A 111358-nucleotide genomic window follows, 5' to 3' on the forward strand; every position below is an offset into this window, starting at 1 on the left:
GCGGCACGTTCAGCCCGGTCGACGCGTTTCCCTGCGGGTCGAGGTCGATCACCAGCACCCGGTTGCCGTGCAGCGCGAGCGCGACCGCCAGGTTCACGGTGGTGGTCGTCTTCCCCACACCGCCCTTCTGGTTCGCGACGCACATGACCCGGGTCCGCTCGGGCCGAGGCATTGTCACCTCGCCACTGGGGTTCAGGATCTGCACGGCGCGCATCGCCTCCATAGCCAACGGTGGGTCATCGTCTACGTCCGTTTCACGTGAAACGGACGACGGGTCAGCAGCCGGCGGGGCCGGGTACGGCTCGGCCGGAGCGCCGGCGACCTCGGGTGCCGCCACGGCCACCGGGGCCGCGTCCCGTACCGCGTCGGGGGTCGGCTGATGCGGCACTGCCGGCTCGAACCGGGCCGAGGCGGCCGTGTTCCGGCGAGGCTGGGTCGACCGGACGTCAGCGGGGGCGTTCGCCGGTCGCGGCGTGCCCTCCGCAGCCCGCCGCGAGGCCGGGGAGCCGCTCGGCTCCGACCCGGACGACATCCCGCCGACGGCGGATTGGTCCCGTGCCGCCGGGTCGCCGTCGACCGGGTGAGGCGCCGAGTTTCCGGAGCCCCCTTCGGGCGACCAGCTCGGGTAGCCGGTTTCACGTGAAACATGGTCGTTGGCCGACCCGGTCACGCGTGGATCGTCGTACCTGCCGTCGTCATGCACCTGTCATCCCTGCCCGCTTCGGATGGTCGGTCCGCACCCCGTCAACTGGCCACGCCCGCGCTCGTCCCGCGGGGCCCGCGGCCCGGCGGGAGCGGTCGGGACCAACAACTTCCGTCGCCGCCCGCTCCACACTATCGACGCGCGGTCAGCCTACGGTGGACGGGCGCGGCCGGTCCACGTCGGGTTCTCATCCCTTCGGTCCACCCGCACCGGTTCAACGACAGAACCATCGACCGGGAAGCCGGTGACAAGGCCCAAACCATTGGTCGATCACGATCGCCGCCGCGGGCGGTACGGCTCGGCACCGCCCGCGTGATTCCTGAAGGAACGGTCGGGCGGTCAGCGCCCGCGGGGCCGACCGCCCCGGGACTTCCGGCTGGCCTTCGGACGCGGGCCCACCAGGCGCTCCCGGACGACCTCCACCACGGTGGTCGGCGGGTCGATGACATCGACGCCGCAGTGCCGCACCGTCGGCTCGCCGCCGCCGAGCTTGGCCACCACAGCCGCATGCTCGGCGATCTCCTCGGCGGCCGAGGCGCCCTTGAGCGCCAGCAGCCGGCCACCCCGTACCGCCAGGGGGAGGCACCAGGCGGCGAGCCGGTCCAGCGGCGCCACGGCCCGGGCGGTGACCACGTCACCGCTCAGCGGGGCCGCGCCTGTCGTACCGCTGGCGGCCTCGTCGGCCCGGCCGCGGAACACCCGGGTGGTCCGGGTCAGACCGAGCTCCTCGACGACCTCGACCAGAAAGGAGGTACGTCGGGCGAGCGGTTCGATCAGAGTCACCGTCAGATCGGGGCGGGCGATCGCCAGCACCAGGCCGGGCAGGCCCGCGCCGGAGCCGACGTCGAGAACCGTCGCACCCTCCGGGATCCGCTCGGCGACGGCGGCACAGTTCAGCAGGTGCCGGTCCCAGATCCGGGGGGCCTCCCGCGGGCCGATCAGGCCGCGCAGCACCCCGTCGGTCGCCAGCAGTTCGGCGTACGCGGCGGCGACGTCGAGGCGGTCGCCGAAGAGGGTACGAGCCGCACCGGCCAGCTCCGGCGGCAGCGCGGCGTCGGACGGCGCGGGCACGGTCACGCCCTCGGTCGTACCATCCGCCGCGGCCCCGGGCGGAGCGTCGGGGTCGCCGGAGTGTTCACCGGGCCGGACAGCCGACGGCCCGGGTGAGGTGCCACCCGGGCCGGCCACGGCTCCCGCCGCGGTGTCGTCGTGGGTCACCCGGTCAGTCCACCGGCCGGACGATGATGCGCCGGTTCGGCTCGACGCCCTCGGACTCGCTCTCGACGCCGGTCATCGCGTTGACCACGTCGTGCACGCACTTGCGCTCGAAGGCGGACATCGGCTCCAGCCGGACGGCCTCGCCATACTCCTTGACCTTCTCCACCGCGTTCTTGGCCACCGCGGCGAGTTCCTTGCGCCGGTTGGCCCGGTAGCCCCCCACGTCGAGCAGCAGCCGGCTCGGCGTGCCGGTCTGCCGGAAGACGGCGAGCCGGGCCAGCTCCTGGAGCGCCTCCAGGGTGGCGCCACGCTGACCGACGAGGTTCTGCAGCCGTGCACCGACGACCTCGACCATCGGGCGCCCGCCGGCGACCAGCTCGTCGATGTCGCCGTCGTAGTCGAGGATGTCGAGCAGGCCCTCGACGTAGTCGGCGGCGATCTCGCTCTGCCGGAACAGGTCGCTGTCGGCCGCGCTCCGCTTCTCCCGGCCCGCCTCGACCTCGGTGTCCTCGGGCTCGGTCTCCTCGGGCTCGGTGTCGCCGTTCGCCGCGATCGGGGCGGTCTCCTCCTCGTCCAGGGACTCGTCGGCGCGGGGGATGCTGGTGTCGGTCACGGTCTCATCTCCGTACTCGCTCGGCCGGACCGTCGGGTCCGCTGGTCTCCCGGGGCCGGCGGGAGGTCGCCGGTGCCCGCGGGCACGTCTTACGGGCAGTCTCGCCCGTGGCCGCGCGGTGCGCGGCGCATTCCGCCCGGCGCCGGCCGTACGGCGGCTGCACGGTGCGGAACGGGCCGCCGTCGGTCACCCGGCGGCGGCCCGTACTCAGCTCAGCCCTGCCGCTTGGCGGGGCGTCCCTTCTTCGGGTTCATCGGCTTGGCGCCCGGCTTCGGCCCGGCGATCTTCGGCGCGGTCGCCTTGGCCGGCACCTGCGGGGCCGGCTTGCCACGCCCGAACAGACCGCCCGACTTGGCCGGCTGGACGGGGTTGCGGGCCCCCGAGGTGGCCTTGTTGGCGGTGGGCGGCGGCGGGTATTTGCGCAGCACCCACTGCTGCTGACCGAGGGTGAAGAGGTTGTTGGTGACCCAGTAGATGATCACGCCGATCGGGAAGATGGCACCGGAGACGAGCAGGGAGAGCGGGATGCCGTAGAGCATCAGCCGCTGGATCATCCGCTGCTGTGGGTCCTCGGCCCAGCCGGTCTTCAGGATCATCTGGCGGCTGGTGAGGTAGGTGGTGCCCATCATCACCAGGACCAGGATGCCGGCGATGATCTTTACCGTGGTGCCGTTGGCGTTCAGCCGGGCCAGCTCGTCCGCGGTCGAGCCGAACTTGCCGGCGATCGGGGCGGTGAAGAGCTTCGCCTGCGAGGCGCTGTCGAACTGCTCGACCGACCAGCCGTAGAGGGTCTTGGCCTGCTTGGCCGGGTCGAGCCGGCGGAGCACGTGGAAGAGACCGAGGAAGACCGGAATCTGGAGGAACATCGGAAGGCAGCCCATCAACGGGTTGGCCTTTTCCTTCCGGTAGAGCTCCATCATCTCTTTCTGGAGCGTCTCCCGGTCACCCTTGTGCTTCTCCTGCAGGGCCTTGACCTGCGGCTGCAACGCCTGCATCGCGCGCTGCGACTTGATCTGCTTGACGAAGACCGGGAAGAGGATCACCCGGACGGTGACCACCAGGAAGATGATGGCCAGGATCCAGGCGAAGTTCGTGCCGATCACCGCGCTGACCGGGATCCCGATGGCGTCCCAGGCGGAGTGCCAGGTCAGCAGGATCCACGAGATCGCGTAGTAGATCCAGTCCAGACTGAACAATTCTCAGGCTCCAGTCACATCGGCACGGCGGCGACCGCCCGGCTCCGGCACCGGGTCATGTCCACCAGGGTGGAAGGGGTGGCAGCGCAACAGCCGCCGGACCGCCAGGGCGGCTCCGCGGACCGCGCCGTGCCGGGCCACCGCCTCCTGGGCGTACGCACTGCACGACGGGTAGAACCGACAGCGGGCCGGCAGTGCCGGACTTATCCACCGACGGTACGCGATGATGGGCCCGATCAGCACACGGGCGGCGGCGCTGCTCGGCCGGGGGGCGGTCGGGTCGGCGCTCATCGGCGCCGCCCTCGCCCGGCCCGAGCCGCGGTGATAGCGGCATCCAGGTCGGCGCCGAGCGTCGGATAGGACGCGTCGGCGGCCGCCGGCAGCGCCCGGACGACCAGCGTGCTGCCGGACGGCAGCGCGGCGAGGCGATCGCGGACCAGGTGCCGGAGCCGGCGGCGGACGCGGTTGCGTACCACGGCGGGCCCGACGGCCTTGGACACGACGAAGCCGGCGCGGGTCGGGGCGGAGGGCTGCTCCGCACCGGTGGCCCGCGCCGGCTCCGGCGAGGTCGGTGTCTCTGGTTCAGGGGAGGCCGGCAGGGTCAGGTGGACCACGACGGCGCCTCGGCCGGCGCGTCGGCCACCCCGGACCGCTGCGGCGAAGTCAGTACTGCGCCGCAGTCGTTGCGCGGCCGCCAGCACGACTGCCCACGTCCCCCGGACCTACCCGGTCGGCCTCAGGCCGACAGGGTGGTACGACCCTTGGAACGGCGGTTCGCAAGGATGGCACGGCCGGCACGGGTGCGCATGCGCAGCCGGAAGCCGTGGGTCTTCGCGCGCCGGCGGTTGTTCGGCTGGTAGGTGCGCTTGCTCACGTCAGGCTCTCCGTTTTCGTACGCGCCCCGCGCGACGGGATCGCCGGGGTCGTGGGGTGGTTCAGGCCACCTCGGCGGTGGCCCCCGTTCGGTGCTGCCCGGCGGAGCGGGACCTCGGCAGTGCGGGGATGCGACCGCGGACAGCAAGCACCCATCACCCTAGCAGAGGGCGAGAGAGCAGCCGCTCCAGCCTACGCAGGGGCGCAATGACCGTCAAACAGCTCAGCCGGGATCCACCCGGACGCGCCGACGACCGAAGCGGCGGTTTTCACTGATGCCGACAACGGCCGGGCCGCGTCGACGGTTGATGGCGCAGGGACAACGCTGTTACCGTGCCCGATTGCGGTCGGCGTCGGGGGTGCAGTCGTCGTCGACCGGCAAGACCGGACAAGGTAGTGAATCGTTCGGCACGGTGTACCCGCTTCAGCGCCCGTTCAGGCAGGGGCAGGTCCCACCCGGAACCGACGAACGGCCACAATCGGTCGGTACACAGGCTGTGGATAACTTGTGGATGACGACCGGTCGGCCATTCGGCCGTTCGGGTGGTGATGGACCACCCGCGCGAATGCGGCGGGCCCGGGACGGCCGGCTGGCAGACAGCGGCGGCCGGGGAGCAGAAGCGAGGGGGTGGCACGACGGTGGCCGGTACGACCGACCTTGCCGCGGTGTGGACGGCGACGACGGACGAGCTCGCCGACGAGATCATCTCCGCCCAGCAGCGGGCCTACCTCCGACTGACCCGGCTGCGTGCCATCGTCGAGGACACCGCGTTGATCTCCGTGCCGGACGCCTTCACCCGGGACGTGATCGAGTCACGCCTGCGGCCGGCGATCACCGAGGCGCTCACCCGCCGGCTGGGCCGGCCGATCCAGGTCGCGGTCACCGTCCGGGTCGCCGAGGACGCCACCGGCCGCCCGGCGGGCACCGTCTACCGCAGCGCGCCGGAGCCGGAGCCGATCGATCCCCAGGGCGGGCCGGCCACCCTGCTCGACGAGCCGACCGGTGTCGGCCAGCGGCCGGAGGTGTCGCTTCCTGAGCAGCCGCAGCCCGAGCAGAGCCCCGAGCCGCCGGCCGCGGCGCCGATCGGCGACGGGCACCATCCCGGGCTGGCCGGGCGGGACGCGCAGGAGACGTTGTTCAGTGCCGTCTTCGCCGAGCCGCCGGCGCCCCGACCGGCGCCCGAGCGGCGCGGCTTCGACGAGCAGGCCGCTCGGCTGAACCCGCCTGGTGCGGACACCCGCCCGTACGAGCCCCGGTACCGCGAGGACGCCGGCTCACCCCGGGACCAGCACGTGATCCGGGCGCTGCCGCGCGACGGCGGGACCGACAGCGGGCCCGGCCGGGGTGGCACGGATCACCGGACCGGGATGCGGGACGACCGCCGGCTGCCCGGCGCCGACACCGGCGGCAACCGGCTGAACCCGAAGTACATGTTCGAGACGTTCGTCATCGGCTCGTCCAACCGGTTCGCGCACGCCGCGTCGGTCGCGGTGGCCGAGTCTCCGGCGAAGGCGTACAACCCGCTCTTCATCTACGGCAGTTCCGGGCTGGGCAAGACCCACCTGCTGCACGCCATCGGGCACTACGCGACGACCCTGGGCAACGCCCGCTCGGTGCGGTACGTCTCCACCGAGGAGTTCACCAACGACTTCATCAACTCGCTGCGGGACGACAAGACCAGCGCCTTCCAGCGGCGCTACCGGGACGTCGACATCCTCCTAATCGACGACATCCAGTTCCTGGAGAACCGGGAACGGACCCAGGAGGAGTTCTTCCACACCTTCAACACCCTGCACAACGCCAACAAGCAGATCGTGATCACCTCCGACCGCTCGCCGAAGCAGTTGGCGACGCTGGAGGACCGGCTGCGCACCCGGTTCGAGTGGGGACTGCTCGCCGACATCCAGCCGCCGGACCTGGAGACGCGGATCGCGATCCTGCAGAAGAAGGCAGCGCAGGAGCGCCTCTACGCGCCGCCGGACGTGCTGGAGTTCATCGCCTCCCGGGTGTCGAACTCGATCCGGGAGCTGGAGGGCGCGCTGATCCGGGTGACGGCGTTCGCCAGCCTCACCCGCTCGACCGTGGAGCTGTCGCTGGCCGAGGAGGTGCTGCGGGACTTCATCCCGGACGGCGCCGGGCCGGAGATCACCGCCGACCAGATCATGGTCTCCACCGCCGACTACTTCGGGGTGAGCCTGGAGGACCTGCGTGGGCACTCCCGGTCCCGGGTGCTGGTCAACGCGCGCCAGGTGGCGATGTATCTGTGCCGGGAGCTGACCGACCTCTCGCTGCCTCGGATCGGGCAGGCGTTCGGCGGCCGGGATCACACCACGGTGATGCACGCCGACCGCAAGATCCGCCAGCAGATGGCCGAACGCCGGTCGCTCTACAACCAGATCGCCGAGCTGACCAACCGGATCAAGCAGAACACCTGAGGCGTACGCCTGCCGTCGCGAGACCGACGGCGGGCCGCGACATCCGCCCGGCCGCGCCCACGGCCGGGCTTTTCTGCTTTCCACACCCGGTTGACTTGACCCTCGAGCCGGTCGAGCCGGCAGCATCGAGGCCATGTCCGACCACCACCGGCGATCGTTGTCCACATCCCGTTGTCCACCGACGGTGGATAACTACGATCCGTCCCGGCCCAGTTACCCACAGCCTGTGGAGAAACCCTGGGGACAGTGCTGTGGATGGCTGGGGACAACCTCGCCGTCATCCACCGATGACGGCCGCCCTGTGGGCGAGCTGTTGAAGGTTCTGGGGATGACGGTCGACGAGACGACCCGGGCGGTCCACAGGTCTGGGGAGAAAGTCGGTGGATTACCGGTGGACAACCGGTGGACAACGGTGGACAACCAGCCGCCGGCGGTGGCCTGTGGACCACGGCACGGGTTTACACCCCGGTTCTCCACAGCCTGCACACCGGTGGATAACCTGTCTCACCTGCGCGGACGCCGGTTCTCCACAGTTTGCACAGGTGCGATGAAGACGATGAGTTATCTCTTCTAAAAGAACAAAAACCAATCATCACCGTTGGACTTTCTGTGGATCGGGCCGGACGCTGCCGGACCGAGGTGAGCACCAACCCCGGCACCGGGGTCGGGCGCACAGCCGATGCCCCCGCGCCCTAAGGTGCGATGGGTACCCGCACGGTCGGGCGGGTCGGTAGGCAGCGGTCGGCATGAGAGAGTTGTCGCTGACGTCGACGCGGAGGCATTGATGAAGTTCCGAGTGGAGCGCGACGCGCTCGCCGAGGCCGTGGCGTGGACCGCGAAGAGCCTGCCCAGCCGGCCGTCCGTACCGGTGCTGGCCGGTGTGATGCTCCGGGTCACCGACGGCAACCTGCAGGTGTCCGGGTTCGACTACGAGGTCTCCAGCCAGGTCACCGTCGAGGTGCAGGGTGACGCCGACGGGGCCGCGCTGGTCTCCGGCCGTCTGCTCGCCGAGATCACCAAGGCGCTGCCGGCCAAGCCGGTCGACATCGCCGCGGTCGGTGCCCACCTCGAGTTGGTCTGCGGTAGCGCCCGGTTCACCCTGCCCACCATGCCGGTGGAGGACTACCCGTCGCTGCCGGAGATGCCGGAGAGCGCCGGCACGGTCGAGGCGGCCACCTTCGCCGCCGCGGTCGCCCAGGTGGCCGTCGCCGCCGGGCGGGACGAGACCCTGCCGATGATGACCGGCGTCCGGATCGAGCTGAGCGGCGGCACGCTGGCGATGCTCGCGACCGACCGCTACCGGCTGGCGCTGCGTGAGATCCAGTGGCGCCCGGACGACCCCGAGGTGAGCCTCAACGCCCTCGTGCCGGCGCGCACCCTGCACGACACCGCCAAGGCGCTGGGCCCGCTCGGCGGCGAGGTCACCATGGCCCTCGCCACCGGCGGCGCGGGCGAGGGCATGATCGGCTTCGCCGGCGGAACCCGGCGCACCACCAGCCGGCTGCTCGACGGCGCCAACTACCCGCCGGTCCGCTCGCTCTTCCCGGCCAGCCACAACGCCGAGGCCCGGCTGTCGGTCAGCACCCTGATCGAGGTGGTCAAGCGCGTCGCACTGGTCGCCGAGCGGACCACCCCGGTGCTGCTCAGCTTCAGCGCCGACGGGCTCGTGGTCGAGGCCGGCGGCTCCGAGGAGGCGCGGGCGAGCGAGGCGATGGAGGCCACCTTCACCGGCGACCCGCTGACCATCGGCTTCAACCCGCAGTACCTGATCGACGGTCTGGCCAACCTGGGCGCGCAGACCGCGATGCTCTCGTTCGTCGACGCCTTCAAGCCCGCGGTGATTTCCCCCGCCGGCGAGGATGGCGAGGTCATCCCCGGGTACCGGTACCTCATCATGCCGATCCGCGTGTCCCGCTGATCGCGCTCGCAAAACAGTCACACCGGAGGTAGGAACGATGCAGCTCGGCCTGGTAGGACTCGGCCGGATGGGCGGCAACATGCGTGAGCGGTTGCGCGCCGCCGGGCACGAGGTGGTCGGTTTCGACCACAACGCGGAGCTGAGCGACGTGCCGTCCCTCGCGGCGCTGGCGGAGAAGCTCGAGTCGCCGCGGGCGATCTGGGTGATGGTCCCGGCCGGCGTGACCGACGCGACCATCGACGAGCTCGCCGGCGTCCTCGGTGCCGGTGACATCATCATCGACGGCGGCAACTCGCGGTTCAGCGACGACGCCCCCCGGGCCGAGCGGCTCAACGAGCGCGGCATCGGCTACATCGACGTCGGCGTCTCCGGCGGCGTCTGGGGCCGGCAGAACGGCTACGCGCTGATGGTCGGCGGCGCCCAGGAGCACGTCGAGCGGCTGATGCCGATCTTCGAATCGCTCAAGCCGGCGGGCGAGTTCGGTTTCGTGCACGCCGGTCCGGTCGGCGCCGGGCACTACGCCAAGATGGTGCACAACGGCATCGAGTACGGCCTGATGCACGCCTACGCCGAGGGCTACGAGCTGCTCGCCGCCTCCGAGCTGGTCACCAACGTGCCCGGGGTGTTCAAGTCCTGGCGCGAGGGCACTGTGGTCCGGTCCTGGCTGCTCGACCTGCTCGACCGGGCCCTCGACGAGGACCCGGAGCTGGCCGAGCTGAGCGGCTACACCGAGGACACCGGCGAGGGCCGCTGGACGGTCGACGAGGCGGTCCGGCTCGCGGTGCCGCTCAACGTCATCACCGCCTCGCTCTTCGCCCGGTTCGCCTCCCGCCAGGACGACTCGCCCGCGATGAAGGCGGTCGCCGCGCTGCGCCAGCAGTTCGGTGGGCACGCCGTCCACAAGCGCTGAGCGGTATCCACACCCTGTGTACGTCCGCCGGCTTGAACTGGTCGACTTCCGCTCGTACGAGCGCGTCGGCGTGGACCTGGAGCCGGGGACGAACGTCCTGATCGGCGCGAACGGCGTCGGCAAGACGAATCTGGTCGAGGCGCTCGGCTACGTGGCGACCCTGGACAGCCACCGGGTCGCCACGGACGCGCCGCTGGTGCGGATGGGCGCCGGTTCGGCGGTGATCCGGTGCGCGGTCGTGCACGACGGCCGGGAGCTGCTGGTCGAGTTGGAGATCGTCCCGGGCAAGGCCAACCGGGCCCGGCTCGGCCGCTCACCGGCCCGGCGGGCCCGCGACGTGCTCGGGGCGCTGCGGCTGGTGCTGTTCGCCCCGGAGGATCTGGAACTCGTCCGGGGCGACCCGGCCGAGCGTCGCCGTTACCTGGACGACCTGCTGGTCAGCCGTCAGCCCCGGTTCGCCGGGGTACGGGCCGACTACGAGCGGGTGGTGAAGCAGCGCAACGCCCTGCTCCGCACCGCGTACCTGGCCCGCAAGACCGGCGGGACGCGAGGCGGGGACCTTTCCACCCTGGCCGTCTGGGACACCCACCTGGCCCAGCACGGCGCGGAGCTGCTCGCCGGTCGGCTGGAACTGGTCGCCGCGCTGGCGCCGCACGTGGCCAAGGCGTACGACGCGGTGGCCGCCGGACGGGGCGCGGCAGGCATCGCCTACCGGCCCTCCGTGGAGCTGGCCGAGCCGACCACGGATCGAGCGGTGCTGGCTGAGGCGCTGACCACCGCCCTGGCCGACTCCCGGTCGGCGGAGATCGAGCGGGGCACCACGCTGGTCGGCCCGCACCGCGACGAGTTGGCCCTCACCCTCGGTCCGCTGCCCGCGAAGGGGTACGCCAGCCACGGCGAGTCCTGGTCGTTCGCGCTTGCCCTGCGGCTGGCCGGCTACGACCTGCTGCGAGCCGACGGGATCGAGCCGGTGCTGGTGCTCGACGACGTCTTCGCCGAGCTGGACGCCGGGCGCCGGGAGCGGCTGGCGGAGCTGGTCGGCGGTGCGAGCCAGCTCGTGGTCACCTGCGCGGTCGACGACGACGTACCGGCCGCCCTGCGCGGCGCCCGGTACGAGGTGGGCGAGGGGATGGTGCGCCGTGCCGAATGAGCCAGAACCTCCCACCGCGGGCGGTACCCCAGCGGGCCGGTCGGACCCGGCCGGCAAGGCGGACCCGGCCGACGTGGCGGAAGGCGCGGCGGGGCCGGAGCTGGCGCGCGCGGTGCTGGACGCGGCGAAGGCCCGGCGAGAGGCCAACCGGACCCGCCGGCGCGGCGGGCCGGGCGGGACCGGCGCGGCCGGGGGTGGGGAGCGGCGGCTGCGCGGCTACTCGGGCCCGGGCCCTGATCCGCGGGACCCGCAGCCGCTCGGCGCGGTGTTGAACCGGCTGGTCAAGGCCCGTGGTTGGCAGCAGCCCGCCGCCGAGGCGACGGTCTTCGGCGCCTGGGAGCGGGTGGTCGGCGCCGAGGTCGCGCAGAACAGCCGGCCGGTGAAGCTGGAGAACGGCGAGCTGACCGTGGAGGCCCGCTCCACCGCCTGGGCGACCCAGTTGCGACTGCTCGCCGGGTCGCTGTTGAAGCAGATCGCCAAAGAGGTCGGCCACAACGTGGTGCGCAAGCTGCACATCCACGGCCCGGCGGCGCCGTCGTGGTCGCGCGGGCCGCGCCGGGTACGCGGTCGTGGCCCCCGGGACACGTACGGCTGAGGGGTCACCGACCGGTGCGCCGGGCCTCCCGCTCGGCGCGCTTACGCTCCCGTTGCTCGCGGCTCCACTGCTTGCGTCGCTCCAGGTCGTCCTTCCACGCCTCCCGGGCGTGGGTTGAGCCGCCCTGCACCGCGCCCTGCACCTCGGGAGGGCCCGCCAGGTTGCGGAACGCCCAGGCCATGAGTCGGCCGCCTTCGCCGGGGCTTCTGGTGGTCGGCTTCTCGTCACTCATCGCCTCGCCTCTCCCGCAACGGCGTTTGGTGTACAAATAATTGGTACACCAATCATTGGTACGATCGCAACACGGATAGGAGGTCGACGGTGACCGAACAGCTCGACGGGGATCCCCTGGCGTTGGAGCAGCAGGTGTGCTTCGCGCTCTCGGTCGCCGCGCGCGGCGTGGTCGCGGTCTACCGGCCGCTGCTGGAGCCGATGGGGCTGACCCACCCGCAGTACCTGGTGATGCTGGCGCTCTGGCAGCACGCCCCGCTCTCCGTGCGCGAGCTCAGTCGCCTGCTGCAGCTCGACCCGGGCACGCTCTCACCGCTGCTGAAGCGGCTGGAGGCGGCCGGGCACCTGCGCCGGGAGCGCGACGCCGCCGACGAGCGGAGCCTGGCGGTCACGCTCACCGCCAGCGGAAAGGCGCTGCGCGCCGAGGCCGAGCGGATCCCGCCGGCGATCGTGTCGCGGCTCGGCCTGCCGCTCGACGACCTGCGCCAGCTGCACGCCGCGCTCACCGACGTCATCGCCGCCGCGAACCGGGCCGGCACTGACGCCGGGAACCGGGCGGGCACTGACGCCGGGAACCGGGCGGGCACTGACGCCGGGAACCGGGCGGGCACTGACGCCGGGAACCGGGCCGGCAGCGACGCCGCCGGATAGCGGGCCGTCAGGGCTGCGGGACCCGGCGGGGCGCCTCCGACTCGGCGTAGACGGCGAAGCCGCGGTCCGCGCAGCGCCGGTAGAACGCGGCCAGCACGCTCAGCTCGGCGCAGGTGAAGTTCCACTGCGGGGGTTCGCCGCTCTCGTCGCGCAGCGCGTCCAGCCGGCCGTCCAACCACCGCAGCTGCTGTTCGGCCAGCCGTCCGTCGCCGAGCAGCGAGCGGAGCACGGAGCTGACCGAGTCGAACGTCACCGCCTCGCCGTGCGGGCGATGCCCGGCGACGAACCGCTCGATGCCGTCGGCGATCCAGGAGCACCCGTCCGGGTCGATCACCGGGTCCTCGTCCTCGGCCGCGGCGTCTGTGGCGTAGAGCACACCCTCCAGGCCGAGCAGCAGATCCACCAGCTCGGTGTACGCGGTCGCCCGGACTGTGCCGGTCTTCGCGATCAACTCCGCCAGCGCGGCGGTCGGCGCGGAGATCTGCGGCATGTCGACGATCTCGCCGAAGTCGACGAACTCGGCCGGCGCGACCGGATCGTAGAAGCGGCCGGTCCGCGGCCAGTGCACCGCGACGTTGTCCAGCCCCATCTGAGGTCACCTCTTAAGAGCACGTGTGGGAGTCGATCGGGACGATCGTCCGGTTTCCGGCAGGAAAGATCAAGCCCGCGTCGGGACCGCCGCAAACGTACGGCACCGCCCGCCGGTACGCGACCCCCCGACCCGCCCGGCAGCGGGTGCACCCGTCGGGCGGCGCCGCCCTCGATCGAGGGTTGGCGTGTAGGGGGAGTCGCGGACGACACGGTTCGGCCGGCTACGGAGTTCTCAGCCGCTTTGCGAGGGTGCCGAGTGGCGTTTCTACCGCCAGCGCACAGTAAGATTGACGCAGAGACGAAGACCCGGTGCGGAGCGAGGAGACACGGGCCCGGAAGAGGGCCCGTGATCATTGTCCACGTCGGGTCGAGCCGATCGCGATCCGCGGGCGACCGCGGCGACCGGCGCGTACCGACCCGTCACCGGAGTCCTCCGGTGCCGGTCCGCGCGCCGACGTCGCGTCCTGTCCGCCGAACCCGCGCCCGAAGCGCCCACCGGTGCCGACGGAGCGAGAAAGTGGCCGAGCGTGGCAGCGCAGGACAATCAGCAGTACGGCGCAGAGTCGATCACCGTTCTTGAAGGGCTGGAAGCGGTCCGGAAGCGGCCCGGCATGTACATCGGGTCGACCGGTGAGCGGGGTCTGCACCACCTCGTGTGGGAGGTCGTGGACAACGCGGTCGACGAGGCGCTGGCCGGTTACTGCGACACCATCGACGTGGTGCTGCTCGCCGACGGCGGGGTCCGGGTCACCGACAACGGCCGAGGCTTCCCGGTCGACCTGCACCCGAAGCTCAAGAAGCCGGGTGTCGAGGTCGCGCTGACCGTGCTGCACGCGGGCGGCAAGTTCGACGGCAAGGCGTACGCGGTCTCCGGCGGTCTGCACGGCGTCGGTGTCTCCGTGGTGAACGCGCTCTCCACCCGGATGGCTGTGGAGATCCACAAGTCCGGTTTCGTGTGGCGGCAGCAGTACGACAACTCCAAGCCCGGCCCGCTGGACAAGGGCGAGACCACCGACCGCACCGGCTCGGCGGTCTCCTTCTGGCCCGACCCCGACGTCTTCGAGACCGTCGACTTCGACTTCCAGACCATCTACCGGCGCCTGCAGGAGATGGCGTTCCTCAACCGTGCCCTCCGCATCCACCTGCTCGACGAGCGGGTGGCCGAGGAGGAGGACGGCCGGCAGCGTGAGGTGACCTTCTACTACGAGGGCGGCATCGCCGACTTCGTCCGGCACCTCAACGCGTCCAAGAACCCGATCCACAAGACGGTGGTCGAGTTCGGGGCCGAGGAGGAGGGCATGTCGGTCGAGATCGCCATGCAGTGGAACGAGTCGTACGGCGAGTCGGTCTACACCTTCGCCAACACGATCAACACCCACGAGGGCGGCACCCACGAGGAGGGCTTCCGGGCCGCGCTGACCAGCGTGGTCAACCGCTACGGCGCGGAGAAGAAGCTGCTCAAGGGCGACGAGAAGCTCTCCGGCGAGGACATCCGCGAGGGGCTCGCCGCGATCATCTCGGTGAAGCTGGCCAACCCGCAGTTCGAGGGCCAGACCAAGACCAAGCTCGGCAACACCCCGGTGAAGAGTTTCGTGCAGCGGGTCTGCAACGAGTGGCTGGTCGACTGGTTCGACCGCAACCCGGCCGAGGCCAGGACCATCATCCAGAAGGCCTCCCAGGCGGCCCGGGCCCGGATCGCCGCCCAGCAGGCGCGCAAGCTGGCCCGACGCAAGTCGCTGCTGGAGTCCGGCTCGATGCCCGGCAAGCTGGCCGACTGCCAGTCGACCGACCCGCGGGAGTCCGAGGTCTTCATCGTCGAGGGCGACTCGGCGGGCGGCTCGGCGAAGCAGGGGCGCGACCCGCGGACCCAGGCGATCCTGCCGATCCGCGGCAAGATCCTCAACGTGGAGAAGGCCCGGATCGACCGGGTGCTGAAGAACAACGAGGTCCAGGCGCTGATCACCGCGCTGGGCACCGGCATCCACGACGACTTCGACATCGAGAAGCTGCGCTACCACAAGATCGTGCTGATGGCCGACGCGGACGTGGACGGCCAGCACATCCAGACGCTGCTGCTCACCCTGCTCTTCCGCTTCATGCGTCCGCTGGTCGAGCTGGGGCACGTCTACCTGGCCGCACCGCCGCTCTACAAGATCAAGTGGAACAAGAAGGGCGACGACGCGCAGTACGCGTACTCCGACCGGGAGCGCGACGGGCTGATCGCGCTGCGCCAGCAGAAGAAGCCGAACGCCAAGCCGGACGACATCCAGCGGTTCAAGGGCCTCGGCGAGATGAACTATCCCGAGCTGTGGGAGACCACGATGAACCCGGCGACCCGTACGCTCCGTCAGGTCACGCTCGACGACGCTGCAACCGCAGACGAGTTGTTCAGCGTTCTGATGGGTGAGGACGTGGAGGCGCGCCGGTCGTTCATCCAGCGCAATGCCAAGGACGTCCGGTTCCTGGACATCTGACGGTGATCGGCGGACCGGGGGGCAACCACCCACCGGTCCGCCGATCCACAGAGTTATCCACAGCTAGGCCGCTTTCCACAGCGGTTATCCACAGCACGAAAACGACTCTGAGTCTGATAAGGGTAAACAGTGACTGATACCCCCGAGTCCACACCGAACGAGCCCGAGGTCCCCGAGACCGCCGGCGCCGTGGTCGCGCACGACCGGATCGAACCGGTCGGGCTCGAGGTGGAGATGCAGCGCTCCTACCTCGACTACGCCATGAGCGTCATCGTCGGGCGGGCGCTGCCGGACGTCCGGGACGGGCTCAAGCCGGTACACCGCAAGATCCTCTACGCGATGTTCGACTCCGGCTACCGGCCGGACCGCGGCTACGTGAAGTGCTCCCGGGTCGTCGGCGACGTGATGGGTCAGTTCCACCCGCACGGCGACTCGGCGATCTACGACGCGCTGGTCCGGATGGCGCAGCCCTGGTCGCTGCGCTACCCGCTGGTCGACGGCAACGGCAACTTCGGCTCGCCCGGTAACGACCCGGCGGCGGCGATGCGGTACACCGAGTGCAAGCTCGACCCGCTCGCCATGGAGATGCTGCGCGACATCGACGAGGACACCGTCGACCTGCAGGACAACTACGACGGTCGGGCCAAGGAGCCCACCATCCTGCCGTCCCGGATCCCCAACCTGCTGGTGAACGGCTCCGAGGGCATCGCGGTCGGCATGGCCACCAAGATCCCGCCGCACAACCTGCGGGAGATCGGCGCGGCGGTGCAGTGGTGCCTGGAGAACCCGGACGAGGACGAGGCCACCACCCTCGAGGCGCTGCTCGGCATCGTCAAGGGCCCGGACTTCCCGACCCACGGCCTGATCGTCGGCACCCAGGCGATCCAGGACGCGTACCGCACCGGGCGCGGCTCGATCCGGATGCGTGCCGTCGTGGAGGTCGAGGAGGACAAGCGCGGCCGGCCCGCCCTGGTCGTCAGCGAGCTGCCCTACCAGGTGAACCCGGACAACCTGGCCGAGCGGATCGCCGAGCTGATCAAGGAGGGCAAGCTCGCCGGCATCGCCGACATCCGCGACGAGTCCTCCGGGCGTACCGGTATGCGGATCGTGCTGGTGCTCAAGCGCGACGCGGTCGCCAAGGTGGTGCTGAACAACCTCTACAAGCACACCCAGCTGCAGGAGACCTTCGGCGCCAACATGCTGGCGCTGGTCGACGGGGTGCCGCGCACGCTCAACCTGGCCCAGTTCATCCGCTACTACGTCGAGCACCAGATCGACGTGATCCGCCGGCGGACCGCGTTCCGGCTGCGCAAGGCCGAGGAGCGGGCGCACATCCTGCGCGGCCTGTCCAAGGCGCTCGACGCCCTCGACGAGGTGATCGCCCTGATCCGGCGCTCCCCGACGGTGGAGGACGCCCGGCAGGGCCTGGTCCGGCTGCTGGAGATCGACGAGATCCAGGCGACCGCGATCCTCGACATGCAGCTGCGCCGGCTCGCCGCCCTGGAGCGGCAGCGGATCCTGGACGACCTGGCGAAGCTCGAGATCGAGATCGCCGACCTGAAGGACATCCTGGCGAAGCCGGAGCGGCAGCGGCGGATCGTCTCCGAGGAGCTGGGCGAGATCGTCGCCAAGTGGGGCGACGAGCGCCGTACCCAGATCGTGCCGTTCGACGGCGAGGTCTCGATGGAGGACCTCATCGCGCGGGAGGACGTGGTCGTCACGATCACCCGCACCGGGTACGCCAAGCGGACCAAGGTCGATCTGTACCGCTCGCAGCGCCGTGGCGGCAAGGGCGTCAGCGGTGCCACGCTGCGCCAGGACGACATCGTCAGCCACTTCTTCGTCTGCTCCACCCACGACTGGATCCTGTTCTTCACCAACAAGGGCAGGGTCTACCGGGCCAAGGCGTACGAGCTTCCGGAAGCCAGTAGGGTGGCGAAGGGTCAGCACGTGGCCAATCTGCTCGCCTTCCTACCGGACGAGCAGATCGCACAGATCATCGAAATTCCGAACTACCAGGTGGCTCCCTACCTGGTACTGGCCACGAAGAACGGCCTGGTGAAGAAGACGCGGCTCGAGGAGTTCGACTCCAACCGTTCCGGCGGCATCATCGCGATCAACCTGCGCGATGAGGACGAGCTGGTCGGTGCCGCCCTGGTGGGGCCGTCGGACGACCTGCTGCTGGTCTCGAAGAACGCCCAGGCGATCCGGTTCAACGCGACCGACGAGGCGCTGCGGCCGATGGGGCGGGCCACCTCGGGCGTGATCGGAATGCGCTTCGCCGAGGACGACGTCCTGCTCGCCATGGAGGTCGTCCGGGAGGGTCTGGACGTCCTGGTGGCCACAAACGGGGGATACGCGAAACGTACCCCGATCGAGGAATACCCGGTCCAGGGCCGGGGAGGTAAAGGTGTGCTGACTGCGAAGATCACCGAGCGACGCGGTGGTCTGGTCGGTGCGGTGGTGATCGACCCGGACGATGAGCTGTTCGCCATCACGAGCAACGGTGGTGTCATCCGGACTCCGGTGAAGCCTGTACGCCGTACGCGTGACCGGAACACAATGGGGGTCAAGCTGATGGACCTTCCGGACGGCGTGACTATCGTGGCGATTGCTCGCAATGCCGACGAGCCTGACGAACAGGACTAGTTGAATGACGGAGACACAGGCGAAGTCGGGGAACACGGGGACCTCGGCCAACCCGGTCGACGAGGAGGCCGCATCGGGCGGCACACCAGCGACCGGCCGCGCCGCCGTGGGCCGGGCGACCGTCCCCGCCGATGCGCCTGCCCCGAAATTCACCCGGGCTCCCGGGATGACGCCACCGCCGGACAAGCCGACCGACGAGGCGGGGTCCGCTGAGAAGACCGAGGCGACGCCGGCCGAAGCCGCTGCGGGCGGTTCCGCCGGCGCGGCGGGTGCCGCCCGCCCGACCAGTACCCAGCAGATCCCGGTTCGGGCCGGCGCGTCGGCCAGCGGGACGACCGGCACCCAGCCTCGGGTCGGCGGCGCCGCGATGCCGCAGCCGGACGGCAGCCGGCAGGGGCCGGGCGGTCGCCCGAACAACGGCGGCGGTCTGCCGCCGGGCATCGGCAACGCGGCCGCCGTCGGGGCCGCCCGCGTCGGTGAAGCGGTACGCGCGGCGCGTACCTCGGTCAGCTCGGCCGCGTCCCGCGGACCGCGCCGGGCCCGGCTGAACCTGAAGCGGATCGACCCCTGGTCGGTGATGAAGTTCGCATTCGCCGTCTCGGTGGTGCTCTTCATCGTCGTGGTGGTCGCCACCTCGGTGCTCTACCTCGCGCTGGACGCGATGGGCGTCTTCCAGAGCGTCAACGACAGCCTGACCGACCTGGTCAGCGCCGGCGGTGGGCAGAGCACCGACGGCTTCCAGATCACCGCCAGGGGCGTCATCCTCAGCTCGGCGTTGATCGGCCTGGTCAACGTCGTGCTGTTCACCGCGCTGGCCACGCTCGGGGCGTTCGTCTACAACGTCTGCGCCGACCTGGTCGGCGGCATCGAGCTGACGCTCGCCGAGCGGGACTGAAACATCGGGCGCCGGGGCACCGCGGAAAGCGGTCGCCCCGGCGTTCCGCACTCCGGTACTTTCGACATCGCGACGGCGCCGCGCGGGCCCCGACCCCGATTTGGGGCGGCAAGCGCGGATGGGTTAACCTTGCTCGTCGCAACGCGGGGCTATAGCTCAGTCGGTTAGAGCGCAGAGCTGATAACTCTGAGGTCGCTGGTTCGATTCCAGCTAGCCCCACCGCACGTCATCCGACGGCAGCCGAGCGCAAGGGGTCGCCCCATGTTCAAGAAGCTTCTGATTCTCGCCGGCGTTGTCGGCGTGGCCGCCGTCGTGGCCAAGAAGGTCAAGGCTTCCAACGACGAGCGCGCCCTCTGGCACGAGGCCACCACCGCGCCCGACCTGCGCTGAGGCCCACGCCTCAGCCGCCAGTGACCAGGCGGCACCGCCGCCCTCGGGGCCCTAGCTCAACTGGCAGAGCACTGCCTTTGCAAGGCAGGGGTTAGGGGTTCAAGTCCCCTGGGCTCCACCAAGTCCCGTGCAGGTTTCGGGGCATTCTCTCCAGCCGGATCCGCTGCGATCGATCGGCACCCCGCGACGTGTTTCCGACCTCGCGAGGAGCGACCACGGCTTGAATTCGACACGTCCAGCCCGCAGGACATTTTCACGACCACCGGGGTTCTCATCGGCCTACCGCTGCTCGTGGCGTGGGAAATCGCGTTACCGCTGGCAGGGTGGTCCTACTACCGCCGCACCCGTCGCCGTCCGCTGAGGGTTCGCCGGGGGCAGGGCGGGTAGACGCGGTACGTCGTACCCGACCGCGATCCGAGCCGAGGTGATCACATGTCGCGTGCCCGCGGTGCCGGTCGTGCCAAATCGGGTCGTGCCCCCGGCCGCCTGCCCAGCCTGACGAACGGTCTGCTGGCCGGTGCCGCCGCCACGCTCGCTCGCGAGCTGGTCAGCTCCCTGGACATGGTGGTCCGGGCTCGGCCGTACAGCGACACCCATCAGCGGATGGTGCGACGGATGGCCGGTGGGCTGCACGTGAGCCTCGGGACGGGCGAGCGTGCGGCGAACCGGCTGGGTGGCCTCGGACCCGTACTTGGCTTCGTCAACGGGGTACTGACCGTCACGCTCGTCGCGCTCGCCACCCGGCAGTGGCGCCCACCACTGCCGGTGAAGGCAGCACTGGTCGGGGCCGGCGGCATGCTGGTCGCCGACGCCCCGATGGCGGCGCTCGGGGTTGCCAGCCCGCGCCGCTGGGGGATGCAGGGCTGGTTCGAGGACGGCCCGCCCTACGTCGCCTACAGCCTGGTCGCGGTCGCCGCGCTGGACCGGCTGGAGCGGGGTTGCGGGCGGCGGTGACGGGGGCTGCCCGGTCGGGGGGCCGCACGTGGAGCGGGCGCGGTCACGGCGCCGCCGGTGGAGCGCGCGGCGGAAGGAACTGCCCGCGCGCCGCGACCATGATCGACCGCACGGCGATGCCGCCGATCAGCGCCGAGACCGCCCCCAGCACGAGGTACGTGTAGACGCGCTGACCCGGCGGTTCGCCGCCGGTGATCCAGTGCAGGGCGGTCGTCGCCACCGCCGCCCAGGGGAACGTCAGCGCCCAGAGGCTCGGGGCGAAGTTCAGCCGCAGGTAGAGCGGGAGCAGGCGGATCTGCGCGAGGACCAGCAGCAGCCCGTATCCGGAGACCAGCGCCACCCAGATGTCGATCCGGCCGCCGTTGCGGGCGAGGAGCGCGAGCACGGCCAGGGCGGAGGGGGCCACCTCGATCGCGAGGGTCGGTACGAGCGACGCCGGCAGCGGTGGCCGGATGAACAGCCGGTTCAGGATCAGCGAGCCGAGCACGAGCCAGCAGACGAACCCGAGCCCGAGCATGATGTCCGCCAGGGTGCGCTGCCCGACGGCGGACGCGGCGGCCGAGGCGATGAAACCGCCGGCCACGGTCGGCAGGAAATAGCCGGGGTGGATCTGGTCGATGTCGATCCGGCCGTAGATCCACTGCCCGGTTATCCAACCGCCGAAGACGAGTGTGAGCACCAGGAACACGTCGACGAGAACCCGCCCGACGCCCAGGTGGTACGGAACGACACCCTGCACGACGAGCAGCATCGGGGTGATGACGGCGAGCGAGACGAACGCGCCGGCGACCGGATCCACCAGGTCGCCGACGAGGGCCCTCGGTCTGGGCAGCGCGTACGCCGCGTACGCCGCCACCACGGCGAGCCAGGCCAGCGCGGCGAGCGCCAACAGGGCGTTGCCGATCCACGTCGGCACGTCGCCGTCGCGTCCGGCCACGAGCCAGGTGATGCTCAGGCCGGCGAGGCCGAAGGGGATGCTGAAGAAGTTCGCCGGAATCCGGACGGCGGCCACCTGACACCTCCGCTGGCAGGACGGTCCCGCTCGGGCGATCCGGGTTCCATCATGCCCAGCGCCCGATTCACCGCGTGGTCGATTCCATCAACCCGTCGACGGCCCTATTTCGTGCGCTCGGGGTGCATCTCGCCCCGGCTGACCGGGCGACCGGGGACGTTGATGCACAACTGTCCCGGCTCCGCACCGCACACCGGGCAGGGGCGGTAGGACTCGACCGGCCCGGGATCGAGGCCCCGCGCCAGGGCGGCTCGGACGATCTCGTCGGCCGCGTGGTGCAGCTCAAGGTCGCGATATCTCACCGCAGCCCGGTGGATTCGCTGGAGCGCGTTTCGCGCCAGCTCCGATGGGTCGGTCATCCGACCGACCTTCCCGCTCTGCTCGCCGTGACACGCCCCCCGGGCTCGTCGTCAGTCGGCGACGATCTCCCGGGTCGACTGGGCGGCGGTGGCTAGGATCCCGGGATCGCCGCCGCGGTCGTACGTGTCGATCGCGGCGTCGGCGAACTTGATCGCGTGGGGATCGCCGGACGCGGCCGCCTGCCGCATGACCTCGTCGGTGGCCAGGGTGGGCCGAGCGGGCGGGGCGGGGCGCGCCTCGGCGGGTGCGTAGGCGGCGGTGACCGCGGCCGCCGCGGCCCAGGCGGCGTCGAGGCTCGGTGCCCAGAGCCGGCTCGGCAGAGCGGGCAGGGTCCGCAGGACGGCGTTCGGGGCGGTGGCCGCGTGCACGAGCATCACCGGGCTCGCGTATCCGTGGGTGCCGTGCCGGGCGACGGCGGCGTCCACCACGGCGGCGAGCCGGGCCGGCACGCCATCGGCTACGGCGCCGGGCACCGCGCCGGACGCCGCTGGCCAGTCGGGCAGGTCGGCCAGCTGGGCGAGGCGGGCACGGATGCCGAAACGCTGGTCCGGCACCCGGGGTACCGCGTCCAGGGCGGATCGCGGATCGGTCGCCGGATAGGGGCCGACGCCGGGCGGCGCGAGGGGTTGCCACCGAGCCGCCCAGTAGGCCAGCCCCTGGCCGAGCTCGTCGACACGCGGGCCGCTCTCCTCGTCCAGCAGCGCGCGTACGGCGTGGCCGACCCGGATCACCCCGTGGGTGGCGCCGGCCGCGATGCCCGGCAAGAGGCGCGGCCACCACCGTACGAGAACCTCGCGCCAGTGCTCGTCGGCCAGCTCACGCTCGAAGTAGTTGAGCCAGTCGCCGGTGCGCAGCGGATCGCCGAGCGGGTCACGCCACTCGTCGGTGGGGATGGGCCGGATGCCCCGCGGTCGTTCGTCGAGCCGGTCCGCGTACGCGTCGAGCCACCGGTGGACCGTCTGCTCGTGACCGTGGTGGACCAGCGCCTCGACCGCCATCGGAGCGTGGTTGGACAACCAGCCGTTCCGCTCCGGGCCGCTGTGCCGCACCCGTTCGTACGCCTCGTCCAGGGTTGAGCCTGTCATGTGGACAAGCCTGCAAGGTGAAGCTGGGTTCAGGTCAACCGCGCAGGGGCGCGCGATCCCCGATCAGGCGCGGCGAGGCTGTGGCACCCGTACGGCGGCCATGCCCGCCGCCGTCGCGGCCTGGATGCCCAGGTCGGTGTCCTCGAAGACGAGGCACGCGGACGGCTCCACGTCGAGGAGCCGCGCGGCGAGCAGGAAGGCTTCCGGGTCGGGCTTGGCCTTCGCGTAGTCCTCAGCGCAGACCAGCACGTCGAACTTCTCCAGCAGGTCGAGCGTGTCGAGGGAGGCGGTGACGGATTCCCGGGTGCTGCCGGAGACCACGGCGATGGGGAGCCGCTGATGGGCGTCGTGGATGTGTCGCAGGACGTCGGGGACGGCGGTGAGCTGCGGCAGCAGCCGCAGGTAGTGGTCCTCCCTGCGGCGGGTGACGGCCTCGATCGGCATCGCCAGACCCTGCTGCTCGTTGAGCGTGACGATGATGTCGGCCACCGGCCTGCCGCCCCAGGCGTAGAAGAGCTCCTCCGGGAAGACGCACTTCCACTCGTCGAGGGCCTGCTTCCAGGCCAGGTAGTGCAGCGGCATGGAGTCGGCGATGGTGCCGTCACAGTCGAAGAGGTAAGCCTGGAAGTCGCCCGAGGGCAGGGGCAGGGTCACCGCAGGAGCCTATAGCGCGTGCGGTGCGGCATGACCAGCGCGCGCGAGGGTAGGAGGAACGGCAACAACCCCCCGTAAGTGAGGTGTTACGCCAATGCCGACCGCACGCGAGATCATGACGAACGACGTGACCTGCATCAGCGAGCAGGACGACCTGAAGACGGCTGCCAAGCGGATGGCCGAGCTGGGGGTCGGCTCCCTGCCGATCTGCGGCTCCGACAACCGGCTCAAGGGCATGCTGACCGACCGCGACATCGTGGTGAAGGTGCTGGCCGAGGGCCGTGACCCGAGCAACGTGACCGCGGGCGAACTGGCCCAGGGCGAGGCGGTGACCATCGGCGCCGACGACGACGCGGCCGAGATCCTGCGGACCATGGGGCAGCACAAGGTACGCCGGCTGCCGGTGATCGACGGCCACCAGCTCGTCGGCATCGTGGCCGTTGCCGACGTGGCCCGCTCGCTGCCGGAGCGCCCGGTGGGAGACCTCATCGAGGCCATCTCCGAGCGCGGCTGACCTCCGCACCACCCACCGATCGCCGCCGCCCGTCGGGGAGGCGGCGATCGCCGTCGCGTCGGCGGGCGTGCGCGATGTCCCGGCCCGGCGCGGAGGGCGGGAGCTGTCGTACCGCCCACTTCGGACGGCGGCGTCCCGGCCTCAGCCGGCCGACACGAGCGGGACGGTCTCGCCCCGGGCGATGGTGCGTACCTGGCGGGCAAGGCCCCGCCGGCGGACCTCCTCCACGAAGTGCGCCAGCGGCGAGCGGAAGACCCGGTAGTCGTCGTAGTGGATGGGCACCGTCAGCTTCGGGCGGACCAGCTCGACCAGGTCGGCGCCCTGTCGAGCGTCCATGGTCAGCAGGATTCCGGCGACCTTCGTGCCGCCGAGGTGGATGAGCATCGCGTCGATGTCCGGGTACCGCTCGGGGATGGCGGCGAGCTGCGGCCGGTTCAGGGTGTCGCCGGTGACGTAGAGGCGGAACTGCCGGGTGCCGTCGCGGAACAGTTCGAGCATGGTCCCCATCACGTCCGGGAGTAGCTGATCCACGAGGCCGGGGCCGTGCTGACCGGGCATCGAGGTCAACCGCAGCGTCTCGCCGTCGCGGCGCAGCTCGTGCGAGCGCCAGGTGGACAGCCCCAGCGCGCCGTGGAACCCCCACCGAATCAGCTTCTGTTGCGCCGACGGCGTGGTGACGATCGGCAGTTCCCGGTCCAGCTCCCGGCGGGCCACCCGGTCGAAGTGGTCACCGTGCAGGTGGGAGAGGACCACGGCGTCCAGCGCCGGCAGGTCGGCGATCCTCAGCGCCGGGTCGGTACGCCGCCGCGACCACATTCCCTTACCCAGGTAGGCCCGCTGCCCCCGATGCAGGAAGTTCGGGTCGGTGAGCAGGGTGAACCCGCCGATCCGCAGCACCGTGGTGGCGGTCCCGACGAAGGTCACTTCCGGCTGTTCGGCCACCGCACCCACCTCCACCGACAGCCGTTACCCGCGAACCACTGCCGGCATGCGAAGCGGCGGTCACCGCTGTGGTGGGTCGGACCCGTCGTCGTCGCCATCCGGCCGGTCGCCCTCCGGCTTGATCTGAGGTAGCCGCTCCACCAGCCGGCTGAGCGCGCCGTTGGCGAACGTGGCCCCGAACGCCGATCCGGCGGCGATGCCCCAGCCCACCGGCCCGAGCGGGGTGCAGCCGAAGAACTGGCTGAGCCCCGGCGTCTGCACGACGGCGCCCAGCACTCCGAGCGACGCCGCCGTCGAGGCGAGCACCGCCGGGCTGGTGCCGCCGGCCAGCACGGTCTGGCCGAGCTGCGTGCCGACCAGCGAGACCAGCGCCACCGTGCCGGCCCGTCGGGGAGTCCCGGTGTAGCGGGCCAGCGTCCAGCCGGCCGTCGCGCCGAGCGTGGTGGCGGCGGCACGCAGCCCGATCTCCCGGGTGAGCGTCGCGCCGAGTGAGTTGTCCGGCCCCTCGCGGAGCAGGCCGTCGGTGCGGTCCGCCGCCGGTGGCCGAATCGCGATGGCCAGCGCCGGCGCCAGGTCGGTGAGCAGGTTGACCAGCAGCAGTTGCCGCCCGGTGAGCGCGGACCGGCCGGTCGCCGCGGCCGTCAGCACGCTGAACGCGATCTCGCCGAGGTTGCCGCCGACCAGGATGCTCAGCGCGTGCCGTACCGACGACCACATCGCTCGACCCTCGACCAGGGTGGCGATGATCGTCTCCAGCCGGTCGTCGGTGACCACCAGGTCGGCGGCGGCCCGGGCCGCCGGGGTGCCCCGTTGGCCGAGGGCGATGCCCACGTCGGCCAGCCGGATCGCGGGCGCGTCGTTGGCGCCGTCGCCGGTCATCGCGACGGTACGCCCGCACTTCTGCAACGCCTGGATGATCCGCACCTTGTGCGCAGGGGTGCAGCGGGCCACCACGTCGGTGTTGGCCAGCCGCTCGGCGAGGGCGTCGTCGTCGAGCTGGTCGAGTTCGGTGGCGGTGACCACCCGCTGCTCGTCGTGCTCGGTGATGGTCGCGGCGATCGCCTCGGCGGTCGCCGGGTGATCGCCGGTGATCATGATGGTGTGCACGCCGGCCTGCCGGATCCGGCGTACGGCGGGGGCGGCGCTCTCCCGGACCCCGTCGGCGAGGGCCAGGAAGCCGACGAAGCTCAGGTCGCGCACCTGGTCGTCGTTGACCGTGCGCTCGTCCACCCGGCACTCGGCGACGGCCAGGATGCGATGCCCGGCACCGGCCCGCTCGGCGAGCAGCCGGTGCAGTTCGGCGCGACCGGGGTCGTCCAGCGACTCCTCCCGCCCGTCGACGCGCCGAGTCGCGCACCGGGGCAGCACCGACTCCGGCGCGCCCTTGACGCTGAGCAGCAGTCCGTCGTCGTACTCGCCGACGGTGGCGTGGTAGCCGCGGGACGGTTCGAAGGGCAGCCCGCCGACCGGACGCCAGCTGCCCGCGCCGGTCTGCTCGACCACGCCCGAGGATCCGGCGCCGCGCCGGACCGCCCGGTCGGTCTGCTGGGCCAGCTCCTCCGGGTTCGCCGCCGAGGGGGTGGCCCGTAGCGCCGCCCCGAGGGTGAGCCGAAGTCGGTCGTCGAGCCGGTCCACCGGCTTGTACCGGCTGCCGTCGCCGTCACCGACCCCGGCGAGCAGCAACTGCCCCTCGGTGAGGGTGCCCGTCTTGTCGAAGCAGAGCACGTCCACCCGGCCGAGCGCCTCGATGGTGCGCGGATTGCGGACCAGCGCGCCGTGCTCGGCGAGCCGCCGGGCGGCGGCCAGCTGCGCGGCGCTGACCAGGAACGGCAGCCCTTCCGGCACGGAGGCCACGGCCAGGTTCGCGGCGGTCGCGGCGGTCTCCGCCAGCGGTACGCCCCGCAGCAGGCCGGCTCCGGCCACCGCCACCGCCGAGCTGGCCGCCAGCGGGATCGCCGCGCTGGTCAGCCGGCCGAGCCGGGCCTCCACGCCACCGGTCGGGGGCGCCTGCCGGGCCAACGCGAGGCTGCGTCCGGTCTCGGTGTCCGCGCCGGTCGCCACCACCACGGCCGTGCCGTGCCCGGCGGCGATCGTGGTTCCCTCGTAGAGCATGGAGTGCCGGTCCGCGACGGCGGCGGCGACCACCGGCTGGTCGGTCTTGGCGACCGGCAGCGACTCGCCGGTCAGCGAGGATTCGTCCGCCTCCAGCCCCACCGACTCGATCACCCGGCAGTCGGCCGGCACCGCGTCGCCCGGCTCCAACGTGACCACGTCGCCGGGCACCAGGTCGTCGGCGGCCAGCACCCGCTCCGCGCCGTCGCGCCGGACCCGGGCGGTGACCGCCGAGCGGGACAGCAGCTCGGCCAGGGACCGTTCCGTGTTGCGCTGGTGCACGGCGCCGATCAGCGCCGACCCGCCGACCACCCCGCCCACCAGGCCGGCGTCGACCAGCGAGCCGAACGACGCGGAGAGCACCGCGCCGGCGGCCAGCACCGGCGTGAGCGGGTTGGACAGCTCGTCCACGAACGCCCGCAGCAGGCCGCCCGAGGCCGGCGCGTCCACCCCGCCGCCGGTGCCCCGCTGCTGCGCGTCCGCGGTGCTCAGCCCGTCCGGGCTCGTGCCGAGCCGGTCGAAGACGGTCTCGACGGGCATCAGGTGCCAGGCGGTCGCCACCGGTGCCGGGGTGTCCGCCGGCTTGGGCAGCCGGCTGGCCCGCCAGACGCCGTGCCCGAAGGCCAGCGCGGCCGCGCCGTTGACCGCCAGCAGGGCCCGGTTGGGCAGTTGGGTGGGCGCGGCGGTGAACGCGCCCAGCGCACCGAGGCCGGTCCCGGCCATCGCCAGCCGGATGTTCTGCTCGGTCATCCGGCGGGCCACGCCGGCCGCCTCGATCAGCAGCGCCGTCACCCGCAGGTCCTCGCCGACCAGCAGGTGCGCTCCCCACGGCGGCAGGTCGTCGGGGCCGTAGACGCCGAGGCCGCAGTCCGACGCGCCGAGGGCCGCCCGGTCGCCGGAGACCAGCATCACCATCGCGCCGTCGCGTTGCAGCGACCGGACCGACTCGACCAACTGGTCGCCGCCGGGCAGGACCGCGTCGGCGAAGCCGTAGCGCTGCTCGTCGTCGCCCGCGACGACCAGCCGCAACCCGGCGTGGCGAGCCGCGGTGGGCAGACCGTCGACGCCCGGCGCCGGCTCCGGCTCCACCCGCAACAGGGCGGCGAGGGTGCCCCCCTCGGCGAGGCCGAGCAACTGGCCGCCGCCCGAGCGGAGCCGGGTGCTGTCGGGAGTGTCGCCCGGGTCGTCGACGTCGAGCCGGCCAAGCGGGCCGAGCCGCCAACCGTCCGCCTGGTGCAGGCGCTCCGGGTCCGCCGGGTCGAAGAGCGCGAACGCCCGCTCGGCCACCTGCCCGGTGTCCGCGCCGGGCAGCGGGGCCAGGTCGGCCAGCACCCCGCGATCCGAGCCGAGCACGGCGGCATCCAGCACCAGCGTGTCGATCCGGTCGAGTTCGCGCAGCACCCCCCGCTCCATGGCGATCACCCCGCGCCGGGCCAGGATCCGGCCCAGCTGTGCGCCGTACCCCTCACGGCCGCTGCCCGGTGCCTTGGGGAGGCTGGAGAGCCCGAGCGCGGCGGCCCGTTTCCGCCCGGCCACCGGGGCGGCGGCCGCGGCGGCGGCGGCCCCGGCGGCCAGCATGCGGATGCTGTAGCGCTCGACCGGACCGTCCGGCTTCGGGCGGGGCCGGTCGACGACCGGCCAGCGGGCGACGGCGTGTTCCGGGTCGCCGGTCAGCCGGGGCTCGGCCTCCTCCCAGACGGCGAGCTGGGCGCGGTCCTCACCCCACTGCACGATCCGCTGGGCGCTGTCGAGCACGATCCCGGCCCACCCACCGGTGAGCCCCTGCACCACCGCCTCGGCCAGCGGGAAGATCAGGTCGGCCCGGGGGTCGGCGCGCAGGCCCCGCCCGGCCAGCGCGTGCAGCCGAGGATGCAGGTCCACCGCGCCGAGCAGGCCGGCGACCTCGCCGGGCACTGGTGCGAAGGGCAGGATCCGGGTGGCCGCGGAGATGGTCAGACCCAGCGCGTCGGAGGCGAGCGCGCCGAGCGTTCGCGGGGTACGCGGACCCTCCTCGGGCGGGTGCGGCGGCGGCACCTCCGGGTCGGGCTCGTACGGGCAGGTGCGCTCGGCGCGGGCGATCGTCGCGATCAGCTCGCGCAGCTTCGGCTCGGGTGATTCGAGGGCGACGACCACCCGACCGGACGGCGCGTTCACCCGGGCCCAGGAGACGCCCGGCATCTGCTCCAGCGCCGACTCCACGTGCCGGGCCAGGGTGTCGCCGCCGTCCTGGCAGACGCCGTGCACCTCGATGTGGTGCCGACCGGGCCGGGACCAGACCCGACGCCGGGTCAGCCCGGTCATCCGGGCCAGCCGGATCGCGGTGGAGCCGACGCCGCGCGACGCCTCCTCGACCAGCCGTGGTACGCCGACCGGCGGGAGCAGCCGACCGGCGACGCCGCGCACGGACGTCATCGAGGCGTACGGCCGGACGGGTGCCGGCCTGGCTCCCCGATTCTCCTGTGCCCGCCGTGCGCCATCTCGCCTCCCACGCGTCGCGTCCAGCGGCCTGGCTTCCCGACGTACCGTCCGTTATGCCCCCCGAGCAGGGGAATTTTCCGCCGCCGACGGCGCATGAACAGGATCGGCGGTGGAAATCGACGGGCTCCGCCGTCAATGGGGAGGCCCGACATGAGCACACTGACCCGACATCTCAACGGGGGCCGCGAAACGGTCCAGATCTTCAGCCGGCGGGTGCGGATGCCGATACTGGGCGAGGTGGCGGTGCCACCCGCCGACAAAGTCGCCTATTACGCGGGGTTGGGGGTGCTCGCCGCGCTCCAGGTCATCGAGTGGCCGATCGCGCTGGTGATCACCGCCGGGCACCTCCTCGCCGACCAGCACTTCTCAGGGTTGGTGAAGGGCTTCGGCGAGGCGTTGCAGGCCGGCTGACGAGAGGCTCGTCACCGCCCGGTTGACTTCAATCCGGGTTCAGGTCGCAGGCTTGGCGAATGCTGATCGACCTGCTTTGGGCCGAACCGTCGGGTGAGCGGCGGTGACCGCCACGGACACGCCCGCGGTGGCGGCGCCGGGGCTCTTCGCCCCCCGCCTGCGCGCGATGACCGTGGGCAGCGTCGCCCTGATCTCGTTGCTCGCCTTCGAGGCGCTGGCGGTCGGTACGGCGATGCCGACCGTGGCCCGCAGCCTCGACGGGTTCGCCCTGTACGGGTTGGCCTTCGGTGGCTCGTTCGCCGCCGGCGTCCTGGCCATGGTGCTCTCGGGCATCTGGTGCGACGCCCGGGGGCCGCGCTCGCCGATGTGGCACGGGCTGGTCTGGTTCGTGGCCGGCCTGGTCATCGCGGGCACCGCGCCGGTGATGGGGATGCTGGTCGTCGGCCGGGTGGTGCAGGGCTTCGGCTCCGGACTGCTGTCGGTGGCGCTGTACGTGATCGTCGCCCAGGCGTACCCGGAGGAGCTGCACCGGCGGATCTTCGCCGCCTTCGCCGCCGCGTGGGTTGTGCCGTCGCTGGTCGGGCCGGCGGTGGCCGGCCTCATCGTGGAGCACCTGGGCTGGCGTTGGGTGTTCCTGGCGGTGCCGGCGGTGGCCGTGCCGGCCGGGCTGCTCATCCATCCGGGCCTGCGTTCGATCGCCCGGACCGCGGCGACCGGCGTGCCGGCGGGCGCGATGGCGCGGATCGGCTGGGCCTGTGGGGCGGGTGCCAGCGCCGCACTGCTGCACATCGGGGGTCAGCAGCGCGGCGCGAGCGCCGCGGTGGTCACCGCGGTCGCGATTGTCGGGCTGCTGCTCTGCGCGCCGCGACTGCTGCCGGCCGGGTTCCTCCGCGCGGCCCGTGGGCTGCCCACCGTCATCGGGCTGCGTGGCCTGGCGTCGGCTGCCTTCGTCGGGGCGGAGGTGGTGATCCCGCTGATGCTCTCCCGGGAACGCGGCCTCTCGCCGACCGCGGCCGGGTTGGTCCTCACCGTCGGGGCGGTGGCCTGGTCGGCGGGTTCCTGGGTGCAGGGCCGGATCCCGGCGCCGGCCTCCCGGGCCACCCTGCCCCGCGTCGGGTTGGCGTGCATCACGGCCGGCATCGGCACGTTCACGCTCGCCGTCGCGCCCGGGGTACCGGTCGCGGTCGGTGTGTTCGGCTGGGCGGTCGCCGGGATGGGCATGGGACTGCTCTACCCCTCGCTGTCGGTGCTCACCCTGGAGCTGTCCGCCCCGGGTGAGCAGGGCCGCAACAGCTCGTCGCTGCAACTGGGCGACTCGCTCTTCGCGGCGACCGTGCTGGCGCTGACCGGTGCGGTGCTCGCTGCGGGGGCGGCACCCGGCCCGGGCAGCTACCTGACGACGCTCGCGGTGGCCGCCGGCCTCGCGCTGCTCGGCGCCGCGCTGGCCGGCCGGGTCGTACCCGTCGCCCGCTGACCCGGGCGGTGAGGCGCGGGGCAGCGGTGATCCCGGCGAACCGGCGCTGGGCCGCCCGCCGGGCCGGGAGGATGGGCGGGCGATGAACTTCCTGACCATCCTGCCGCTGGCCGTGGTGATGGTCGCCGGGACGCAACTGGTCACGGCGGTGTTGCTCGCCTCGGCCGACCGGCCACGCGCCGCCTCGCTCGGGTATCTGGGCGGGGCGGGGGCGGTGGTCACCGTCGGGGTGACGGTGAGCTGGGTGGTCACCAGGGTGTTGCGCGGCCCGACCGGGGACGCGGAGGCCGACGCGAGCCGGTTCGAGCGGACCGCGAGCCGGATCGACTGGGCGGTGCTGGCGCTGCTGGTCGTGCTGGCGGTGATCGTCTACCTGCGCCGGCACGAGACCGGCCCGCCGCGGTGGATGCGGCGGCTGCGGCACGCCGGTCCGCGGGACGCCGCGCGGTACGCGGCGGTACTCATCGCCACCTCGCCGAGCGACGACCTCACCATGGCGGCGGTCGGCGCGAGCGCTGCCCGGCACAGTCTGGCGTGGTGGCACCTGCTGCCGTTCATCCTGCTGACCCTCGTGCTGCTCGCCCTGCCGCTGCTCGTCCTGCTGCTGGCCGGCGGCCGAGCCGGTAGGGCGTTGCCCCGGATCCGGGACTGGGCCGACGAGCACGCGTGGGTGGTCAGCGAGGTCGTGATCGCGTTCTTCGCGCTGGTGACGGCGATGGATCTGCTGCGCTGAGGCGAGCGGGTGGTGACCCGCCGGCGCGAACCGGTCACCTCCGGTCGGGCGACGTCGTCAGGACGGCGGGCCGGTGGGAACTGGGAGTCGAGCCTGACGAGGAGGACGAGATGAGGGTGCTGGTGACCGGGGCCGGGGGCCGCCTCGGCCGAGAGGTGCTGCCGCGGCTGATCGAGGACGGCATCGCCGTACGGGCGACGAGCCGGCGACCGCGTACCGATCCGGTGGTGGAGTGGGTGGTGACCGACCTGGCCACCGGTGCGGGGCTGCCCGAGGCGGTGGCCGGGGTCGACGCCGTTCTGCACCTGGCGTCGGCCTCGGACCAGGGGCGGCGTACGTATCAGGTGGACGTGCTGGGCACCCGGCGGCTCGTGGTGGCCGCCGGAGAGGCCGGGGTGCGGCACCTGGTCTTCATCTCCATCGTCGGGGTGGACCGGGTGCCCTTCTCGTACTACCGGCACAAGCTCGCCGCCGAGCAGGTGGTCGCGGCCGGTCCGGTGCCGTGGTCGGTGCTGCGGGCCACCCAGTTCCCGGAGTTCCTCGAAGGTCTGTTGACCACGATGAGCCGGCTGGGCCCGACGATCGCGGACCGCGCGGTCCTCGCCCAGCCGGTGGACCCGGGTGAGGTGGCGGCCCGGCTCGCGGCCCGGCTGGTCGCGGGGCCGCTGCGCGGGATCGAGGAGTACGGCGGGCCGGAGGTGCTCCGCGTCGACGAGGCGGCACGCGCCTGGCGGGCCGCCCGGCGTTCGCGTCGGCCGCTGCTGCCGGTGTGGGTCCCGGGGAAGCTCGGTCGCGCGCTGCGGGCCGGCGGGCTGGTCACCGAGGCGCTGCCCCGGGGCACCCGGACCTGGGCGGACCACCTGGCGGACACGTACGGGGGAACCGACCGGAGATGAGAAGAATCCCCGTTCACGTTCGGCCTAGCGTGACGGCATGTTCGCTGTCGTCACCGCTGTCATCCTTTACTGCTTCGGCTTCGTCTTCCTCTACGGCGTGATCCGGCTCGCCGTCCGGCACGGCATGGAGGACCTGGAGGTTCGCCGCGCTCAGGCGCTGCGGGCCGAGGAACTGGCCACCAACCGGGACCGCACCTTCATGAAGGAAAATGCCTTCCTCGCCGGCAGCTGAGCCGCGCTCGGCGCCGCACGGCCGGGCCCGAGCCGCACCGTCGGGGCGTTCCGGCGCTTCGGGTGGGCGGGGCGGGGTCGCGGGTGCGAGGATCGCACCCGTGATGGGGACGCTGAAGACCGAACCCGCCCGGACCCGCCTCGACCTGCTCGCTCCGCCGGTCGCCGCGGCGCTCGCGGAGTGGCCCGCCGACGCGCCAGTGGACGTGGACGACGTGCTGGTCGCGCCGATCGACGCCGACCTCGCCGACACCGCCGCGTTCTGCGCGGCCTACGAGGTGGGGCTGGACGTCTCGGCCAACTGTGTGGTGGTGGCCGGCAAGCGCGAGGGCGTCGTCCGCTACGCGGCCTGCGTCATCCTCGCCACCACCCGGGCCGACGTGAACGGGGTGGCCCGCCGGGCGCTCGACGTGCGGAAGGCCAGCTTCGCGCCGATGGCCGATGCGGTCGAGCTGACCGGCATGGAGTACGGCGGGATCACCCCCATCGGCCTGCCGGCGCAGTGGCCGATCCTGGTCGACTCCCGGGTGATCGCCATGCCACACGTGATCATCGGTTCGGGGGTGCGGCACAGCAAGATCGCCCTGCCCGGGCCGGCGGTGGGTGCGCTCCCCGGTGCCCAGGTGATCGAGAATCTGGCCCGTCCGGCCTGATCGGCCGGACGGTCACCGACCGACCCGGCCACTCGTCGACATCGATACCGTTGCACGTGAAACATCACAGGTGTCGATCTACCGGCGGGGTCGGGGCTGGTCAGCCCGGGTGGCCGGTCAGCCGGCCGCGGATTCCCGGCGCTCGACCTCGGCGAACGCGGCGAGCAGCGTGGCGGTGTCCTGGGCGCCCTGGATCGCGTACTTGCCGGCGAGCACGAATGTCGGCACGCTGCTGACCCCGAGGTCGCGGGCGGCGGCCAGATCGGCGCCCACCTCCCGGGTGCCCTGGTCGGAGTCGAGGAACCGGCGCGCGTCGGCGCCGTCCAGACCGACCTGCTCGGCGAGCATGGCCAGGGCCTCGTGCGAGCCCACGTCGATCCCGTCGACGAAGTGTGCCCGGTAGAGCGCGTCGATCATCTCGCCGGCCCGGCCGCGCTCGGTGGCGTAGCGGACCAGCCGGTGGGCGTCGAAGGTGTTCGCGGCGATCGCCCGGTCGTAGTCGAGCTTGAGCCCCGCCCCCGCGGCCACCTGGGTCACTCGGCCGATCATCTGCCGGGCGGTGTCCGGGCCGCCGAACTTGGCGGCGAGCGCGTCGACCACCGGAACCGGGTCGGCCACCGGCGACGGGTCGAGCTGGAACGGGCGGTAGCGGACGGTCACCTGGCCGTCGTACGACTCCACCGCCTCGTCGAGCCGGCGCTTGCCGATGTAGCACCACGGGCAGACCACGTCGGCGTAGATCTCGATCTCCATGATCGGTGGCAACTCCCCGCTCAGTTGACTTGTTCCCGGACCTGGCGCTTGAGCCGGGCCAGGATGGCCGTGCCGCCCCGGACCCGCAACGGGCTGATCGCCTGGGCCAGCCCCATCCGCTGATAGAGGTCGTCCGGGACGGCGAGCACCTCGTCGGCGCTCGCCCCGGCCAGCCCCTCGGCCAGGATGCCGGCGAACGCCCGGGTGGTCGGCGCCTCGGGCGGGCAGTCGAAGAGCGTCTCCACCGTCTTCTCGGGTGTCACCCGGGCGCGCAGGAAGAAGGACGTCTGGCACTCCGGCACCTGCTCCATGCCCTCCCGCTCGGCCGAGCCGGGCGGCAGCGGCGGGATGACGTCGGCGTACTCCAGCAGCATCTCGAGCACCACGTCCCGGGGGGCGGCGGCGAACTCGTCGACGATCTCGGCCAACCTGGCCGGCATGGCGGACATGCGTCGAGGCTACCGCTGTTGATCACCGGCCCCCACCGGTACCGGCGGGGGCCCCGACCGTCGATTCAGACAGTCGGCGACTGTTCGCTGATCTCGCTCAACGCGGACTGCGGGTCGAGCTGCATCGCCAGGTCGCCGAGGGAGACGATGCCGACCAGCTTGCGGTCGGTGTCGCAGACCAACACCCGCCGGATGCCGCGTTCGCGCATCAATGCCGCCGCCTCGCTGGCCGTGGAGTGCTGCTCGATCATCACCACCTCGCGGGTGATGATCGAGCCGAGCGTGGTGGTGGCCGGATCGGCCCGCTCGGCCACCGCCCGGACCACGATGTCCCGGTCGGTGAGCACCCCGGCGAGGCTGGAGCCGTCGGTCACCACCACGTCGCCGATGTCGGCTTCCTTCATCACCTTGGCCGCCTCGTCCAGGGTGGTCTCCGCGGACAGGTAGACCACCTGCCTGGTCATCACGTCGCTGACCCGGTAACCGGTCATGAGAGCCTCCGAATACGCATACGCCGATCCGACTGCGGTACCCCGTGACGCGGCGGCTACACCCGGTTTCCGGACACCTCACCGGTCAGCCGGTCCAGCAGCTCGGCCACCGGCAGCTCGGTCCGCTCGCCGGTGGCCCGGTCCCGCAGCTCGACGTAACCGTCGGCGAGGCGGCGGCCCACCACGACGGCGCGCGGGATGCCGATCAGCTCCGCGTCGGTGAACTTCACCCCGGCGGAGACGTGGGTGCGGTCGTCGACCAGCACCCGCAGGCCCGCCGCCGCGAGCCGGCCGCCCAGCTCGACCGCCGCGTCCAGCTGCGGCCCCTTGCCGGCGGCCACCAGGTGTACGTCGCACGGCGCGATCGCCGCCGGCCAGACCAGCCCCCGGTCGTCGTGGTGCTGCTCGGCGACCGCGGCCACCGCCCGGGACACCCCGATGCCGTAGCAGCCCATGGTCGGCCGCACTGGCTTGCCCTGCGGACCGAGCACGTCCACCGCGAACGCGTCGGTGAACCGGCGGCCGAGCTGGAAGATGTGCCCGATCTCGATGCCCCGTCGGATGGTCAACTCACCGTCGGCGCAGGCCGGGCAGGGGTCACCGGCCCGCACCTCGGCGGCCTCGATGGTGCCGTCCGGGGTGAAGTCCCGGCCGCTGACCACGTTGACCGCGTGCCGCCCCGGCTCGTTCGCCCCGGTCAGCCAGGCCGAGCCGGGGGCCACCCGGGGGTCGACCAGGTAACGGATGCCGAGCTTGCCGAGGACCTGCGGACCGATGTAGCCACGGACCAGCTCGGGCTGCTCGTCCCAGCCCTCGAAGACGGCCACCGTGGCCGGGTGCAGCGCGGCGCCGAGCCGCTTCAGGTCCACCTCGCGGTCACCTGGCACCCCGATCACCAGCAACTCGGCCCCGTCGCTGCCCGGTCGGCGTACGGTCAGCACCACGTTCTTCAGGGTGTCCGCGGCCGTCCAGTCGTCCCGCCCACCGAGCCGTCGGCTGTTGGCCAGCTCCACCAGGCTGGCGATGGTGGGCGTGTCCGGGGTGTCGTGCGCCTCCGCCGCCGGATGCGCGAACGGGTCGCCGGTGACCGGTGCCCGGGTGGTGACCGCCTCGGTGTTCGCCGCGTAGTCACAGGCGGTGCAGCCGACGAAGGTGTCCTCGCCGACCGGCGTGGCGGCCAGGAACTCCTCGGACGCCGATCCGCCCATCGCCCCGGACATCGCGTGCACCACGGTGTACGTCAGGCCGAGCCGGTCGAAGACCTTCTGGTACGCGGCGCGGTGCCGGTCGTACGCCGCCTGCAACCCGGTCTCGTCCAGGTCGAACGAGTAGGCGTCCTTCATCAGGAACTCCCGCCCGCGCAGCAGCCCGGCCCGGGGACGGGCCTCGTCCCGGAACTTCGTCTGCACCTGGAACAGCGTCACCGGGAAGTCCCGGTAGGAGGTGAAGAGGTCCTTCACCAGCAGCGCGGCCAGCTCTTCGTGGGTGGGGGCGAGCAGGTGCTCGGCGCCCTTGCGGTCGGCGAGGGTGAAGATGTCGTCGCCGTACTCCGTCCACCGGCCGCTGGTCCGGTAGGGCTCCGCCGGCAGCAGCGCCGGGAAGTGCACCTCCTGGTCGCCGATCGCGGTCATCTCCTGCCGGACGACCTCGGTGATCCGGTCCAGCACCAGCTTGCCCAGCGGCAGCCAGGTGTAGCCGCCCGCGGCGGCGCGGCGGATGTAGCCGGCGCGCAGCAGCAGCCGGTGGCTCGGCACCTCCGCGTCGGCCGGGTCCTCGCGCAGGGTCCGGAGCAGCAGGGTCGACATGCGAAGCAGCATCGGCGCAGCTTACGAGCGGTGCGGCGGGGGCGGCGACCCTATTGCGCCGCTCGTCGCCGAGACTTTCGCCGGAAACGGCTGCCCGGGCGGCAACCCGGCGATCCCGGGGTGGCGTCTGGGAAGTCATCAACGACTACCCCCAAGGATCGGCTCGTGTGGACCCGCTGCTGAGTGAGTTCGACTCGTTCGTCCGTACCCGAACGCCGGCGCTGCTGCGCTCGGCCTACCTGCTGACCGGTGACCAGCACCTGGCCGAGGACCTCGTCCAGTCGGCGTTGGCCCGGACCCACCGCTCCTGGAACCGACTGCACCACAGCGGCAACGCGGAGGCGTACACCCGCAAGACCATGTATCACCTGCAAGTGTCCTGGTGGCGACGCCGTCGGGTACCCGAGTCGATGACGGGCGACCTGCCCGAACCACGCGGAGGCGACTCGGCCCCCGACCACGCCAGCCAGACCACGCTGCGGCTGACCCTGCGGGCGGCGCTTGCCAAGCTCTCGCCGAAGCAGCGGGCCGTGTTGGTGATGCGGTTCTTCGAGGACCGCACCGAAGTGGAGGCCGCCGAGATGCTCGGGGTCACCGTCGGCACCGTGAAGAGCCAGACCTCGAAGGCCCTGGCCAAGTTGCGCACCGTCGCACCCGAACTCGCCGAGCTGTACGTCCTGGAAGGGAGTGCCCGATGAACGACCAGCGTCTCCGGCTCGACCTGGCCGAACTGGCCGACGAGGTCACTCCGGTCGACCTGCGGGACCGCGCGCTGCGGACGTCCCGCCGGATCGGCATCCAGCGCGCCGTCGCCACCTCCGCCGCGGCGTTGGTGCTGCTCGGCGCGGCCACCGGCACCGCCTTCGCGATGATGCCGGACCGGAGGGCTGACCCGCTGCCCGCGACCACCACGTCGGTCACCGCCACCCCGACGCCCACCCCGGACGTCACCAGCCCCAGCCCGTCGTCCGACGTCAAGCCGGCCGACGCGCCGAGGGCGCCGTTGACGGTGGACGAGGTCCGGAACGCGAACATCCGCCTCGGCACGTGGAACGACGACTTCTGCCCGGGCGGGACGTACCGCTTCAAGGACGGGCGCAGCGTCTACCTGCCCCGGGAGGATTCGCCGGGCGAATTCGGCATGCTCGGTACCCCGTCGATCGTGGACGTCGACCGCGACGGTGACCTGGACGCGGTCGTGCTGATCACGTGCAGTCCGTTCGCGACGCGGGCCCAGCAGGTGGTCGCGCTGCACCGGACCGAGTCCGGCGCGGTCGCCACGCTCGGGCAGGTGACCATCAACGGCGCCTACCCGGCAGGCGGAGAGCTCACGGAAATCCAGACGGCGGCCGACGGCACCGTCCGGGTGCGCTGGCGCGACACCCAGCCCGGCGGCGACGCCGCGCAGTGGCGTAGCTACCGCTGGAGCGGTGCCGGGTTCCACCAGACCGACGGCCCGAGGAGCTTCCCGAAGGTGTCGATCGACTTGAAGGTGGCGGCCGGTCCGACGACGCTCGTGAAGCAGGCGGACAACAGCTACCAGGGCGATCTCGTGGTGACGGTCAGAAACATCGGGAAGGTCGCCATCGACCAGCCGAGTATCCGCCTGACCCTGCCGAGGTCGGTCTCCCTGACGAAGGTCCGCGGCGTGCTGAACAACAAGGCGTCCGTGCAGGACAGCGGGCCGCCCACGGTCATGCTCTGCGTGCTCCCCCCGATTGCGCCGGGCAAGTCGCTGACGATCACCTACACCCTGCGGTTTGCCGGGGGCGGGCAGCCCGCCTCGGGTGTCCTGGATGTCAGCAACGGCCAGGGTGACAACGACGAGAGCAACAACCAGGCGAAGTACGCGCTGACCACCGTCGAAAGCTGATCGCCGCTGCTGCGGGGCGGACCCCATCGGTGGTCCGCCCCGTACGGTTTCTGCTGACCGGTTGCCGGACGATCAACACGTCCCCGGCCTCGGTGATCGACTCGATGTCGGCGACATTGGGGTATCCGAACGTCAGCGATACCGCCAGATCGCCGAAACGGAGTCGATGTTGGTCAACGCCGCCGAGTGAACTCCACGAACGACCGCCACGCCCGGGGGTCGAAGGTCAGCACGGGACCGCTCCGGTCCTTGCTGTCCCGAACCCCGACGACCCCGGCCAAATTGTCGGCCACCTCGACGCACTCCCCGTTGCCGCTGCGGGTGGACTTGCGCCAGATCGCACCAGTCAGCTCCATGACGTCATCACTTCCTTCATCAGCTCGACCGACTGCCGTCGAGGCAGCGCCTCGCTGCGCACGCTCTCCCACCTGTCCGTGAGGATAGCTACCTCTTCATCCCTATCGATGGTCGCGCCACCGAGTTGGTTCTCCAGATGGCCGACCCATCCGCCGTCACTCCCTCGCGCGACGGTGAACGGGCCGGCGAGCCCGACGTGGGTGCTCACCTCTGCGGGGATGACGTGAACGCTGATGTGCGGGCGATCGAGGCACTGCAACAGATGACTGATCTGCTGGGTCATCAGACCTCGGAAGCTCTCGTCGGCCCGACGAAGAACCGCTTCCTCGATCACCGCCACGAACTTGGGCGGGTGTGGCTGGCTGAGAACAGCCTGGCGATCGAGTCGCACTGCCACGCGCTTCTCCACCTCGTCCTCGGTGAGCATGTCGTCTGCCCGGATCACCCTGCGGGCGTAGTTCTCGGTCTGCAGCAGGCCGGGAATGAGTGTCGGGTGGTAGCACCAGAGCTGCTGGGCCTGGCGTTCTGCTTCGAGCCAGGGGCGGAACCAGCTTGGCTGGCCGTCGCGCTCGGCCAGCTTGAGCAGGGAGGTCAGCAGCCCGCCCGTGCCGAGCACCTCGTCGGCGCGCTTGAGGAAGAACCGGTCGAGCGGCCGTTGGCCCAGCTCGACGGCGGACACCTGGGAGCCCGAGAAGTGGACCAGTTTCCCGAACTCCTCCTGACTCAGGTCGGCGTTCAGCCGCAGCCGCCGTAGTTGCGCCCGGACCAGCTCGGCCGTCGGCTCACCTTCCACATCTCCTCCACAACCTCACCGGATCTCCCGGGCGGATCCCGTCCGGTGGACCCCTCACCCGGCCACCACCACGACCACCGTCGATCACTTCCGACAGTAGTCATCCGGCGAGCAGAGTGTCACGCAGCGATTCCGCTCCGATCCAGCCTGGACGGGGCCGATCCGCCCGGGGTCGTCCCGGTTCCCCCGTACCGGGGCGGCCCCTTCCGTACCCGCTGAGGAGGTCGATGTGGCCGGACCGCCGCGCCAGCTCCCGGTGCCCCGTCTCGGGCCGTACGCCGATCGGCCCCGGGCATATCCGCCGGACCACCCGCCGCACCTGCCGATCCGGCCGCTCTGGCTGTGCCGCGCGTGCGGCCTGCCGTGGCCCTGCGCGCAGGCCCGGCTGCTGCTCAAGGTCGAGTACGACGGCCGCTATCTCGACCTGGCCGTCTACCTCTCCGGGCTCTATCACGAGGCGAGCCACGACCTGTTCCGGCTGAACCCGGACGACGGCCCGACGCCCCGGGACCTATTCGACCGGTTCGTCGCCTGGGGGCCGTACCGGCGGCCGATGGTCGAACCACCGCGCGGCGAGCGGTGAATCGAGTAATCCCAGACGCCCGCGAGCGCCCGGATGGTTGCCGTCCGGGGCCGGAAAAGATTGTCGGAAAACAGCGTTGAACAGCGGCAACTGAGATCCACAGGGGACGCGTCTTGGGGGGCGTCGGAACGAGATCCACTCCCGGAGGCCACCCCCATGGACAGCATCTTCACCCCCCGTACCGTCCTCACCTCGGCGCTGCGGCGGGCGCTGCGGCCCCGCGCGCTGATGGGCGCCGCGGCGCTGGTGCTGCTGCCTCTCGCGGCGGCCGGCTGCGCCACGCCGGCCACCACGGCCCGCGCTGCCGCGCTGCCGGCCGGCGCCCCCGGCAGCAGCGAGCCGGTCGCCGTGGCCCGGGTCGCCGACGACGGGGGCGCCGGCGGGTCGGCGCCGCGGTCCGGCGACGTCCGGCGGAGCGCCCCGGCGGGCACCGCCCGCAACCTGAGCTGGCCGCAGCTCACCTGGTACTCCGAGCCGGAGTACGGCCGGACGAGCGACGCGTCGGCCCGGGTCTGGCGCAGCACGCCGGAGGGCCGTTGGGAGCTCGTCCGGGAGGGCCGCCCGGCCGACCCGAAGGCCGAGGGCAAGGTGGCCACCTCCCCGGACGGACGGTGGATGGCCTGGCGCTCGGCGAACCCGAACCAGCTGATGATCAGCGCCTTCGAGGGTGGTCCGGTCACGACGGTGCCGGCGCCGGGTGACCGGGGCTGCGCGCCGCGCTGGCTGGACAACCAGACCGTGACGTACACCGAGGGCGCGCAGGGCGACTGGACGGTGCTCGGGGTCCGCCCCGACGGCAAGGGGCGTCGGGTGCTCGCCAGCCAGGAGTCGAAGTGCCCGTTCGTCGGTAACGGCGTGGTGGCCTTCGTCCAGGACCGCGCCCTGCGCATCGCCGAGGGCGGTGGCAGCTCCTACCGCATCGTGCAGCCCCGCATCCCCGGCGGACTCAAGATCCACAGCGTGGCCGGCTTCTCCCCGGACGGCCGGGACGTCGTCATCAGCACGCACGTGCCGAACGCGGGCGAGTGTGGCTGCACCTGGCGGATCCGCAACTTCCGAGTGCAGGTCGGCACGGGCGTCGCCACCGAGCTGACGCCGCTCGACCCGGCGTGGCGTGGAGAGACCGGTCGCGGCCAGGCCGAGCAGGTCCGTTTCCTCCCGGGCGGCACCATGATCGCCCAGATCAACACCGCCACCCTCGGTGACGACGCCCCCGCCCACCGGCTGGTCCGCTACGCCGCCGACGGTCGGGTGCTGGGCAGCCTCCCCGTCCCGCCCGGCACCCCGTGGGGTCAGCTGCTCGGCTGACGCGGGAGCTGTGCGGACGAACGGGCCACACCGACGGGGGGTGGCCCGTTCGCCCGCGCCTCGACCCGCCTCGATGACCTCTGCCACGTCGCCCAGTAGCGGGACCCACCGGCCCGGCCGGCGGTGCAAAACTTGTCGCCGCAGGCAACGAGAGCGAGGGGGCCGCGGTGCGCTGGCGCAGCTTTGTGGCGGTGGGAGACAGCTTCACCGAGGGGATGGACGACCCGTACCCGAACGGCACCTACCGCGGGTGGGCCGACCTGGTCGCCACCCGGCTGGCCGCCGAGGCCGGTCCGGAGTTCCAGTACGCGAACCTGGCCATCCGTGGCCGGCTCTTCCCGAACGTCGTCGCCACCCAGGTGCCCGAGGCGGTCGCGATGAAGCCCGACCTGATCAGCTTCGCGGCCGGCGGCAACGACGTGCTGCGCCGCACCTTCGACCCGGACGCGCTGGTCGCCCGCTTCGACGACGTGGTCCGCGAACTCCGCTCCGGTGGCGCCGACGTGATCCTGTTCCGGTTCGCCGACGTGATGGCCCGGCTCCCCGGCCAGCGCCTGGTCGCGCCCCGGGTGCAGCTGCTCAACCAGGCGGTCGGCGAGACCGCCGAGCGGCACGGCGGCATCCTGGTCGACCTCTACGCCGACGACACCTACCTCAACCCGATGCTGTGGAGCACCGACCGGCTGCACCTCTCACCGGCCGGGCACCGCCGGGTCGCCGGCCAGGTGCTGACCGCGCTCGGGGTGGGTTGCGACGAGGAGTGGCTGATGGTGCCGCCGCATCCGGCGCCGACGCCGTGGCTGGCCGCCCGTGCGGCCGACGCGCGCTGGGTCGGCCAGCACCTGGCGCCGTGGATCAAGCGTCGGGTGACCGGCCGCTCGTCCGGCGACACCGTCAGCGCCAAGCGCCCGGTGCTCGGTCCGTTCACCGACTGACCGTTCGCCCGGGCGCCGCCCGCCGTTTCGTGCGGTCGGCCACATTGTGGGTCCTGACCTCGGATGCCGGGTTGCCGGCGTCCCATCGGGCGTACCTTGGGGATCATGTCTGTGCCGAGTGATCCGGATCCCCGCCTTCAGGCCTACGCGGATCCCCAGCGGCTGGTCACCACCGAGTGGCTGGCCGAGCACCTGGGCGACGAGGGCCTCGTCGTCATCGAGTCCGACGAGGACGTTCTGCTCTACGACACCGGTCACATCCCCGGCGCGGTCAAGGTGGACTGGCACCTGGAGCTGAACGACCAGGTGACCCGGGACTACCTCGACGCCAAGAGCTTCGCCGAACTCTGCGCCGCCAAGGGCATCGGTCGCAACGACACGGTGGTCTTCTACGGCGACAACTTCAACTGGTGGGCCGCGTACGCGCTCTGGGTCTTCACCCTCTTCGGCCACCAGGACCTCCGGCTGCTGGACGGCGGTCGGCAGAAGTGGATCGCCGAGGGGCGGGAGCTGACCCGGGAGAAGGTGTCCCGGCCGCGCGCCGATTACCCCGTGCCGCAGCGGGACGACGCGCCGATCCGGGCGTACCGCGAGCAGGTGATGGCGCACGTGGCGTCCGGCCGGCCGCTGGTCGACGTCCGTTCGCCGGGCGAGTACACCGGCGAGATGCTGCACATGCCGGACTACCCGCAGGAGGGCGCGCTGCGCGGCGGCCACATTCCCGGCGCGGTCAGCAAGCCGTGGAAGTCCGCGGCCAACGACGACGGCACGTTCAAGTCGCCGGACGAGCTGCGGGCGATCTACGCCGACCAGCTCGGGTTGAGCCCGGACGACGACATCGTGGCCTACTGCCGGATCGGTGAGCGGTCCAGCCACACCTGGTTCGTGCTGCGGCACCTGCTCGGCTACCCGCAGGTGCGCAACTACGACGGCTCGTGGACCGAGTGGGGCAACCTGGTCCGGGCCCCCGTCGTGAAGGGCGACCAGCCCGGCGGGCTGAACAGCTGACCGTCGCCGGACCCGCGCGTGGCCGAGGGGCCGTCGCGCGGGTCCGGCGCTTCGGCGTACGGGCGCTCGACGGCTCTCGGCCCCAGAGCGCGGCAGGACACCGGCCTGGCGATGGCCGGGCTCAGCCGGCGGCGAGCGATACCTCGCCGTACAGGTCCCGCACCACGCCGGTGACCGCACCGGTCGACGGCTGCCAGCGCAGCAGCCCGCCCGGATCGTGGCGGAGCAGCACGGCGCCGTCCCGGTCCCAGCCGAGCACCTCGCAGCAGGCCTTCCAGCGGTCCCGGCCCAGGTCGAGCAGGCGGGTGACCACGCCGGTCTCGGCGTTCACCACCGCGACCCCCTCCAGCCCACTCATGCCGCCGGTGGTGAGCCATCCGGCCCGGGCCACCTGGTCGCCGCGCTGCCAGCCCCGCGCGTAGAACTCGTCGACCCGGTTGCCGCTGGGCAGCGCGCGGAAGTCGAGCGGCCAGGAGTTCAGGTGCGTGCCGCCGGCGGTCCAGGTGTACCGACCCAGCGTCAGGCTCTCCGGGGCGCCGCCCAGCGTCAGCACGGCGTCCGTCCGGACGCGCGGGTCGGGGCTGACCACGTCCCAGGGGGAGACCGCCACCTCCCGGCTGGTGCCGGTGCTCGGGTCCACCTCGTACGTGGTGTCGTTGTCGCCGACGAAGAGCCGGTCACCGGACCAGAGGACGTGCTCCAGGTAGCCCTTGAGCGGATGGCGGCGGACCGTCGCGGTGGTCAGGTCGACCACGATCACCTCGTCGGTCTGGGCGAAGGCGGCCGTCCGTCCGTCCGGCGACAGGCTGCTGCTCTTCAGCGGGACCGCGGTGTTGCCGTCGGCGTCGCGGGTCCGGGCCGGGGTGACCACGTCGAGGTCCCGGACGAGACCGTCGTCGCCGAGCACCCGGATGCGTCCCTCGACGCCGGTCCCCGGATCGACCGGCTGGTACAGCGCCAGCGCCTGGCGGACCGGACGGGCGGAGAGCGACGCGCTCACCGGGTCGCCGAGGCGTCCGAGCGGGTCACCGGGATACGTCAGGTGGTCCGGCGGTCGCTGCACCGGTGCGGCGCTCGGGACCGGGCTCGCGGTCGGTGTGGCGGGTGTGATCGGCGACGGCCGGTCGGCGGGGCGCAGGGCAACGGCCGTACCGCCGGTCAGCAGGACGACCGCGACGGCGGCGGCGCCGGCGGCACGGCGGTTACGCCGGGTGCGGCGGGCCCGCTCCCAGCCGGCGGACGCGGGGTGCGCCGGCCGGATGTCCTCGGTGGCGACGGTCAGCAGTCGGGTCAGGTCCTCTTCCCTCACGGGTTCACCTCCATGCCGCTCGGCCGGCCGTCCTCGCGGCCCAGCTCGGGGGCCACCTCGCGGAGCCGGCGCAGCGCCGCGTGGCACTGGCTCTTCACGGTGCCGACGGTGACGCCGAGCACCTCGGCGGTCGCGGTCTCGGTCAGGTCCTCGAAGTAGCGCAGCACCACGACCGCCCGCTGGCGGGGCGGGAGCTGCCCGAGGGCGTCGTGCAGGGCGAGCCGGAGCAGCCCGTCCCGGTCGTGGGCGGCCTGCTCCGGCGGGTACCCGCCGAGCCATTCCCGCCGGCGGCGACGCCACCAGGAGACGGCGTCCCGGTAGAGGATGGCCCGCACGTACGCGGCCGGGTCGCCGTCGCGGACCGCGGGCCAGCGCAGCGCCAACTTCAGCAGGGCATCCTGGAGAAGGTCTTCGGCCTGGTGCCGGTTGCCGCAGATCAGGTAGGCCGCACGCAGCAGCCGGTGCTGGTGGTTCTCCACGAAGACGACGTAGCCGTCGCGCCCGTCGTTCGCCGTCGGTGCCATCCGCCCCCTCCCCGGCCGTCGCGTTCCGTGTCACCCGACAGACGCACGGGGAGCGGCAAAAGGTTGGGTCAGTTCTCCGGCAGCCCGGTCAGGTAACGCTGGAGGGTCGGCGCGACCCAGCCGACCAGCTCCTCCGGTGCCATCTCCACCATCGGCGGCAGCCGGACGATGTAGCGCGTGAAGGCCAGCCCGAGGATCTGACTGGCCACCAGGCCGGCCCGCCGGGAGGTGGTTGCCGGGTCGGTGCCGAAGCCGGCCACTGCAGCGCTGAGCTGGCTGGCGAAGATGCCGCGCATCCGCTCGGCCGCGCCCGGGTTGGTGCTCGCGGTCCGGAGCAGGGCGGCCAGCGTCTCGTCGCCCTCCCACCGGGCGAGGAAGTGCCGGATCAGCACCTCGCCGAGCTGCCCGGGCGGGACGTCGGTCAGGTCGGGCAGCCGCAGGTCGAACTCGGCCGCCGCCGCGAACAGCCCCTCCTTGCTGCCGTAGTAGCGCATCACCATCGACGGGTCGATCCGGGCGTCGGCGGCGATGGCGCGGATGGTGGCGCGCTCGTAGCCGTCGGAGGCGAACCGTTCCCGGGCGGCGCCCAGGATCGCCGCGCGGGTGACGTCCGAGCGGCGGGGACGGGGCGCGTCGGTGGGGGCGACGGTCATGTCCACGACCGTAGGCCAACAACTGTTGACACACCAACACCCGAGGGCCAAACTGCCAACAAGTGTTTGCCAACACGCGTTGGCAATTCCTTCCCGGAGGTGGCGATGCTGCCCGCGAAGACCGACGTTCTGGTGGTGGGAGGGGGCCCAACCGGCCTCGCCACCGCGCTCACCCTGGCCCGAAGCGGGGTCGAGGTGACCGTGCTCGACCAACTCGCCCACCCGCCGGTGACCTCCCGGGCGGCCGTCGTGCACGCGTACACCCTGGAGGTGCTGGACCGGATCGACGCCGCGGCGCCGCTCGTCGCCCAGGGCCTGCGGGCGCCGCGGTTCACCGTGCGCGACCGCGACCGGGTGCTGCTCGCGGTGCCGTTCGACCAGTTGCCGTCCCGATTCCCCTACGCGCTGCTGGTCTCCCAGTCGGTCACCGAGGCGGTGCTCACCGAGCGGCTGGCCGAGCACGGGGTGCGGGTGCGGCGGCCGTGCCGGTTGACCGGTCTCACCCGGACCGACGACGGCGTGCTGGCGCAGGTCGACGGGGCCCCGCTGCGCGCCCGGTACGTCATCGGCGCGGACGGCATGCACAGCACCGTCCGGCAGGCGGCCGGCATCGGCTTCACCGGCCCCACCGACGAGGAGTCCTACGTGCTCGCCGACGTCCGGGTCCGCAGCACCCTGCCCCGCCAGGAGGTGTCACTCTTCCTCGCCCGCTCCGGGCCGCTGGTCTGGGCGTCCCTCCCGGACGGGGTGGTCCGGCTGGTCGCCGCCGTGCCGGTGGCCCCCGCCGAGCCGGACCGGGCCTACCTCCAGGCGCTGCTCGACGAACGTGGACCGGCGCGGCGACCCGATGAGGTGACCGAGGTGCTCTGGGGCTCCCGGTTCCGGGTGCACCACCGGCTCGCCGACACGTTCCGGGCCGGGCCGGTGCTGCTGGCCGGAGACGCCGGGCACGTGCACAGCCCGGCCGGCGGGCAGGGCATGAACCTCGGCATCTGCGACGGGGTGGCCCTCGGCACCGCCCTCGCCGACGTGCTCGCCGGCGGCCCGGAGACGCTGCTCGACGAGTACACCGCACGGCAGCGCCCGATGGCCGAGGACGTGCTGGGCTTTGCCGCCGGGCTGACCCGGCTGGCCACCCTGCCGCCCGCCGGCCGGCCGGCGCGGAACGTGCTGCTGCGGCTGCTCGGCGCCGTGCCGCAGGTCAGGCAGCGGATCGCACTGCGACTCTCCGGGCTGTCCCACCGGGAGCGGACGCCGGGCTAGGCTCCGCCCGTGGAGCAGGTCTGGCGGGACTGGGGCGGCGTCCTGCTCGCCGCACTGGCCGGGCTGCCCCTGCTGGTCCTGCTCACCGCCGGGCTCGCCCGGCTGCGCCGGGACGTGCCGGCCGGGCAGGCGTGGCGACGCAGTGTCGCCGAGGTGGGGGCGGTCGCCGGCACCCTGCCGTGGGTGTGGATGATCCTCACCCCGCGCGACGCACCCCGCCAGGTCGACCCGGTGCCGCTGCGCGACCTGGCCGACCTGCTCACCGGCGCGCCGGTGACCGCGGTGGTGCAGGTCGTCGGCAACCTGCTGGTCTTCGCGGCGCTGGGCTTCTTCGGCCCGGTACGACTCGCCGCGCTGGCCGGCACCGGTCGGCTCTTCCTGCTCGGTGCGGTCGGCTCGGTGCTGGTCGAGACCCTCCAGTACGCGCTGGATCTCGGCCGGGTCTCCTCGATGGACGACGTGCTGCTCAACGCGACGGGCGCGGCGCTGGCCGGGCTGCTGTCCCGGCGCTGGTGGGCGCGGCCGGCGGCGGCGCCGGCGGGGCCGGCCGCAGTGCCCACCACGCGGCGAGGGTGACCAGCGCGAACGTGCCGGCCGCCCCCACCGCCACCGGCGCCGTCCCGTACACCGCGCCGACCAGGCCGGCGAGCGCCGCGCCGACCGGTGCGGTGAGCAGCGCGACCATCCGCTGGGCGGCGCCCACCCGACCGAGCAGCCCGGCCGGCACGTGCCGCTGCCCGTACGACGCCCAGAGACTGTTCCACGAGGCGGTGCCGGCGGCGAAGACGGCCAGCGCGAGCCCGCCGGGCACCGGGTGCCGGGCCAGCGCGAACCCGGCCAGCGCGACGGTCTGCGCGGCGAGCACCGCGCGCAGCGCCGGCACCGTGCCGAGTCGGGCGGCGAGTCGCCCCGAGCCGAGCGCCCCGGCCACCCCGCCGACGATGGCCGCCGCGGCGAAGAGCCCGTACCCGGCCGGCGGCACCCGCAGCACGTCCAGCGCGTAGAGCACCAGCACGGCCAGCAGCCCGCTGATCGCCAGGTTGCTCGCCGCGGTGAGCAGGGTGAACCGCCACAGGGTCCGGTCCCCGTGCAACCAGCGCATCCCCTCGCCGATCTCGGCCCGCACCGAGCCCCGCGGTGCGCGCTTCCCGTCGCCGAGCGGACGGGGCGGGGCGAGGGCGAGCACGAGGAGAGCGGCCACCGCGAACGTGACGGCGTCGATGGTGAAGGGCAGCGCCGGGGCGGCGGTGAAGAGCAGGCCGGCGGCGGGCGCGCCGAGGAAGCCGCCGGCCACCGCGGCGCCGGCCTGGAGCCGGCCGTTCGCCCGGGGCAGCGCGGCCGGCGGCACCAGCGCGGGGAGCAGCGCGAAGGAGGCGGCGTCGAAGAGGGTGCCCAGCGTGGCGAGCAGGAACGCGGCCAGCAGCAACGCCGCGACGCCGGCCCGGTCGAGCGCGACCGCCACGGCCAGCCCGCCGACCACGGCGGCGCGTACCCCGTCCACCAGGGCCATCGTCCGCCGGCGGTCCCAGCGGTCCGCGTACACGCCGCCGAGCAGGCCGAAGAGCAGCGGCGGCAGCTGGCCGGCCACGGTGACCGCCGCGATGACCCGGGGGTCACGGGTCAGCGTCGCGGCCAGCAGGGCCAGCGCCGGAGTCCGCAGCGCGTCACCGAACCGGGACGAGACGGCGGCGGACCACAGCAGGTGGTAGTCACGCCCGAGTCGGGATGCGGTCATGCCGGCGATCATGAGGGGTCGAGTGGGTCGAGGGTCAAGCCGCCGGCATCGGCCGGTTGCCGTCTCCTCAGGTGTGACCAACCGCCCGGTAACCAAGCCTCCACCTCGCGCTGGGCGCGGTCTAGGCTTGCCCGGTGACGGTGGAGCAGCAGGCGCGCGGCGGCGCGGCGAGCGCGGGGCGGCGCCGGTCCCGCAAGGACGAGATCCTGGAGATCGCGGTCGGTCTCTTCGCCGCCCGGGGCTACCACGGCGTCTCGATGGACGACATCGGCGCGGCCGCCGGGGTCACCGGTCCGGCCCTCTACCACCACTTCGCCGGCAAGGAGGCGATGCTGGTCGCCGCGCTGATCCCGGTGAGCGAGGGGCTGCTCGCCGGCGGCCGGGAACGCGCCGCCGGCCGCCCCGACGACCCGCGCGGTGTGCTGGAGTCGCTGATCGACTATCACGTCGACTTCGCGCTGGCCAACCCCGCGGTGATCGCCCTGCACCTGCACGAGCTGGACCGCCTCCCCGACGAGCCGCGCCGCCGGATCCGGCGCCTGCAGCGGCTCTACGTCGAGGAGTGGGTGACGGTGCTGACCGCCCTGCACCCGGGCATGCCGGACGGCGAAGCCCGGGTGCTGGCGCACGCGGCCTTCGGCCTGATGAACTCGACCCCGTTCCTCGGCGGTGAGGTGGACCGGCGCCGCCGGGCCGAGTTGCTGCGCGGCGCCACACTCGCCGCCCTCCTGGCCTGACCGCCGGCCGGCGCCGCTGACCGACCCCGATGGCGACACGGAACTGACCGGGGTGGCATGGTTCCCTGACAACCGTCCCGACATCTGGACGCTGGGGAGGAAACATGATCGAGTCGCTGCTGGTCGCCAACCGGGGCGAGATCGCCCGCCGGATCATCCGTACCGCCAAGCGGCTCGGCGTACGCGCGATCGCGGTGCACTCGGAGGCGGACGCCGGTCTGCCCTTCGTCACCGAGGCCGACGAGGCCGTCTGCGTCGGCCCGGCCAACCCGGCGCAGAGCTACCGCAACACCGAGGCGATCCTCGCCGCCGCCAAGTCCACCGGCGCGCAGGCGATCCACCCCGGCTACGGCTTCCTCTCGGAGAACGCCGACTTCGCCCGTACCGTCGAGGCCAGCGGCCTGATCTGGGTCGGGCCCGGCGCGGACGCGATCACCGCGATGGGCGACAAGATCAACGCTCGTAACCTGATGGCGGCGGCCGGCGTCCCGGTCGCCCCCGGCACCACCGAACCGGCGGCCGACCTGAACGCCGCGGTCGCGGCGGCGGCCGAGATCGGCTACCCGGTGATGGTCAAGGCCGCGGCCGGTGGCGGCGGCATGGGCATGGGCGTGGCCGTCGACGAGGCCGCGCTGCGCACCGAGTACGACAAGGTGCGCGCGTTCGCCGAGCGGATGTTCGGCGACGGCTCGGTGCTGCTCGAGCGGTATTTCCCCCGGGTACGCCACGTCGAGGTGCAGATCCTCGGTCTGGCCGACGGTCGGGTGGTGGCGCTCGGTGAGCGGGAGTGCTCGGTGCAGCGGCGCAACCAGAAGCTGGTCGAGGAGTCCCCGTCCCCGGCCGTCTCGCCCGAGCTGCGCGCGCGGTTCCTCGCCGCGGCGGTGCGGGCCGGCGAGGCGGTCGGCTACCGCAACGCCGGCACGGTGGAGTGCCTGTTGGTCCCGCGTGAGCGGGACGCCAAGGGGGATGGTGCCGGTTCCGAGGAGTTCTTCTTCCTGGAGATGAACACCCGGCTCCAGGTGGAGCACCCGGTCACCGAGCTGGTCTACGGCCTGGACCTGGTCGAGGAGCAGCTGCGGGTGGCCGCCGGGCTCGCCCCGACGTTCGACCCGGACCGGCTCGCCCCGCGCGGGCACGCCATCGAGCTGCGGATCAACGCCGAGGACCCGAAGCGCTTCCTGCCCGGCCCGGGCGCGATCACCACGTGGGCCGAGCCGACCGGCGAGGGCGTCCGGGTCGACTCCGGCTACGTCGCCGGCAACACCGTCACCCCGTTCTACGACAGCCTGCTGGCGAAGCTGATCGTCAGCGGCGCGGATCGGGCCGAGGCGATCGAGCGGGCTCGCGCCGCCGTGGCCGCCTTCGAGGTGGCCGGCCCGAAGTGCAACCTGCCGTTCTTCGCCGAGCTGTTGGAGAACGACGAGTTCGTCTCCGGCGACTACGACACCGGCATCGTCTCCCGGATGCGCTGACCCGGCCCACCTGCCCCGCCGGCGTCCCGCCGTCGCCGCGACAGCGGGACACTGGCAGCCGGGCCCTTTGCTCTGCTTCCCTGGAGGCAACACCGGTTGTCCGGATTCCGGACGGTCGGTGTTGCCGCCGCTGAAGCAGAGCAAAGCGTCCGAGGCGACACCCCACGACGACGTCACAGCGAGGTGACCATCGCATGAGCCAGCTGCCAACTTCCGTGTCGATCCGCGAGGTCGGGCCGCGCGACGGGCTCCAGAACGAGGAGCCGATCCCGACCGACGCCAAGGTGCGCCTGCTCGACGCGCTCTCCGGCACCGGCGTCAAGCGGATCGAGGCGGTGTCGTTCGTGCACCCGAAGGCGATCCCGCAGATGGCCGACGCGGACGAGGTGTGGCAGCGGGCCCGCAAGGCCGACGGGGTGGGCTACTCGGCGTTGGTGCCGAACACCCGCGGCGCGCAGCGCGCCCTGGCCGCCGGGTTCACCGAGATCGAGGTGGTCGTCTCGGCCAGCGACACGCACAACCGGCGCAACGTCAACCGCTCGACCGACCAGTCGCTCGACGACATCGCCGAGCTGATCGACCTGCTGCACGGCGCGGGTGCGCGGGCCGAGGTGATCGTGGCGACCAGCTTCGGCTGCCCGTACGAGGGGGACATCGACCCGCAGCGGGTCGCCGGGATCGTCGACCGGGTGGTCTCCGACGGCGCGGACCGGGTGGCGTTCGGCGACACCACCGGCATGGGCACCCCGCGCCGGGTCCGCGACCTGCTGACCGCGGTACGCGACCGCAACGCGCACGTTCCGGTGCTGCTGCACTTCCACAACACCCGGGGCACCGCGCTGGCCAACCTGCTCACCGCGCTGGAGCTGGGGGTCACCGAGTTCGACGCCAGCGTCGGCGGTCTCGGTGGCTGCCCGTACGCGCCGGGGGCGAGCGGCAACCTGGCCACCGAGGAGGCGGTGCACATGCTGCACGACATGGGCATCGACACCGGCATCGACCTGGACGCCCTGATCGAGGCCGCCGAGCTGGCCGAGCGGCTGGTCGGCGGGAAGCTCCCCTCCGGCGTGCTGCGCGCCGGCCCGCGTACCCGGTTGACCCCGATGCCGGCCTGACCGGTCAGGCGGACAGCGGAGGGGCCGGCGGTCGCGCCGGCCCCTCCGTCGTACCCGGTCGGTCAGCCGATCGGGGCGAGCGTGGCCGGGGCCGGCCAGCTGTCTCGGAAGATCTCCGACCCGGTGCGGTCCGCGGCGCGCTCGCCGGCGCTGCGGGTGCCGGCGAAGAGGTTGCTCACCCGGTTCGCCTCGGTGGTGCTCGGGTAGGGGTTGGTGCAGCTGGTGCCGGCGCTGCCGCCCGACATCAGGATCGCGCAGTTGCCGTTGTAGTTGTCCGGCAGGCCGAGGATGTGCCCGATCTCGTGGGTCATGATCCGCAGGGGGCTGTACTGCGCGGCCTGCTGGGTGTCGATGTAGACCCGGCCGTTGCCGAGGCTGGTCCGCACGGCGTACGAGCCGCCGCCGGTGATCTGGTAGATCCGCAGGTTGGAGCCGCAGTTCGCCGAGAGCGTCAGGTTCGAGGTGGCGTTGTTCCAGATGGAGGCCGCCTGGTTGGCGATGCTGGCGTAGCTCGGCGCCTGGCTGGTGTTGTAGCAGATGGTCATGGCCGCGGACGCGGGTGACGGGTTGGCCACCGTGACGCCGAGGGTGGCGACTGCCGTCGCGACCAACGCGCCTGCGATCCGGCCGATGCGTGAGGTCATTGCGGGCTCCAATCCGGAAGGGGTGTCAGGAGCCTAGTCATATATATCCATCAATTTCAATGTCTTGTTCGGGTGCACCGTTGTGCGGTGGGGCGGCGTCTGGGTGGCCGGGTATCGTCGCGATGCGCTAGCCTAACGATCGTTCAGGTCGTAACAGGCGAGGGAGTCGGCGTGACGCTCGACGGTGAGGCACTGGAGCAGCTGCGCAAGCGGGCCCGGGCCGGCGGGGCGGACAAGTACCACGCCGCCAACGCCGCCAAAGGCAAGCTCTTCGCCCGGGAACGGGTCGCGCTGCTGGTCGACGAGGGCAGCTTCGTCGAGGACGGCCTCTACGCCAACGCGATGGCCGACGGCCTGCCCGCCGACGGCGTGGTCACCGGCACCGCCACCATCGACGGGCGGCAGGTCTGCCTGATGGCGAACGACTCGACGGTCAAGGCCGGCAGCTGGGGCGCGCGCACCGTCGAGAAGATCATCCGGATCATCGAGCGGGCCTACTCCACCGGCGTGCCGATGGTCTACCTGGTCGACTCGGCCGGTGCCCGGATCACCGACCAGGTCGATCTCTTCCCCGGCCGGCGCGGCGCCGGAAAGATCTTCTGGAACCAGGTCCGCGCCTCCGGCTCCATCCCGCAGGTCTGCGCGCTCTTCGGGCCGAGCGCGGCCGGCGGGGCCTACATCCCGGCGTTCTGCGACGTGGTCGCCATGGTCGACGGCAACGCGAGCATGTACCTCGGCTCGGACCGGATGGTCGAGATGGTCACCGGCGAGAAGACCACCCTGGAGGCGATGGGCGGCGCCAAGGTGCACTGTGCCGAGTCCGGCGTCGGGCACTTCCTCTGCAAGACCGAGGCCGAGGCGCTCGACGTGGTGAAGCGCTACCTGTCCTACCTGCCGGCGAACTGGACCCAGGCGCCGCCGGTGGCCGAGGCGCAGCCCGCGCCGGCGAAGGCCGACCTGGCCGCGCTGGTGCCGGCGAGCGAGCGACAGGCGTTCGACATGCGCCGCTACGTCAAGGGCCTGCTCGACGAGGACAGCTTCTTCGAGATCCAGGCGCTCTGGGCCAAGGAGCTGACCATCGGCTTCGGCCGGCTCGACGGCCAGGTCGTCGGCGTGGTCGGCAACAACTCGATGTTCAAGGGCGGCGTGCTCTTCGTCGACTCGGCCGACAAGGCCACCCGGTTCGTGCAGCTCTGCGACGCGTTCAACGTGCCGCTGCTCTTCCTCTCCGACGTGCCCGGCTTCATGGTCGGCAGCGCGGTCGAGAAGCAGGGCATCATCCGGCACGGCGCCAAGATGATCACCGCGATCTCCGAGGCCACCGTGCCGAAGATCTGCGTGGTGGTCCGCAAGGCGTACGGCGCGGGCCTCTACGCGATGGCCGGCCCCGGCTTCGAGCCCGACGCCACCATCGCGCTGCCCACCGCCAAGATCGCCGTGATGGGTGCCGAGGCGGCGGTGAACGCGGTCTACGCCAACAAGATCGCCGCGATCGAGGACGAGGCGGAGCGCGCCGCGTTCGTCGCCGCGAAGCGCGCGGAGTACGAGCAGGACATCGACATCGTCCGGCTCGCCAGCGAACTGGTGATCGACGCGATCGTCGAGCCGCACGAGCTGCGGGCCGAACTGGTCCGCCGGTTCACCGCGGCGCAGGGCAAGGAACGGCACTTCTCCCGGCGCCGGCACGGCGTCACCCCGGTCTGACCGACCTGATCCGATCCCGGCCCGGCGTCACGAGCGCCCGGCGGGCCCGTCCTACAGGAGGAACCCATGGACTTCCGGCTCACCGAGGAGCAAGAGGCGCTGCGGGAGAGCGTGCGGGACTTCGCCCGCGAGGTGGTCGCACCGGTCATCGCCGAGCACTACGAGAAGCACACCTTCCCGTACGAGGTGATCCGGCAGATGGGCAAGATGGGCCTCTTCGGGCTCCCCTTCCCCGAGGAGCACGGCGGCATGGGCGGAGACTACTTCGCGCTCTGCCTGGCCCTGGAGGAGTTGGCCCGGGTCGACTCCAGCGTGGCCATCACCCTGGAGGCCGCGGTCTCCCTGGGCGCCATGCCGATCTACCGCTTCGGCAACGACGAGCAGAAGGCACAGTGGCTGCCGAAGCTGCTCAGCGGCGAGGCCCTGGCGGGCTTCGGGCTGACCGAGCCGGGCACCGGCTCCGACGCGGGCGGCACCCAGACCCGGGCGGTCCTGGACGAGACGACGAACGAGTGGGTGATCAACGGCTCGAAGGCGTTCATCACCAATTCGGGCACGGACATCACCACGCTCGTCACGGTGACCGCGGTGACCGGGGTACGCGAGGACGGCTCGAAGGAGCTGTCCACGATCATCGTGCCCTCCGGCACCCCGGGCTTCACCGTCGCGCCGGCCTACTCCAAGGTCGGCTGGAACGCCTCGGACACCCACGAGCTGACCTTCGAGGACTGCCGGGTGCCGGCGGCGAACCTGCTCGGCGAGCGGGGTCGGGGCTTCGCCCAGTTCCTGCGCATCCTCGACGAGGGGCGGATCGCCATCGCCGCGCTCGCCGTCGGCCTCGCCCAGGGCTGCGTCGACGAGTCCGTCAAGTACGCCAAGGAGCGGCACGCCTTCGGCCAGCCGATCGGCAACTACCAGGCGATCCAATTCAAGATCGCCGACATGGAGCTGAAGGCGCACACCGCCCGGCTGGCCTACTACGACGCGGCGGCCCGGATGCTGGCCGGCGAGCCGTTCAAGCGCCAGGCCGCGATCGCCAAGCTGCACGCCAGCACCGTCGCGGTGGACAACGCCCGCGAGGCCACCCAGGTCCACGGCGGCTACGGCTTCATGAACGAGTATCCGGTGGCCCGGTTCTGGCGGGACTCGAAGATCCTGGAGATCGGCGAGGGCACCAGCGAGGTGCAGCGGATGATCATCTCTCGCGACCTCGGGCTCTGAACGCTCGCCGACGCTGCCGCTGTCGGATATCGGCGGCGGAGCGTCGGCAGCCCGACGCTCGACTGCCGGAGGTCGGACCCGGTCCGTAGTGTTCCACCCCATGACTCCGGCTCATGATCGATCGCCCGGCCTGGGCGTTCGTACTGGTCTGCCGGACCTGTTGCGCGGGCACCGGCTCTCCGTCGGCCTCACCCAGGCCGAGTTGGCCGACCGCGCCGGTGTCGGCGTACGCACGGTGCGTGACCTGGAACGTGGCCGGTCCTCGCGGCCGCAGCGGACCACCGTCGAGCTGCTCGCCGGCGCGCTCGACCTCACCGGGGCCACCCGGGCGGCCTTCCTCGCCGCGGCCCGCGGGCCGACCGCCGATCCGCCCGACCCTTCGGGCGATCCGCTGACGGCCGGCGCGGAGCGGGGCGACGCGGGCCTGGTAAGCCTGCCGCCGCCGGTCGAGCTGATCGGTCGCGACCGGGACGTGACCGAGTTGACCGGGATGCTCACCGACGAACTCGGTCCCCGGCTGGTGAGCCTGGTCGGGTTGGCCGGCGTCGGCAAGACCGCGCTGGCCCTGTCGGTGGGGCACGCGGTGGCCGGCGGTCATCCCGGCGGGGTGGCCGGGGTGGTGGTGGCGGCCGGGTCGGACGGGTCGGATCTGCTCGCCGCCTCGGTGGCCGTACTCGGCGCGACCCGGGTGCCGGACCTCGCCGTCCGGCTGGTCGGCCGTCCGGCGCTGCTCGTGGTGGACGCCGCCGAGCGTGCACCCGGCCCCGTCGCCGAGACCCTGCACCGGCTGATCGCGGCGGTGCCGTCGCTGCGGGTGCTGGTCTCCGGGCGGCATCCGGTCGGCCTGCCCGGGGAGTGGGTCTGGCCGGTCGCACCGCTCGAGGTGCCGCCACCGGAGGACGAACAGGCCGGGGCGACGGTGCTGGCCCAGTGGCCGGCGGTGGCGCTCTTCACCGCGCGGCTCGCCCAGGTGCGCCGTGAGCCGCCCGTCGAGGCCGAGCTGCCGGCGTTGGCCCGGCTGGTGCGCCGGCTGGACGGGCTACCGCTTGCCATCGAGCTGATGGCGGCCCGTGGCCGGATCCTCGACGTGACCGAACTGCTCGACCGCTACGGCGACCGGGTTCTCGACCTCGCGACGCCCGGCGACGGCGGGCAGCACCCCGGCTGGGACGCACCGGGCGGGGCGGACGCCTCCCGGCCACGGGTGGGCGTCACGCTGCGGGACGCCGTGGCGACCAGCTACCGGCTGCTCGCCCCGAACGAACGAGCCGCGCTGCGCCGGCTGGCCGCGTTCGGCAACCGCTGGTCGGTCGACCTGGCCGAGGAGATGCTCGCCGACGACGCCGACTCGGACGGCACGGTCGCGGTCGACCCGGTGCCGGTGCTCGACCGGCTCGCCGAACTCGGTCTGCTGAGCGTCCGCGGCGCCGCACCCCTCCGGTTCCGACTGCTGGACGCGGTCCGCGACTTCGCCACCGAACAGGCCGCCGGCGCGGGCGAGCTGACCTGCATCCGGCTCCGGCACGCCGCGGTGGTCGCCCGGTTGGTCGCTCGGACCGCCACCGACCTGGTCGGTAGCGGACTCCCCGAAGCGGTGCACCGGCTCGACGAGGTGAGCAGCGACATCAACTCCGCGCTGGCGCACGCGGCGACCGACGATCCGCTGACCGCGCTGCGGCTGGCGACCGGGTTGACCCGCTGGTGGCGGTTCCGCGGCCGGGACGTGGCCGGGCGGCAGTGGCTGCGCCGGTTGCTGGCCGACCCGCGTACCGCCGACGCCGACCCGGTGCTGCGGGCGTGGGCGTCGGTCGGCGTGGCCCAGCTCGCCGCCGAGCACGGCGCGGGTGCGGAGGAGTTGCCCGCGGCGCGAGGAGCGCTGGAGGCGTTCCGCCGGGCCGGTGACGTGACCGGGGAGCTTGCGGCCCGTACGGTGCTGGGCGCCCTGCTGGTGACCACCGGGCATCAGGAGGAGGCCCGGGAGCAGGCCGACTCGGTGCTCCGGCTGGCGGCCCGCAACGGGCGCGTCCGGGACATGGCGGTGGCGCAGAACAACCTCGCCTGGCACGAGGTCCGGGTCGCCGACCTGGCCGCCGCCCGGCGTCGGCTCGCCGCGGTGGACCGGCTCGCCGCCCAGTGCGGGGAGCAGCGGTTGCGGGTGCTGGCGCGGGCGAACCTGGCCGAGGTCGCTCGCCTGGCGGGCCGGTACGCCGACGCGGTGGACCAGGGCCGCTCGGCCGCGACGGCGCTGGCCGAGCTGGGTGATCCGGGACAACGACGCCGGGTGCTCGGCCGGGTCGGCCTGGCGCTCGCCCAGGACGGTCGCGCAACCGAGGCGGCCGAGGTGCTCGCCGAACTACGGGCCAGCTTCCCGGAGGAGCCCAGCCAGGCGCGTTCGGCCCCGGTGGTGCCCCGCCCCCGGGCGGCCGGGTCCGTGGGTCGTCCGGACGGCGCGCCGCGTCGGGGCGACCTCGACGCGTTCACCAGCGGACCGACCGTGGCCGCGGGCGGATGGTCGCACCCGGAGGAGGGCATCCGCGCGTTGATCGAGGGAAACCTCGCGCTGCACCGGGGGGACCGGGAGTTGGCTGCGGAGTGGTTCGCGGCGGCGGCCACCGCGGCCGGCGCCGACGGGCAGGACCGGCGCGACGTCGTGGAGGCGCTGGTCGGGTTGGCCGCCAGCACCGGAGATCCGTCGGCGCTGGACCGGCTGGACCAGGTCTGCCGGAAGAACGGGATCCGGTTGCTGCCACAGGAGGAGGGCCTGCTCTACGCGCTGGTCGTGGCGCGGGAGACCGGGTCGCACCGCTGACGGCGGCGGCCAGTTGCGCTGACGACGCCGGTGCGGCGGGCGTCACTGGTGGCGGGCGTCAGCGTGGAGGCACGGGGCCGGGGGTGGCGCGAGCGAAGAGCCCCCTGTTGCTACCCCTCGCCGTTCGCCCGCGCCGTCACCCCCCGGTGAATCCCCGCTGACCGAAGACTAGCCAGCACAGGCCAGGTGATTGGTCCGATTTCGGGGGCTGTATCCGGCTGGTCCGGCAGTTCTGCCGGTCTTTCTGCCGGTGCGCGGGCCGGTGCGGCCGACCAGTCGTGGCCGGAGGCGGTCAGCCGCGGCTGAGGGTCGACTGCTCCTCGACGGGCTCGCTCTCGGCGGTGCTTCCGGCGGTCGCGCAGGGGTGAACGGCGTCCCGTACCCGGCGCAGCCCGTCGAGCATCGCGTCCAGGGCCGCCGGATCGAGTTGGCCGGTGAACCACTGCTCGATGATGCGCAGATGCCCGGGCAGCACCTCGTCCAGCCGTTGCAGCCCGGCGGCGGTGACCACCGCGTACGAGCTGCGCCGGTCGGAGGGGCAGGCGCGTCGGGTCAGCAGACCGTCGCGTTCCATCCGGTCGACCACCCGGGTCACCCCGCTGGTGGAGAGGGAGGTCTGCGCGGCGAGGTCGGTCATCCGCAGCTGGTTGTTGGGTGACCGGGCCAGCCGGGTCAGCACCTCGAACTCGACGGCGGAGAGGTCGTGCTCGTCGAACTGGGCGGCGAACCGGGCCGTCAGCCCGGCGTGCACCTCGTAGAGCAGGCCGATGGCGGTGATCCGGGGATCGTCCAACACGTTCTTCACCCGTTCATCGTAGCAGTACTTGACACGGGGAATATTGCAACGGCTATAGTTGCTGCGGCAGTCGTTGGGCTACTACATATTCCTGGAGGAGAGCACCATGACCAGCAGCACCGATGCGGTTACCCGCGACTGGCAGGGCCTCACTATCCCGACCGCCGGCACCTACGTGCTGGACGCCGCGCACGCGCGGGTGGGTTTTGTCGCGCGCCACATGATGGTCAGCAAGGTCCGCGGTGAGTTCACCGAGGCCGCCGCCACCATCACCATCGCCGAGGACCCGCTGCAGTCCTCGGTCACCGCCACCATGCAGGCCAGCAGCATCAACACGGCCCAGGCCGACCGGGACGCGCACCTGTGCAGCCCCGAGTTCCTCGACTCGGAGCAGTTCCCCACGGTGGAGTACCGCAGCACCGGTGTGAAGTCCCAGGACGGCAACGAGTTCGTCCTGCTCGGTGAGCTGACCATCAAGGGCGTCACCCGCCAGGTCGAGCTGGACGTGCAGTTCGAGGGCGTCGGCCGCAGCCCCTTCGGCCAGGACATCTTCGGTTTCTCGGCGAGCACCGAGATCGACCGTGAGGAGTTCGGCCTGACCTGGAACGTCGCCCTGGAGACCGGCGGCGTGCTGGTCAGCCGGAAGATCAAGATCGAGATCGAGGGCGAGGCCATCCGCCAGGCCTGATCCCCGGATCTCCGCCAACGCTCGGGCCCGCGCCTACTCGGCGCGGGCCCTGCGTCGTTCAGGTGCCAATTGTCACGACTTGTTTGTGGTCCGGCCGGTGGTGGGCACAGTGACCGGGGCGGTGCTGCCGCCGTGAGGGCTCGACCAGGCCTGGACGGAACCGTTCCGGTGCGGGATAACCGGAGTCGGCCTCTGGTTTGGCGAGGTGGGCGCTCTTACCGTGGATGGCTGACAAACGCGCATCCGGGGCGGTACGCCCCCGACTGCGCCTCGTGCCGGGAGGACACATGGGCAGGGACGTCTCGCAGGGCGCCTTCACCCGCGAGGACCGGGTCCGCTACCGGCAGAAGGTCCGGCGGTGCCTGGACGTCTTCGCGCTGATGCTGGACGACTTCGGCTTCGACGCCGACCGCCCGATGACCGGGCTGGAGATCGAACTCAACCTGGTCGACTCGGCCGCCGAACCCGCGATGCGCAACGAGGAGATCCTCGCCAACATCGCCGACCCGCTCTTCCAGACCGAGCTGGGGCAGTTCAACCTCGAACTGAACGCGCTGCCCCGGCTGATCGAGGCCGCCGGCTTCGCCGACTACGAGCAGGACCTGCGCGGCAGCCTGTCCCGGGCGGACGAACGGGCCGCCAAGTCGGACGCGAAGATCGTCCTGGTGGGCATCCTGCCCACCCTCACCGAGGGTCACCTGGTCGAGGACAACCTCTCCACCAACGAGCGCTACCGGGTGCTCAACGACCAGATCGTCGGCGCCCGGGGCGAGGACATCGAGCTCGACATCCGCGGTGTGGAGCGGCTGCAGACGCACACCGACTCGATCGCGCCCGAGGCCGCCTGCACGAGCCTCCAGTTCCACCTCCAGGTCGCCCCGGACAGCTTCGCCGACTACTGGAACGCGTCCCAGGCCATCGCCGGGGTCCAGGTGGCGATCGGCGCGAACTCCCCCTTCCTGTACGGCCGGCAGCTCTGGGCGGAGACCCGGATCGCGCTGTTCGAGCAGGCCACCGACACGCGTCCGGATGAGCTGAAGGCGCAGGGCGTACGACCTCGGGTGTGGTTCGGTGAACGGTGGATCACCTCGATCTTCGACCTCTTCGAGGAGAACGTGCGGTACTTCCCGCCGCTCCTGCCGATCTGCGAGGACGAGGACCCGGTCGAGGTGCTGCACGCCGGCGGGGTGCCCAAGCTGGGTGAGCTGCGGCTGCACAACGGCACGGTCTACCGGTGGAACCGGCCGGTCTACGACATCATGGACGGCCGCCCGCACCTGCGGGTGGAGAACCGGGTGCTGCCCGCCGGTCCGACGGTGGTCGACATGTTGGCGAACGCGGCCTTCTACTTCGGACTGGCCCGCGCGCTGGCCGAGGCGGACCGCCCGATCTGGAGCCAGCTCACCTTCAGCTCCGCCGAGGAGAACTTCCACGCCGCCGCCCGGCGCGGGATGGACGCCGTCCTGCACTGGCCCCGGCTCGGCGACGTGCCGGTGACCCAGCTCGTGCTGGACGTGCTGCTGCCGAAGGCCGCCACCGGGCTGGACGGCTTCGGCGTGGCCCCGGCCGAACGGGACCGGCTGCTCGGCATCATCGAGCAGCGCTGCCGGACCGGACGCAACGGCGCGGTCTGGCAGACCGAGGCGGTCTGGGCCGCCGAACGGCGCCGAGGCATGGACCGGAACGCGGCGCTGCACCACATGGTCCAGCGCTACGCCGAGCTTCAGCGCAGCAACGAGCCGGTGCACACCTGGCCGGTGGACTGACCGCTGCGGCGGTGGCGCCCCGGCCGAGCCGACGTCAGCTCGTCCTGCGCGGTGGCCGGCTGCGGCGGCCGGCCGGTTTCGGCGGGGTCAGACCCGGTGCCGCGTCGTCCGCACCGACCGGGTCGAGTCGGTCCGCCTCCCCGGTCCGGGGCGCGGGCACCCGAGGAACACCGGCCGGGGCCACGGATGGCACCGCCGCCGGCTGGTCCCCGTCGCCCGATCGCCCAGGGGTCGCCGCGGTCTTCTCGGCCGCGCCCGGCCCGAGCTGTCCGGTCGACGGCTCCGCCTCGCCGGCGTCCGGCCCGGCGGGCGGCGTCGGGTCGGTGACTGCGGCCGCGGGCTCAGCCACCGGCTGGCTGCGCGTCGCCGACCGCCGGTCGGCGCGCTGGGCGAGGGTGGCCAGCAGCACCGATCCGCCCATCCCCACGATCACCGCGTACGGCGCGATGAGGTGCGCCGACACCTGCTCCGGGCTGATCGCCGAGAGCCGGGGCACGGCCAGCAGGTAGCCGACCGCGACCAGCAACGGCCCGGCCGCGCCGGAGGTCGTCGCGCCGACCCGGCGCTGCGCGGACCGGGCCGCCCGCCGGGCGGCGAGCACACCGATCACCAGCGCGGAGCCGAGCGAGAGCAGCGCGCCGGGCCAGTAGAGGTAGTCCCGGATCCAGAACCCGGGCCGGTCCGAGCTGATCTGCCAGATGCCGAGCTGTGCGCTGGCCAGCCCACGGCCGGAGAGCACCCCGTCGACCACGGCGACCACGGCGAGCAGCCAGAGCCAGGCCACGGTCGCGATCATGTTGGTGGCGGCGGCGCGCGAGCGGAGCGCCCAGAGCGCGGCGAGCACGCCGAGCAGCACCCCGATCGCCGCGTAGCCGGCAGCGACGCGCTGCGGGGTCGCGGTGTCCGGAGCGGCCGCGACCCGGGCCGGCACCGCGACCAGCAGGACGGTGATCAGGGCGCCGAGGCCGGCGGCGACCGCGAGGCCGACGTGCCACAGTCCGCCGCCCCGGGTGGTGTCCGCCACCGGCGCGGCGGCCGGCCTCGGGTGCTTCCCGGCCTCGTCGACCGGCAGAACGTCCCGACCCGACGGGTCGAGCGGCGCCTCGCCGGGCGCGTCGGGTGCCGATCGGATCCCGTCGGTCGCCGCCGGGACGGCGGAGCGCTCGTGGAGCCGGTGCGCGCACACCGCGCCGAGCACGGTCGAGGTGGCGGCGATCCAGGTGGCCCAGATCAGGCTGGCGACCCAGGCCGCCGGCGCCGCGCCGGAATCGGCCGGCGCCCAGTTGATGATGCCCAACCCGTAGCCGAAGCCCAGTTGGGCTGCGCCGGTACCGGCAGCAACCCCGACCGCGGTCGCGATCGATCCTCCCCAGCCGCGTCTGGCCATGCCGGGGAGCGTAACGTCCCGTCGTCGCCGGGGCGAGTCGTCGGCGACGGCGCGGTTCGACAGTGGTGGCGTCGGCTTTGGCGGGGACCGGTACGGTCGCCGGTGACGGAGGCGGTGGCGGTGTGACGGACGGGAACACGGGCGGACAGTTCTCCCCGGGCGACGGCGACGGCCGCCCCGGTCGGATGGCCGTGGTGCTGGGTGGCGGACTGGCCGCGGTGCTGCTGGCCGCGCTCGGCGCGACGGGGGGCTGGCTGCTGGCCGGCGAGGACGACGTACCCCCCGAGGGGCCGGCGGCGGCGACCAGCCCGACCGCCGGTTCCAGCTCTCCGACGGCGCCGCGGCCGACGGCCACCCGCAGCACGCCGTCCGCCCCCCGCACCTCGGCGTCCACCGGTTCCGGGCTGACCGTGCCGCCGGTGATCGGCACCGACTTCGAGGACGCCCGGGACGAGCTGCACGAGCGGCGGTTGAGCTGGCGGCTGGTCTTCGGCACCGGTGCCGGTCGTACCGTCGAGCGGACCGAGCCGGCGGTCGGCGCCGCGGTGAAGCGGGGTACGACCGTGACCCTCTACGTCAGCGGACCGGCGCCGACCAGCACCGTGCCGGACCTCGTCGGCGACGACTGCTCCGAGGCGGCCGAGGAGTTGGGCGAGGAAGGTTTGTTCCCGCGCTACCCGACCGGCCGCAGCGGCACCATCCAGCGGCAGGAACCGGCGGCGGACGCCGTGGCGCGCTGGAACGACACGGTCCAGGTCTTCTGCGGGGCGCAGCCGGACGGCTCGCCGAGCGGTTCGCCGGCACCCTGACCGGACGGGCGGGTGCCGGGCGGGTCGGCACGCTGATCCCGGCCGACGGCCGCGCGGACCGTTAGGTTGGCGGTCGAGGGCCAGGACGCCCGCCCGGTTCGGGAAAGGACGTGCGATGAGCGACGACCGCCAGCAGCCGCCCACCGGGGAGCCCGACGACGACCAGACCCGGCCACTGCCGCGAGACAACGCGGAGCCGGCCGACCTCACCCAGCGGTTGCCGGCGGAGCGGGCCGGGTCGAACGAGTCCGGCGGGAGGCCGCCCCAGCCTGGCGCACCGGAGGCGACGGCTCCGCTGGGTCGGCCGGTGGACCCGACCGCCGCGCTGCCCCCGGAGCGGGCGGCGCCGTGGTCCGGGCGGGCCGAGGTGCCGCCGCCCCGACCGGCCGACTACCGGGAGCAGACCGGCGACTGGTACGCCGAAGATCAGGGCGGCCGCCGCTGGTGGCTGCCGATCCTCTGGGGTGTCCTGACGTTGCTGCTGGTCGCGCTGCTCGGTACCGCGCTGTGGCTGGTGCTCAACGCGGACGACGACCGGACCGGCCCGGAGCCGTCCCCGTCCCCCGTGTTGACCACCGCGGTGCGGACCAGCGCGGCCCCGACCTCGGCCGCACCGACCAGCGAGGCACCGAGCAGCGCGCCGCCGACCACCGAGGCGGCCGGGGTGCCGGTGCCACCCGTGACCGGGCTGCCCCAGGTGACCGCGGAGGCGCTGCTGGACGGGCTCGGGTTGAGCTACCGGGTGGAATTCCGCCCGTCGGAGCTGCCACCGGGACGGGTGATCGGCACCGAGCCGGGGGCGGGTGAGCTGGTCTCCGAGGACGACGAGGTCGTGCTCCTGGTCTCCGAGGCCGAATCGTCGGAGACCGTGGAACCGCCCACGCCGAGCCCGACGGTAACGGCCACACCCTGATCGCGGCCGGCCGTCACCACATTCGTCGTCTGGTGCTGACCAGGCCGAGCCCGGCCAGCGAGATGGTCAGCCCGATGATGCCGGACCAGAACAGCGAGCGGCGGATGTCCTCCGCCGAGTGCTGGCCGGTGACGGAGCCGGTCTGGCCGGCAAGCGCGCCCGCGCCGGATCCGGAGTCGCCGTCGGTCCCGGTGCCGTCCTCGGTGCCGGCTTCCCGATCCGTTCCGGCGTACGGGTCTGCGGCCGGATCGGCGGCGCCGGCCCAGCCTGGTTCGTCCGCCACGTCGGGCGGGCCGCCCTCCCCGATCACGGTGATCTCCGGCGCCGGGACCGGCTCCGGTAGGTGGGTGGCGGAGAGAGCGGGGTCGCGGATCACGACCACCATCGTGGTCGCGGCGCCGAAGAGCGCCAGGAGCCCGAAGGCGTAGCCGATACGGAAGCGGTGGTGCCGCCGCGCGGCGGGCAGATTGACCATGACCATCCCAGGGTCGGGGTCCTGGACGCGCGGGGTGGAACGTGCCGGGGTGGGCGTGCCTCGATTCTATGGCGGCGGCACGCCCACCATCGGTGGTTTCGGCTGGTCAGCCAACCCGGACCGGAGTGCGGGCGACCGGCCGGCGCGGTCGTACGGTGTGCGGGCGCGGCTCCGGCGCGGCCCGCAGCTGCCGCAGCCCCTGCCGCTGTACGTAGATCGACCGCCGGTTGACCGCGTCCCCCGCCGCGTTCAACTCGTAGCCGTCAAGCCACAGCCAACCGTCGTAGGTCGGCCACTCGAGCACCCGGATCACTCGAAACATGATGGGCCGGAAGAACTGGACACTCGCCGCGCGAGTCACGTGCAGTACGTCACCAGAGCGGGGAAGCACATGGGCTCCTGGAGAGGGACGGCCGGCGGAGGCGCCGGCGAATCTGATCGGGGGACGTCTCGGCCGGTCAACGGGGTCGTGCCTCGTCCACCGGTGTGGTGCGGTCGGTGGTGGTCGGGCCGTACCCGCTGGTGGCGTGCCGCCACCCGACCATCACCCGGCTGCTCCGGTTTTCGCGCCCGCCGCCGCAGCCAACTGACATGCAGCGGCGGGGTCATCACTCCGGAGCAGGTCTGGCGGTCTCTGTCGCCTCGCCGACATCCCCCGACCCCCACCAGCTGCAATGATCACCAGCGGGGATCGAACGGAGACGGTGAGTAACTCGCGTCATACGGACAGAGTGCACCAGCGAGGTGCCACATGCAAGTTGCACGTCGAGATTTGCCGATACGTGAGTGCCCCCCGCAAATCGACGCTTGAAGCGGTCGGCGTCCGGACGGCACACTGAGGGACGGTTTCGCCCGTCGCGGCCGGCCGAGGACCGGCACCACCCCGCCGCGAACGCCCGCCGTCCCAGGGTCGCGCCCCGGCGGGCGCGAGCATTCGGCGCGTCGACCGGAGGTAGGCCGGGTGAGGGCGAGCAGCCAGCATTCCGAGGTGGCACCTGTGAGTGAGGCGTGGGCCGAGGTGGACAGGTGAGTGAGCGGCGCAGTCCGACCATCCGGCGGCGCCGGCTCGGTGCGGAGCTGCGTCGGCAGCGCGAGTCGGCGGGCATCACCATCGAGGTCGTCGCCGAGCAGTTGGAGTGCTCGGCCTCCAAGATCTCCCGGATCGAGACCGGCCACACCACGGCCACCCCACGCGACGTCCGGGACATGCTGCGGATCTACGGGGTGGTCGGCGTCGAGAGCGACGAGCTGGTCCAGATCGCCCGGGAGGCCCGGCAGAAGGGCTGGTGGCACCCGTACAGCACGGTCCTGGTCGGGGCGTACGTCGGGCTGGAGGCGGCGGCGAGTTCCATCCGGGCCTACGAGCAGCAGGTGGTACCGGGCCTGTTGGAGACCGAGGAGTACGCCAGCGCGATGATCCGCGCGGCCCGGCCGGACTTCACCCCGGACCAGGTCGCACAACGTGTCCGTGTCCGCCTCGGTCGACAGTCGTTGCTGACTCAGGACGATCCGGTCGATTTGTGGGTGGTGCTCGATGAGGCGGTGGTAAGCCGTCCGGTGGGCGGGGACGAAGTGATGCGTGGCCAGCTCAAGCGGCTGGTCGAGGTGGCCGAACTTCCGAACGTGACGCTCCAGATCCTGCCGTTCGAGGTGGGGGCGCACGCCGGCATGGACGGGACCTTCACGATCCTCAGCTTCCCCGAGCCCGGTGATCCGGATGTCGTGTACGCGGAGAACGCCACGGGTGGGCTCTTCCTCGAGAAGAGTGACGAGCTACAGAAGTACAGCTTCATCTTCGATCACATTCGAGCAGCGGCCATTCGTCCGGAGGAGTCCGTCGCACACATCGCGAAACTGGCAGAGGAGCCGTTGTGGAAATGGCGACCAAGAGGTTCCCCGTGGACCTGACGCAGGCAACGTGGTTCAAGAGCTCGAAGAGCGGGCCGAACTGTGACAACTGCGTGGAGGTGGCGTACGCGACCGGCGCGGTCGGGGTGCGGGACTCCAAGGACAAGACCGGGCCCGCCCTGATCTTCGCTCCGGGTGAGTGGCGCGCCTTCGTCGCCGGTACCAGGGGCGGCGGGTTCAGCCCGGCCTGAGAGCCGTCGGGCAGTGGATGACGGGCGGGTCCCCGTCCGGTGGGTGGCCGGGCGGGACCCGCCCTTCCCGCGCGCCGGTCGGGGAACCGCGTACCACCCGCCGGCCGGCTGGTGGAGCAGGATCCGCCGGGAATCCCGTCGCCACTTCCGTTCCGCCTCGTTGAACCCGTCGGTACGGCGCTGGTCGACAACCCGCCGCAGGGATCCGCAACCGAGCGAGGCAGGCGAGACGGATGACGACGATCGGGTCAGACAACCTCACCAACGGTCCCGGGAAGCCGGAGCGGTTCGGTGGTAAGTACCGCGGGGCGCGTCGGGACACGGTGCTGACCGAGGTGGTCTCGAGCGATTCCGAGCTTGGCGCTCGGGAGGCGCCGGCCCCCGAGCAGGCCGGTCCGCCGCTGTCGCTGCCGTCGCTGGACCCGAACCCGCTCACCGAGCCGTCGTTCCCGCCGGCCGGCTGGCCGGCGGAGCCCGGTGACTCGCTGGTCGACCACCCGCTGCTGCGCGGCCTGCTGATGGAGTTGCCGCCGAAGGGCAGCGTGCCGCCGCCGGGCTGGCTGGACCGGTGGTTCGAGGCGACCCGGGCGATCCTGGAACTGCTATACGTGCAGGGGACTGGCGGTCGCTCGCGCTGAGGCCGGCTCCGCGGGCCTGGCCCGCTCGGCGAGCCGGTTGTGCCGTAGCGCGTGCCGGACCCCGAAGACCAGGATGACGAGCGCGCCGACGGTGATCGCCGGGCCGGTGAAACCCGGCGTCGCGAAGCGGTCGGCACCGCTCGCGGCGATCACCGCCGGCACCGTCAGCAGGCCGGTGACCTGCAACGGCAGGCCGATCAGCGGATGCGCCGCGGCAGCCCGCAGGCCGTGTGGCGCGGGGGTCTCCGGCGCTGTGGCGAAGGCGCCCGCGCCGGCCCACAGCCGGCGCACCCGGCGTACGGTGCAGACCGCCACCACGAGCGCGGGAAGGCCGGCGAGGTCGAGGGCGGCGGCGGCCCGGTCGGCCGGGGCGTCCCCGGCGCTGACCAGCCCGGCCGCCAGCACGGTCGCGGTCAGCGCCAGGCCGGCGAGGGTCAGGATGAGCAGCCAGCCGGCGCGCCGGCGGAGCGCACAGGCGCGGTCCAGCCCGGGCAGTCCGTCCGCGATCACGCCGGCGGCCAGCCACACGGCGGCGATCGGCAGCAGGGCGACGAGATAGCTCTCCATGCTGGACACTCTTGCCCGTCGAGGCGCTGCGCGAATCCGGGCCCAGCCCCCGTTCGCCCCGGACAGCATCCCGTAGGGGGCATCGTCCCGCGTTATGAAAGATTCGACATGTTTATCTTCATCACTCTCCTGATCTACGCTCAGCTAGATCGGCCGCCATCGATCTGAGCGGGACCCGCGTCGGGCGGCTGCCGGTCGGAGGGAGGTAGCAAGATGGGTCTTGCCCACAGATCCGTACTCGTCGGGGTGGCCACGCTGACCATGTTGGCCGCCGCCACGCCCGCCCTGGCCGCCGAACCGACCGGAGCGATCCGGGCGGCGGGCGGGGACACGGCCGTCGCGGACAGCTACATCGTCGTCTTCAAGGACACCGCGGTCAGTCGGAACGCGGTCGGCGACAACGCCGACCGGTTGGTCGGCCGGCACGGCGGTGCGGTGGCCCGCACCTACGGGGCGGCGCTGCGCGGCTTCGAGGTCCGGGTCGGCGCGAAGGCCGCTGCACGGATCGCCGCCGATCCGGCCGTCGCGTACGTCGAGCAGAACCACACCGTCTCGATCGCCGGCACCCAGACCAACCCGCCGTCCTGGGGTCTGGACCGGATCGACCAGCGGAACCTGCCGCTGAACAGCTCGTACACCTATCCGAACACGGCGTCCAACGTCCGCGCCTACGTCATCGACACCGGCGTTCTGTACGGGCACAACGACTTCGGCGGCCGGGCCGTCTCCGGCTTCGACGCGGTCGACGGCGGCTCCGCCGACGACTGCAACGGCCACGGCACGCACGTCGCGGGCACGGTCGGCGGCTCCGCGTACGGCGTCGCCAAGGGCGTCCAGATCGTCGGCGTCCGGGTGCTCAACTGCCAGGGCAGCGGCACCAACGCCCAGGTGGTCGCCGGCATCGACTGGGTGACCGCGAACGCGGTCAAGCCGGCGGTGGCCAACATGAGCCTCGGCGGCTCCGCCAACAGCTCGATCGACACGGCGGTCACCAACTCGATCAACTCCGGCGTCACCTACGCGGTGGCGGCCGGCAACGGCAACGCCCTCGGCGTCCGGCAGAACGCCTGCAACTACTCCCCGGCCCGGGTGCCCTCGGCGATCACCGTCGGCGCGACCCAGAACAACGACGCCGCGGCGAGCTTCTCCAACTTCGGCACCTGCGTCGACATCCTGGCCCCGGGCGTCAACATCACCTCGGCCTGGTACACCGGCACCGGCGCGACGAACACCATCAGCGGCACCTCGATGGCGTCGCCGCACGTCGCCGGGGCCGCGGCGCTCGTGCTCTCGGCCAACCCGTCGTGGAGCCCGCAGCAGGTGCGGGACAACCTGGTCACCAACTCCACCCCGAACGTGGTGACCAACGTCGGCACCGGCACCCCGAACCAGCTGCTCTACGTGGTCAACGGCACCCCGCCGGCCAACGACTTCTCGGTCTCGGTCTCGCCGACCTCCGGCTCCACCGCGCCGGGCGGTTCGGTGACGGCCACCGTCGGCACGGCCACCACGGCCGGCTCCGCCCAGTCGGTCAGCCTCTCCGCCAGTGGCCTGCCGGCCGGCGCGACCGCGTCGTTCAGCCCGTCGACGGTGACCTCGGGCGGCTCGTCCACCCTCACCATCGCCACCTCGGCGAGCACCCCGGCCGGCAGCTACCCGGTGACGATCACCGGCAGCGGCGCGGCCGGCACCCGTACGGCCAGCTACACGTTGACCGTGACCGGCTCGGGTGGCGGTGGCTGCTCCGGCAGCAACGGCACCGACGTCGCGATCCCGGACACCGGCGCGACGGTGGCCAGCTCGATCACGATCGCCGGCTGCAACCGCAACGCCTCGGCGTCCGCCACGGTCGCGGTGAACATCGTGCACACCTACCGCGGTGACCTGGTGATCGACCTGGTCGCCCCGGACGGCTCGGCCTACCGGCTGAAGAACAGCAGCTACTTCGACGGCGCCGACAACGTGAACACCACGTACACCGCCAACCTCTCGAGCGAGGCGGCGAACGGCACCTGGCGGCTGCAGGTGCGCGACGTCTACGCGGGTGACACCGGCTACATCAACACCTGGACGCTCAACCTCTGAGTCCGGGATCGACCGGGGCCCCTTCCGACACGCCGCGGAAGGGGCCCCGCCCCGTCCGGCCCGGGCCGCCCGCCGGGAAGCGGCGGGCCGGGACCGGGTGCCGGGGCGGGTCAGACCGCGAAGGTGGCCGGGCGCTCGGTGGCCGGCGCCGGCGGCCGGGCCTTCCACAGGCCGAGCTTCTGGGCCGTCATCCGGGTGAGGTAGGCCGGGTTGAGGATCACGTACCGGCGCCAGAGCCGCTTCGGCTCCAGGCCGAGCCGCCAGAGCCACTCCAGGCCGACCCGCTGCATCCACGGCGGGGGCTGGCGCAGCAGCCCGGCGTGGTAGTCGAAGGCCGCCCCGACCGCCATCATCGGCATGTCGAGCAGCGGCCGCATGGCGTACGTGAAGACCTCCTGGCGCGGGCAGCCGAGCCCGACCAGGACGAGCCGGGCGCCACTGGCCCGGATCCGGTCGGCGATCTCGGCGTCCTCACCCGGTTGCACCGCGCGGAACTTGGACGGCTCCACCCCGGCGATCTTGAGGGCCGGGAACATCCGCTCCAGCGCCGGGATCAGCCGGGCCAGGGTCTCCTCGGTCGAGCCGTAGAGGTAGACCGGCAGGCCCTCGTCGGCGAACCGGGAGAGCACGTGCAGGGTCAGCGTCGGGCCGTAGACCCGGTCGGTCAGGCCGGCGCCGTGCAGCAGGTTGAGCGCCCAGCGCACCGGCTGCCCGTCCGGGGTGACCACGTCGAAGGAGTTGAGCCGTGCGTTGTGCGCCCGGTCCAGGACGCCGGTCATCACGCCGTGCACGGCCAGCGCGGTCAGCGCCAGCGGACGGCGGTCCTGGGCGGCCGCCACCACCTGCTCGGTCGCGGCGGCGTAGTCGGTGGCGTCGACCAGGACGCCGAGCACGTTGCGCTTGCTGCCGGTGGTCATGGCTGCGACACCCACTTGTCGACGTTGGCCTCGTAGATCTCCCGCAGGATCATCGGCACGTCGTAGGTGATCTTCCAGTTCGGGTAGTGCTCCTCGAACCGGGCCATGCTGCTGACGTACCACTGGTGGTCGCCGGTGCGCGCCTGCTCGACGTAGTTGATCTGCGCCTCGCGGCCGGCGATCTCCTCGGCGATCCGGAACGCCTCGATGTGCGAGGTGTTCGAGTGCCGGCCACCGCCCAGGTTGTAGACCTGCGCCGAGCGGGGCTCACGGAAGAACGCCTCGAACGCGGTCAACACGTCCCGGGAGTGGATCGCGTCGCGGACCATCTTGCCCTTGTAGCCGAAGAGGTTGTAGGTCCGGCCCTCCATGACGCACCGCATCAGGTAGGCCAGGAAGCCGTGCAGCTCCGCCGCCGAGTGCGCCGGGCCGGTCAGCGTGCCACCCCGGAAGCAGGCCGTCTTCATGTCGAAGTACCGGCCGTACTCCTGGACCATCACGTCGGCGGCCACCTTCGAGGCGCCGAAGACCGAGTGCAGCGACTCGTCGATCGACATCTCCTCGGTGATGCCCTGGTGGAACGGGTGGTCCTCGGGCAGCTCGTACCGGGTCTCCAGCTCGACCAGGGGCAGGCTGTTCGGCCGGTCGCCGTAGACCTTGTTGGTCGAGCAGTGGATGAACGGGGCGTCGATCGCGTGCCGGCGGGTGTTCTCCAGCATGTTGAGCGTGCCGCCGGCGTTGACGTCGAAGTCGGTGTACGGCTCCTTGGCCGCCCAGTCGTGGCTGGGCTGGGCCGCGCTGTGGATCACCACCGCGATGTCCGAGCCGTACTTCTTGAAGATCTGCTCCAGGCCGTCCCGGTCCCGGATGTCCACCGCGAAATGGGTGTACGACCCGCCCAGGTCGGCGCCGAGCCGCTCCAGGCTCCAGGATGTCGAGCCATCCTCGCCGAAGAAGTACCGCCGCATGTCGTTGTCGATGCCAACCACGTCGAGACCGAGGCTGGCGAAGTGCCGAGCCGCCTCGGAGCCGATCAGACCGCCCGACCCGGTCACCAACGCGACACTCACACGCCACTCCTGGTCAATCGGAGGCAGAAACCATCGGAGCATAGCGTGACGCCCGATACGTCCCGATATGCCGCGAGGGCTCCGCAACCTGCGGAGCCCTCGTGTGGTGGTGGGGAAGGGGGGAGTTGAACCCCCACGCCCTTTCGGGCACACGGACCTGAACCGTGCGCGTCTGCCATTCCGCCACTTCCCCGTGGCACGACCCGGATCACTGTAATCCGCCCTGACCTCGCCGTCTCCGGCGGGGCCCGGAACATATTACGCTGTCCCGGTCATCGCCACGACCGGTTACCGTTCGTGGCGGACGAAAGAGTAGCACGACAGGAACGGCCCAACCGAACGGGCCGGGAGCAGCCGGCCGAGCGGCGTGTGAGCTGCGCGCGCGCCGGCCGGATACCATCATGTCCTCGGGACCCGAGGAGGAGCCGGTGAGCGTGCTGCAACGCTTCGAGAAGCGTCTGGAAGGCCTGGTCGAAGGGGCCTTCGCCAAGGTCTTCAAAGGGGTGGTCCACCCCGTGGAGATCCTCAACGCCATGCAGCGGGAGGCCGAGGCGCACAAGGCCATCCTGGCTGGTGGCCGCACGTTGGTGCCTAACCGCTACGTGATCGATCTCTCGCCTTACGACCACAGTCGTCTGGCGCCGTACGCCGCCGCGCTGGCCCAGGAGCTGGCCCAGTCGCAGGCGGAGTTCATCGGCGAGCAGGCCTGGACGGTCTACGGCGACGTGATCGTCGAGATCGAGCGCGGTGAAGGGCTGGACACCGGCATGTTCCGGGTCACGGCCGAGGTCTACACCGGCGGCGAGGTCGCCCCGGTCTCGGCGCCCGGCTACGACGCCGGCCCGCCCGCCTACCCCGCGTATGACCAGGGCGGCGGCTACGGCCCACCGCCCGGACACGGTGGCACGCGCAACGTGCGGCTGGTCTCCGGCGACGGGCGCACCTATCCGCTGCAGATGGGCTCGACCGTCATCGGTCGCGGCGACCAGGCCAACCTGCGCCTGCCCGACGTCGGCATCTCGCGGCGGCACGCCCGGCTGGACTTCGACGGCGGTCAGGTCGTGCTGACCGACCTCGGCTCGACCAACGGCACGATGGTCAACGGCCAGCGGGTCTCCGCCGTCGCCCTCAACCCGGGCGACATGATCCAGCTCGGCACCACGACGCTGACCTTCCGCGTGGACGGCTGACCCGCCTTGCCGGAACTCGTCATCACCGTCGCCCGGTTCGGGTTCCTCATCCTGCTGTGGATCTTCGTGTTCACGGTGGTCGGCGTCATCCGCCGGGACCTCTTCGCGGGCGCCCGCTCGGGCCGGCTGGTGGCCGCGCCCCGAGCGGTCGGCGCCTCGACGGGCCAGCCGGCCAAGCCGGCGAAGGTGAAGCGGGGCAGGGCGGCGCACCAGCTGGTGGTGACCGCCGGTCAACTGGCCGGCACTCGGATCACTCTCGGTGAAGCGCAGATCACCATCGGTCGGGCGGAGGACTCCACCCTCGTGATCACCGACGACTACGCCTCCGCGCGACACGCCCGGCTCGTGCCGCGCGACGGGCAATGGTTCGTCGAGGACCTCGGTTCGACTAACGGCACCTATCTCGATCGCGCTAAGGTCACCGGACCAACCCCCGTCCCCCTCGGCGTGCCGATCCGGATCGGCCGCACTTCCCTCGAATTACGGCCATGACTCTGACCCTGCGCTATGCGGCCCACAGCGACCGCGGTCTGATCCGAGACGGCAATCAAGACTCCGTCTACGCCGGACCGCGGCTACTCGCCGTCGCCGACGGCATGGGCGGCATGGCCGCCGGTGACGTCGCCAGCAACATCGTCATCGGTGCCATGGCGCCACTCGACGAGGACGTCCCGGGGGACGCTCTCGTCGACGCGCTGCGTTCGGCCGTCGGCACCGCCAACCAACAACTCCGCGACACGGTGGACGCCAACCCGCAGCTGGAGGGGATGGGCACCACGCTGACCGCGACGCTCTTCTCCGGCAGCAAGATCGGCATGGTGCACATCGGCGACTCGCGGGCCTACCTGCTCCGCAACAATGAGTTCGCCCAGATCACCAAGGACGACACGTACGTCCAGATGCTGGTCGACGAGGGCCGGATCAGCGCCGAGGAGGCGAGCAGCCACCCACAGCGGTCGCTGCTGACCCGGGCGCTCGACGGCCGGGACATCGACCCGGAATACTCCGTCCGCCAGGTGCTCCCCGGTGACCGCTACCTGATCTGCAGCGACGGGCTCTCCGGCGTGGTCAGCGCGGAGACCATCGGGGAGACGATGCGGGAGTACGTCGACCCGCAGCAGTGCGTCGAGCGGCTGGTGCAGCTCGCGCTGCGCGGCGGCGGCCCGGACAACATCACCGTGATCATCGCCGACGCCACCGACCAGGACATCGTCGAGGCGACGCCGATCGTCGGCGGTGCGGCGGCCCGGGACCGGGGAATGGCCACCTCGGCCGACGACTCCACCCCGGCCGCCCGTGCCTCCGCGCTCTCCGCGCCCCGCCCCGCCGCCCCGGAGGAGCCCAGCTCCACCGCCGACGACGACGAGCCGGAGCGGCGGCGACACCGGCCGGTCCGGGCCGCCGCGATGGCGCTGGCGTTGCTGGTCATCCTCGGTGGCGGGCTCTTCGCCGGCTGGTCCTACACCCAGCGGCAGTACTACGTCGGCGCCACGGAGGACGGCCAGGTGGCCGTGTTCCGCGGGATACAGGGTCAGATCGCCGGGATGGACCTCTCCAGCGTCCACTCCACCAGTCCCGCCGACCTGGAAGACCTCACGCTCGCCGCGCAGGAGCAGGTCAAGCAGGGCATCCCGGCCAAGAGCGAGCCGGACGCCGAGCGTCGGCTGGCCGAGCTGACCAGCGACACGCCGAGCAACCCCAACCTGAAGCCGGTCTGCGGGCCGAGCCCGACCGCCGATGTCAGCCCGGAGAGCCCGTCGCCGACCGGCGTCGTGGCCTCGCCGGGCCCGAGCGGCAGCGCCACCGCCGCCACGCCGACCGGCAGCCGTGTTCCCAGCCCCAGCGCCAGCAGCAGCGTGGCCGGCACCGAGCCGTCCGCCACGCCCGACGCCCCGCCCTCCGACTCGGCTCCGCCGGCGCTCGACCCGGCCGGCTGCCGGTCGCCGGAGTGAGCGCCGGCCCTACTCCGAGGACCCATCCGTGACCGCAGCGGCCACACCGGCAGCCTCGCCCGCCACCACGGGCGAGCAGCCCGGCGTACGCCTGGCCCGGTCCCGGCGCAACGCCGAGCTGTCACTGCTGCTGCTGGCCATGGTGCTGGTGGCCGCCTACGGGGCGACCGTCGAGGCGAACATGCTCGACACGGTCACCCCGGACTTCTGGTTCCCGGCCGCCGCGCTGGGTGCCGTCTTCCTCGGCCTGCACCTGGTCATCCGGTTCCTGGCCCCGTACGCCGACCCGGCTCTGCTGCCGGCGGTGGCGCTGCTCAACGGCCTCGGGGTGGGCTTCCTGCGCCGGATCGACCTGGGCGAGGCCCTACCGGCCGACCGGGAGGACCTCGCCATCTTCGCCGGCATCGGTGGCCGGCAGCTGGCGTGGACGCTGGCCGCGGTGATCCTCGCCGCCGGCCTGCTCGCCATCATGCGCGACCACCGGTCGGTCTCCCGCTACGCGTACACCCTGGGCCTGGCCGGCATCGTGCTGGTGATGATCCCGGCGGTGCTGCCGGCCAGCATCTCCGAGATCAACGGCGCCAAGCTGTGGGTCCGGGTGGGCAGCTTCTCCATCCAGCCGGGTGAGTTCGCCAAGCTGGCGCTGCTGGTCTTCTTCGCCTACTACCTGGTGCGCAAGCGCGAAGTGCTCTCGCTGGCCAGCCGGCGCTTCCTCGGCATCGACTTCCCGCGCGGACGCGACCTCGGCCCGGTCGTCGTGGTCTGGCTGATCAGCCTCCTGGTGCTGGTCTTCGAGAAGGACCTCGGCACCTCACTGCTCTACTTCGGCATGTTCGTGGTGACGCTCTACATCGCCACCGAACGGGTCAGCTGGCTGCTGATCGGTCTGATCCTCTTCTTCGGCGGCGCCTACCTCGCCTACTTCCTCGGCGAGATGGTCGGCGGGCCGTTCGCCAACTTCTACCTGCGCGCGCAGATCTGGCTGGACCCGTTCGCCGACCCGACCGACAAGGGTTACCAACTCGTCCAGGGTCTGCTCGCCCTGGGCACCGGCGGGCTCTTCGGCGCCGGGCCGGGCGGTGGCCAACCCGGCATCCTGCCCGAGGTGCAGAACGACTTCATCTTCGCCGGAATCGGTGAGGAGATCGGCCTCTTCGGGCTCTCCGCGCTGCTGGTGGTCTACCTGCTGATCGTGGAGCGGGGCCTGCGCGCCGCGCTGGCGGTGCGGGACTCGTTCGGCAAGCTGCTCGCGGGCGGCCTCGCCTTCACCCTCGGGCTCCAGGTCTTCGTGATCGTCGGCGGGATCAGCAAGCTCATCCCGCTGACCGGTCAGACCACCCCGTTCCTCTCCGCCGGTGGCTCGTCGCTGATGGCCAACTGGCTGCTGATCGCGGTGCTGCTCCGGGTCTCCGACGGCGCCCGCCGGCCGGTGACCGGTGGGGCCGGCGGTGGCAAGGCGGCGCGGCCGTCGCGCGGCGGCCCGCCCGAGCAGCTGCACGGTGCCCCCACGGAGGTGATCAAGCCGTGAACGCACCCCTGCGCCGCGTCGGCGTCGTCGTCATGGTCCTGTTCGGTCTGCTCTTCGCGAACCTGAACTGGATCCAGGCCTACAAGGCCGATGAATACCGCACCAGCGACTACAACGGCCGGGTCCAGGTCGCCGAGTACGAGCGCAAGCGCGGCAACATCGAGGCCGGCGGCACCGCCCTGGCCACCAGCAAGGAGACCAGCGGCCAGCTGAAGTTCCTGCGCACCTACCCCGGCGGGGCGAAGTACGCGCACGTGCTCGGCTACAAGCCGGTCAACCTGGCCGACACCGGCATCGAGCGGGCCGAGAACGACTTCCTCGCCGGCACCAGCGACCAGCTGCTCGGCGACCGGATCAAGGACATGTTCACCGGTGACCAGACCGGTGGCGGCAACGTGCTGCTCACCCTCTCCAAGCGGGCCCAGGACGTGGCCTACGAGCAGCTGCGCAACAACGAGAAGGGCGTGAAGCGAGGCGCGGCCATCGCCATCGACCCGCGCACCGGAGCGGTGCAGGCGCTGGTCTCCATGCCCAGCTTCGACCCCAACCCCCTGGCCAGCCACAACACCACCCAGGCCGCGGCGGCGTACAACCAGCTGGAGCAGGACCCGAACAACCCCCTGCTGAACCGAGCGTTCGCCGAGACCCTGCCGCCGGGCTCCACCTTCAAGATCGTGGTGGCCGCGGCGGCGTTGGAGAACGGGATCGGCAAGGGCACGCAGATCCCGGCCGGGTCGAGCTGGACCCCGCCGACCTCGGGCACCCCGATCCGCAACGCGGCCTCGTCGATCTGCCCCGAGCCGCAGGTCACCCTGATGAGCGCGGTGACCGAGTCGTGCAACACCGGGTTCGCGCAGCTCGGCGTCCGGCTCGGCGCCGACGTCATCAAGCAGAAGGCCCGCCAGTTCGGCTTCGAGCAGGACGACCTCACCGTCGGTCAGCTCGGCGAGGACGGGCAGGCCGTCGCGGCCAGCCGGACCGGTGACATGCAGAACCCGGACGGCAGCACCGACCCGGCGGCGCTGGCCCAGTCGTCGATCGGGCAGAACAACGTGCGGATGACCCCGCTCGAAGGGGCCCTGATCGCCGCGTCGGTCGCCCGCGAGGACGGCAAGCAGATGCGTCCGTACCTGGTCCGGCAGCTGCTCGCCCCGGACCGCACCACCAGCTACTACACCGCAGACCCGCGGGAGCTGCGCCAGCCGATCAGCGGCCAGGTCGCCGCCGACCTGCGGGACATGATGGTCAGCGTGGTCGAGAACGGCACCGGCGGCCAGGCCAAGATCAATGGCTACACGGTGGGCGGCAAGACCGGCACCGCCCAGTCCGCGCCGGACCGGCCCGACCACGGCTGGTTCATCGGTTTCGCGCTGGACAAGAACGGCGACCCGGTCTCCGCCGTCTGCGTCGTGCTGGAGCAGGCGGGGTCCGGCGGCAGCGCCGAGGCGGCCCGGATCGCCGGCAAGATCATGCAGGCGGCCATCGCCGACCCCGGAGGCCGCTGACATGCTGAGCCCCGGGGTCCAGCTCGGCAACCGCTACCGCCTCGACGAGCGGATCGCCAGCGGCGGCATGGGCGACGTCTGGCGCGGCACCGACCAGGTGCTGGGCCGTACCGTCGCAGTGAAGAGCCTGCTCCCGGCGTTGCTCGACGAGCCGGGCTTCGCCGAGCGGTTCCGCGGCGAGGCCCGCACCATGGCCACCATCAACCACCCCGGCGTCGTCGACGTCTACGACTTCGGCAACGACCAGCAGATCGCCTTCCTGGTGATGGAGTACGTCGAGGGCGACGCCCTGTCGGCCACGCTGAGCCGGGTCGGCCGGCTCACCCCGGCCCGGACGATGGCCCTGGTCGCCCAGGCCGCTGACGCGCTGCACGCCGCGCACGAGAAGGGCATCGTGCACCGCGACGTCAAGCCGGGCAACCTGCTGGTCCGGCCGAACGGCACGCTGGTGCTCACCGACTTCGGCATCGCCCGCTCTGAGCTGGTGGGGCAGCTCACCGCCGCCGGCTCGGTGCTCGGCACCGCCTCCTACATCTCCCCAGAGCAGGCCACCGGCGGGGTCGCGACGCCCGCCTCCGACGTCTACGCGCTCGGCGTGGTCGCCTACCAGTGCCTCGCCGGCCGCCGTCCGTTCGAGGGGGACAATCCCCTCGAGATCGCCATGCGGCACGTCCAGGAGACCCCCCGGCCGCTGCCGGCGGACATCCCGCCGCAGGTCCGCGCCGTGGTCGAGCGCGCCCTGGCGAAGGACCCGGCGGCCAGGTGGCCGAGCGCCGCAGCGCTCGCCGGGGTGGCCCGCCAGTTGAAGGCAGTCCTCTCCCAGCAGGCCCGCGCCGGTGGGCAGGCCCGGCCGGTCTCCGGTGCGCCGTCCTCGCCGGCCGCGCCCGGCCGGGCCCAGGTGCCGCAGCAGCCGCGCCCGCCGGCGACCGCCCAGCGGCCGCAGGCCGCCGGTTCACCGCCGCGCCCGGCCGGCACCGCCCGCCCGACCGCCGTCGCCCCGGCCCAGCAGCCGCCGCGCCCCACCGTGGTCGCCCCGGCCGCGGCCCAGGCGCGGCCGCCGGCGGCCCAGGCCGGCTATCCGCGCGGCGCCGCGTCGGTGCCGTCGGCGCCGAGCCGGCACGAGCCCTCACCGGCGTACACCCCGCAGGCCAGCCCGGGGATGCCGGCGCCGGGCCGGTCCCGCCCCGGGATGGTGCTCGTCGCCATCCTCCTGGCCGTACTGGTCCTGCTCTGCTCCGGCGTGATTTCCTACAAGCTGCGGAAGGCGCAGTCCGGCGAACCCGGGGCGCTCGGCCCGCGCACCGTGACGTCCGGCGCGCTGCGGCCGGACGGACGCGACGATCTGCCCCAGACGTCGTACCGTCGACACGAACGGCCTCGGCCGGCGAGCGGCGAGACGACGACGAGCGAAGGACGACAGACGCGATGACAGCGCAGGCCCGCCTGCTCGGTGGCAGGTACCAGGTCGGCGAGCTCCTCGGCTACGGCGGCATGGCCGAGGTGCACCGCGGTCGCGACCTGCGGCTCGGACGGGACGTCGCGATCAAGATGCTCCGGACCGACCTCGCCCGGGACGCCACCTTCCAGATGCGGTTCCGCCGCGAGGCGCAGAACGCCGCGTCGCTGAACCACCCGGCGATCGTCGCCGTCTACGACACCGGCGAGGAGACCGCGCCGACCGGCGAGACACTGCCGTTCATCGTGATGGAGTTCGTCAACGGGCGGACCCTCAAGGAGGTGCTCGGCGCCGAGGGACGGCTCCAGCCCCGGCGGGCGCTGGAGATCTGCGCCGACATGTGCGCGGCGCTCGAGTTCAGCCACCGGCACGGCATCATCCACCGGGACATCAAGCCCGGTAACGTCATGCTCACCCAGACCGGCCAGGTCAAGGTGATGGACTTCGGCATCGCCCGGGCCCTGGCCAGCGGCGCCACCACCATGACGCAGACCAGCGCGGTGATCGGCACGGCGCAGTACCTCTCCCCCGAGCAGGCCCGGGGCGAGGCGGTCGACGCCCGCTCCGACGTCTACGCGGCCGGCTGCGTGCTCTTCGAACTGGTCTGCGGCCACCCGCCGTTCGTCGGCGACAGCCCGGTCAGTGTCGCCTACCAGCACGTACGGGAGGCGCCACCGACGCCGAGCGACATCAACCCGGACGTCAATCCCGCGGTCGACGCGATCGTGCTCAAGGCGCTGTCCAAGAACCCGCTCAACCGCTACCAGAGCGCCGGCGAGATGCGGGCCGACCTGCTCCGCGCCGCGGCGGGCCGACCGGTGCTGGCCACCCCGGTGATGCGGGAGCAGGAAACGATGCCGATGGCGCCGGCCGCCGGCGCCGCGGGCTACCCGGCCGGTGGCGCGGGTGCGCCGCCCACCGGGCAGATCCCGGCCCGGGTCGGTGACCCGCGTCGCCGCAAGGCGTCGTCCTGGCTGATCGCCACGTTCGCCGCGCTCGGTGTGCTGGCGGTGATCGCCCTGGTCGCCGCCCTGCTCTGGGACCGGCAGAGCGACAAGCAGGTGAGCGTCCCGACGGTGACGGGCCTGACCCAGCAGCAGGCGTTCGCCGAGATCCAGAAGGTGGGCCTCGCCGCACAGGCCGGCGACCAGGTGCTCAGCACCACCTGCGAGAAGGGCAAGGTCGTCAACCAGGACCCGGCCCCGAACACCCGGTTGGAGCCGAGCCGCACCGTGACCGTCCAGGTCTGCGGTGGTCCCAACGTGAAGGCCATTCCTCCCGTGGTCGGCCTCGACTTCGAGACCGCCAAGCAGACGCTGGAAGGGCAGGGATTCAAGGTCGCCAAGCCGACGGAGAGGGACAGCCCGAAGGATGAGGGGACGGTGCTCGCCTCGTCCCCCGAGGTCGGCAAGGAGGTGGCCGAGGGCACCTCGGTCACCCTGACCATCTCCAAGGGCAACGTGAACCAGGTGCCCCGGGTGATCGACTCCACCGTGGAGGACGCCAGGCAGGAGCTGAGGGAGGCCGGTTACGACGTCCGCGTCATCGACGGTGACGAGGTGCCCGCGGCCCAGGTCGGCCGGGTGCAGCGGCAGAACCCCGAGCCCGGCAAGGATCTCGCCAAGGGCAAGACGGTGACCATCGAGATCGGCATCCCCGAGCCGGAGACGCCGCCGACCACCGGCACGCCCACCCCGACGCCGACGACCACGCCGACGACGCCGGGTACCGGGGGCGGCTTCCCAATTCCCCCCATGCCGCCGATCCGGTCCGACGACTGACCGGCCGCCGGCGGTAGCGCGACAATCAAGCGTCGGCAAGAGGCCCGGCGTCGGCGCGGCGGTCAGGCGTCGGCAAGGGCGGCCGGCGGCCAGGCGTCGGCAAAGTCGGCCGGCGGTGGGGCGACGGTCAGGCGTCGGCGAAGGCGGCCCGGCGGCGGGCGTCCACCTCGGCGGCGAGGGCCGGGGCGCGCTCCAGCGCCTCCGGGTGGCCGCAGCCGGCGAGCCAGTTGGCGAGCATCAGGTGCCCACCCTCGGTGAGCACCGACTCGGGATGGAACTGGACGCCCTCGATCGGCAGGGTGCGGTGTCGCATCGCCATCACCACCCCGGACCCGGTCCAGCCGGTGACCTCCAGCTCCGCCGGCAGCGTCTCGGGCAGCACGGCGAGCGAGTGGTAGCGGGTCGCGGTGAACGGATCCGGCAGGCCGGCGAGCACCCCGGTCGACGTGTGTCGGACCTCGGAGGTCTTGCCGTGCAGCAGCTCGGGGGCGCGGGTCACGGTCGCGCCGAACGCCTCGCCGATGGCCTGGTGACCGAGGCAGACACCGAAGATCGGCAGCTCGCCCGCGTACTGCCGGATGACGTCCAGGCAGATGCCGGCGCGATCCGGGCTGCCCGGGCCGGGCGAGAGCAGGATGCCGGCCGCGCCGACCCGACCCACCTCGGCGACGTCGATCTCGTCATTACGGCGTACGTCGCAGTCGACGCCGAGCTGGCCCAGGTACTGCACCAGGTTGAAGACGAACGAGTCGTAGTTGTCGATCACCAGGACGCGCATCGGCTCACCGGTCCGGGGTCGGGGGCGCGGTGTTGTTCCGCTCGGTGTCGTACGGCAGGTCGTGCTCGTCGCCGGGCGGCGCGTCACTCGGCACCACCTCGCCGGCCGGGTCGCCCTGGTCGGCGTCCTGGCTGACCTGCACGTCGTCGAAGGGGAGCAGAGGCTCGGCCCACGGGAAGACCACGTACCAGAGCAGCGCGACGGTGGCGGCGGCGAGCAGCACCGACCCGCCCAGCTTGCCGACCAGCCCGAACGGGAGCTTGCGCCAGATCCACGAGTACATCGCCGGTCAGCCTCCCAGCTCCGCCGGGCGGCCCGCCGACTTCGGCTGGGTCCGGTCCAGCTCGGCGTGGATGATCAGCCGCTGGTAGTTGTCGAACTTCGGGTTGCAGGTGGTGAGGGTGAGCATCCGCTTGGTCGCCTTGACGCCCGGCTTGCCGGGCACCGCGGCCACCACCTCGACCTGCGTCGGCTTGACGATCCGGGTCTGCGAGACCTTGTAGACGTACCAGTCGGTCTTGCTCTCGACCACGATCGCGTCGCCGTTGTCGAGTTCGTCCAGCCGCCAGAAGGTGGCCCGGTTCCGGTGCCCGGCGACGGAGAAGTTGCCCACCTCGCCCGGCATCGCGCTCTTCGGGTAGTGGCCCGGGGCGTACCGGATGTCGGCCTGGGTGACGCCCTCGACCACGACCCAGTTCTTGGCGAGCTTCGGGATGTAGAGGCCCGCGATCGGCTTGCCGTGCACCGGCGGGGACGGCTTTGCCGACGGGGTCGCCGGTGCGGCGACGGTGGGGTCGCCGGTCGGGCCCCACGCCTGGGCCAGCTGCTGACTGAGATCGTTCTGGTGGGCGTCGACGATCGCCGACTTGCCCCAGACCTCGTAGCCGGCGAAGAGCAGCACCACTAGGCCGAAGGTGATCAGCACCTCGCCGGACACCCGGATGCCGGTGCGTACCCGGGAGGCCAGCGACGGCCGGGTCAGCTCGGAGTAGACGCTCTTGTAGCCCTCGCCGGTCTGCTCCGGACGCAGCTGGACCACCCGCTCACCTCTGCGGGGCCGAGGCGGCTCGGTGGCCTCGGTATCGCCGGTGTCACCCGCGTCGCCGGTCTCCGGCGTCCGGGGCACCGCGCCCATCAGCGCGGTCGAGTCGAGTGCCGGCTGCCGCGCGGGAGCGCCGGGCACGACCGGGATCAGCGCGGTGGCGGCGGGGTCGCCGGCCGGGGAGACCGGAGCGGCGGGTCCGCCACCCGGCCCGCCGGACGAGCGCTCGGCCCGCGGGCCGACCGGTGCGATGAACGCGGTGGGCCCGTCGGTCGGGTTCGCCGGGGGCGTGGCCGGGGCGGCGCGGTTGGTGGACTCGTCCGCCGGTGCCGCGGACCGCGGCAGGCCGGCAGCTGGCCAGCCGGAGTCGGTCGAGGAGCTGGCGGGGCGGCGGCTCGGCAGGCCACCGGGCGCGGCGGGCCGCACCGGAACCTCGCCGGGGTGGCGCGGGTCGGCCGCCGCTGCCGGCGCGGAGAAGTAGTGGGGAGTACCCGGGTGCCCGGTCGGGGCCGGAGCGTCGCCGGCGGCGGGACCGGCCGGCGGTGTCGTTCGGGTCCCGGCGGCGCCGGGCCACGGAGGTGGTGCGCCGCCCGCCCCACCGGCGGGCGTGGTCGGGCGGGCCGGTTCGGCGGCGGCCGGTGGTCGACCGGATTCCGGCGCGAACCAGCCCTGGTTGCCGGACTGACCGGCGTCCCCGGCCCCGCTCGACTGGGGAGGCACCGCGTGCGGGCCGGAGCGGGCGGTCGCCCCCGCCGCCGACGGCCCGACGGTCGGCGGCTGCGCGGCCGGTGGTTGCGGCGCGGGCGGCTGCGGGGCCGCCGGCGGCTGCGCGGTCGGCGGGCGCGTCGGCAGTACCGGGTCGGGCCAGGCGCCCCGGCCGGGTCGCTGCGGGGCCGGGTCGGTACGGTCGATCTTCGGCAGGAGGGCCGTCGGATCGTCGGTCTGATCCCGGTGCCGCCCGTCGGGCCGGTCGCCGGCACTCACCGGAGCACCTTCGCCGAGCGCAGGGCGGTCGAGTCCTCGAAGGCCGGCACGGTCACGGCGGAGACGGTCTCCCGGTAGCCAAGTTGGTAGTCATCGACCACGTCCTTGAACAAGCGAACTCCCTCGGATTCGGCGAGCGCCTGCTGGAGGGCAGCGGGATCGCCGATCGCTACGATCTTGAACGGGGGGGAGTACACCCGACCATGCAACAGCAGGGTGTTACCGACGCAGCGTACCGCGCTGGTGGCGAGCACGCGGACGTTCATGATTGACATGGCCTCCGCGCCGCCGGCCCAGAGCGCATTCACCACCGCCTGCACGTCGCCCTGGTGAACGACCAGGTCGTCGTTGCTGACACCCTCGGGTAGCTGGTCGCTGCGCCGGGGTGCGGCGTCGTTGAGCTCGACCGTCACGCCGGTGCCGGTCAGCGCGGTGAAGCCGGCGGTCTCCCGGCTGCCGAGCGCCCGCTCCTGCTGGGCCTTGATCGGCCCGTCCTGCTCGCCCAGCGCGGTGGTCCGCTCCTCGACGTCGCCGCGGAGCGTCGCGGCCTGCCGCTCGCTGTCGGCGACCTGGTGCCGGCGCTCCTCGATCAACTGGTTGAGCTGCGGGCGCCGGTCCTCACGCAGGGCGGTGCCGCCGGCGGTGGTCGCGGTGGTGGTGAAGAGCAGCCCGGCCGCGGCGGCGATCAGCGGCACCCCGATCGACCAGCCCGGTCGTCGCTGCCGCCCGCGCCGTGGCAGCAGCCCGGCGACGGCGCGCCGGAGCACCTTCTGCCAGGATGCGCCGCCGGATGTGTACTCCACCGAGCGTTCCTTCCCGTCGTCTCGCGTCGGCCCACGCCGGCCCGGCCGGCATGGTGACCGGAATAACTCCCGCTTTTTCGGTCACTCCGTGCACCGGCCTGACCCCATTCGTGGCTTGGGCGGGCCTTCGGGACTACGCTAGCTTTCGAACATTATTGGCCATGGACCGTCGCCCCCGCGCCCGGTTGTCAGGCCGGACGAGGTCGTAACCCCCTCTGGAGAGCGTCGTGCCCAAGTCTCAGGTCCGCAAGAAGAAGGTGTACACCCCGCCGACGGACGTGCGCCCGACGGCGACGGCGTCGACGCGCAAGCCTAGCCCGGTGTGGTTGCCGCTCACGGCGGTCGCGCTCATCGTCCTGGGCATCGGCTGGCTGGTGGTCTACTACCTCTCCGAGCAGGAGTACCCGGTCATGTCGTGGGGTTACTGGAACCTCGCGGTGGGCTTCGGAGCGATGGTCTCCTCGCTGATCCTGCTCTCTCGCTGGCGCTGATCCCGGCGCTCGGGCGCCCGCCGGCCTCCGTCGCCGTCGCGCCGGAGGCCGGTCTACCTCACTCCACGCCGCCCCTGCCCGGCAGATCCGGGCGGGGCCACCTATGGTGTGCGCAGGGCGGCGCGGCCCGGTGCGAGAAGGCTCACGTTACTGCTGGGTAACCTTGCGCGTAGGCTGCACTGCATGACCGAGCGGAGCGAGGTCATCGACCGGCCCGGTCGAGGGTGCGGCAGCTGCGGCTCGCCGACCGCGCCCTGAACTGGCCCCGGTCGCCGAGCCGCTCGACAGGCAGCAGACCGGGGAGGCCAACTCGATGGGCAGCGTCCAGATCGTCACCACGATCCTCGCGGCCGCCATCACCGCCGTGGCGGTGGGGCTTGCGGTGCGCGCCGTCCTGAGGATGGTGGCAGTCGTCCGGCTCGGTCAGCCCGCGCCGGAGCGGTTCACCGACAAGGGCGCCCGCACCAGGACCATGCTGGTGGAGACCGCCGGCCACACCCGGATGCTCAAGTGGGGCGTGGTGGGTGCGGCGCACTGGTTCGTGATGGTCGGCTTCATCGTGCTGTCGCTGCTGGTGCTCGAGGCGTACTTCGAGGTGGTCACCCCGACCGGCGGGCTGCCGATCATCGGGCCCTGGACGGTCTTCGGCCTGGCCACCGAGGTCATCGGCGTGCTGGGCCTGGTCGGCATCCTGGTGCTGATGGCGATCCGGCTCCGCAACCGGCCCAACCGGCCGGGCGGTCGGTCCCGGTTCACCGGCTCGACGATGTGGCAGGGCTACTTCGTCGAGTGGATCGTGCTGCTGGTCCTGATCTTCGGGTTCGTGATCCGGGGCTTCAAGGTCGCCACCGACCACTTCGAGTACCCGGTCTGGGCCACCCCGGTCAGCCACGCCGTCGGGGCGGTGCTGCCCGACTGGCAGGACGGCGCCAGCATCGCCGCGCTCATCAAGATCGTAATCTCGATGACCTGGCTGATCGTCATCTCGCTGAACGTCACCATGGGTGTCGCCTGGCACCGCTTCCTGGCGTTCCCCAACATCTTCTTCAAGCGCGAACCGGCCAAGCCCGCCGGCTCGGGCCTCGGCGCGCTGCGGCCGATGACGAGCGAGGGCAAGCCGCTCGACTTCGAGGAGGCCGACCCGGAGAAGGACCAGTTCGGCGTCGCCCAGGTGGAGCAGTTCAGCTGGAAGGGTCTGCTCGACTTCAGCACCTGCACCGAGTGCGGCCGCTGCCAGTCGCAGTGCCCGGCCTGGAACACCGGCAAGCCGCTCTCGCCGAAGCTGCTGGTGCTGAGCCTGCGCGACCACGCGTACGCCAAGGCGCCGTATCTGCTGGCCGGCGGCGGCAAGGACCTGACCGGCGAGGAGAAGGCCACCGCCGCGCAGCTCGCCCACGTCGACGTGCTCGCCCTCGCCGAGGCCGAGAAGCCGCTGATCGGCACCGCCGAAGAGGGCGGCGTCATCGACCCGGACGTGCTCTGGTCCTGCACCACCTGCGGTGCGTGTGTCGAGCAGTGCCCGGTCGACATCGAGCACGTCGACCACATCGTCGACATGCGCCGCTACCAGGTGCTGATCGAGTCGAGCTTCCCCTCCGAGGCCGGCGTGATGCTGCGCAACCTGGAGAACAAGGGCAACCCGTGGGGCGCGCCGCAGAACACCCGCGAGGACTGGACCAAGGGGCTGGACTTCGAGGTGCCCCGGGTCGGCGAGGTCGACGACTTCGAATACCTGTTCTGGGTGGGCTGCGCCGGCGCGTTCGAGGACCGGGCCAAGAAGACCACCCGGGCGGTGGCCACGCTGCTCAACGAGGCGGGCGTCTCCTTCGCCATCCTCGGCGAGGGCGAGACGTGCTCGGGCGACCCGGCCCGCCGGATCGGCAACGAGTTCGTCTTCCAGATGCTCGCCCAGCAGAACGTGGAGACCCTGAACGAGGCGTTCGAGGGCCGGGAGAAGAGCAAGCGCAAGATCGTCGCGACCTGCCCCCACTGCTTCAACACCCTGGGCAACGAGTACGGCCAGCTCGGCGGCGAGTTCGAGGTCGTGCACCACACCCAGCTGCTGGCGCACCTGGTGGCCACCGGCAAGCTCACCCCGGTGCAGCCCGTCGACGGCGGCGTCACCTACCACGACCCGTGCTACCTGGGCCGGCACAACCGGGTGTTCACCCCGCCGCGCGAGGTGCTCGGCAGCGCGATCACCGGCGGCGACGGCCAGGAGGGCGCGAGCGGCCTGATCGAGATGCCGCGCAACAGCGAGCGTTCCTTCTGCTGCGGCGCCGGCGGCGCCCGGATGTGGATGGAAGAGAAGATCGGCAAGCGGATCAACGTGGAGCGGGTCGAGGAGGCCATGGCCACCGGGGCGAAGACCGTCGCGGTCGGCTGCCCGTTCTGCTCGACGATGCTCAGCGACGGGGTCAACGGCAAGGGCGCCGGCGAGCAGGTCGAGGTGATCGACGTGGCCAGCGTGCTGCTCCGCTCGGTCAAGCCGGAGCAGGCGCAGGGCGACAAGAAGGCCGAGCCGGTCGCCGGCTGACCCGCGTACCCCAGGAATCGACGCACGACGGCGGTGGCACCCGGTGCCACCGCCGTCCGCTTCTTGCAGGGTCAGGAGACGGCGGTGGTCACGATCGCGGCCGTGGTGACGGCGGTGGTGGCGGCGATCAGCACCGCCTGGGTGTCCAGGATCGCCCGCGTCGTCGCGTCGGACGCCCAACTGCCCTCGGAAATCTCCGCCACCCGGCGCTTGACCCGGTCCTTCGGCAGCTCGTGGAAGACCTTGCGGTCCAGGCCGACCGCCCGGGCCAGGCTGACCAGTGCGGCGGTCCGGGGCTCGACCGGCCCGTCCGTCGCGACCGCGGCGACCATGCGCTGCCGGGCCAGCGTCTCCACCGCCGGCTCCGTGCCGCTCGGCGAGGGATAGCGGGTACGCGGAAAGACCCAGAGCACCCGGTCGGACTCGCGGCGCAGCACACCGGAGCCGACCAGCCCGTCGAGCACCCGGTCCGGCAGGTCCCTGGCGAGCCGGCTGATCCAGTCCTTCGGCCGACGCCGCTCGTCGTCGGCCGCGATCCGGGCGAGGGCCTCGTCCAGCAGCGGTACGCCCAGCGGGTCCGCGCCGACCGCCGTGAGCCGCTCGTCGCTGACCGACAGCCGACCGGCGAGCGCGAGTTCGAGCAGCAGCGCGCCGGCCAGCCCGTAGCCGAGGTGCAGCGCGCCGAGTTGGTTGACGCCCTCGTCGTCGTAGCTGAGCAGGGCCAGTTCGTCCGCCAGGGTGAGGTCCGACATGATCACGACGGTAACCGCCGCCGGCAAGGGTGTCCGGCCGGGCGGAACCGGCGGTGTGGGCACTCGTACCCCTGGAGCCGCCGTGGAACAATCGCGCCCGAGGTGAGGCGATCATCGACGGCCTGCTATTGATCACGCTGCTGCCCCTGGTCGGCTTCGCCGCGCTGACCGCCGGCAACGCGTTCTTCGTCGCGGCCGAGTTCGCGCTGGTCACCGTCGACCGGGCCGAGATCGACCGGCGGGCCGAGGCCGGCGACGCTCCGGCGGCGGGCGTCCGCCGGGCGTTGCGCGAACTCTCCTTCCAGCTCTCCGGCGCGCAGTTGGGCATCACCATCACCGCGCTGCTCACCGGCTACCTGGCCGAGCCCGCCCTGGCCCGAATCTTCACCCCGGTGCTGCGTCCACTCGCCGGGGACGCCGCCGAGCGGTTCACCCCCTTCCTCGCACTCGCGCTGGCCACCCTGATCTCCATGCTCTTCGGCGAGCTGGTCCCGAAGAACCTCGCGCTGGCCCGGCCGATGCCGACCGCGCTGGCCACCGCCGGCCCGATGCGCGGCTTCTCCCGGACCTTCGGCTGGCTGATCCGGGGGCTCAACGGGTCGGCGAACCGGCTGGTCCGGGCGCTCGGTGTGGAGCCGCAGGAGGAGCTGGCGAGCGCCCGGTCACCGGAGGAGCTGGGCCTGCTCGCGGCGATCTCGGCGCGGGCCGGCGCGCTGCCGCCGGACACCGCGATGTTGCTGCGCCGGACCATCCGGTTCGGCGACAAGCGGGCCGCCGAGGCGATGACCCCACGCGTCGACGTGGTCGCGCTGCGGGCGTCCGCGAGCGTGGCCGAGCTGCTGGCCCTGTCCCGGCAGACCGGGCGGACCCGGTTCCCGGTCTACGAGGAGACCCTCGACCTGGTCACCGGTGTCGCCGGGGTGCCGGACGCGCTCGGCGTGCCGCTCCACCGGCGGGCGGGCACCACGGTCGGCTCGGTGGCCCGTGAACCGGTGTACGTGCCGGAGAGCCTCGACCTCGACGGGGTGCTGGCCGCGCTGCGGGCCGCCGGCGCCGACCTGGCCATCGTGGTCGACGAGTACGGCGGCACGGACGGTGTGGTCACCGTCGAGGACCTGGTGGAGGAGCTGGTCGGCGAGATCGCCGACGAGTTCGACCCGGCCGCGGTGGCCGACGCCGGTCCGGGTGAGCTGACCGTGCCGGGCGGCGAGCGCACCCTGCTCGTGGACGGCGTGCTGCGCTCCGACGAGCTGGCCGAGCGAACCGGGTTCCGGCTGCCCGAGGGGCCGTACGAGACGCTGGCCGGCTTCCTGATGGCCCGGCTGGGGCACATCCCGGTGGCCGGTGAGACGGTCGAGGCGCGCGGCTGGGAGTTCACCGTGGTCGAGGTGGAGCGGCACCGGATCGAACAGGTCCGGGTGGTCCTGCCCGAGGAGCCCGACGGCGATGGCTGAGCTGCTGTTGACCGTGCTGCTGCTGCTCGGCAACGGGTTCTTCGTGGGCAGCGAGTTCGCGCTCATCGCGTCCCGGCGTACCGTGCTCGAACCGCTCGCCGCCAGCTCGCAGCGGGCCCGCTGGGCGCTCTCGGCGATGAACCAGATCCCGCTGATGATCGCCGGGGCTCAGCTCGGCATCACGGTCTGCTCGCTCGGGCTCGGGGCGATCGCCGAACCGGCGCTCGCCCACCTGCTGGAATCGCCGTTCCACGCGGCGGGGCTGCCGGAGCGGGCGGTGCATCCCGTGGCCTTCGTGCTCGCGCTCGGCGTGGTGGTCTTCCTGCACACGGTGGTCGGCGAGATGGTGCCGAAGAACATCACCCTGGCCGGGCCGGAGCCGTCGGCGCTCTGGCTGGGGCCGGCGATGCTCGCCTTCTGCGTGGCGACCAAACCGCTGCTGCTGGCGATGAAGTGGGCCTCGCGGCAGGTGCTGCGGTTCTGGCGGATCGAGGCGACCGACGCGGTCAAGACGGTCTTCACCGCCGAGGAGTTGGCCGGGCTGGTCTCCCAGGCGCGTACCGAGGGGCTGCTCGACGCCGAGGAGCACGCCCGGATCACCGGGGCGCTCGCCCTGCACAGCCGGACGGCGGCCGACGCCCTGCAACCGTGGTCGACCGTGGTGACGGTGGCCGAGGACGTCTCGCCCGCGTCGCTGGAGGTGCTGGCCACCGGCACCGGCCGGTCGCGCTTTCCGGTGGTGGAACGGGCCACCCGCCGGGTGCTCGGCTTCGTGCACGTCAAGGACGTGCTCGGGTACGCCGGACCGGGCCGGCGGGCCCCGGTGCCGATCGAGGTCTACCGGCCGCTGGCAGTGGTGCCGCCGGACCGTACGCTCGCCGACCTGCTGCTCGCGATGCGCCGCGAGCGGCGGCACATGGTGCTGGTCAGCGACGGCCGCCGCCCTCTCGGCGTGGTGACGCTCGACGACGTATTGACAGCCATCGTCGGGTGATCGGCCAACACCCTTGGTGTGCAAGCGGTTGCGCCAGCGTGACGACGCGCGGACTCGCCTTGATTCCGCTCCGGCGCTTCCCTATCGTGGGGCACCGACCGCTGTGGGTCGTCTGCCTCGCCGCTTCCCCTCTGCGAGGCGCCCGGCGGTCGGTTGCAAAGGAGTCGGTGCCGGTGGCAACCATGCCCCCTCATCGTCACGCACCGGGACGATCCGTCCGTCCGGGTGGCCTGCGCCGGGTCGCCCACCGCCTGCTCATTCTGGTCGCTGCCGCGGCCGTCGGTGCCGGCATGCTCGCCGCGCCGGCGCATGCGGAGCCCACGGTCGACGAGATCGAGGCGCAGATCGACAAGCAGTGGGAGCAGTTGGAGCCCACCATCGAGCAGTACAACAAGGTGCGGGCGCAGCTGAAGGTCAACCGGAAGAAGTCGGCTGACCTGGAGAAGAAGATCGAGCCGCTCGCGTTGCAGAGCGAGCTGGCCATGAGCCGGGTCGGCGACCTCGCCTCCCGCTACTACATCGACGGTCCGTCGCAGGACATCGGCGCGCTGCTGGTCAGCGCCAAGCCGAGCACCCTCACCGAGCAGCTCACCATGCTTGACCGGCTGGCCAAGCAGGAGCGCAAGGAGGTCGAGGGGGTGCTCAAGGTCCGCGCGAAGTTCGACGCGGAGAAGCAGAAGCTCGACGCGCTGATCGCCACCCAGGTCAAGCAGCAGGACGAGCTGGCGGCGAAGAAGAAGAAGATCGACGCCGAGATCAAGCGGCTCGAGAAGACGCTGCCGGTGACCACGGTCAAGACGGCGGCGTGCCCGACCGTCAACGGCGTGGTCAGCGCGGCCGCCCGGACCGCGATCAAGACCGCCTGCCAGCAGGTCGGCGACCCGTACGTCTGGGGTGCCACCGGGCCGAACTCGTTCGACTGCTCCGGCCTGACCCAGTACGCCTACAAGGCCGCCGGAATCAGCCTGACCCACTTCACCGGCGCGCAGTGGAACGAGGGCAAGGCCATTCCGCGCTCCGAGGCGCGCCCTGGTGACCTGGTCTTCTTCTTCAGCGACCTGCATCATGTCGGCCTGTACCTGGGCAACGACAAGATGGTGCACGCGCCGCGGGCCGGTAAACCGGTCCAGGTGGCGAGCATCAACAACATGCCGGTCGCCGGGTTCCGCAGACCCAGCTGATCCATCCGTGCCACGACGAGGGCCCCCGGTCGAATCGACCGGGGGCCCTCGCGTCCGCGCCGACGGCTAGCGGGGCGCGCCGACCGGTGACGGGAGCAGCAGCACGTCGTCCAGGTTGACGTACATGACCCGGTGGCCGAACTGGATCTGCGCGTACCGCAGGTCACCGCGGATGACGGTCCAGTCGCCGGGCGACGACCCGTCGAACGTGACCGCCCGGTAGTACTCGCTCGGCACGATCCCGCCGAGGGCGTACCGCTGCCCGGCGGCGAAGGTGTACTGCAACGGCGAGATCGTCTGGTAGGGCACCCCGGCCGGATAGGCCGCCTGCTCCGGGTAGGCCCGCCCGTAGACCGGCACGGTCGCCTTCCCCGGCCGGGGAGTCACCACGAAGCCGGTGGCCCACTTCGCGGTCCGCGCCGTGGCGGGATTGTGGAACCACGCCTTCTGGCCGAGGTACCAGATCGCGGTCCAGTCGCCGCGCACCTCGGCCACCGCGTATGTCTGCCCCGCCGAGGCGCGGGCACCGTGGTCCGAGATGTACATGGTGTCCGGTGTGCCGTCCGGCCGCTCACCGAGGTCGTTGACGAGCGGCGCGTCGTGGCTGGGCGCGCTGTGCAGGATCACCGCGGACGAGCCGCGCAGCGGGCAGGGCTCGGCCGGCGGCGGCGGGGTCGGCACGCCGGGCGGCTGCTGGTTGCACCCGATGAAGGCCGGCCGGTTGGTGGTGACGTCCGGGTCGATGGTGACCAGGCCGGTCCGGGCCGTGCCGGTGGTCCGGAACGGCGCCCGGAGCAGGTCGAAGTAGTGCGACCAGTCCCAGTAGGGGCCCGGGTCCCAGTGCATCCCGGCGACGGTGGACGCCACCGTGCCCGGGACGTTGTCGTGCCCGATGATGTGCTGCCGGTCCAGCGGGATGTTGAACCGCAGCGCCAGGTGCCGCACGAGCTTGGCCGAGGCCCGGTACATCGCCTCGGTGTACCAGGTGCCGTGCCCGGCGAAACCCTCGTGCTCGATGCCGATGGACTTCGCGTTGACGTACCAGTTGCCGGCCTGCCAGCCGACGTCCTTGGCCTTGATGTGCTGGGCGACGTGCCCGTCGACCGAACGCAGCGTGTAGTGCCAGCCCAGGTAGTCGGCCTGCTGTACCAACCCGACGCTGGGGCCGTAGTAGCCCTCGGTGTCGTGGATGACGATGTACTCCAGCTTCTGCTGCGCCGGACGGTTGCCCAGGTCGTGGTTGCCGTAGTCGCCGGCGCCCGGGCCGTACTTCTCGTACGGTGCCGGGATCCACTCGCAGCCGAGGCCGACCGGGCACTCCAGCCCGTCCGGTCGCTCCGCCCGACGCAGCCCGAGCCGGTGCAGCCCGGACTGGTCGGGGCTGACCGCCCGGGCGGCGAGGGTGACCTGGTGGCCGTCGTCGGTGCGGCGGCTCGCACCGGAGCGGAGTTGGTCGTACACCTCGTCGGCGAAGGCCGCGGCGGTCTCCTCGGTGTCGGCGCCCGAGTAGCGGGCGACCGCGCCGTACCACGCGGCCGGGTCGCTCGCCGCGCCGAGCGGGCCGCCGAGCTCCCGCTGGTACGCGGCGAGCAGCGCGGCGCCGCCGCGGATGTTGGTGGCCGGATCGGATCGGAGGGCGTCGACGCTCGCGCCGGTGAGCGCGGCGGCGGCCTGCAGGGTCTGCACCGCGGCGGCGAGCGGGGCGTTCCTGCTCGTGGTGGCGCCGGCCGGCGCGGTGACGGTGAACGGTCGGGACTCGTCACCGCGTGGGTCCTCGTGCGCGTCGACATGGAAGCCGGCGGGCTGCGACGTGACGTGCGCGACGTCGGTCAGGTGCAGCGGACCGAAGCCGCCGCTGGTGCTCGGCGTGCCGGCGTGGGTGTCCCAGCGGGACTCCAGGTACGAGACGCCGAGCAGGACGTTCTCCGGTACGCCGTACTCCGCCGCCGCGGCGGCGTACTGCTGCTGGCGGTCGTCGGGCGACGCGGCCGCGGCCGGGACGCCACCGAGTGGCACCGCTGTCGTGGCCGTGACCACGGCGGCGGTGAGCAGGGCGAGTCTGCTCCTCGACAGGGTTGAACGGTGCATCGAACCCCCCAGGTCGGACGGGTAGGGATGGGGTCACCTTGGCCCCGCCGCGACCACTGCGTCAATACCTTTCCATCTATCAACATTCACGGTAGGAAATCTTCATGACGGACCGAGGGTGCGCCACCGCGACCCGGGTACGGAGTGTCACGGCCCCATGGGTTGCGGATCGATAACGACCATCTCTACTCTGGTCATTCGTCGGCCCGCCAACAGTTCCGTCCAGCCGGGGCGGTAACGGTCCGACACCGCCGAGTCGCTCGCGAGCGAGCCGGGGACCCAGGTTTCCGGGGTGAATCCGCAGTCACTGCGGTAGGGCGCCTACCTTCCCGCCCGAACCCGTCAGCTAACCCGGTAGGCGGTCAGGAAGAAGGAGCCCGAAGCCCGGTGGCCCACCATGCCCCGCGGCCTCCGTCCCGGTGGCCGGCGACAGCCGGCCCGGCGACGGTTGCGCCGCGCCCACGCTGGTCCCGCTTCACCCTCATTCTCGCCGCACTGCTCGGTGTCGCCGTCGTCCTGACCGGCGGCGCCAAGGCGGCCCACGCCGACCCGTCGGTCGCCGAGATCGAGCGCCAGATCGACGAGGACTGGAACAAGCTCGAACCCATCATCGAGCGGCACAACGCCACCCGGCAGGACCTCGCCGCCAAGCGCAAGCAGGCCGACGCGTTGGGTGCCCGGATCAAGCCGCTGCAACTCCAGGTCGACCAGGCCATGGACAAGGTCAGCGCGCTCGCGGTACGCGCGTACAAGGGCGAGAACGTCCTCACCATCAACGCCGTGCTCGGCAGCCAGAACCCGAGCGAGGTGGTCGGGCAGCTCGAGCTGCTCGACCGGTTCGCCCACAACCAGCAGCAGGACGTGCAGCAGGTTGCCAACCTGCGCGATCAGCTGGCCCGGCAGAAGGCGCCGCTCGACGAGATGGTCGCCCAGCTCACCCGGACCGAGGCCCAGCTCGCGGCCAAGAAGAAGCAGATCAACGCCGAGATCGACCGGCTGCAGAAGCTCCGGATCAAGGTGTACGGCAACGGCGGCGGCGGTTCGCTGCGGCCCGCCCCCTGCCCGGCCAGCTATCCGGGCGGGGCCGCCGGCACCGCGGTCAAGTTCGCCTGCGCCCAGATCGGCAAGCCCTACGTGTGGGGCGCCGAGGGCCCGAACTCGTACGACTGCTCAGGGCTGATGCTCGCCGCCTGGGCGAAGGCCGGGGTCTCGCTGCCGCACAACGCCGCGCAGCAGAGCCGGGTGACCAAGAACGTCAGTCGGGCCAACCTGCGCGCCGGTGACCTCGTCTTCTACTACAGCGACATCCACCACGTCGGCATGTACGTCGGCGGCGGCTGGGTGGTGCACGCCTCCCAGGCGGGCGTACCGGTCAAGATGAAGAAGGTCGACGACGGCCCGATCCACAGCTACGGCCGACCCGGCTGACCCGCGTACCTGAGAGAAGGGCCCGCTCCGTTGCCGGAGCGGGCCCTTCGTCACCGGCGACGCGCTCTGTGGTCAGCCGAGCTGTGCGGGGATCAGCGGGTGGGCCAGGCGCGCCAGTTCTGCCAGGAGCGGCTCGGGGTCGGGCCCCGCTGGCCCTGGTAGCGCGAACCGTAGACGGCCGAGCCGTACGGGTGCTCGGCCGGCGAGGAGAGCCGGAAGATGCAGAGCTGCCCGATCTTCATGCCCGGCCAGAGGGTGATCGGCAGGTTGGCCACGTTGGACAGCTCCAGCGTCACGTGGCCGGAGAAGCCCGGGTCGATGAAGCCGGCGGTGGAGTGGGTCAGCAGGCCCAGCCGGCCGAGGCTCGACTTGCCCTCCAGCCGGCCGGCGAGCTGCTCGCCGAGCGAGATCACCTCGAGGGTCGAGGCGAGCACGAACTCCCCCGGGTGCAGCACGAACGGCTCCCCGTCGGGCACCTCGACCACCGAGGTCAGGTCGTCCTGCTGCATCGCCGGATCGATGTGGGTGTAGAGGTGGTTGTTGAAGACCCGGAAGAGCCGGTCGAGGCGTACGTCGATGCTCGACGGTTGCACCAGGGTGGGCTCGAACGGCTCCAACCCGAGCGTGCCGGCCTTGATCTCGGTGACCAGGTCGCGGTCGGAGAGCAGCATCGGACCACCATAGCGAGGCCCGTCAGGAAGGCCGGATCCGGTGCCGGTGACCAGCGCGTCGCGGTCGCTCCTCGTACATTTGTTCGATAGAATGTCGGCATGGCTTCCTGGTCCGAATTCGCCGCTGACGAGCCCCGCCTCGCCAACGGGATCCGCGTTCTCCTGCAGCAGTACGGTCCGGGCTTCGGCTACCTGGCCACGGTCCGCGCCGACGGCGGGCCCCGGGTGCACCCGGTGTCGCCGGTGATCACCGACGAGGGGCTCTTCTGCTTCGTCATCGACTCGCCCAAGCGGCGCGACCTCGAGCGCGACGGGCGCTACGCGCTGCACTCGTTCCCGCCGGAGGAGAGCGACGACGAGGCCTACGTCGCGGGCCACGCCCGACCGGTCACCGATCAGGCCCGGGTGGCCCGGCTGGCCGCGAGTGCCGGGGCGGCGCCGCAGGTCGACTGGCGGCTCTTCGAGTTCACCGTCGACGTGGCGATGCTGGCCCGGCGTGACTCGGGCGGCGCCGGCGGGCCCGCCGAGAGCTTCGGCCGCCCCGCCGTCCAGGTCTGGCTCGACCCGCACGCCGCCGACCAGCCGGCCGCGCCGACGCCGGTGCTGGCCGGCGCCGCCCGATGCGACGCCCACCGCTCGGCCGCCTGAGCACATCCTGGGGAGGAAAGCCGGTGCCGGCCCCGTCGCGACGGGGCCGGCACCGGTGGTACGCGGATCGGCTACGCGGCGCGGTAGGCGTTCCACGCGGTCAGCATCCGGCTCGCCTGCCCAGCGGTGAACTGGTACATGCACGAGTCGTAGGTGTAGTCCATGAAGTTGGTGATCGGGTCCAGGCCGGTCGCGGTGCAGGTGTCCCGCCCGGTCGGGCACTGGTAGGCCGGCGAGGCCTCGGCCGGGGTGTCGCTGACGCTGTCGCCCTGGCCACCACAGCCACCCTGGAAGGTGTGGTAGAGGTTCAGCCAGTGGCCGACCTCGTGGGTGCCGGTGTCGCCCTGGTTGTAGTTGGTGGAGGTGCCGCCGGGCAGCGACTCGCCCAGCACGACCACGCCGTCCGTGCTGCTCAGCTTCCGCTGCGGGAAGGTGGCCCAGCCCAGCAGGTCGTCGCTCAGTTCGCCCAGGTAGACGTTGAGGGTGTTCTTGCCGCCTTCGCGCAGCGCGGTCTTCATCTGCCGCTCGGCGGACGAGCCGTACACGATCGGGTACCAGGCCGGGTTGGTCACCCGGTTGATCTTCGTCAGCTGGAAGCCGAAGGCGGTCGCCGCGCCTCCGGTGCCGCCGGCGTAGGCCTGGTTCAGCACGCTGATCTGCGAGTTGATCATCGAGTCCGGGATGTTGCCGCCGGCCCGGGTGCTGTCGCGCTGGATCACGTGCACGACGACCGGGATGGTGATGGCGGCCAGCGGGGCGGCGCCGGCTCGCTTGTTGCTGCGCTCTCGCAGCGCGGCGGCCAGGTCGGCCTCCCGCTCCTGGGCCTGCTTGACGGTCAGCTCGTTGGGTTCGTGCTTGGCCGCGCCGCCCGCCTTGACGCGGGCGTCCGAGTGGACGTCGGCCGGCTCCGAGCAGGTCTCGGCCGGGGCGGCGGCGAAGGCCGAAGCGGCCGGGACGACGCCCACCGCGGCGGTGCTGAGCAGCAGCGCGAGGGTCGTCGACGCGACACCGGCGGCACGCCGGGTCAGCAGGTTGGGACGGAGTCCCATGGGCCCACCTCTTTCTGTCGGCGTGACAGGGGGTGTGTCACGCCGTGGCTGAAACGTGTGGCCGACGTTACAACCGATCGACAGATTTGAGAACGCCCATACCTTGTCGTGGGGAAACTTTTCCTGCCCAGCGTGGGCCGTGACCGGCCCGGTCGGGTCGTCGACGCATCTCCGCCGCCCGCCTCGTCGAACGGGCGTCCGGCGCGCCTCGCGCCGAGGGGTACCTGGGTGCACGGGGCTGGTGACTCAGGTACAGTGGTGCCGCTTGCGGGTGTAGTTCAATGGCAGAACATCAGCTTCCCAAGCTGACAGTGCGGGTTCGATTCCCGTCACCCGCTCCACATACGGAAGCCCTGGTCAGGACAGATGTCCCGCCAGGGCTTCCGTGGTTCTAGGCCATGCCGAGGGTCAGCCGCCGCCTTCCCGCTGATCTAGGTTGTCATCTGTGCCTGACCGATCCTGGGAGCTGACTCACCGTGACCATGAGGTTCGGTTGGACGCACTGCATGCCCTCTTGGCTGGGGCGGAGAGAGGGGACGCGGCCTCGAAGCAGGCCCTCAAGGAGATCGTGACCGGGTACCGGAACTTCGACCCCGAGATCTACTCCCGCGCGTTGAATCTCCTTGTGCTGTTCGGTGACGAGTCGCTGGCCGAAGCGCTCCTCGCCGCGCTTGGCGACGAGGAGTACGGATGCCAGGCGTGGGCCGCGACCGGCTGCGGCATCCTGCGCCTTCAGGCGGCCGCCCCGGTGCTGATCGACCTACTTCGTCACCCGGATGCTCTCGTCCGCGAGAGCGCCTGCGAAGCTCTGGGAGAGATCCGCGACCCCAGCACGATCACGCCCCTCGCACAGGTGCTCGATGACCCAGCCGAGCACGTCAGAGCCGCTGCCGCGTACGCCCTGGCTGACATCGGCGACGACGAGGCCATCGAGCAGTTGTGGACTGCGCTGGAGTCGCCCCGTCGGCCCGTGCGTGCCGGCTACCTGTCGGCCGCGCTGGCGCGCCCTGCCACCAAAACGCTCGACCGCCTGATCCAGGCGACCTCACACGACGATCCGGAAGTGCGCTTCTGGGCAGCACGAGCACTCGGCGCTACCGGCGACGATCGAGCTGAGAAAGTCTTGACGCGCCTCGCGGCCGAGGACCACGCCAGGGTGCGAACCGGCGCGCACGTCAGTACCGCGGCCAAGAAGGCGCTGAAGACGCTGCGGAACATCCGCGAACACGGGCGGAAAGAGCGCGCCCGAGCGCCGCGCGGATGATCTCGTTCTGGTGTTGCGGGTCAGCGGGGCCGACGGTACCGCAGGCGTTTCGGCAGCACAGTCGGTTCAGCGCGTCCTGCCAAACCGGCGGTTCGGGCCGATCAAGGCTCCCGCGGCAAGGAAGCTGCGGCGGCGACAGCCTCCGCGACGCACTCGTAGTCCTTCACCATGGGGCCGACCAAGCGCGGTTCGGGCTCGACTGCCTCGACCAGCCCGCGTACCAGATCGCGGATCCTGGCCTCGTGCGACGGCCGACGGATGCGAGGGTGTCGCCGATGGAAGCTGTCCCAGCGGCGGAAGCCGATGTCGACGAGGCGCTCGCGGTCATCGGGTGAGGCGATCGGACATCCCTGATTCCGCAGCTTCGCCAACGCCACCAGTGCGGCTGCGCGAGCCCGGTTGGCCATCTCGCCTCTCCGTTACTTTCGATGGGTGGGCCGCCGGCATCGCGGGGCCGGCTGCGGGCCGGGCACGGTGCCGCCACGCGTCGACGGCGAGCACCGCGAGTGCGGCCAGGGTCAGGAGCCCACCGATCAAGGCGAGCAGCCGCGGTCCCGGTCCGGGCAGCAGGATTCCGCCGAGCAGCGATCCGGCGGCGATGCCCGCGTTGAAGGCGGTGCTGACGCCGGCCGAGGCGAGATCGGTGCTGCCGGGGGCGAGTTGCAGCATCCGGTTCTGCACGGCGGTGGCGAACGCCGCGTAGGCGATGCCGACGCCGGCGAGCAGCACGACCGTGGCGGGTCGGAGCGCGCCGAGTGCGTACAGGCCGAGCAGGGAAGCGGCGCCGATGCTCAGCGGTGCCAGCAGCGACGCGGTCGGGTGGGTGTCGAGGGTGCGGGCCACGATGATCGTGCCGACCACGCCGGCCGCGCCGGAGACGAAGAGCAGTGGTGCCAGCGCGGCGTCGGTGAAGCCGCTGACGTCGAGCAGGAGCGGCGTGACGTAGGTCTGCAGGATCAGGAAGCCGCCGACACCGACGGCGGTCGCGATCAGGAGCATCGCGAAGCGCCGCGCGTCGGGCGAGGTGCCACGAGCGGCGCCGCCGGACTCCGGCGAGTAGGACGGGATCAGCACGACAACCACGGCGGCAGCCACCACGCCGATCCCGGCCATCACCGCGAACGCCGCCCGCCAGCCGGCCTGCTGCCCGAGCCAGGTGCCGGCCGGAACCCCGAGCACCGGGGCGAGCGCCGCCCCGGTCGAGAACAGCGCCACCACCCGACCGCGCACCGCGACCGGAAAGAGGCCGGTCACGGCGGGCGAGACGACGGACCAGAACAGCGCCTGGGTGAGCGCGGTGACGAGGCGGGCGCCGGCCAGCACGGCGTACGTCGACGCGAACGCGGCCACGGCGTTCGCGGCGGCGAACAGAAGCATGGTGACGCCGAGCAGTTGGCGGCGGGGAACCCGTTGGGTCAACCGGGCCAGCGGCACGGACGCCAGCACGACCACCACCGCGTACCCGCTGACCAGCAGGCCCACCTGCGAGCGTGAGCGGTCGAGATCGGGCGCGATGAGGGTGAGCAGACCGATCGGCAGCAGCTCGGTCGTGATGAACGCGAACGCGGTGAGGGACAGGACGACAAGGGCGGCCGAGGCCCTGCGCGGCGAAACCTGCGGTGCCAATTTCTGCCTTCCAGCCTTGTCAGGACGACGCGAAGCGGTGCCAGGCGTCGGCGGCGACCGCGTTGACGCTGTCGGCTGCGGCGGCGAGGTCTGCGGCGGTGAACCGTTCCGCCTCGCCCGCACGCCAGCGGACCGCTCGATGGGCGAGATCCGCGTACTCCGGGAACAAGTGCGCGAGATAGTCGCCCGCCGTGGCCTTCGAGATGATGTCACCGTGGGCCAGCGTGTAGTGCGACCGCGCGGGCCCGAGCACGAACCAGCTCACCGTGCCGGCGTCCATTTCCGCGTCGGGAGCCACGCCGGCCAGCGCTGACGGAATCGTTGCCGCTGTCGACTGCCAGTACTCCCGCAGGTTGTCGAGGTTGTAGCGGCGTACCTGCTCCGGGTCGACCTGTACGCCCAGCGCGGCAACGGCCGGGCCACGGACCGGGATGCCGTATCGCTGCAGGGTCAGCCACAGCACCGGCGTCAGTTCACCGCAGGGCTTGTCGGTCTTGAACTCGCCGCCGACCACGAACGGGACGCTTCGCCGGTCATCCGGCCAGGACCGTGCCAGCGCGGGCTCCAGGTAGACACCGTCGAGATGGGGCGGGCGAGGCAGCTCGGCATGGATCCGCGCGAGCTGGGCGAGGTCGTCGACTGTCGCCGGTCGTGAGGTCATGACCACCATGTCGACGTCGCTGACCCCGGGCTGCCAGGCGCCGAGCGCGGCGGACCCGACGAGGTAGAGGCCACGCACGTAGCCCGGCAGTGCCTCATCGACCGTCCGGAGATAACCCTGCGTCCGCTCCTCGACCACGGGGGTGACCGTAGCAACCAGAGCTCAGGGCGGGCGCCCGCTTCCCGCGGCGTCATGGCTCCTGGTGTCGGTAGCGGTCGATCCATTGCTCGTTGACCTCATCGGCTTGGCGTTGGTGTCGGGCGGCGATCGTGCTCCCGACGGGCAGGTCGAGCCCGAGGAAGTCGAGGATGCGGCGCGTCGTGGTGAGCATGTCCGCGTCCAGCTCCTCGTATCGCACGACGTGCGGCTGAATCCCCCACGAGGCGAACCAGGCCTCGCACGCCGCGTTGTGTTCGGTGATCACTTCGATGAAGTGGCGGATGCCGTCCGCGTCGAAGCGGGGCGCCTGCCCGTTGCCGGCGCTGCCGCTGATCTCACCGTTGCCACCGACGAACCACTTGGCGGTCTGCTCCGCGCGTAGCCAGGACACCGCTTGGGCCACCAGGTCCTCACGGCGCAGGAAGACGAAACGGGTACGGCCGAAAGCCTTTTCCAGTAGCGCGAGGTCGTTGCCCCTCAGGTGCGGGTAGACCGTCGCGAGCTTGCCGACGAGTTCGTCCAGGGTGCCCCACATCAGCTTCGCGCCGAACACGCCGTTGTCGGTCCGCCCGGTGGCCAGTGCGGCCCGGATGTAGTCCGCATAGTCGAACCCGCCTTCGGCCGTGCGGGCGAGCTGCCACCGGTCGGCCCACATCGGCTCGTCGGGTGCGCGGAAGTAGGCCTGCGGTTGACCGGCGACCCCGCTGGACTCCAGCAGCCCCAGCAGCAGCGAACTCCCGGTGCGCGGAGTGGCGCAGACGAAGTACGAGTCGATGGATTCCGAAGGCATGACCGCAGGTAAATGCAGCGGGGCGGCGGCCCGCAACTGAATTCGTCAGTCGTCGACGCCGGGGCCCCTCCTTTCGGAGCGGGCCCCGGTTCGATTCGGCGCCACCTTGGAAACCGTCGCAGCTCGCCGTAATCGGGCTCGATCGCTGCCCAGGTTCGTCCGGTCGGCCATTGCCGGAGATCGTTCCGGCTCCCTACGCTCCCGGAGCCCGGCATCTGTCCGGGCCTCAAAACCCTGACCGTCATGGGGGATTCGTGCGTACCCTTCGCGGCGCCCTGGTGGGCGCCATCGCACTTCTCGTCATCACCACAGCATCCGCCGGGCCGGCACAGGCGGCGGACGTCACGCCGCCGTCGGCTCCCCACACCGCCCTGACCATGAACTTCGAGGGCCTGGGCTACATCGACGGGAGCTTCTCGTACGAGGCGTCCCGGAACACGCTGGAGCTCTACCAGCAGAATGCCAACGGCTACGCGCTCGTGATGCGCGGCTTCACGACGAACCAATGGCACTACCTCGACGTGACACCGCCCATCGGCACCCGCTTCGTGGCGGGACAGACCTATCAGACGACGCGGAACTTCTCTCCCCAGCAGTCGACCACCGTCCTGAACGTCAGCGGGGACGGCCAGAGCTGCGACTGGAGCAGCACCCCGGGAACCCTCGACGTCACTGAGGCGGAGTACGGCGACGACGGGAAGTTCACCGCCTTCGCCGCCACCTACTCCGTCCCCTGCGGCGCGAGCGGCCGGGCGAAGGGTGAGATCCGCTTCCAGTCCAGCATCGGCTACCGGGCGACGGACAGCTGGGAGTACCGGCTCCAGGCGGGGCAGCAGCCGGCCGGTATGCCCGGCACGCCGAAGGCCGTCACGGTCGAGGTCAACGGAAGTGAGCCGACCACGTTCGGCGCCGCCTCCCTCTCCGGCGCGGACCCGGGCGCCTTCGAGATCTCGGCCAACACCTGCTCCGGCAACACCCTGACGTACGGGCAGACCTGCCAGCTGACCGTCACACCGAAGGCCTCGGTCCTCGGTGAGCAGACCGCCCTGTTGACGCTGGTCGAGAACTCGGTCGCCGGCAAGGTCAGGCGGCTGCTCTCGCTCACCGGCTACGACCCCCGTGACACCACCGCCTCTCCGCCGTACGTGAGCTTCGGTTACGTGCCCGCGTACGACACGTCGGCGCCGCAGACCGTGACGCTCACCGGGGCCACCGACCTGCCGATCACCTTCGGCAAGGCGAGCGTCCAGGGCGAAAACGCCGGCATGTTCAAGATCACCAGCGACGGTTGCTCGCAGAAGACCCTGAACAAGGGGCAGACCTGCTCGATGAGCGCGGTGGCGCGCCCGTCGACGGAGCAGGTCGGGGCGATGCTGACGCTTCCGGACAACAGCTTCACCGGTAAGACCGAGGTTTCGCTGGGCGTCTCTGGCTACTCCGACGACCGCGGCACCTACTACCCGATTTCGCCGTACCGAATCATGGACACCCGGTACGGCAAGGGCGCTCCGAAGCGCCCGATCGGGCCCGGCTCGGTGGTCGGCCTCCAGGTGACCGGCTCGGGCGGCGTGACGACCGAGGCCGGCACGGTGGTGCTGAACGTGACCGTCACCGGCCCGACCACCGACGGATTCGTCACCGTCTACCCGGCCGGTCTGTCGCGCCCGACCGCGTCCTCGGTGAACTTCACCAAGGGGTGGACCGGCGCGAACTCGGTCACGGTGAAGGTCGGCACCGGCGGCAAGGTGAACGTCTACAACAACACCGGCTCGTCGCACGTCATCATCGACGTCGTCGGCTACTACTCCAAGGGCCACGAGTGCTGCTCGGGGTACATGGGCGGCCAGTACCACCCGCTGGCCAAGCCGGTCCGCCTGACCGACACCCGCACCTGGGGCGACGGCCGCATCCCCGGCGGGTACTACATCAACTCGGCGGCGAACTGGGGAACGAACAACTCGAAGATCCGGGCGTTCGCGGTGAACATCACGGCGACCCAGCCGTCGTCGGCGGGCTTCCTGACCGCCTGGAACGGTTACGCGGGCGGCCAGCCCGACACGTCGACGCTGAACTACACCGCCGGCGCCACCGTGCCGAACTTCGCGATCGTGCCGACGAGCCCGTGTGACCGGTGCGGCAGCGCGACCGGTTGGCCCTCCATCGGGGTGTACACGCACTCGCCGGCGCACATCGTGGTCGACATCGTCGGGTTCTACGACGACGGGTCGCTCCCCGACGGCCTGCGGTTCCAGTCGACCGCGCCGACCCGGATCGCGGACACGCGTAGTGGTCAGGGCTGGCCGTCGCGGCTCGGCCCGGGCGGCGTCGCGACGATCCCGACGCCGGCGACGATCGCGGGCACCGACACGTGGGCTCTGGCGACGAACGTGACGGCGGTCAAGCCCACCTCGACGACCGTCCTCACGGTGTGGCCGTCGGGCGCGACCCGACCGGGCACGTCGAACATGAACCCCCGGGCGGGCTCGCTGGTGTCCAACGCGGTGCAGACGATGATCGGCGCGGACAACAAGTTCAACGTCCACAACCTCTCCGGATACACCAACGTGGTGGTCGACGTCGTCGGCACGTTCTACCTCTATCCGCCGTCGCCGCCCGCGGGCTGGGGTACCGGGCTCAGGTCGGTCGCCCCGTCGTCAGGCGCCCGGACCGCGGCCCCCGAAGCCGCCGCGCCGGAGGTGTCGACAGCTCAACTGGTGAAGCGGTCCTAGCAACCGAGACACCGTGAGTGGATGGCCTGCGGCAGCATCGCCGCAGGCCATCCGCGTGCCGTTCAGAGGTAGAGGCAGAACGGGTGGCCGGCCGGGTCGAGGTGAACCCGTACGTCGTCCTGGGGCTGGAAGTCGGCCAGGGTGGCGCCCGCGGCCACCGCGTGGGCCGAGGCCGCCGCCAGGTCGTCGACCTTGATGTCGAGGTGGGCCATCATCTGCGGATCGTGCGGACCGGCCGGCCAGACCGGTCGTACGTAGGCCGGCTCGCTCTGGAACGCCAGGCCGGCGCCGCCGTCCGGCGCGCGCAGCGTCACCCAGTCCGGCTCGTCCTCATTCCGCGACCACCCGAGCAGGCGTTCGTAGAACGCGGCGAGTTCCCGGGCGTCGGGCGCATCCAGCACGGTGGTGGTCAGGCTCAGCCGAGGTCGATCTGCCATGCCACCGTCCGTACCCACCTCGGGGCAGGCCGCAACCACCCCGACTAGTTCGTCAACTCGCGGAGGTGGCGCAGCCCGGGACGACCGTCGAGCACGACGTCGCCGATCGGGGTGAACCCGGTCCGCCGGAGCACTCCGAGCGAGCCGGCGTTCTCCAACGCGGCCGACGCGACCAGCCGGCGCAGCCCGTACTCGTCGCGGGCCAGGTCGCAGACGCGGCGGACGCCGCCGGTGGCGACCCCACGCCCGGTGGCCCGCTCGGCCACCCGGAAGCCCAACTCGGCGCCGCCGTCGGCGACGTCGACCAGGTTGAACCGGCCCAGCACGGCCCCGTCGTCGTCGACCAGGACGTGGAAGTGGATCAGGCCGGCCGACTGCTCCGCGAGCAGCGCCGCGTGCCGGGCGGCGAAGCCGGTGAAGTAGTCGTCGCCGCGGTCCGGCACCGATCGTGCGAAGAAGGCCCGGTTCTCCCGCTCGAAGCGGAGCAGTGCGGGGGCGTGCCGTGCGTCGAGCCGCTGGAGTTCGGGCATCGCGGAACCGTAGCAACCGGTGGCGCCCGCGCGCCGTCCGATAAACGTGGGTACGGCGTTAACCCGACCGCCCTCCCAGCGCGTTTACCAGCCGGGAGGTACACATACACATGCAGCGATCCGGGGAACTGACGCCACCGGAGGGCTTCGCCGAGTTCGTCGCGGCGCGGTCCGGGGTGCTGCTGCGTTCGGCGTGGCTGCTCACCGGTGACGCGGGTCGGGCCGAGGACCTGTTGCAGACGGTCCTCGCGGACGCCTGGCGGCGCTGGGCCAGGATCACCACCGCCGGGTATCCCGAGGCGTACGTGCGGAAGGCGCTGTTCACCACGTACGTCTCCTGGTGGCGACGTCGTTGGCGCGGTGAGATCCCGGGCCGGGCGACGGACGAGCCCGGGTACGGCGACGTGGCCACCGAATCCGCCGACCGGGACGCGTTACGTCGCGCCCTGGCCCGGCTGACCCGCCAACAGCGGGCCATCGTGGTGCTGCGCTATGTCGAGGACCTCAGCGTGGAGCGGACCGCCGAACTGCTGGGGTGCTCGCACGGCACGGTCAAGGTGCAGGCCTTCCGCGCGCTCCGGACCCTGCGCACCGACCCGAATCTTGAGCTCTTCGCCGCGTGGAGGTCATGACGTGACGTACGAGGACGAGGACATCAAACTCCTGCTGACCGGGGCGGTCCCCCCGCTGCCGGCGCCGCCGGACCGGCTCGGCGCGGTGGCCCGGCGGGTGCGCCGGCGTCGGCGCCGCCAGACCGGGAGCCTCCTGCTCGCGGTGGTCCTCACCATCGGGCTGGGCGCCGGCGGCACCGCGCTGATGACCGGCGGCGACCGTGCCCCGGCCCGGCACACGGTGGCCGACCCGACCGTGACCGAGCTGCGTTGTCCGGCCGACCTCAGCGAGTTCCCGGATCTTCAGTCGGCCCGGTACGGCGGGTCCGAGCCGCTGGTGCCCGAGGGCGCCGTGGAGATCACGGCATGCGAGGTGCCGCATCCGGCCGGCATGGGCGGGACCCCGCCGAGTGCCCCCCGGGTGCTGACCACCGGGGTCGGTGACCTCGTGCGGATGCTCAACTCCCTGCCGCCGCAGCAGACCAGGCCCGGCGGCAGGTCACCGGCGGCCGGGCAGCCGGACGACGGCGAGGGCCTCCGCTGCACCATGCAGGCCCGCTACTCCGACATCGCCTACGTGCTGCGCTACCGCGACCGTGCCCCGGTCACCGTCTACACCAGCAACAACTGCCAGGTGGTGGTGAGCGGCGCCCAGGGTCGGGGGCTCGACCCGGAGCTGTTCGCCGGCTTCCTCGACCGGTACCGCGCGCAGGTGTTGGCGCGGACGGCACCGGCCAGCATTGTGACCCCAGCCTGCCCATCGACGCTGCCGGTCAGCCGGCTCCGGCTGACCCCGAACCGCTCCGGTCTGGACGACCGGATCTCGGTCGACAACCCCAGTCAGCGGCCGCAGCTGCCGACCCGACTGGTGGCCGTGACAGCCTGCCGGTACGAGATCGGTCAGACCACGGCCCGGCTGACTCGGCAGGAGAGCGATCGGGACGGGGCCGAGGCCATCCGCCCGGTGCTCAACACCGCGAGCGCCAAGGGCAAGGTCACGAACTGCGGTAGTTATCCGGGCTATCCGCCGCCGACCGCCATGGATTCCCTGCTGGTGGCGGACGCGACCGGCGCCACCGCGGAGTTCTGGCTACGTCGGGCGCCCTGCACGGCGCTGGTCAGGGGTAAGAGCAGTCCCGTCACGGTGACGGACGCCCTGCTGGACGTGGTCGACGAGCTGCTCGGCCCCACGTGACCGGGTCGGTGACCCGCTCAGCCGGTGGCGGTGGTGGTCAGCGGGCCGGGATCGCGTCGCGGCAGGGTGGCGAGCGCCAGCCCGCAGAGGGCGCAGCCGGCGCCGACCACGAAGAAGAGCGAGAGCGCGGGCTGGCCGAGCCACTCCCAGAGCGGGTGCCACACCGGGTGCGGTTCGTCGCGATGGTGCTGTAGCAGCTGCGGCGCGGCCAGCACCGCCGGCGACCACCAGAGCAGCATGGTGATCGTGTGCAGGACGGTGACGGCGTCGGCGGCGCGGTGGGGTCGTTCGGTGCGGCGGCTGGCCCAGCCGAACACCAGCCAGCCGGCGACGGCGCCGATCAGTCCACCGAGGACACCGGCGGGCAGGACGGCGGGCGGGGTCGCCCGGCGCAGGGCCACCGTGACGGGGGTGCTGTCGACGGAGGGCCGGGCGGGCAACGACAGGTCGAGGCCGGTGTCCCCCCGACGGGCGAAGATCATGGTGTCGCGGGCCGCCGGGTCGCAGCTGATGCCCGTGCACGTCGTGCCGGGCACGACGTGTGGCGGGTACACCCGCCAGCCGGTCTCCCGGAGCCGGCGCTGCGCGAGCGCGAGGGTCTCCTGCTGCGAGGCGGGGGGTACGCCGGTCACGACCGCCACGACGGCCCCCTGCTGGTATTCGCCGCCGTCGCCGAGCAGCACGGAATCGAGGTTCTCCAGCCGCAACGGCTGGCTGTAGAAGGTGAAGAGCGCGGTCGGGGAATCCATCTCCTTGGCGGCGTACCCCGGCAGCACCTCGGCGACGAGCGCGGTGGTCTCGGCCCGGTCGGGCAGAGGCCGGGCGGTCTGCCAGGCGACCCAGCTGGTCAGCGCGGCGCTGAAGAGCCCGCAGATCACGGCGGTGAGCACGGCCCAGGCGACGACGGTGTAGCTGGCCGGCCGGCCGAGTCGGCTGCGCAGGCCGTGCCGGAGCAGGTCGACCGTCTCACGCGGCGTCGGCCGCGTCCGCCCCGGCGTGGCGGACTCCAGCAGCACCGCCACCATCTCCTCGCCGCGCAGCCGCCGCCACTCGCGGGGATAGCAGAGCAGCAGCCTCCGGTAGCGGTTGGCGAGGGGGTCGCCGGTCGGCGGCATGGCCGTCCCTTCGTCTCGGGTGGCGCGGGGTCAGGCGGTATGGGGCCGGAGGGTGCGCAGCCGGGCCTCGGCGGCGTTGGTGAGCTGCCGGAGCCGGGCGGTCTCGACGTCGAGGGCCTGGAGTCCCTGGTGGGTGAGCCGGTAGTAGCGACGTAGCCGGCCCTCGACCTGCTCATC

105 protein-coding genes, 4 tRNA genes, 1 pseudogene and 1 riboswitch (2 of these 111 only partly in view) are annotated in these 111358 nt (G+C 72.2%); of the genes and pseudogenes, 61 read left to right on the forward strand and 49 right to left on the reverse strand.

What is annotated here, in order from left to right; genetic code table 11:
* From ACIP9D_RS04965 to rpmH, 7 genes are all read right to left on the reverse strand, one after another.
* Positions 1 to 703 carry the 5' portion of a ParA family protein gene (locus tag ACIP9D_RS04965; protein ID WP_350868690.1) on the reverse strand. 635 nt of this gene lie to the left of the window's left edge, so 703 of the gene's 1338 nt are visible here — the first part of the coding sequence; its start codon is at positions 701 to 703; its stop codon lies beyond the left edge, outside the window.
* Positions 704 to 1042: 339 nt separating this feature from the next.
* Positions 1043 to 1921: a 16S rRNA (guanine(527)-N(7))-methyltransferase RsmG gene (rsmG, locus tag ACIP9D_RS04970; protein ID WP_400449354.1), complete on the reverse strand. Its 879-nt coding sequence runs from the start codon at positions 1919 to 1921 to the stop codon at positions 1043 to 1045.
* Positions 1922 to 1925: 4 nt separating this feature from the next.
* Positions 1926 to 2534, reverse strand: a complete 609-nt coding sequence (locus ACIP9D_RS04975; protein ID WP_350868688.1) for a R3H domain-containing nucleic acid-binding protein — start codon at positions 2532 to 2534, stop codon at positions 1926 to 1928.
* A gap of 212 nt (positions 2535 to 2746) precedes the next feature.
* Entirely contained in the window at positions 2747 to 3730 is a 984-nt protein-coding gene (yidC, locus tag ACIP9D_RS04980; RefSeq protein ID WP_350868686.1) for a membrane protein insertase YidC, read from the reverse strand.
* Positions 3731 to 3733: 3 nt separating this feature from the next.
* Positions 3734 to 4021, reverse strand: a complete 288-nt coding sequence (gene yidD / locus ACIP9D_RS04985) for a membrane protein insertion efficiency factor YidD (RefSeq protein ID WP_350868684.1) — start codon at positions 4019 to 4021, stop codon at positions 3734 to 3736.
* The gene (rnpA, locus tag ACIP9D_RS04990) at positions 4018 to 4431 is read right to left on the reverse strand and encodes a ribonuclease P protein component (RefSeq protein WP_350868683.1); all 414 of its coding nucleotides are present in this window, start codon (positions 4429 to 4431) and stop codon (positions 4018 to 4020) included. The genes yidD and rnpA overlap by 4 nt, the downstream gene beginning before the upstream one ends.
* 35 nt (positions 4432 to 4466) lie before the next feature.
* Positions 4467 to 4604: a 50S ribosomal protein L34 gene (gene rpmH / locus ACIP9D_RS04995; protein WP_350868681.1), complete on the reverse strand. Its 138-nt coding sequence runs from the start codon at positions 4602 to 4604 to the stop codon at positions 4467 to 4469.
* Between the two features lie 638 nt (positions 4605 to 5242).
* Between rpmH and dnaA the strand changes: the two genes are divergently transcribed.
* The 5 genes from dnaA to ACIP9D_RS05020 all read left to right on the forward strand — a co-directional run bounded on the left by dnaA (position 5243) and on the right by ACIP9D_RS05020 (position 11612).
* The gene (gene dnaA / locus ACIP9D_RS05000) at positions 5243 to 7039 is read left to right on the forward strand and encodes a chromosomal replication initiator protein DnaA (RefSeq protein WP_350868680.1); all 1797 of its coding nucleotides are present in this window, start codon (positions 5243 to 5245) and stop codon (positions 7037 to 7039) included.
* Between the two features lie 784 nt (positions 7040 to 7823).
* Positions 7824 to 8957 (forward strand): DNA polymerase III subunit beta, encoded by a 1134-nt coding sequence (dnaN, locus tag ACIP9D_RS05005; RefSeq protein ID WP_350868678.1) that lies wholly within the window; start codon positions 7824 to 7826, stop codon positions 8955 to 8957.
* A 37-nt stretch (positions 8958 to 8994) separates the two neighbouring features.
* The gene (gnd, locus tag ACIP9D_RS05010; RefSeq protein ID WP_350868677.1) at positions 8995 to 9867 is read left to right on the forward strand and encodes a phosphogluconate dehydrogenase (NAD(+)-dependent, decarboxylating); all 873 of its coding nucleotides are present in this window, start codon (positions 8995 to 8997) and stop codon (positions 9865 to 9867) included.
* A gap of 16 nt (positions 9868 to 9883) precedes the next feature.
* Positions 9884 to 11017: a DNA replication/repair protein RecF gene (gene recF, locus ACIP9D_RS05015; protein ID WP_350868675.1), complete on the forward strand. Its 1134-nt coding sequence runs from the start codon at positions 9884 to 9886 to the stop codon at positions 11015 to 11017.
* Positions 11007 to 11612 (forward strand): DciA family protein, encoded by a 606-nt coding sequence (locus tag ACIP9D_RS05020; protein WP_350868673.1) that lies wholly within the window; start codon positions 11007 to 11009, stop codon positions 11610 to 11612. The genes recF and ACIP9D_RS05020 overlap by 11 nt, the downstream gene beginning before the upstream one ends.
* 4 nt (positions 11613 to 11616) lie before the next feature.
* Here the strand turns inward: ACIP9D_RS05020 and ACIP9D_RS05025 are convergent, their stop codons facing one another.
* On the reverse strand, positions 11617 to 11844 hold the full coding sequence (locus ACIP9D_RS05025; protein ID WP_350868671.1) for a hypothetical protein: 228 nt from the start codon (positions 11842 to 11844) through the stop codon (positions 11617 to 11619).
* 89 nt (positions 11845 to 11933) lie between these two features.
* Between ACIP9D_RS05025 and ACIP9D_RS05030 the strand changes: the two are divergent.
* Positions 11934 to 12374 (forward strand): annotated as a pseudogene (locus ACIP9D_RS05030) (MarR family winged helix-turn-helix transcriptional regulator); the annotation flags it as partial.
* A gap of 127 nt (positions 12375 to 12501) precedes the next feature.
* On the opposite strand, the gene ACIP9D_RS05035 reads toward ACIP9D_RS05030, so the two are convergent.
* Complete coding sequence (locus tag ACIP9D_RS05035; RefSeq protein ID WP_350868670.1) at positions 12502 to 13083, reverse strand: hypothetical protein; 582 nt, start codon at positions 13081 to 13083, stop codon at positions 12502 to 12504.
* Positions 13084 to 13612: 529 nt separating this feature from the next.
* On the opposite strand from ACIP9D_RS05035, the gene gyrB reads away from it, so the two are divergent.
* The 7 genes from gyrB (at position 13613) to ACIP9D_RS05070 (ending at position 20447) form a co-directional block, all read left to right on the forward strand.
* Positions 13613 to 15559 carry a DNA topoisomerase (ATP-hydrolyzing) subunit B gene (gene gyrB / locus ACIP9D_RS05040; RefSeq protein WP_350868668.1) on the forward strand — a complete coding sequence of 649 codons (1947 nt, stop codon included), beginning with the start codon at positions 13613 to 13615 and terminating at the stop codon, positions 15557 to 15559.
* A gap of 129 nt (positions 15560 to 15688) precedes the next feature.
* Positions 15689 to 18208 (forward strand): DNA gyrase subunit A, encoded by a 2520-nt coding sequence (gene gyrA / locus ACIP9D_RS05045; protein WP_350868666.1) that lies wholly within the window; start codon positions 15689 to 15691, stop codon positions 18206 to 18208.
* A gap of 4 nt (positions 18209 to 18212) precedes the next feature.
* Complete coding sequence (locus ACIP9D_RS05050; RefSeq protein WP_350868665.1) at positions 18213 to 19103, forward strand: DUF3566 domain-containing protein; 891 nt, start codon at positions 18213 to 18215, stop codon at positions 19101 to 19103.
* A gap of 145 nt (positions 19104 to 19248) precedes the next feature.
* Positions 19249 to 19322 (forward strand) — tRNA-Ile (locus ACIP9D_RS05055).
* Positions 19323 to 19364: 42 nt separating this feature from the next.
* On the forward strand, positions 19365 to 19493 hold the full coding sequence (locus ACIP9D_RS05060; protein WP_231928447.1) for a DLW-39 family protein: 129 nt from the start codon (positions 19365 to 19367) through the stop codon (positions 19491 to 19493).
* Positions 19494 to 19538: 45 nt separating this feature from the next.
* Positions 19539 to 19614: transfer RNA gene (locus ACIP9D_RS05065), tRNA-Ala, on the forward strand.
* Positions 19615 to 19925: 311 nt separating this feature from the next.
* On the forward strand, positions 19926 to 20447 hold the full coding sequence (locus ACIP9D_RS05070; protein WP_350868662.1) for a hypothetical protein: 522 nt from the start codon (positions 19926 to 19928) through the stop codon (positions 20445 to 20447).
* 43 nt (positions 20448 to 20490) lie between these two features.
* Here the strand turns inward: ACIP9D_RS05070 and ACIP9D_RS05075 are convergent, their stop codons facing one another.
* The 4 genes from ACIP9D_RS05075 to ACIP9D_RS05090 form a co-directional block, all read right to left on the reverse strand.
* Positions 20491 to 21459: a hypothetical protein gene (locus ACIP9D_RS05075; protein WP_350868661.1), complete on the reverse strand. Its 969-nt coding sequence runs from the start codon at positions 21457 to 21459 to the stop codon at positions 20491 to 20493.
* Between the two features lie 104 nt (positions 21460 to 21563).
* Positions 21564 to 21818 (reverse strand): hypothetical protein, encoded by a 255-nt coding sequence (locus ACIP9D_RS05080; RefSeq protein ID WP_350868659.1) that lies wholly within the window; start codon positions 21816 to 21818, stop codon positions 21564 to 21566.
* A gap of 51 nt (positions 21819 to 21869) precedes the next feature.
* Positions 21870 to 22904 (reverse strand): questin oxidase family protein, encoded by a 1035-nt coding sequence (locus tag ACIP9D_RS05085; RefSeq protein WP_350868657.1) that lies wholly within the window; start codon positions 22902 to 22904, stop codon positions 21870 to 21872.
* 63 nt (positions 22905 to 22967) lie between these two features.
* Positions 22968 to 23558 (reverse strand): HAD family phosphatase, encoded by a 591-nt coding sequence (locus ACIP9D_RS05090; RefSeq protein WP_350868655.1) that lies wholly within the window; start codon positions 23556 to 23558, stop codon positions 22968 to 22970.
* A gap of 94 nt (positions 23559 to 23652) precedes the next feature.
* Between ACIP9D_RS05090 and ACIP9D_RS05095 the strand changes: the two genes are divergently transcribed.
* Complete coding sequence (locus ACIP9D_RS05095; protein ID WP_350868653.1) at positions 23653 to 24072, forward strand: CBS domain-containing protein; 420 nt, start codon at positions 23653 to 23655, stop codon at positions 24070 to 24072.
* A 141-nt stretch (positions 24073 to 24213) separates the two neighbouring features.
* Here the strand turns inward: ACIP9D_RS05095 and ACIP9D_RS05100 are convergent, their stop codons facing one another.
* Positions 24214 to 25014 carry an MBL fold metallo-hydrolase gene (locus ACIP9D_RS05100; protein ID WP_350868651.1) on the reverse strand — a complete coding sequence of 267 codons (801 nt, stop codon included), beginning with the start codon at positions 25012 to 25014 and terminating at the stop codon, positions 24214 to 24216.
* Between the two features lie 60 nt (positions 25015 to 25074).
* Positions 25075 to 29538 carry a cation-translocating P-type ATPase gene (locus ACIP9D_RS05105; protein ID WP_350868650.1) on the reverse strand — a complete coding sequence of 1488 codons (4464 nt, stop codon included), beginning with the start codon at positions 29536 to 29538 and terminating at the stop codon, positions 25075 to 25077.
* 216 nt (positions 29539 to 29754) lie between these two features.
* On the opposite strand from ACIP9D_RS05105, the gene ACIP9D_RS05110 reads away from it, so the two are divergent.
* The 6 genes from ACIP9D_RS05110 to ACIP9D_RS05135 all read left to right on the forward strand — a co-directional run bounded on the left by ACIP9D_RS05110 (position 29755) and on the right by ACIP9D_RS05135 (position 34002).
* The gene (locus tag ACIP9D_RS05110; RefSeq protein ID WP_350868648.1) at positions 29755 to 30015 is read left to right on the forward strand and encodes a hypothetical protein; all 261 of its coding nucleotides are present in this window, start codon (positions 29755 to 29757) and stop codon (positions 30013 to 30015) included.
* Positions 30016 to 30118: 103 nt separating this feature from the next.
* The gene (locus tag ACIP9D_RS05115; protein WP_350868647.1) at positions 30119 to 31489 is read left to right on the forward strand and encodes an MFS transporter; all 1371 of its coding nucleotides are present in this window, start codon (positions 30119 to 30121) and stop codon (positions 31487 to 31489) included.
* Between the two features lie 82 nt (positions 31490 to 31571).
* Complete coding sequence (locus ACIP9D_RS05120; protein ID WP_350868645.1) at positions 31572 to 32222, forward strand: GAP family protein; 651 nt, start codon at positions 31572 to 31574, stop codon at positions 32220 to 32222.
* 110 nt (positions 32223 to 32332) lie between these two features.
* Positions 32333 to 33118, forward strand: coding sequence for an NAD(P)H-binding protein (locus ACIP9D_RS05125; RefSeq protein ID WP_350868644.1), 786 nt, complete (start codon positions 32333 to 32335; stop codon positions 33116 to 33118).
* Positions 33119 to 33155: 37 nt separating this feature from the next.
* The gene (locus ACIP9D_RS05130) at positions 33156 to 33350 is read left to right on the forward strand and encodes a hypothetical protein (RefSeq protein WP_350868643.1); all 195 of its coding nucleotides are present in this window, start codon (positions 33156 to 33158) and stop codon (positions 33348 to 33350) included.
* A gap of 103 nt (positions 33351 to 33453) precedes the next feature.
* Positions 33454 to 34002, forward strand: coding sequence for a YbaK/EbsC family protein (locus ACIP9D_RS05135; protein WP_350868642.1), 549 nt, complete (start codon positions 33454 to 33456; stop codon positions 34000 to 34002).
* 117 nt (positions 34003 to 34119) lie between these two features.
* On the opposite strand, the gene ACIP9D_RS05140 is transcribed toward ACIP9D_RS05135, so the two are convergent.
* The 4 genes from ACIP9D_RS05140 to ACIP9D_RS05155 form a co-directional block, all read right to left on the reverse strand.
* On the reverse strand, positions 34120 to 34755 hold the full coding sequence (locus tag ACIP9D_RS05140; RefSeq protein ID WP_350868641.1) for a DsbA family oxidoreductase: 636 nt from the start codon (positions 34753 to 34755) through the stop codon (positions 34120 to 34122).
* Between the two features lie 20 nt (positions 34756 to 34775).
* Complete coding sequence (locus ACIP9D_RS05145; protein WP_350868639.1) at positions 34776 to 35204, reverse strand: SufE family protein; 429 nt, start codon at positions 35202 to 35204, stop codon at positions 34776 to 34778.
* 65 nt (positions 35205 to 35269) lie between these two features.
* A complete protein-coding gene (locus ACIP9D_RS05150; protein ID WP_350868637.1) occupies positions 35270 to 35695 on the reverse strand; it encodes a CBS domain-containing protein in 426 nt (141 codons plus the stop codon).
* A gap of 56 nt (positions 35696 to 35751) precedes the next feature.
* The gene (locus ACIP9D_RS05155; protein WP_350868635.1) at positions 35752 to 37512 is read right to left on the reverse strand and encodes a proline--tRNA ligase; all 1761 of its coding nucleotides are present in this window, start codon (positions 37510 to 37512) and stop codon (positions 35752 to 35754) included.
* Between the two features lie 155 nt (positions 37513 to 37667).
* Between ACIP9D_RS05155 and ACIP9D_RS05160 the strand changes: the two genes are divergently transcribed.
* Complete coding sequence (locus ACIP9D_RS05160; RefSeq protein ID WP_350868634.1) at positions 37668 to 38198, forward strand: SigE family RNA polymerase sigma factor; 531 nt, start codon at positions 37668 to 37670, stop codon at positions 38196 to 38198.
* The gene (locus ACIP9D_RS05165) at positions 38195 to 39373 is read left to right on the forward strand and encodes a hypothetical protein (RefSeq protein ID WP_350868632.1); all 1179 of its coding nucleotides are present in this window, start codon (positions 38195 to 38197) and stop codon (positions 39371 to 39373) included. Before ACIP9D_RS05160 ends, ACIP9D_RS05165 begins: the two co-directional genes overlap by 4 nt.
* A 173-nt stretch (positions 39374 to 39546) precedes the next feature.
* On the opposite strand, the gene ACIP9D_RS05170 is transcribed toward ACIP9D_RS05165, so the two are convergent.
* Both ACIP9D_RS05170 and ACIP9D_RS05175 read right to left on the reverse strand, forming a co-directional pair.
* Positions 39547 to 39729, reverse strand: coding sequence for a DUF397 domain-containing protein (locus tag ACIP9D_RS05170; protein WP_350868630.1), 183 nt, complete (start codon positions 39727 to 39729; stop codon positions 39547 to 39549).
* Positions 39720 to 40523 carry a helix-turn-helix transcriptional regulator gene (locus ACIP9D_RS05175; RefSeq protein WP_350868628.1) on the reverse strand — a complete coding sequence of 268 codons (804 nt, stop codon included), beginning with the start codon at positions 40521 to 40523 and terminating at the stop codon, positions 39720 to 39722. Before ACIP9D_RS05175 ends, ACIP9D_RS05170 begins: the two co-directional genes overlap by 10 nt.
* A 229-nt stretch (positions 40524 to 40752) precedes the next feature.
* Between ACIP9D_RS05175 and ACIP9D_RS05180 the strand changes: the two genes are divergently transcribed.
* The 4 genes from ACIP9D_RS05180 (at position 40753) to ACIP9D_RS05195 (ending at position 44357) form a co-directional block, all read left to right on the forward strand.
* Positions 40753 to 41106 (forward strand): hypothetical protein, encoded by a 354-nt coding sequence (locus ACIP9D_RS05180; protein WP_350868626.1) that lies wholly within the window; start codon positions 40753 to 40755, stop codon positions 41104 to 41106.
* 156 nt (positions 41107 to 41262) lie between these two features.
* Positions 41263 to 42414, forward strand: coding sequence for a hypothetical protein (locus ACIP9D_RS05185; protein WP_350868624.1), 1152 nt, complete (start codon positions 41263 to 41265; stop codon positions 42412 to 42414).
* Positions 42415 to 42581: 167 nt separating this feature from the next.
* A complete protein-coding gene (locus tag ACIP9D_RS05190) occupies positions 42582 to 43349 on the forward strand; it encodes an SGNH/GDSL hydrolase family protein (RefSeq protein WP_350868622.1) in 768 nt (255 codons plus the stop codon).
* Between the two features lie 105 nt (positions 43350 to 43454).
* A complete protein-coding gene (locus tag ACIP9D_RS05195) occupies positions 43455 to 44357 on the forward strand; it encodes a sulfurtransferase (protein ID WP_350868620.1) in 903 nt (300 codons plus the stop codon).
* A gap of 121 nt (positions 44358 to 44478) precedes the next feature.
* Here the strand turns inward: ACIP9D_RS05195 and ACIP9D_RS05200 are convergent, their stop codons facing one another.
* The 3 genes from ACIP9D_RS05200 to ACIP9D_RS05210 form a co-directional block, all read right to left on the reverse strand.
* On the reverse strand, positions 44479 to 45666 hold the full coding sequence (locus ACIP9D_RS05200; RefSeq protein ID WP_350868618.1) for a hypothetical protein: 1188 nt from the start codon (positions 45664 to 45666) through the stop codon (positions 44479 to 44481).
* The gene (locus ACIP9D_RS05205; protein ID WP_350868616.1) at positions 45663 to 46190 is read right to left on the reverse strand and encodes a SigE family RNA polymerase sigma factor; all 528 of its coding nucleotides are present in this window, start codon (positions 46188 to 46190) and stop codon (positions 45663 to 45665) included. The genes ACIP9D_RS05200 and ACIP9D_RS05205 overlap by 4 nt, the downstream gene beginning before the upstream one ends.
* A 68-nt stretch (positions 46191 to 46258) precedes the next feature.
* Entirely contained in the window at positions 46259 to 46843 is a 585-nt protein-coding gene (locus ACIP9D_RS05210; protein WP_350868614.1) for a TetR family transcriptional regulator, read from the reverse strand.
* Positions 46844 to 46948: 105 nt separating this feature from the next.
* Here ACIP9D_RS05210 and ACIP9D_RS05215 point away from each other — a divergent pair, with 105 nt between their 5' ends.
* Complete coding sequence (locus ACIP9D_RS05215; RefSeq protein WP_350868612.1) at positions 46949 to 48106, forward strand: FAD-dependent oxidoreductase; 1158 nt, start codon at positions 46949 to 46951, stop codon at positions 48104 to 48106.
* A gap of 9 nt (positions 48107 to 48115) precedes the next feature.
* The gene (locus ACIP9D_RS05220) at positions 48116 to 48682 is read left to right on the forward strand and encodes a VanZ family protein (protein WP_350868611.1); all 567 of its coding nucleotides are present in this window, start codon (positions 48116 to 48118) and stop codon (positions 48680 to 48682) included.
* Here ACIP9D_RS05220 and ACIP9D_RS05225 read toward each other — a convergent pair.
* Positions 48573 to 49841, reverse strand: coding sequence for an MFS transporter (locus ACIP9D_RS05225; protein ID WP_350868609.1), 1269 nt, complete (start codon positions 49839 to 49841; stop codon positions 48573 to 48575). The genes ACIP9D_RS05220 and ACIP9D_RS05225 overlap by 110 nt on opposite strands.
* 134 nt (positions 49842 to 49975) lie before the next feature.
* Here ACIP9D_RS05225 and ACIP9D_RS05230 point away from each other — a divergent pair, with 134 nt between their 5' ends.
* From ACIP9D_RS05230 to ACIP9D_RS05240, 3 genes are all read left to right on the forward strand, one after another.
* Positions 49976 to 50578 carry a helix-turn-helix domain-containing protein gene (locus tag ACIP9D_RS05230; RefSeq protein WP_350868607.1) on the forward strand — a complete coding sequence of 201 codons (603 nt, stop codon included), beginning with the start codon at positions 49976 to 49978 and terminating at the stop codon, positions 50576 to 50578.
* A gap of 104 nt (positions 50579 to 50682) precedes the next feature.
* Positions 50683 to 52050, forward strand: a complete 1368-nt coding sequence (locus ACIP9D_RS05235; protein WP_350868605.1) for a biotin carboxylase N-terminal domain-containing protein — start codon at positions 50683 to 50685, stop codon at positions 52048 to 52050.
* Positions 52051 to 52244: 194 nt separating this feature from the next.
* The gene (locus ACIP9D_RS05240) at positions 52245 to 53165 is read left to right on the forward strand and encodes a hydroxymethylglutaryl-CoA lyase (protein ID WP_350868603.1); all 921 of its coding nucleotides are present in this window, start codon (positions 52245 to 52247) and stop codon (positions 53163 to 53165) included.
* Positions 53166 to 53227: 62 nt separating this feature from the next.
* Here the strand turns inward: ACIP9D_RS05240 and ACIP9D_RS05245 are convergent, their stop codons facing one another.
* On the reverse strand, positions 53228 to 53809 hold the full coding sequence (locus ACIP9D_RS05245) for a snapalysin family zinc-dependent metalloprotease (protein WP_350868601.1): 582 nt from the start codon (positions 53807 to 53809) through the stop codon (positions 53228 to 53230).
* 171 nt (positions 53810 to 53980) lie between these two features.
* Here ACIP9D_RS05245 and ACIP9D_RS05250 point away from each other — a divergent pair, with 171 nt between their 5' ends.
* The 3 genes from ACIP9D_RS05250 (at position 53981) to ACIP9D_RS05260 (ending at position 59543) form a co-directional block, all read left to right on the forward strand.
* Entirely contained in the window at positions 53981 to 55513 is a 1533-nt protein-coding gene (locus tag ACIP9D_RS05250; RefSeq protein WP_350868599.1) for an acyl-CoA carboxylase subunit beta, read from the forward strand.
* Between the two features lie 66 nt (positions 55514 to 55579).
* Complete coding sequence (locus tag ACIP9D_RS05255) at positions 55580 to 56734, forward strand: acyl-CoA dehydrogenase family protein (protein ID WP_350868597.1); 1155 nt, start codon at positions 55580 to 55582, stop codon at positions 56732 to 56734.
* A 100-nt stretch (positions 56735 to 56834) separates the two neighbouring features.
* Positions 56835 to 59543: a helix-turn-helix domain-containing protein gene (locus tag ACIP9D_RS05260; protein WP_350868596.1), complete on the forward strand. Its 2709-nt coding sequence runs from the start codon at positions 56835 to 56837 to the stop codon at positions 59541 to 59543.
* A gap of 292 nt (positions 59544 to 59835) precedes the next feature.
* Here ACIP9D_RS05260 and ACIP9D_RS05265 read toward each other — a convergent pair whose 3' ends face one another.
* Positions 59836 to 60348: a MarR family transcriptional regulator gene (locus ACIP9D_RS05265; protein ID WP_350868594.1), complete on the reverse strand. Its 513-nt coding sequence runs from the start codon at positions 60346 to 60348 to the stop codon at positions 59836 to 59838.
* Between the two features lie 97 nt (positions 60349 to 60445).
* Between ACIP9D_RS05265 and ACIP9D_RS05270 the strand changes: the two genes are divergently transcribed.
* Positions 60446 to 61027, forward strand: a complete 582-nt coding sequence (locus ACIP9D_RS05270) for a YceI family protein (RefSeq protein WP_350868592.1) — start codon at positions 60446 to 60448, stop codon at positions 61025 to 61027.
* A gap of 287 nt (positions 61028 to 61314) precedes the next feature.
* Positions 61315 to 62793: a glutamate--cysteine ligase gene (locus ACIP9D_RS05275; RefSeq protein WP_350868590.1), complete on the forward strand. Its 1479-nt coding sequence runs from the start codon at positions 61315 to 61317 to the stop codon at positions 62791 to 62793.
* Between the two features lie 34 nt (positions 62794 to 62827).
* Here ACIP9D_RS05275 and ACIP9D_RS05280 read toward each other — a convergent pair whose 3' ends face one another.
* Positions 62828 to 64180: a hypothetical protein gene (locus tag ACIP9D_RS05280; RefSeq protein WP_350868588.1), complete on the reverse strand. Its 1353-nt coding sequence runs from the start codon at positions 64178 to 64180 to the stop codon at positions 62828 to 62830.
* 122 nt (positions 64181 to 64302) lie between these two features.
* On the opposite strand from ACIP9D_RS05280, the gene ACIP9D_RS05285 reads away from it, so the two are divergent.
* Both ACIP9D_RS05285 and ACIP9D_RS05290 read left to right on the forward strand, forming a co-directional pair.
* Positions 64303 to 64989 (forward strand): PASTA domain-containing protein, encoded by a 687-nt coding sequence (locus ACIP9D_RS05285; protein ID WP_350868586.1) that lies wholly within the window; start codon positions 64303 to 64305, stop codon positions 64987 to 64989.
* 115 nt (positions 64990 to 65104) lie between these two features.
* Complete coding sequence (locus tag ACIP9D_RS05290; protein ID WP_350868584.1) at positions 65105 to 65902, forward strand: PASTA domain-containing protein; 798 nt, start codon at positions 65105 to 65107, stop codon at positions 65900 to 65902.
* 13 nt (positions 65903 to 65915) lie between these two features.
* Here the strand turns inward: ACIP9D_RS05290 and ACIP9D_RS05295 are convergent, their stop codons facing one another.
* Together ACIP9D_RS05295 and ACIP9D_RS05300 are read right to left on the reverse strand one after the other, a co-directional pair.
* Positions 65916 to 66383: a hypothetical protein gene (locus ACIP9D_RS05295; protein ID WP_350868583.1), complete on the reverse strand. Its 468-nt coding sequence runs from the start codon at positions 66381 to 66383 to the stop codon at positions 65916 to 65918.
* Between the two features lie 100 nt (positions 66384 to 66483).
* Positions 66484 to 66768 carry a hypothetical protein gene (locus ACIP9D_RS05300; protein WP_350868581.1) on the reverse strand — a complete coding sequence of 95 codons (285 nt, stop codon included), beginning with the start codon at positions 66766 to 66768 and terminating at the stop codon, positions 66484 to 66486.
* A 635-nt stretch (positions 66769 to 67403) separates the two neighbouring features.
* Here ACIP9D_RS05300 and ACIP9D_RS05305 point away from each other — a divergent pair.
* The 3 genes from ACIP9D_RS05305 to ACIP9D_RS05315 all read left to right on the forward strand — a co-directional run bounded on the left by ACIP9D_RS05305 (position 67404) and on the right by ACIP9D_RS05315 (position 69114).
* Complete coding sequence (locus ACIP9D_RS05305; protein ID WP_350868579.1) at positions 67404 to 68285, forward strand: helix-turn-helix transcriptional regulator; 882 nt, start codon at positions 67404 to 67406, stop codon at positions 68283 to 68285.
* Positions 68255 to 68476, forward strand: coding sequence for a DUF397 domain-containing protein (locus tag ACIP9D_RS05310; protein ID WP_350868577.1), 222 nt, complete (start codon positions 68255 to 68257; stop codon positions 68474 to 68476). Before ACIP9D_RS05305 ends, ACIP9D_RS05310 begins: the two co-directional genes overlap by 31 nt.
* A gap of 233 nt (positions 68477 to 68709) precedes the next feature.
* Positions 68710 to 69114: a hypothetical protein gene (locus tag ACIP9D_RS05315; protein WP_350868575.1), complete on the forward strand. Its 405-nt coding sequence runs from the start codon at positions 68710 to 68712 to the stop codon at positions 69112 to 69114.
* Here ACIP9D_RS05315 and ACIP9D_RS05320 read toward each other — a convergent pair.
* The gene (locus ACIP9D_RS05320) at positions 69079 to 69681 is read right to left on the reverse strand and encodes a hypothetical protein (RefSeq protein ID WP_350868574.1); all 603 of its coding nucleotides are present in this window, start codon (positions 69679 to 69681) and stop codon (positions 69079 to 69081) included. The two genes, ACIP9D_RS05315 and ACIP9D_RS05320, sit on opposite strands and share 36 nt — an antisense overlap.
* Positions 69682 to 69894: 213 nt before the next feature.
* Here ACIP9D_RS05320 and ACIP9D_RS05325 point away from each other — a divergent pair, with 213 nt between their 5' ends.
* On the forward strand, positions 69895 to 71766 hold the full coding sequence (locus ACIP9D_RS05325) for a S8 family serine peptidase (protein ID WP_350868572.1): 1872 nt from the start codon (positions 69895 to 69897) through the stop codon (positions 71764 to 71766).
* A gap of 110 nt (positions 71767 to 71876) precedes the next feature.
* Here ACIP9D_RS05325 and ACIP9D_RS05330 read toward each other — a convergent pair whose 3' ends face one another.
* The 3 genes from ACIP9D_RS05330 to ACIP9D_RS05340 all read right to left on the reverse strand — a co-directional run bounded on the left by ACIP9D_RS05330 (position 71877) and on the right by ACIP9D_RS05340 (position 73946).
* Positions 71877 to 72683 (reverse strand): WecB/TagA/CpsF family glycosyltransferase, encoded by an 807-nt coding sequence (locus ACIP9D_RS05330; protein ID WP_350868570.1) that lies wholly within the window; start codon positions 72681 to 72683, stop codon positions 71877 to 71879.
* Positions 72680 to 73795, reverse strand: a complete 1116-nt coding sequence (locus tag ACIP9D_RS05335) for an NAD-dependent epimerase/dehydratase family protein (protein ID WP_350868568.1) — start codon at positions 73793 to 73795, stop codon at positions 72680 to 72682. Before ACIP9D_RS05335 ends, ACIP9D_RS05330 begins: the two co-directional genes overlap by 4 nt.
* A 65-nt stretch (positions 73796 to 73860) precedes the next feature.
* Positions 73861 to 73946, reverse strand: a tRNA-Leu gene (locus ACIP9D_RS05340).
* Between the two features lie 208 nt (positions 73947 to 74154).
* Between ACIP9D_RS05340 and ACIP9D_RS05345 the strand changes: the two genes are divergently transcribed.
* From ACIP9D_RS05345 to pknB, 7 genes are read left to right on the forward strand one after another with little or no spacing between them, the layout of a single operon-like run.
* Positions 74155 to 74943, forward strand: coding sequence for a DUF3662 and FHA domain-containing protein (locus ACIP9D_RS05345; protein WP_350868567.1), 789 nt, complete (start codon positions 74155 to 74157; stop codon positions 74941 to 74943).
* A gap of 6 nt (positions 74944 to 74949) precedes the next feature.
* The gene (locus ACIP9D_RS05350) at positions 74950 to 75435 is read left to right on the forward strand and encodes an FHA domain-containing protein (protein ID WP_088996760.1); all 486 of its coding nucleotides are present in this window, start codon (positions 74950 to 74952) and stop codon (positions 75433 to 75435) included.
* Positions 75432 to 76895 carry a PP2C family serine/threonine-protein phosphatase gene (locus tag ACIP9D_RS05355; RefSeq protein WP_350868565.1) on the forward strand — a complete coding sequence of 488 codons (1464 nt, stop codon included), beginning with the start codon at positions 75432 to 75434 and terminating at the stop codon, positions 76893 to 76895. The genes ACIP9D_RS05350 and ACIP9D_RS05355 overlap by 4 nt, the downstream gene beginning before the upstream one ends.
* Positions 76896 to 76923: 28 nt before the next feature.
* The gene (locus tag ACIP9D_RS05360; protein ID WP_350868563.1) at positions 76924 to 78423 is read left to right on the forward strand and encodes an FtsW/RodA/SpoVE family cell cycle protein; all 1500 of its coding nucleotides are present in this window, start codon (positions 76924 to 76926) and stop codon (positions 78421 to 78423) included.
* On the forward strand, positions 78420 to 79928 hold the full coding sequence (locus ACIP9D_RS05365) for a penicillin-binding protein 2 (protein WP_350868561.1): 1509 nt from the start codon (positions 78420 to 78422) through the stop codon (positions 79926 to 79928). The genes ACIP9D_RS05360 and ACIP9D_RS05365 overlap by 4 nt, the downstream gene beginning before the upstream one ends.
* 1 nt (position 79929) lies before the next feature.
* On the forward strand, positions 79930 to 81357 hold the full coding sequence (locus ACIP9D_RS05370; protein WP_350868559.1) for a protein kinase domain-containing protein: 1428 nt from the start codon (positions 79930 to 79932) through the stop codon (positions 81355 to 81357).
* A complete protein-coding gene (gene pknB / locus ACIP9D_RS05375) occupies positions 81354 to 83165 on the forward strand; it encodes a Stk1 family PASTA domain-containing Ser/Thr kinase (protein WP_350868557.1) in 1812 nt (603 codons plus the stop codon). Before ACIP9D_RS05370 ends, pknB begins: the two co-directional genes overlap by 4 nt.
* Before the next feature lie 127 nt (positions 83166 to 83292).
* Here pknB and ACIP9D_RS05380 read toward each other — a convergent pair whose 3' ends face one another.
* The 4 genes from ACIP9D_RS05380 to ACIP9D_RS05395 are packed head-to-tail and all read right to left on the reverse strand — an operon-like array spanning position 83293 to position 86772.
* Entirely contained in the window at positions 83293 to 83943 is a 651-nt protein-coding gene (locus ACIP9D_RS05380) for an aminodeoxychorismate/anthranilate synthase component II (protein ID WP_350868555.1), read from the reverse strand.
* Positions 83944 to 83947: 4 nt separating this feature from the next.
* Positions 83948 to 84226, reverse strand: a complete 279-nt coding sequence (locus tag ACIP9D_RS05385; protein WP_350868553.1) for a hypothetical protein — start codon at positions 84224 to 84226, stop codon at positions 83948 to 83950.
* A gap of 6 nt (positions 84227 to 84232) precedes the next feature.
* Entirely contained in the window at positions 84233 to 85969 is a 1737-nt protein-coding gene (locus ACIP9D_RS05390; protein ID WP_350868551.1) for a class E sortase, read from the reverse strand.
* Entirely contained in the window at positions 85966 to 86772 is an 807-nt protein-coding gene (locus tag ACIP9D_RS05395; RefSeq protein ID WP_350868549.1) for a DUF881 domain-containing protein, read from the reverse strand. Before ACIP9D_RS05395 ends, ACIP9D_RS05390 begins: the two co-directional genes overlap by 4 nt.
* A gap of 227 nt (positions 86773 to 86999) precedes the next feature.
* Between ACIP9D_RS05395 and ACIP9D_RS05400 the strand changes: the two genes are divergently transcribed.
* Together ACIP9D_RS05400 and ACIP9D_RS05405 are read left to right on the forward strand one after the other, a co-directional pair.
* On the forward strand, positions 87000 to 87263 hold the full coding sequence (locus ACIP9D_RS05400; RefSeq protein WP_350868547.1) for a cell division protein CrgA: 264 nt from the start codon (positions 87000 to 87002) through the stop codon (positions 87261 to 87263).
* A 313-nt stretch (positions 87264 to 87576) separates the two neighbouring features.
* Positions 87577 to 89799 carry a (Fe-S)-binding protein gene (locus ACIP9D_RS05405; protein ID WP_350868545.1) on the forward strand — a complete coding sequence of 741 codons (2223 nt, stop codon included), beginning with the start codon at positions 87577 to 87579 and terminating at the stop codon, positions 89797 to 89799.
* Positions 89800 to 89870: 71 nt separating this feature from the next.
* Here the strand turns inward: ACIP9D_RS05405 and ACIP9D_RS05410 are convergent, their stop codons facing one another.
* Complete coding sequence (locus ACIP9D_RS05410; protein ID WP_350868543.1) at positions 89871 to 90551, reverse strand: GPP34 family phosphoprotein; 681 nt, start codon at positions 90549 to 90551, stop codon at positions 89871 to 89873.
* A 140-nt stretch (positions 90552 to 90691) separates the two neighbouring features.
* On the opposite strand from ACIP9D_RS05410, the gene ACIP9D_RS05415 reads away from it, so the two are divergent.
* The 3 genes from ACIP9D_RS05415 to ACIP9D_RS05425 all read left to right on the forward strand — a co-directional run bounded on the left by ACIP9D_RS05415 (position 90692) and on the right by ACIP9D_RS05425 (position 94180).
* Entirely contained in the window at positions 90692 to 92005 is a 1314-nt protein-coding gene (locus tag ACIP9D_RS05415; protein ID WP_350868826.1) for a hemolysin family protein, read from the forward strand.
* Complete coding sequence (locus ACIP9D_RS05420; protein ID WP_350868542.1) at positions 91998 to 92999, forward strand: hemolysin family protein; 1002 nt, start codon at positions 91998 to 92000, stop codon at positions 92997 to 92999. The genes ACIP9D_RS05415 and ACIP9D_RS05420 overlap by 8 nt, the downstream gene beginning before the upstream one ends.
* A gap of 167 nt (positions 93000 to 93166) precedes the next feature.
* Entirely contained in the window at positions 93167 to 94180 is a 1014-nt protein-coding gene (locus ACIP9D_RS05425; protein ID WP_396700511.1) for an NlpC/P60 family protein, read from the forward strand.
* A 66-nt stretch (positions 94181 to 94246) separates the two neighbouring features.
* Here the strand turns inward: ACIP9D_RS05425 and ACIP9D_RS05430 are convergent, their stop codons facing one another.
* Positions 94247 to 96268 carry an N-acetylmuramoyl-L-alanine amidase gene (locus ACIP9D_RS05430; RefSeq protein WP_350868538.1) on the reverse strand — a complete coding sequence of 674 codons (2022 nt, stop codon included), beginning with the start codon at positions 96266 to 96268 and terminating at the stop codon, positions 94247 to 94249.
* Between the two features lie 239 nt (positions 96269 to 96507).
* Positions 96508 to 96643: riboswitch (cyclic di-AMP (ydaO/yuaA leader) on the forward strand.
* A gap of 12 nt (positions 96644 to 96655) precedes the next feature.
* On the opposite strand from ACIP9D_RS05430, the gene ACIP9D_RS05435 reads away from it, so the two are divergent.
* Entirely contained in the window at positions 96656 to 97696 is a 1041-nt protein-coding gene (locus ACIP9D_RS05435; RefSeq protein ID WP_350868536.1) for an NlpC/P60 family protein, read from the forward strand.
* Between the two features lie 92 nt (positions 97697 to 97788).
* Here the strand turns inward: ACIP9D_RS05435 and dcd are convergent, their stop codons facing one another.
* Positions 97789 to 98367, reverse strand: a complete 579-nt coding sequence (dcd, locus tag ACIP9D_RS05440) for a dCTP deaminase (RefSeq protein ID WP_350868534.1) — start codon at positions 98365 to 98367, stop codon at positions 97789 to 97791.
* Positions 98368 to 98466: 99 nt separating this feature from the next.
* Here dcd and ACIP9D_RS05445 point away from each other — a divergent pair, with 99 nt between their 5' ends.
* Entirely contained in the window at positions 98467 to 99015 is a 549-nt protein-coding gene (locus tag ACIP9D_RS05445; protein ID WP_350868532.1) for a pyridoxamine 5'-phosphate oxidase family protein, read from the forward strand.
* Between the two features lie 71 nt (positions 99016 to 99086).
* Here the strand turns inward: ACIP9D_RS05445 and ACIP9D_RS05450 are convergent, their stop codons facing one another.
* Positions 99087 to 100064: a zinc metalloprotease gene (locus ACIP9D_RS05450; protein WP_350868530.1), complete on the reverse strand. Its 978-nt coding sequence runs from the start codon at positions 100062 to 100064 to the stop codon at positions 99087 to 99089.
* Positions 100065 to 100331: 267 nt separating this feature from the next.
* Between ACIP9D_RS05450 and ACIP9D_RS05455 the strand changes: the two genes are divergently transcribed.
* Positions 100332 to 100405, forward strand: a tRNA-Gly gene (locus ACIP9D_RS05455).
* Positions 100406 to 100557: 152 nt separating this feature from the next.
* The gene (locus ACIP9D_RS05460; protein ID WP_350868528.1) at positions 100558 to 101328 is read left to right on the forward strand and encodes a HEAT repeat domain-containing protein; all 771 of its coding nucleotides are present in this window, start codon (positions 100558 to 100560) and stop codon (positions 101326 to 101328) included.
* A gap of 324 nt (positions 101329 to 101652) precedes the next feature.
* On the opposite strand, the gene ACIP9D_RS05465 is transcribed toward ACIP9D_RS05460, so the two are convergent.
* From ACIP9D_RS05465 to ACIP9D_RS05475, 3 genes are read right to left on the reverse strand one after another with little or no spacing between them, the layout of a single operon-like run.
* A complete protein-coding gene (locus ACIP9D_RS05465; protein ID WP_350868526.1) occupies positions 101653 to 102954 on the reverse strand; it encodes an MFS transporter in 1302 nt (433 codons plus the stop codon).
* A 19-nt stretch (positions 102955 to 102973) separates the two neighbouring features.
* Positions 102974 to 103753 carry an aminoglycoside adenylyltransferase domain-containing protein gene (locus ACIP9D_RS05470; protein ID WP_350868524.1) on the reverse strand — a complete coding sequence of 260 codons (780 nt, stop codon included), beginning with the start codon at positions 103751 to 103753 and terminating at the stop codon, positions 102974 to 102976.
* A gap of 52 nt (positions 103754 to 103805) precedes the next feature.
* The gene (locus ACIP9D_RS05475) at positions 103806 to 104564 is read right to left on the reverse strand and encodes a Stf0 family sulfotransferase (RefSeq protein WP_350868522.1); all 759 of its coding nucleotides are present in this window, start codon (positions 104562 to 104564) and stop codon (positions 103806 to 103808) included.
* Positions 104565 to 104818: 254 nt separating this feature from the next.
* On the opposite strand from ACIP9D_RS05475, the gene ACIP9D_RS05480 reads away from it, so the two are divergent.
* Complete coding sequence (locus ACIP9D_RS05480) at positions 104819 to 107293, forward strand: choice-of-anchor D domain-containing protein (RefSeq protein WP_350868520.1); 2475 nt, start codon at positions 104819 to 104821, stop codon at positions 107291 to 107293.
* A gap of 62 nt (positions 107294 to 107355) precedes the next feature.
* Here the strand turns inward: ACIP9D_RS05480 and ACIP9D_RS05485 are convergent, their stop codons facing one another.
* Together ACIP9D_RS05485 and ACIP9D_RS05490 are read right to left on the reverse strand one after the other, a co-directional pair.
* Entirely contained in the window at positions 107356 to 107730 is a 375-nt protein-coding gene (locus ACIP9D_RS05485) for a VOC family protein (protein ID WP_350868519.1), read from the reverse strand.
* Between the two features lie 44 nt (positions 107731 to 107774).
* Entirely contained in the window at positions 107775 to 108260 is a 486-nt protein-coding gene (locus ACIP9D_RS05490) for a GNAT family N-acetyltransferase (RefSeq protein WP_350868517.1), read from the reverse strand.
* Between the two features lie 110 nt (positions 108261 to 108370).
* Between ACIP9D_RS05490 and ACIP9D_RS05495 the strand changes: the two genes are divergently transcribed.
* The gene (locus tag ACIP9D_RS05495) at positions 108371 to 108892 is read left to right on the forward strand and encodes a SigE family RNA polymerase sigma factor (RefSeq protein WP_350868515.1); all 522 of its coding nucleotides are present in this window, start codon (positions 108371 to 108373) and stop codon (positions 108890 to 108892) included.
* A 1-nt stretch (position 108893) separates the two neighbouring features.
* Positions 108894 to 110066, forward strand: a complete 1173-nt coding sequence (locus ACIP9D_RS05500) for a hypothetical protein (protein ID WP_350868513.1) — start codon at positions 108894 to 108896, stop codon at positions 110064 to 110066.
* A gap of 17 nt (positions 110067 to 110083) precedes the next feature.
* Here ACIP9D_RS05500 and ACIP9D_RS05505 read toward each other — a convergent pair whose 3' ends face one another.
* Entirely contained in the window at positions 110084 to 111181 is a 1098-nt protein-coding gene (locus ACIP9D_RS05505; protein ID WP_350868511.1) for a hypothetical protein, read from the reverse strand.
* Positions 111182 to 111211: 30 nt separating this feature from the next.
* Positions 111212 to 111358, reverse strand: partial view of a helix-turn-helix transcriptional regulator gene (locus ACIP9D_RS05510; RefSeq protein WP_350868825.1) — the final stretch only. 174 nt of this gene lie beyond the right edge of the window; 147 of the gene's 321 nt are visible here — the last part of the coding sequence; the start codon falls outside the window, past its right edge — the gene reads right to left on this strand; it ends in the stop codon at positions 111212 to 111214.

Origin of the sequence: Micromonospora sp. NPDC093243, assembly GCF_044753725.1 — a bacterium.
Taxonomy (GTDB): Bacteria; Actinomycetota; Actinomycetes; order Mycobacteriales; family Micromonosporaceae; genus Micromonospora.

Coding starts and splice junctions, on each gene's coding strand:
- yidD (WP_350868684.1), bottom strand. CDS start 4,021: ATGAGCGCCGACCCGACCGCCCCCCGGCCGAGCAGCGCCGCCGCCCGT.
- dnaN (WP_350868678.1), top strand. CDS start 7,824: ATGAAGTTCCGAGTGGAGCGCGACGCGCTCGCCGAGGCCGTGGCGTGG.
- gnd (WP_350868677.1), top strand. CDS start 8,995: ATGCAGCTCGGCCTGGTAGGACTCGGCCGGATGGGCGGCAACATGCGT.
- ACIP9D_RS05025 (WP_350868671.1), bottom strand. CDS start 11,844: ATGAGTGACGAGAAGCCGACCACCAGAAGCCCCGGCGAAGGCGGCCGA.
- ACIP9D_RS05035 (WP_350868670.1), bottom strand. CDS start 13,083: ATGGGGCTGGACAACGTCGCGGTGCACTGGCCGCGGACCGGCCGCTTC.
- ACIP9D_RS05050 (WP_350868665.1), top strand. CDS start 18,213: ATGACGGAGACACAGGCGAAGTCGGGGAACACGGGGACCTCGGCCAAC.
- ACIP9D_RS05060 (WP_231928447.1), top strand. CDS start 19,365: ATGTTCAAGAAGCTTCTGATTCTCGCCGGCGTTGTCGGCGTGGCCGCC.
- ACIP9D_RS05070 (WP_350868662.1), top strand. CDS start 19,926: ATGTCGCGTGCCCGCGGTGCCGGTCGTGCCAAATCGGGTCGTGCCCCC.
- ACIP9D_RS05080 (WP_350868659.1), bottom strand. CDS start 21,818: ATGACCGACCCATCGGAGCTGGCGCGAAACGCGCTCCAGCGAATCCAC.
- ACIP9D_RS05085 (WP_350868657.1), bottom strand. CDS start 22,904: ATGACAGGCTCAACCCTGGACGAGGCGTACGAACGGGTGCGGCACAGC.
- ACIP9D_RS05095 (WP_350868653.1), top strand. CDS start 23,653: ATGCCGACCGCACGCGAGATCATGACGAACGACGTGACCTGCATCAGC.
- ACIP9D_RS05105 (WP_350868650.1), bottom strand. CDS start 29,538: ATGACGTCCGTGCGCGGCGTCGCCGGTCGGCTGCTCCCGCCGGTCGGC.
- ACIP9D_RS05110 (WP_350868648.1), top strand. CDS start 29,755: ATGAGCACACTGACCCGACATCTCAACGGGGGCCGCGAAACGGTCCAG.
- ACIP9D_RS05120 (WP_350868645.1), top strand. CDS start 31,572: ATGAACTTCCTGACCATCCTGCCGCTGGCCGTGGTGATGGTCGCCGGG.
- ACIP9D_RS05125 (WP_350868644.1), top strand. CDS start 32,333: ATGAGGGTGCTGGTGACCGGGGCCGGGGGCCGCCTCGGCCGAGAGGTG.
- ACIP9D_RS05130 (WP_350868643.1), top strand. CDS start 33,156: ATGTTCGCTGTCGTCACCGCTGTCATCCTTTACTGCTTCGGCTTCGTC.
- ACIP9D_RS05135 (WP_350868642.1), top strand. CDS start 33,454: ATGGGGACGCTGAAGACCGAACCCGCCCGGACCCGCCTCGACCTGCTC.
- ACIP9D_RS05140 (WP_350868641.1), bottom strand. CDS start 34,755: ATGGAGATCGAGATCTACGCCGACGTGGTCTGCCCGTGGTGCTACATC.
- ACIP9D_RS05145 (WP_350868639.1), bottom strand. CDS start 35,204: ATGTCCGCCATGCCGGCCAGGTTGGCCGAGATCGTCGACGAGTTCGCC.
- ACIP9D_RS05150 (WP_350868637.1), bottom strand. CDS start 35,695: ATGACCGGTTACCGGGTCAGCGACGTGATGACCAGGCAGGTGGTCTAC.
- ACIP9D_RS05155 (WP_350868635.1), bottom strand. CDS start 37,512: ATGCTGCTTCGCATGTCGACCCTGCTGCTCCGGACCCTGCGCGAGGAC.
- ACIP9D_RS05165 (WP_350868632.1), top strand. CDS start 38,195: ATGAACGACCAGCGTCTCCGGCTCGACCTGGCCGAACTGGCCGACGAG.
- ACIP9D_RS05170 (WP_350868630.1), bottom strand. CDS start 39,729: ATGGAGCTGACTGGTGCGATCTGGCGCAAGTCCACCCGCAGCGGCAAC.
- ACIP9D_RS05185 (WP_350868624.1), top strand. CDS start 41,263: ATGGACAGCATCTTCACCCCCCGTACCGTCCTCACCTCGGCGCTGCGG.
- ACIP9D_RS05195 (WP_350868620.1), top strand. CDS start 43,455: ATGTCTGTGCCGAGTGATCCGGATCCCCGCCTTCAGGCCTACGCGGAT.
- ACIP9D_RS05205 (WP_350868616.1), bottom strand. CDS start 46,190: ATGGCACCGACGGCGAACGACGGGCGCGACGGCTACGTCGTCTTCGTG.
- ACIP9D_RS05210 (WP_350868614.1), bottom strand. CDS start 46,843: ATGACCGTCGCCCCCACCGACGCGCCCCGTCCCCGCCGCTCGGACGTC.
- ACIP9D_RS05215 (WP_350868612.1), top strand. CDS start 46,949: ATGCTGCCCGCGAAGACCGACGTTCTGGTGGTGGGAGGGGGCCCAACC.
- ACIP9D_RS05225 (WP_350868609.1), bottom strand. CDS start 49,841: ATGACCGCATCCCGACTCGGGCGTGACTACCACCTGCTGTGGTCCGCC.
- ACIP9D_RS05235 (WP_350868605.1), top strand. CDS start 50,683: ATGATCGAGTCGCTGCTGGTCGCCAACCGGGGCGAGATCGCCCGCCGG.
- ACIP9D_RS05240 (WP_350868603.1), top strand. CDS start 52,245: ATGAGCCAGCTGCCAACTTCCGTGTCGATCCGCGAGGTCGGGCCGCGC.
- ACIP9D_RS05245 (WP_350868601.1), bottom strand. CDS start 53,809: ATGACCTCACGCATCGGCCGGATCGCAGGCGCGTTGGTCGCGACGGCA.
- ACIP9D_RS05255 (WP_350868597.1), top strand. CDS start 55,580: ATGGACTTCCGGCTCACCGAGGAGCAAGAGGCGCTGCGGGAGAGCGTG.
- ACIP9D_RS05260 (WP_350868596.1), top strand. CDS start 56,835: ATGACTCCGGCTCATGATCGATCGCCCGGCCTGGGCGTTCGTACTGGT.
- ACIP9D_RS05270 (WP_350868592.1), top strand. CDS start 60,446: ATGACCAGCAGCACCGATGCGGTTACCCGCGACTGGCAGGGCCTCACT.
- ACIP9D_RS05275 (WP_350868590.1), top strand. CDS start 61,315: ATGGGCAGGGACGTCTCGCAGGGCGCCTTCACCCGCGAGGACCGGGTC.
- ACIP9D_RS05280 (WP_350868588.1), bottom strand. CDS start 64,180: ATGGCCAGACGCGGCTGGGGAGGATCGATCGCGACCGCGGTCGGGGTT.
- ACIP9D_RS05290 (WP_350868584.1), top strand. CDS start 65,105: ATGAGCGACGACCGCCAGCAGCCGCCCACCGGGGAGCCCGACGACGAC.
- ACIP9D_RS05295 (WP_350868583.1), bottom strand. CDS start 66,383: ATGGTCATGGTCAATCTGCCCGCCGCGCGGCGGCACCACCGCTTCCGT.
- ACIP9D_RS05310 (WP_350868577.1), top strand. CDS start 68,255: ATGGCGACCAAGAGGTTCCCCGTGGACCTGACGCAGGCAACGTGGTTC.
- ACIP9D_RS05315 (WP_350868575.1), top strand. CDS start 68,710: ATGACGACGATCGGGTCAGACAACCTCACCAACGGTCCCGGGAAGCCG.
- ACIP9D_RS05320 (WP_350868574.1), bottom strand. CDS start 69,681: ATGGAGAGCTATCTCGTCGCCCTGCTGCCGATCGCCGCCGTGTGGCTG.
- ACIP9D_RS05325 (WP_350868572.1), top strand. CDS start 69,895: ATGGGTCTTGCCCACAGATCCGTACTCGTCGGGGTGGCCACGCTGACC.
- ACIP9D_RS05330 (WP_350868570.1), bottom strand. CDS start 72,683: ATGACCACCGGCAGCAAGCGCAACGTGCTCGGCGTCCTGGTCGACGCC.
- ACIP9D_RS05335 (WP_350868568.1), bottom strand. CDS start 73,795: ATGCTCCGATGGTTTCTGCCTCCGATTGACCAGGAGTGGCGTGTGAGT.
- ACIP9D_RS05345 (WP_350868567.1), top strand. CDS start 74,155: ATGTCCTCGGGACCCGAGGAGGAGCCGGTGAGCGTGCTGCAACGCTTC.
- ACIP9D_RS05355 (WP_350868565.1), top strand. CDS start 75,432: ATGACTCTGACCCTGCGCTATGCGGCCCACAGCGACCGCGGTCTGATC.
- ACIP9D_RS05370 (WP_350868559.1), top strand. CDS start 79,930: ATGCTGAGCCCCGGGGTCCAGCTCGGCAACCGCTACCGCCTCGACGAG.
- pknB (WP_350868557.1), top strand. CDS start 81,354: ATGACAGCGCAGGCCCGCCTGCTCGGTGGCAGGTACCAGGTCGGCGAG.
- ACIP9D_RS05380 (WP_350868555.1), bottom strand. CDS start 83,943: ATGCGCGTCCTGGTGATCGACAACTACGACTCGTTCGTCTTCAACCTG.
- ACIP9D_RS05385 (WP_350868553.1), bottom strand. CDS start 84,226: ATGTACTCGTGGATCTGGCGCAAGCTCCCGTTCGGGCTGGTCGGCAAG.
- ACIP9D_RS05405 (WP_350868545.1), top strand. CDS start 87,577: ATGGGCAGCGTCCAGATCGTCACCACGATCCTCGCGGCCGCCATCACC.
- ACIP9D_RS05410 (WP_350868543.1), bottom strand. CDS start 90,551: ATGTCGGACCTCACCCTGGCGGACGAACTGGCCCTGCTCAGCTACGAC.
- ACIP9D_RS05420 (WP_350868542.1), top strand. CDS start 91,998: ATGGCTGAGCTGCTGTTGACCGTGCTGCTGCTGCTCGGCAACGGGTTC.
- ACIP9D_RS05430 (WP_350868538.1), bottom strand. CDS start 96,268: ATGCACCGTTCAACCCTGTCGAGGAGCAGACTCGCCCTGCTCACCGCC.
- dcd (WP_350868534.1), bottom strand. CDS start 98,367: ATGCTGCTCTCCGACCGCGACCTGGTCACCGAGATCAAGGCCGGCACG.
- ACIP9D_RS05445 (WP_350868532.1), top strand. CDS start 98,467: ATGGCTTCCTGGTCCGAATTCGCCGCTGACGAGCCCCGCCTCGCCAAC.
- ACIP9D_RS05450 (WP_350868530.1), bottom strand. CDS start 100,064: ATGGGACTCCGTCCCAACCTGCTGACCCGGCGTGCCGCCGGTGTCGCG.
- ACIP9D_RS05475 (WP_350868522.1), bottom strand. CDS start 104,564: ATGCCTTCGGAATCCATCGACTCGTACTTCGTCTGCGCCACTCCGCGC.
- ACIP9D_RS05485 (WP_350868519.1), bottom strand. CDS start 107,730: ATGGCAGATCGACCTCGGCTGAGCCTGACCACCACCGTGCTGGATGCG.
- ACIP9D_RS05490 (WP_350868517.1), bottom strand. CDS start 108,260: ATGCCCGAACTCCAGCGGCTCGACGCACGGCACGCCCCCGCACTGCTC.
- ACIP9D_RS05495 (WP_350868515.1), top strand. CDS start 108,371: ATGCAGCGATCCGGGGAACTGACGCCACCGGAGGGCTTCGCCGAGTTC.
- ACIP9D_RS05505 (WP_350868511.1), bottom strand. CDS start 111,181: ATGCCGCCGACCGGCGACCCCCTCGCCAACCGCTACCGGAGGCTGCTG.